115 protein-coding genes and 1 tRNA gene (1 of these 116 running past the window's edge) are annotated in these 112,418 nt (G+C 58.0%); 62 read left to right on the forward strand and 54 right to left on the reverse strand.

From position 1 onward, the window contains the following. The 10 genes from ACR0AA_RS04330 to ACR0AA_RS04375 form a co-directional block, all read left to right on the forward strand. Window positions 1-460: the end of a TFIIB-type zinc finger domain-containing protein gene (locus ACR0AA_RS04330; RefSeq protein ID WP_480662386.1), read on the forward strand. 629 nt of this gene lie to the left of the window's left edge; 460 of the gene's 1,089 nt are visible here — the last part of the coding sequence; the start codon falls outside the window, past its left edge; its stop codon occupies window positions 458-460. Window positions 461-540: 80 nt separating this feature from the next. Further along, window positions 541-1,209: a nitroreductase gene (locus ACR0AA_RS04335; RefSeq protein ID WP_480662384.1), complete on the forward strand. Its 669-nt coding sequence runs from the start codon at window positions 541-543 to the stop codon at window positions 1,207-1,209. A 25-nt stretch (window positions 1,210-1,234) separates the two neighbouring features. Then, a complete protein-coding gene (gene dtd / locus ACR0AA_RS04340; RefSeq protein WP_480662382.1) occupies window positions 1,235-1,672 on the forward strand; it encodes a D-aminoacyl-tRNA deacylase in 438 nt (145 codons plus the stop codon). Continuing rightward, the gene (locus ACR0AA_RS04345) at window positions 1,672-2,775 is read left to right on the forward strand and encodes a glycerate kinase type-2 family protein (RefSeq protein ID WP_480662380.1); all 1,104 of its coding nucleotides are present in this window, start codon (window positions 1,672-1,674) and stop codon (window positions 2,773-2,775) included. Before dtd ends, ACR0AA_RS04345 begins: the two co-directional genes overlap by 1 nt. Window positions 2,776-2,826: 51 nt before the next feature. Next, window positions 2,827-4,821: a CocE/NonD family hydrolase gene (locus tag ACR0AA_RS04350; protein WP_480755511.1), complete on the forward strand. Its 1,995-nt coding sequence runs from the start codon at window positions 2,827-2,829 to the stop codon at window positions 4,819-4,821. Between the two features lie 125 nt (window positions 4,822-4,946). Next, window positions 4,947-6,533, forward strand: a complete 1,587-nt coding sequence (locus tag ACR0AA_RS04355) for an ABC transporter substrate-binding protein (RefSeq protein WP_480662376.1) — start codon at window positions 4,947-4,949, stop codon at window positions 6,531-6,533. Window positions 6,534-6,548: 15 nt separating this feature from the next. Further along, the gene (locus ACR0AA_RS04360; RefSeq protein WP_480662374.1) at window positions 6,549-7,505 is read left to right on the forward strand and encodes an ABC transporter permease; all 957 of its coding nucleotides are present in this window, start codon (window positions 6,549-6,551) and stop codon (window positions 7,503-7,505) included. Continuing rightward, window positions 7,502-8,317 (forward strand): ABC transporter permease, encoded by an 816-nt coding sequence (locus ACR0AA_RS04365; protein WP_480662373.1) that lies wholly within the window; start codon window positions 7,502-7,504, stop codon window positions 8,315-8,317. The genes ACR0AA_RS04360 and ACR0AA_RS04365 overlap by 4 nt, the downstream gene beginning before the upstream one ends. Then, complete coding sequence (locus ACR0AA_RS04370) at window positions 8,314-9,951, forward strand: ABC transporter ATP-binding protein (RefSeq protein WP_480662371.1); 1,638 nt, start codon at window positions 8,314-8,316, stop codon at window positions 9,949-9,951. Before ACR0AA_RS04365 ends, ACR0AA_RS04370 begins: the two co-directional genes overlap by 4 nt. A 151-nt stretch (window positions 9,952-10,102) precedes the next feature. Further along, entirely contained in the window at window positions 10,103-10,939 is an 837-nt protein-coding gene (locus ACR0AA_RS04375; RefSeq protein WP_480755512.1) for an alkaline phosphatase family protein, read from the forward strand. Window positions 10,940-10,943: 4 nt separating this feature from the next. Here ACR0AA_RS04375 and ACR0AA_RS04380 read toward each other — a convergent pair whose 3' ends face one another. From ACR0AA_RS04380 to ACR0AA_RS04415, 8 genes are all read right to left on the reverse strand, one after another. Next, window positions 10,944-11,867 (reverse strand): alpha/beta hydrolase, encoded by a 924-nt coding sequence (locus tag ACR0AA_RS04380; protein ID WP_480755513.1) that lies wholly within the window; start codon window positions 11,865-11,867, stop codon window positions 10,944-10,946. 12 nt (window positions 11,868-11,879) lie between these two features. Next, window positions 11,880-13,769, reverse strand: a complete 1,890-nt coding sequence (locus ACR0AA_RS04385) for an acyl-CoA synthetase (RefSeq protein WP_480755514.1) — start codon at window positions 13,767-13,769, stop codon at window positions 11,880-11,882. A 154-nt stretch (window positions 13,770-13,923) separates the two neighbouring features. Then, window positions 13,924-15,744 carry an ABC transporter transmembrane domain-containing protein gene (locus tag ACR0AA_RS04390; protein ID WP_480755515.1) on the reverse strand — a complete coding sequence of 607 codons (1,821 nt, stop codon included), beginning with the start codon at window positions 15,742-15,744 and terminating at the stop codon, window positions 13,924-13,926. 128 nt (window positions 15,745-15,872) lie between these two features. Continuing rightward, window positions 15,873-15,947: transfer RNA gene (locus ACR0AA_RS04395), tRNA-Gly, on the reverse strand. 138 nt (window positions 15,948-16,085) lie between these two features. Then, window positions 16,086-17,222, reverse strand: coding sequence for an N-acetylglucosamine-6-phosphate deacetylase (gene nagA, locus ACR0AA_RS04400; protein WP_480662362.1), 1,137 nt, complete (start codon window positions 17,220-17,222; stop codon window positions 16,086-16,088). Further along, window positions 17,219-18,247, reverse strand: coding sequence for an SIS domain-containing protein (locus tag ACR0AA_RS04405; RefSeq protein WP_480662360.1), 1,029 nt, complete (start codon window positions 18,245-18,247; stop codon window positions 17,219-17,221). Before ACR0AA_RS04405 ends, nagA begins: the two co-directional genes overlap by 4 nt. A 19-nt stretch (window positions 18,248-18,266) precedes the next feature. Continuing rightward, window positions 18,267-19,016: a GntR family transcriptional regulator gene (locus tag ACR0AA_RS04410; protein WP_480755516.1), complete on the reverse strand. Its 750-nt coding sequence runs from the start codon at window positions 19,014-19,016 to the stop codon at window positions 18,267-18,269. Further along, entirely contained in the window at window positions 19,003-19,878 is an 876-nt protein-coding gene (locus ACR0AA_RS04415) for a glucosamine kinase nucleotide-binding domain-containing protein (RefSeq protein ID WP_480755517.1), read from the reverse strand. The genes ACR0AA_RS04410 and ACR0AA_RS04415 overlap by 14 nt, the downstream gene beginning before the upstream one ends. A 170-nt stretch (window positions 19,879-20,048) precedes the next feature. Between ACR0AA_RS04415 and ACR0AA_RS04420 the strand changes: the two genes are divergently transcribed. From ACR0AA_RS04420 to ACR0AA_RS04450, 7 genes are all read left to right on the forward strand, one after another. Continuing rightward, window positions 20,049-20,936: an N-acetylmuramic acid 6-phosphate etherase gene (locus ACR0AA_RS04420; RefSeq protein ID WP_480662354.1), complete on the forward strand. Its 888-nt coding sequence runs from the start codon at window positions 20,049-20,051 to the stop codon at window positions 20,934-20,936. A 25-nt stretch (window positions 20,937-20,961) separates the two neighbouring features. Beyond that, complete coding sequence (locus ACR0AA_RS04425) at window positions 20,962-22,215, forward strand: ABC transporter substrate-binding protein (protein WP_480662352.1); 1,254 nt, start codon at window positions 20,962-20,964, stop codon at window positions 22,213-22,215. Window positions 22,216-22,280: 65 nt separating this feature from the next. Beyond that, on the forward strand, window positions 22,281-23,195 hold the full coding sequence (locus ACR0AA_RS04430; protein ID WP_480662350.1) for a carbohydrate ABC transporter permease: 915 nt from the start codon (window positions 22,281-22,283) through the stop codon (window positions 23,193-23,195). 10 nt (window positions 23,196-23,205) lie between these two features. Then, window positions 23,206-24,045 (forward strand): carbohydrate ABC transporter permease, encoded by an 840-nt coding sequence (locus ACR0AA_RS04435; protein ID WP_480755518.1) that lies wholly within the window; start codon window positions 23,206-23,208, stop codon window positions 24,043-24,045. Continuing rightward, complete coding sequence (locus ACR0AA_RS04440; protein ID WP_480662346.1) at window positions 24,042-25,076, forward strand: Gfo/Idh/MocA family protein; 1,035 nt, start codon at window positions 24,042-24,044, stop codon at window positions 25,074-25,076. Before ACR0AA_RS04435 ends, ACR0AA_RS04440 begins: the two co-directional genes overlap by 4 nt. Continuing rightward, on the forward strand, window positions 25,073-26,068 hold the full coding sequence (locus tag ACR0AA_RS04445) for an ABC transporter ATP-binding protein (protein ID WP_480662344.1): 996 nt from the start codon (window positions 25,073-25,075) through the stop codon (window positions 26,066-26,068). The genes ACR0AA_RS04440 and ACR0AA_RS04445 overlap by 4 nt, the downstream gene beginning before the upstream one ends. Before the next feature lie 233 nt (window positions 26,069-26,301). Continuing rightward, window positions 26,302-28,191, forward strand: a complete 1,890-nt coding sequence (locus ACR0AA_RS04450; protein WP_480755519.1) for a PhoX family protein — start codon at window positions 26,302-26,304, stop codon at window positions 28,189-28,191. A gap of 50 nt (window positions 28,192-28,241) precedes the next feature. On the opposite strand, the gene ACR0AA_RS04455 is transcribed toward ACR0AA_RS04450, so the two are convergent. Together ACR0AA_RS04455 and ACR0AA_RS04460 are read right to left on the reverse strand one after the other, a co-directional pair. After that, window positions 28,242-28,808, reverse strand: coding sequence for a tetratricopeptide repeat protein (locus tag ACR0AA_RS04455; RefSeq protein ID WP_480755520.1), 567 nt, complete (start codon window positions 28,806-28,808; stop codon window positions 28,242-28,244). 30 nt (window positions 28,809-28,838) lie between these two features. Beyond that, window positions 28,839-29,327: an Lrp/AsnC family transcriptional regulator gene (locus ACR0AA_RS04460; protein ID WP_480662338.1), complete on the reverse strand. Its 489-nt coding sequence runs from the start codon at window positions 29,325-29,327 to the stop codon at window positions 28,839-28,841. A 102-nt stretch (window positions 29,328-29,429) separates the two neighbouring features. On the opposite strand from ACR0AA_RS04460, the gene putA reads away from it, so the two are divergent. Both putA and ACR0AA_RS04470 read left to right on the forward strand, forming a co-directional pair. After that, window positions 29,430-32,831, forward strand: a complete 3,402-nt coding sequence (gene putA / locus ACR0AA_RS04465; protein WP_480755521.1) for a bifunctional proline dehydrogenase/L-glutamate gamma-semialdehyde dehydrogenase PutA — start codon at window positions 29,430-29,432, stop codon at window positions 32,829-32,831. 43 nt (window positions 32,832-32,874) lie between these two features. After that, window positions 32,875-33,618: a rhomboid family intramembrane serine protease gene (locus tag ACR0AA_RS04470; protein ID WP_480662334.1), complete on the forward strand. Its 744-nt coding sequence runs from the start codon at window positions 32,875-32,877 to the stop codon at window positions 33,616-33,618. A gap of 370 nt (window positions 33,619-33,988) precedes the next feature. On the opposite strand, the gene ACR0AA_RS04475 is transcribed toward ACR0AA_RS04470, so the two are convergent. Both ACR0AA_RS04475 and ACR0AA_RS04480 read right to left on the reverse strand, forming a co-directional pair. Then, a complete protein-coding gene (locus ACR0AA_RS04475) occupies window positions 33,989-34,774 on the reverse strand; it encodes an inositol monophosphatase family protein (protein ID WP_480662332.1) in 786 nt (261 codons plus the stop codon). A 96-nt stretch (window positions 34,775-34,870) separates the two neighbouring features. Beyond that, the gene (locus ACR0AA_RS04480) at window positions 34,871-35,776 is read right to left on the reverse strand and encodes a LysR family transcriptional regulator (RefSeq protein ID WP_480662874.1); all 906 of its coding nucleotides are present in this window, start codon (window positions 35,774-35,776) and stop codon (window positions 34,871-34,873) included. Window positions 35,777-35,870: 94 nt separating this feature from the next. Here ACR0AA_RS04480 and metF point away from each other — a divergent pair, with 94 nt between their 5' ends. Further along, entirely contained in the window at window positions 35,871-36,737 is an 867-nt protein-coding gene (gene metF, locus ACR0AA_RS04485; RefSeq protein WP_480662330.1) for a methylenetetrahydrofolate reductase [NAD(P)H], read from the forward strand. Between the two features lie 167 nt (window positions 36,738-36,904). Next, entirely contained in the window at window positions 36,905-37,555 is a 651-nt protein-coding gene (locus tag ACR0AA_RS04490) for a J domain-containing protein (RefSeq protein WP_480755522.1), read from the forward strand. A gap of 59 nt (window positions 37,556-37,614) precedes the next feature. Here ACR0AA_RS04490 and ACR0AA_RS04495 read toward each other — a convergent pair whose 3' ends face one another. Further along, a complete protein-coding gene (locus tag ACR0AA_RS04495; RefSeq protein ID WP_480755523.1) occupies window positions 37,615-38,133 on the reverse strand; it encodes a YHS domain-containing (seleno)protein in 519 nt (172 codons plus the stop codon). A gap of 250 nt (window positions 38,134-38,383) precedes the next feature. Here ACR0AA_RS04495 and yghU point away from each other — a divergent pair, with 250 nt between their 5' ends. After that, window positions 38,384-39,262 carry a glutathione-dependent disulfide-bond oxidoreductase gene (gene yghU, locus ACR0AA_RS04500; RefSeq protein ID WP_480662324.1) on the forward strand — a complete coding sequence of 293 codons (879 nt, stop codon included), beginning with the start codon at window positions 38,384-38,386 and terminating at the stop codon, window positions 39,260-39,262. A 53-nt stretch (window positions 39,263-39,315) separates the two neighbouring features. Here yghU and ACR0AA_RS04505 read toward each other — a convergent pair whose 3' ends face one another. After that, window positions 39,316-40,104: an SseB family protein gene (locus ACR0AA_RS04505; protein ID WP_480662322.1), complete on the reverse strand. Its 789-nt coding sequence runs from the start codon at window positions 40,102-40,104 to the stop codon at window positions 39,316-39,318. Further along, a complete protein-coding gene (locus tag ACR0AA_RS04510; protein WP_480662320.1) occupies window positions 40,097-40,684 on the reverse strand; it encodes a uracil-DNA glycosylase family protein in 588 nt (195 codons plus the stop codon). The genes ACR0AA_RS04505 and ACR0AA_RS04510 overlap by 8 nt, the downstream gene beginning before the upstream one ends. Before the next feature lie 228 nt (window positions 40,685-40,912). Between ACR0AA_RS04510 and ACR0AA_RS04515 the strand changes: the two genes are divergently transcribed. The 4 genes from ACR0AA_RS04515 to ACR0AA_RS04530 are packed head-to-tail and all read left to right on the forward strand — an operon-like array spanning window position 40,913 to window position 45,475. Beyond that, window positions 40,913-41,572 carry an ABC transporter ATP-binding protein gene (locus tag ACR0AA_RS04515; protein WP_239337348.1) on the forward strand — a complete coding sequence of 220 codons (660 nt, stop codon included), beginning with the start codon at window positions 40,913-40,915 and terminating at the stop codon, window positions 41,570-41,572. Then, a complete protein-coding gene (locus ACR0AA_RS04520) occupies window positions 41,550-43,124 on the forward strand; it encodes a KpsE/RkpR family capsule polysaccharide export protein (RefSeq protein ID WP_480755524.1) in 1,575 nt (524 codons plus the stop codon). The genes ACR0AA_RS04515 and ACR0AA_RS04520 overlap by 23 nt, the downstream gene beginning before the upstream one ends. Window positions 43,125-43,129: 5 nt before the next feature. Further along, on the forward strand, window positions 43,130-43,963 hold the full coding sequence (gene kdsA, locus ACR0AA_RS04525; protein ID WP_480662314.1) for a 3-deoxy-8-phosphooctulonate synthase: 834 nt from the start codon (window positions 43,130-43,132) through the stop codon (window positions 43,961-43,963). Between the two features lie 15 nt (window positions 43,964-43,978). Further along, window positions 43,979-45,475 carry a phosphomannomutase/phosphoglucomutase gene (locus tag ACR0AA_RS04530; RefSeq protein ID WP_480755525.1) on the forward strand — a complete coding sequence of 499 codons (1,497 nt, stop codon included), beginning with the start codon at window positions 43,979-43,981 and terminating at the stop codon, window positions 45,473-45,475. A 53-nt stretch (window positions 45,476-45,528) separates the two neighbouring features. On the opposite strand, the gene ACR0AA_RS04535 is transcribed toward ACR0AA_RS04530, so the two are convergent. Then, window positions 45,529-47,487 (reverse strand): AsmA family protein, encoded by a 1,959-nt coding sequence (locus ACR0AA_RS04535; protein WP_480755526.1) that lies wholly within the window; start codon window positions 47,485-47,487, stop codon window positions 45,529-45,531. A gap of 95 nt (window positions 47,488-47,582) precedes the next feature. Between ACR0AA_RS04535 and rimO the strand changes: the two genes are divergently transcribed. Beyond that, the gene (gene rimO / locus ACR0AA_RS04540) at window positions 47,583-48,971 is read left to right on the forward strand and encodes a 30S ribosomal protein S12 methylthiotransferase RimO (protein ID WP_480755527.1); all 1,389 of its coding nucleotides are present in this window, start codon (window positions 47,583-47,585) and stop codon (window positions 48,969-48,971) included. Between the two features lie 38 nt (window positions 48,972-49,009). Here the strand turns inward: rimO and ACR0AA_RS04545 are convergent, their stop codons facing one another. From ACR0AA_RS04545 to ACR0AA_RS04555, 3 genes are all read right to left on the reverse strand, one after another. Then, a complete protein-coding gene (locus ACR0AA_RS04545; protein ID WP_480755528.1) occupies window positions 49,010-49,837 on the reverse strand; it encodes a hypothetical protein in 828 nt (275 codons plus the stop codon). A 98-nt stretch (window positions 49,838-49,935) separates the two neighbouring features. Next, window positions 49,936-50,292: a diacylglycerol kinase gene (locus ACR0AA_RS04550; RefSeq protein ID WP_480755529.1), complete on the reverse strand. Its 357-nt coding sequence runs from the start codon at window positions 50,290-50,292 to the stop codon at window positions 49,936-49,938. A 138-nt stretch (window positions 50,293-50,430) separates the two neighbouring features. Continuing rightward, entirely contained in the window at window positions 50,431-50,613 is a 183-nt protein-coding gene (locus ACR0AA_RS04555) for a hypothetical protein (RefSeq protein ID WP_239337354.1), read from the reverse strand. Window positions 50,614-50,827: 214 nt separating this feature from the next. Between ACR0AA_RS04555 and ACR0AA_RS04560 the strand changes: the two genes are divergently transcribed. Next, window positions 50,828-51,070 (forward strand): CDGSH iron-sulfur domain-containing protein, encoded by a 243-nt coding sequence (locus tag ACR0AA_RS04560; RefSeq protein WP_480755530.1) that lies wholly within the window; start codon window positions 50,828-50,830, stop codon window positions 51,068-51,070. On the opposite strand, the gene ACR0AA_RS04565 is transcribed toward ACR0AA_RS04560, so the two are convergent. The 5 genes from ACR0AA_RS04565 to ACR0AA_RS04585 form a co-directional block, all read right to left on the reverse strand. Beyond that, window positions 51,071-51,331: a DUF6455 family protein gene (locus ACR0AA_RS04565; RefSeq protein ID WP_480662300.1), complete on the reverse strand. Its 261-nt coding sequence runs from the start codon at window positions 51,329-51,331 to the stop codon at window positions 51,071-51,073. After that, the gene (locus ACR0AA_RS04570) at window positions 51,328-51,600 is read right to left on the reverse strand and encodes a DUF6455 family protein (protein ID WP_480662298.1); all 273 of its coding nucleotides are present in this window, start codon (window positions 51,598-51,600) and stop codon (window positions 51,328-51,330) included. Before ACR0AA_RS04570 ends, ACR0AA_RS04565 begins: the two co-directional genes overlap by 4 nt. Beyond that, window positions 51,588-51,863: a DUF6455 family protein gene (locus tag ACR0AA_RS04575; RefSeq protein WP_480662296.1), complete on the reverse strand. Its 276-nt coding sequence runs from the start codon at window positions 51,861-51,863 to the stop codon at window positions 51,588-51,590. Before ACR0AA_RS04575 ends, ACR0AA_RS04570 begins: the two co-directional genes overlap by 13 nt. A gap of 68 nt (window positions 51,864-51,931) precedes the next feature. After that, window positions 51,932-52,300, reverse strand: coding sequence for a YigZ family protein (locus ACR0AA_RS04580; RefSeq protein ID WP_480662295.1), 369 nt, complete (start codon window positions 52,298-52,300; stop codon window positions 51,932-51,934). Continuing rightward, window positions 52,297-53,004, reverse strand: coding sequence for a M48 family metallopeptidase (locus tag ACR0AA_RS04585; RefSeq protein WP_480662293.1), 708 nt, complete (start codon window positions 53,002-53,004; stop codon window positions 52,297-52,299). The genes ACR0AA_RS04580 and ACR0AA_RS04585 overlap by 4 nt, the downstream gene beginning before the upstream one ends. 123 nt (window positions 53,005-53,127) lie before the next feature. On the opposite strand from ACR0AA_RS04585, the gene ACR0AA_RS04590 reads away from it, so the two are divergent. Further along, a complete protein-coding gene (locus tag ACR0AA_RS04590) occupies window positions 53,128-53,376 on the forward strand; it encodes a hypothetical protein (RefSeq protein WP_480662292.1) in 249 nt (82 codons plus the stop codon). Here ACR0AA_RS04590 and ACR0AA_RS04595 read toward each other — a convergent pair. After that, complete coding sequence (locus ACR0AA_RS04595) at window positions 53,364-53,639, reverse strand: DUF167 domain-containing protein (protein WP_480662290.1); 276 nt, start codon at window positions 53,637-53,639, stop codon at window positions 53,364-53,366. The two genes, ACR0AA_RS04590 and ACR0AA_RS04595, sit on opposite strands and share 13 nt — an antisense overlap. A 138-nt stretch (window positions 53,640-53,777) precedes the next feature. Between ACR0AA_RS04595 and ACR0AA_RS04600 the strand changes: the two genes are divergently transcribed. Both ACR0AA_RS04600 and ACR0AA_RS04605 read left to right on the forward strand, forming a co-directional pair. Further along, window positions 53,778-54,356, forward strand: coding sequence for a nitroreductase family protein (locus ACR0AA_RS04600; protein ID WP_480755531.1), 579 nt, complete (start codon window positions 53,778-53,780; stop codon window positions 54,354-54,356). Further along, complete coding sequence (locus ACR0AA_RS04605; RefSeq protein WP_480662872.1) at window positions 54,356-55,051, forward strand: EI24 domain-containing protein; 696 nt, start codon at window positions 54,356-54,358, stop codon at window positions 55,049-55,051. Before ACR0AA_RS04600 ends, ACR0AA_RS04605 begins: the two co-directional genes overlap by 1 nt. A gap of 3 nt (window positions 55,052-55,054) precedes the next feature. On the opposite strand, the gene ACR0AA_RS04610 is transcribed toward ACR0AA_RS04605, so the two are convergent. Next, entirely contained in the window at window positions 55,055-55,330 is a 276-nt protein-coding gene (locus ACR0AA_RS04610; protein ID WP_480662286.1) for a DUF1467 family protein, read from the reverse strand. 21 nt (window positions 55,331-55,351) lie between these two features. Next, a complete protein-coding gene (mce, locus tag ACR0AA_RS04615) occupies window positions 55,352-55,756 on the reverse strand; it encodes a methylmalonyl-CoA epimerase (protein WP_170490274.1) in 405 nt (134 codons plus the stop codon). Between the two features lie 134 nt (window positions 55,757-55,890). Between mce and ACR0AA_RS04620 the strand changes: the two genes are divergently transcribed. After that, window positions 55,891-56,607 carry a response regulator gene (locus ACR0AA_RS04620; protein WP_480755532.1) on the forward strand — a complete coding sequence of 239 codons (717 nt, stop codon included), beginning with the start codon at window positions 55,891-55,893 and terminating at the stop codon, window positions 56,605-56,607. A 244-nt stretch (window positions 56,608-56,851) separates the two neighbouring features. Here ACR0AA_RS04620 and aspS read toward each other — a convergent pair whose 3' ends face one another. The 4 genes from aspS to ACR0AA_RS04640 form a co-directional block, all read right to left on the reverse strand. Then, window positions 56,852-58,627 carry an aspartate--tRNA ligase gene (aspS, locus tag ACR0AA_RS04625; RefSeq protein WP_480755533.1) on the reverse strand — a complete coding sequence of 592 codons (1,776 nt, stop codon included), beginning with the start codon at window positions 58,625-58,627 and terminating at the stop codon, window positions 56,852-56,854. Between the two features lie 79 nt (window positions 58,628-58,706). After that, window positions 58,707-59,378 carry a CPBP family intramembrane glutamic endopeptidase gene (locus ACR0AA_RS04630; protein WP_480755534.1) on the reverse strand — a complete coding sequence of 224 codons (672 nt, stop codon included), beginning with the start codon at window positions 59,376-59,378 and terminating at the stop codon, window positions 58,707-58,709. Further along, window positions 59,375-60,022 (reverse strand): aminotransferase class IV family protein, encoded by a 648-nt coding sequence (locus tag ACR0AA_RS04635; protein WP_480755535.1) that lies wholly within the window; start codon window positions 60,020-60,022, stop codon window positions 59,375-59,377. The genes ACR0AA_RS04630 and ACR0AA_RS04635 overlap by 4 nt, the downstream gene beginning before the upstream one ends. Next, window positions 59,977-61,104, reverse strand: coding sequence for an aminodeoxychorismate synthase component I (locus ACR0AA_RS04640; RefSeq protein ID WP_480662276.1), 1,128 nt, complete (start codon window positions 61,102-61,104; stop codon window positions 59,977-59,979). Before ACR0AA_RS04640 ends, ACR0AA_RS04635 begins: the two co-directional genes overlap by 46 nt. A gap of 177 nt (window positions 61,105-61,281) precedes the next feature. Between ACR0AA_RS04640 and carB the strand changes: the two genes are divergently transcribed. The 3 genes from carB (at window position 61,282) to ACR0AA_RS04655 (ending at window position 66,507) form a co-directional block, all read left to right on the forward strand. Further along, window positions 61,282-64,626 (forward strand): carbamoyl-phosphate synthase large subunit, encoded by a 3,345-nt coding sequence (carB, locus tag ACR0AA_RS04645; RefSeq protein WP_480662274.1) that lies wholly within the window; start codon window positions 61,282-61,284, stop codon window positions 64,624-64,626. A 255-nt stretch (window positions 64,627-64,881) separates the two neighbouring features. Next, window positions 64,882-65,292: a VOC family protein gene (locus ACR0AA_RS04650; RefSeq protein WP_480662272.1), complete on the forward strand. Its 411-nt coding sequence runs from the start codon at window positions 64,882-64,884 to the stop codon at window positions 65,290-65,292. 84 nt (window positions 65,293-65,376) lie between these two features. Beyond that, window positions 65,377-66,507, forward strand: coding sequence for a hypothetical protein (locus ACR0AA_RS04655; protein WP_480662270.1), 1,131 nt, complete (start codon window positions 65,377-65,379; stop codon window positions 66,505-66,507). A gap of 36 nt (window positions 66,508-66,543) precedes the next feature. Here the strand turns inward: ACR0AA_RS04655 and ACR0AA_RS04660 are convergent, their stop codons facing one another. From ACR0AA_RS04660 to ACR0AA_RS04670, 3 genes are read right to left on the reverse strand one after another with little or no spacing between them, the layout of a single operon-like run. After that, on the reverse strand, window positions 66,544-69,591 hold the full coding sequence (locus ACR0AA_RS04660) for an efflux RND transporter permease subunit (RefSeq protein ID WP_480662268.1): 3,048 nt from the start codon (window positions 69,589-69,591) through the stop codon (window positions 66,544-66,546). 11 nt (window positions 69,592-69,602) lie between these two features. Then, complete coding sequence (locus ACR0AA_RS04665; protein ID WP_480662266.1) at window positions 69,603-70,640, reverse strand: efflux RND transporter periplasmic adaptor subunit; 1,038 nt, start codon at window positions 70,638-70,640, stop codon at window positions 69,603-69,605. After that, window positions 70,637-71,104 carry a MarR family winged helix-turn-helix transcriptional regulator gene (locus ACR0AA_RS04670; protein ID WP_480662264.1) on the reverse strand — a complete coding sequence of 156 codons (468 nt, stop codon included), beginning with the start codon at window positions 71,102-71,104 and terminating at the stop codon, window positions 70,637-70,639. Before ACR0AA_RS04670 ends, ACR0AA_RS04665 begins: the two co-directional genes overlap by 4 nt. A 168-nt stretch (window positions 71,105-71,272) precedes the next feature. Here ACR0AA_RS04670 and ACR0AA_RS04675 point away from each other — a divergent pair, with 168 nt between their 5' ends. From ACR0AA_RS04675 to ACR0AA_RS04685, 3 genes are all read left to right on the forward strand, one after another. Continuing rightward, the gene (locus ACR0AA_RS04675) at window positions 71,273-72,397 is read left to right on the forward strand and encodes a beta-ketoacyl-ACP synthase III (protein WP_480662262.1); all 1,125 of its coding nucleotides are present in this window, start codon (window positions 71,273-71,275) and stop codon (window positions 72,395-72,397) included. A 155-nt stretch (window positions 72,398-72,552) separates the two neighbouring features. Further along, window positions 72,553-72,882: a hypothetical protein gene (locus ACR0AA_RS04680; protein WP_480755536.1), complete on the forward strand. Its 330-nt coding sequence runs from the start codon at window positions 72,553-72,555 to the stop codon at window positions 72,880-72,882. Then, window positions 72,875-74,101, forward strand: a complete 1,227-nt coding sequence (locus ACR0AA_RS04685; RefSeq protein ID WP_480662258.1) for an HlyD family secretion protein — start codon at window positions 72,875-72,877, stop codon at window positions 74,099-74,101. The genes ACR0AA_RS04680 and ACR0AA_RS04685 overlap by 8 nt, the downstream gene beginning before the upstream one ends. Window positions 74,102-74,264: 163 nt before the next feature. Here ACR0AA_RS04685 and ACR0AA_RS04690 read toward each other — a convergent pair whose 3' ends face one another. Continuing rightward, window positions 74,265-74,726, reverse strand: a complete 462-nt coding sequence (locus ACR0AA_RS04690) for a hypothetical protein (RefSeq protein ID WP_239337680.1) — start codon at window positions 74,724-74,726, stop codon at window positions 74,265-74,267. Between the two features lie 352 nt (window positions 74,727-75,078). On the opposite strand from ACR0AA_RS04690, the gene ACR0AA_RS04695 reads away from it, so the two are divergent. After that, entirely contained in the window at window positions 75,079-75,657 is a 579-nt protein-coding gene (locus ACR0AA_RS04695; protein WP_480662256.1) for a thymidine kinase, read from the forward strand. Here ACR0AA_RS04695 and ACR0AA_RS04700 read toward each other — a convergent pair. The 5 genes from ACR0AA_RS04700 to ACR0AA_RS04720 all read right to left on the reverse strand — a co-directional run bounded on the left by ACR0AA_RS04700 (window position 75,654) and on the right by ACR0AA_RS04720 (window position 78,847). Then, window positions 75,654-76,604, reverse strand: a complete 951-nt coding sequence (locus ACR0AA_RS04700) for a 2-hydroxyacid dehydrogenase (protein WP_480755537.1) — start codon at window positions 76,602-76,604, stop codon at window positions 75,654-75,656. The two genes, ACR0AA_RS04695 and ACR0AA_RS04700, sit on opposite strands and share 4 nt — an antisense overlap. Continuing rightward, window positions 76,604-76,942, reverse strand: coding sequence for a tRNA-binding protein (locus tag ACR0AA_RS04705; protein WP_480662252.1), 339 nt, complete (start codon window positions 76,940-76,942; stop codon window positions 76,604-76,606). Before ACR0AA_RS04705 ends, ACR0AA_RS04700 begins: the two co-directional genes overlap by 1 nt. Further along, window positions 76,935-77,750 carry a pyrroline-5-carboxylate reductase gene (proC, locus tag ACR0AA_RS04710; protein WP_480662250.1) on the reverse strand — a complete coding sequence of 272 codons (816 nt, stop codon included), beginning with the start codon at window positions 77,748-77,750 and terminating at the stop codon, window positions 76,935-76,937. The genes ACR0AA_RS04705 and proC overlap by 8 nt, the downstream gene beginning before the upstream one ends. A gap of 36 nt (window positions 77,751-77,786) precedes the next feature. Further along, the gene (locus ACR0AA_RS04715; RefSeq protein WP_480662248.1) at window positions 77,787-78,287 is read right to left on the reverse strand and encodes a type III secretion system chaperone family protein; all 501 of its coding nucleotides are present in this window, start codon (window positions 78,285-78,287) and stop codon (window positions 77,787-77,789) included. Between the two features lie 311 nt (window positions 78,288-78,598). Next, window positions 78,599-78,847, reverse strand: coding sequence for an accessory factor UbiK family protein (locus ACR0AA_RS04720; protein WP_050604795.1), 249 nt, complete (start codon window positions 78,845-78,847; stop codon window positions 78,599-78,601). Between the two features lie 97 nt (window positions 78,848-78,944). Between ACR0AA_RS04720 and lgt the strand changes: the two genes are divergently transcribed. From lgt to ACR0AA_RS04740, 4 genes are all read left to right on the forward strand, one after another. Next, window positions 78,945-79,832, forward strand: a complete 888-nt coding sequence (lgt, locus tag ACR0AA_RS04725) for a prolipoprotein diacylglyceryl transferase (protein WP_480662244.1) — start codon at window positions 78,945-78,947, stop codon at window positions 79,830-79,832. Beyond that, window positions 79,829-80,896 carry a class I SAM-dependent methyltransferase gene (locus ACR0AA_RS04730; RefSeq protein WP_480755538.1) on the forward strand — a complete coding sequence of 356 codons (1,068 nt, stop codon included), beginning with the start codon at window positions 79,829-79,831 and terminating at the stop codon, window positions 80,894-80,896. The genes lgt and ACR0AA_RS04730 overlap by 4 nt, the downstream gene beginning before the upstream one ends. Continuing rightward, complete coding sequence (gene pgeF / locus ACR0AA_RS04735) at window positions 80,893-81,651, forward strand: peptidoglycan editing factor PgeF (RefSeq protein WP_480662240.1); 759 nt, start codon at window positions 80,893-80,895, stop codon at window positions 81,649-81,651. Before ACR0AA_RS04730 ends, pgeF begins: the two co-directional genes overlap by 4 nt. A gap of 729 nt (window positions 81,652-82,380) precedes the next feature. Next, the gene (locus ACR0AA_RS04740) at window positions 82,381-83,163 is read left to right on the forward strand and encodes a Hint domain-containing protein (protein WP_480662238.1); all 783 of its coding nucleotides are present in this window, start codon (window positions 82,381-82,383) and stop codon (window positions 83,161-83,163) included. Between the two features lie 116 nt (window positions 83,164-83,279). Here the strand turns inward: ACR0AA_RS04740 and ACR0AA_RS04745 are convergent, their stop codons facing one another. Beyond that, window positions 83,280-83,780 (reverse strand): Lrp/AsnC family transcriptional regulator, encoded by a 501-nt coding sequence (locus ACR0AA_RS04745; protein ID WP_480662236.1) that lies wholly within the window; start codon window positions 83,778-83,780, stop codon window positions 83,280-83,282. Between the two features lie 227 nt (window positions 83,781-84,007). Between ACR0AA_RS04745 and trxB the strand changes: the two genes are divergently transcribed. From trxB to ACR0AA_RS04770, 5 genes are all read left to right on the forward strand, one after another. After that, a complete protein-coding gene (gene trxB / locus ACR0AA_RS04750; RefSeq protein ID WP_480662235.1) occupies window positions 84,008-84,949 on the forward strand; it encodes a thioredoxin-disulfide reductase in 942 nt (313 codons plus the stop codon). Window positions 84,950-84,953: 4 nt separating this feature from the next. Further along, window positions 84,954-85,430 carry an RES family NAD+ phosphorylase gene (locus tag ACR0AA_RS04755; protein ID WP_480755539.1) on the forward strand — a complete coding sequence of 159 codons (477 nt, stop codon included), beginning with the start codon at window positions 84,954-84,956 and terminating at the stop codon, window positions 85,428-85,430. A 51-nt stretch (window positions 85,431-85,481) separates the two neighbouring features. Further along, complete coding sequence (locus ACR0AA_RS04760) at window positions 85,482-87,152, forward strand: adenylate/guanylate cyclase domain-containing protein (RefSeq protein WP_480662231.1); 1,671 nt, start codon at window positions 85,482-85,484, stop codon at window positions 87,150-87,152. A 206-nt stretch (window positions 87,153-87,358) separates the two neighbouring features. Continuing rightward, on the forward strand, window positions 87,359-89,077 hold the full coding sequence (locus tag ACR0AA_RS04765; RefSeq protein ID WP_480662229.1) for a bifunctional sulfate adenylyltransferase/adenylylsulfate kinase: 1,719 nt from the start codon (window positions 87,359-87,361) through the stop codon (window positions 89,075-89,077). A gap of 116 nt (window positions 89,078-89,193) precedes the next feature. Then, window positions 89,194-90,051 (forward strand): hypothetical protein, encoded by an 858-nt coding sequence (locus ACR0AA_RS04770; protein ID WP_480662227.1) that lies wholly within the window; start codon window positions 89,194-89,196, stop codon window positions 90,049-90,051. Here the strand turns inward: ACR0AA_RS04770 and ACR0AA_RS04775 are convergent. The 4 genes from ACR0AA_RS04775 to ACR0AA_RS04790 form a co-directional block, all read right to left on the reverse strand. Beyond that, on the reverse strand, window positions 90,048-90,917 hold the full coding sequence (locus ACR0AA_RS04775) for a glycosyltransferase family 10 domain-containing protein (protein ID WP_480755540.1): 870 nt from the start codon (window positions 90,915-90,917) through the stop codon (window positions 90,048-90,050). The genes ACR0AA_RS04770 and ACR0AA_RS04775 overlap by 4 nt on opposite strands. After that, on the reverse strand, window positions 90,914-91,801 hold the full coding sequence (locus tag ACR0AA_RS04780; RefSeq protein ID WP_480755541.1) for a PhzF family phenazine biosynthesis protein: 888 nt from the start codon (window positions 91,799-91,801) through the stop codon (window positions 90,914-90,916). Before ACR0AA_RS04780 ends, ACR0AA_RS04775 begins: the two co-directional genes overlap by 4 nt. 95 nt (window positions 91,802-91,896) lie before the next feature. Next, complete coding sequence (locus tag ACR0AA_RS04785; protein WP_239337440.1) at window positions 91,897-92,121, reverse strand: DUF1150 family protein; 225 nt, start codon at window positions 92,119-92,121, stop codon at window positions 91,897-91,899. Between the two features lie 5 nt (window positions 92,122-92,126). Beyond that, window positions 92,127-92,540 carry an Hsp20 family protein gene (locus tag ACR0AA_RS04790; protein WP_058275530.1) on the reverse strand — a complete coding sequence of 138 codons (414 nt, stop codon included), beginning with the start codon at window positions 92,538-92,540 and terminating at the stop codon, window positions 92,127-92,129. Between the two features lie 164 nt (window positions 92,541-92,704). On the opposite strand from ACR0AA_RS04790, the gene ACR0AA_RS04795 reads away from it, so the two are divergent. The 4 genes from ACR0AA_RS04795 (at window position 92,705) to ACR0AA_RS04810 (ending at window position 95,313) form a co-directional block, all read left to right on the forward strand. Next, on the forward strand, window positions 92,705-92,929 hold the full coding sequence (locus ACR0AA_RS04795) for a YdcH family protein (RefSeq protein WP_170478426.1): 225 nt from the start codon (window positions 92,705-92,707) through the stop codon (window positions 92,927-92,929). Window positions 92,930-93,005: 76 nt separating this feature from the next. Further along, entirely contained in the window at window positions 93,006-93,491 is a 486-nt protein-coding gene (gene purE / locus ACR0AA_RS04800) for a 5-(carboxyamino)imidazole ribonucleotide mutase (protein WP_480755542.1), read from the forward strand. Further along, window positions 93,488-94,246 carry an NAD(P)-binding domain-containing protein gene (locus tag ACR0AA_RS04805; protein ID WP_480755543.1) on the forward strand — a complete coding sequence of 253 codons (759 nt, stop codon included), beginning with the start codon at window positions 93,488-93,490 and terminating at the stop codon, window positions 94,244-94,246. The genes purE and ACR0AA_RS04805 overlap by 4 nt, the downstream gene beginning before the upstream one ends. Further along, window positions 94,246-95,313: a 5-(carboxyamino)imidazole ribonucleotide synthase gene (locus tag ACR0AA_RS04810; protein WP_480755544.1), complete on the forward strand. Its 1,068-nt coding sequence runs from the start codon at window positions 94,246-94,248 to the stop codon at window positions 95,311-95,313. The genes ACR0AA_RS04805 and ACR0AA_RS04810 overlap by 1 nt, the downstream gene beginning before the upstream one ends. 1 nt (window position 95,314) lies before the next feature. On the opposite strand, the gene ACR0AA_RS04815 is transcribed toward ACR0AA_RS04810, so the two are convergent. The 6 genes from ACR0AA_RS04815 to ACR0AA_RS04840 form a co-directional block, all read right to left on the reverse strand. Then, window positions 95,315-96,466 carry an alpha-D-ribose 1-methylphosphonate 5-triphosphate diphosphatase gene (locus tag ACR0AA_RS04815; protein ID WP_480662215.1) on the reverse strand — a complete coding sequence of 384 codons (1,152 nt, stop codon included), beginning with the start codon at window positions 96,464-96,466 and terminating at the stop codon, window positions 95,315-95,317. Then, entirely contained in the window at window positions 96,463-97,236 is a 774-nt protein-coding gene (locus tag ACR0AA_RS04820) for an alpha/beta fold hydrolase (RefSeq protein WP_480662213.1), read from the reverse strand. The genes ACR0AA_RS04815 and ACR0AA_RS04820 overlap by 4 nt, the downstream gene beginning before the upstream one ends. Window positions 97,237-97,274: 38 nt before the next feature. Beyond that, window positions 97,275-98,117 carry a DMT family transporter gene (locus ACR0AA_RS04825; protein ID WP_480755545.1) on the reverse strand — a complete coding sequence of 281 codons (843 nt, stop codon included), beginning with the start codon at window positions 98,115-98,117 and terminating at the stop codon, window positions 97,275-97,277. Window positions 98,118-98,306: 189 nt separating this feature from the next. Then, window positions 98,307-99,947, reverse strand: a complete 1,641-nt coding sequence (gene groL, locus ACR0AA_RS04830) for a chaperonin GroEL (RefSeq protein WP_480662209.1) — start codon at window positions 99,945-99,947, stop codon at window positions 98,307-98,309. 54 nt (window positions 99,948-100,001) lie between these two features. Further along, a complete protein-coding gene (locus tag ACR0AA_RS04835) occupies window positions 100,002-100,289 on the reverse strand; it encodes a co-chaperone GroES (RefSeq protein WP_008757222.1) in 288 nt (95 codons plus the stop codon). Between the two features lie 154 nt (window positions 100,290-100,443). Beyond that, the gene (locus ACR0AA_RS04840; RefSeq protein ID WP_480662207.1) at window positions 100,444-101,118 is read right to left on the reverse strand and encodes a DUF2161 domain-containing phosphodiesterase; all 675 of its coding nucleotides are present in this window, start codon (window positions 101,116-101,118) and stop codon (window positions 100,444-100,446) included. A gap of 115 nt (window positions 101,119-101,233) precedes the next feature. On the opposite strand from ACR0AA_RS04840, the gene ACR0AA_RS04845 reads away from it, so the two are divergent. Beyond that, entirely contained in the window at window positions 101,234-102,214 is a 981-nt protein-coding gene (locus ACR0AA_RS04845) for a TraB/GumN family protein (protein ID WP_480755546.1), read from the forward strand. A 108-nt stretch (window positions 102,215-102,322) separates the two neighbouring features. After that, window positions 102,323-103,243, forward strand: coding sequence for a manganese-dependent inorganic pyrophosphatase (locus ACR0AA_RS04850; RefSeq protein WP_480755547.1), 921 nt, complete (start codon window positions 102,323-102,325; stop codon window positions 103,241-103,243). A gap of 44 nt (window positions 103,244-103,287) precedes the next feature. Here ACR0AA_RS04850 and ACR0AA_RS04855 read toward each other — a convergent pair whose 3' ends face one another. Further along, the gene (locus ACR0AA_RS04855; protein ID WP_480755548.1) at window positions 103,288-103,698 is read right to left on the reverse strand and encodes a GFA family protein; all 411 of its coding nucleotides are present in this window, start codon (window positions 103,696-103,698) and stop codon (window positions 103,288-103,290) included. A gap of 91 nt (window positions 103,699-103,789) precedes the next feature. Here ACR0AA_RS04855 and ACR0AA_RS04860 point away from each other — a divergent pair, with 91 nt between their 5' ends. The 6 genes from ACR0AA_RS04860 (at window position 103,790) to ACR0AA_RS04885 (ending at window position 108,824) form a co-directional block, all read left to right on the forward strand. Continuing rightward, on the forward strand, window positions 103,790-104,716 hold the full coding sequence (locus ACR0AA_RS04860; protein ID WP_480662199.1) for a GlxA family transcriptional regulator: 927 nt from the start codon (window positions 103,790-103,792) through the stop codon (window positions 104,714-104,716). 80 nt (window positions 104,717-104,796) lie between these two features. Further along, entirely contained in the window at window positions 104,797-105,672 is an 876-nt protein-coding gene (locus tag ACR0AA_RS04865) for an HAD family hydrolase (protein ID WP_480662197.1), read from the forward strand. A gap of 100 nt (window positions 105,673-105,772) precedes the next feature. After that, window positions 105,773-106,216, forward strand: coding sequence for a MaoC family dehydratase (locus ACR0AA_RS04870; RefSeq protein ID WP_058275996.1), 444 nt, complete (start codon window positions 105,773-105,775; stop codon window positions 106,214-106,216). Window positions 106,217-106,387: 171 nt separating this feature from the next. Beyond that, window positions 106,388-107,320, forward strand: a complete 933-nt coding sequence (locus ACR0AA_RS04875; protein WP_480755549.1) for a bifunctional riboflavin kinase/FAD synthetase — start codon at window positions 106,388-106,390, stop codon at window positions 107,318-107,320. Next, complete coding sequence (locus tag ACR0AA_RS04880) at window positions 107,317-107,790, forward strand: YcgN family cysteine cluster protein (RefSeq protein ID WP_480755550.1); 474 nt, start codon at window positions 107,317-107,319, stop codon at window positions 107,788-107,790. The genes ACR0AA_RS04875 and ACR0AA_RS04880 overlap by 4 nt, the downstream gene beginning before the upstream one ends. Then, window positions 107,790-108,824, forward strand: coding sequence for a threonine aldolase family protein (locus ACR0AA_RS04885; protein WP_480755551.1), 1,035 nt, complete (start codon window positions 107,790-107,792; stop codon window positions 108,822-108,824). Before ACR0AA_RS04880 ends, ACR0AA_RS04885 begins: the two co-directional genes overlap by 1 nt. A gap of 38 nt (window positions 108,825-108,862) precedes the next feature. On the opposite strand, the gene ACR0AA_RS04890 is transcribed toward ACR0AA_RS04885, so the two are convergent. Beyond that, window positions 108,863-109,684 carry an alpha/beta fold hydrolase gene (locus ACR0AA_RS04890; RefSeq protein WP_480662188.1) on the reverse strand — a complete coding sequence of 274 codons (822 nt, stop codon included), beginning with the start codon at window positions 109,682-109,684 and terminating at the stop codon, window positions 108,863-108,865. Beyond that, window positions 109,681-110,283: a DsbA family protein gene (locus ACR0AA_RS04895; RefSeq protein ID WP_480662186.1), complete on the reverse strand. Its 603-nt coding sequence runs from the start codon at window positions 110,281-110,283 to the stop codon at window positions 109,681-109,683. The genes ACR0AA_RS04890 and ACR0AA_RS04895 overlap by 4 nt, the downstream gene beginning before the upstream one ends. A 108-nt stretch (window positions 110,284-110,391) precedes the next feature. Between ACR0AA_RS04895 and ACR0AA_RS04900 the strand changes: the two genes are divergently transcribed. Together ACR0AA_RS04900 and rpiB are read left to right on the forward strand one after the other, a co-directional pair. After that, window positions 110,392-111,411: a ribose-phosphate pyrophosphokinase gene (locus tag ACR0AA_RS04900; RefSeq protein ID WP_480662185.1), complete on the forward strand. Its 1,020-nt coding sequence runs from the start codon at window positions 110,392-110,394 to the stop codon at window positions 111,409-111,411. 60 nt (window positions 111,412-111,471) lie between these two features. Further along, the gene (gene rpiB / locus ACR0AA_RS04905; protein WP_480662183.1) at window positions 111,472-111,921 is read left to right on the forward strand and encodes a ribose 5-phosphate isomerase B; all 450 of its coding nucleotides are present in this window, start codon (window positions 111,472-111,474) and stop codon (window positions 111,919-111,921) included. The last annotated feature ends 497 nt before the right edge of the window (window positions 111,922-112,418 follow it).

Below are 112,418 nucleotides of genomic sequence, written 5' to 3' on the forward strand. Positions count from 1 at the left end.
TGATGTGCTGGTGCTGGCATCTCGGTCCTTACCCAAAAGCTATACGGACGCGTTGGAGCCGTGGGATTTGGCTGCGCTGGAACCATATCAGCCCGAATACCTGGCAGGGTTCCGGGCTGAGGCTTACACAGTTGAGTTGCAGGACGGATACGCCGAGGCCCGTGGGCACATGGCTCGCGTGATCGAACGGGACGTGCGGTTTGATATCGGTGGTGACAGGCAACGTATTCATGCGATCGACACAGATGTGCGGAACGTGACTTTCAAGCATGTCTTGTTGCCTGTCTGGATGGCTGCATACAAATATCGCGGCGCAACTTATCGTTTTGTTGTGAATGGCAGAACAGGTCGAGTTCAGGGTGAGCGCCCGTGGTCCGCAATCAAAATCACCATCGCAGTGGTTCTTGGACTGTTGGTCGCGGCGGGTGTTGGCTATCTTATGGCTACCGGTCAGCAGTAAACACTGTTTCCGTTTAAACGCTTGAACATCCCGGAACCTCACGTCATCCTCCGCCTCGTCAACACGAAGGGGAGGACAGCATGACGCCATCAGATCTGGATCGATTGCTGACCGAGCGGCATTCCTGTCGCGCTTTTCGCCCTGACCCCGTGCCGAAGGCCCAGATCGAGCAGATTTTGACCTGCGCATCGCGTGCGCCAAGCTGGTGCAATGCGCAGCCTTGGAACATCGTGATTACCAGTGGTAGCGAGACCGACGTGTTCCGAAAGGCATTGCAGAATGAGGTCGCGATCGGCGCTCCAGAACCGGACTTGCCGTTCCCGACTGCGTATAATGGCGTCTATCAGGCGCGTCGACGCGAATGCGGCTGGGCGCTGTATGAGGCCGTTGGCGTCGAACGCGGCGACCGGACAGGCTCAACCAGGCAAATGCTTGAAAACTTCAACCTTTTCGGCGCCCCCCATTGCGCAATCGTCTCAAGCCCTAAAGACCTCGGGTCTTATGGTGCAATGGATTGCGGTGGGTTTGTCATGGCCTTCACGCTGGCAGCACAAGCCTTGGGCATTGCCACGATCCCTCAGGCCGCTGTGGCCAGCTATGGCAAATTCCTGCACCGGTATTTCGGCATTCCAGACGACCGTTTGATATTGTGCGCAATATCTTTCGGTTACTCAGATGCAGACCATCCGGCGAATGGGTTTCGGACCAGCCGCGCTGATCTGGGCGAGATTGCCAGCTGGCTGGGTTAATCATGTCATCAAACGGAGAACAAATTTGCGCGCAGTTTTACAAAGGGTGTCTCGGGCCAACGTCTCGGTCGGCGGAAACCAGATCGGGCAAACTGGCCCAGGCTTGATGATCCTGGTCTGCGCCATGCAGGGTGACGACGAACACAAGGCCGACCAACTTGCGGCCAAGGTCTCAAAACTGCGAATTTTCAAGGATGATGCCGGAAAGATGAACCTATCTGTCGTAGATGTCGGCGGCTCGGCTTTGGTGATCAGTCAGTTTACACTCGCCGCCGATACCTCTCGCGGGAACAGACCCGGCTTTTCCGAAGCAGCCCCCCCGGATCAGGGCAAGCACCTTTACGAGGTGTTTTCGCAGCGGCTGCAGGACAAAGGCGTACCGGTCGAAACCGGTGAGTTCGGGGCTGATATGGCAGTGGAATTGGTCAATGACGGGCCGGTTACGATTTGGGTGGAAAGTTGATGGATCAAAGGCAACAGGCAATCCGCATCTGGCAAGCCGGGGTAAACGCGGTTGACGGACAGAGGGCCACGAAGGCTGTTCTGGACGACATCCCGGCACCGGACCAAATCCTGGCAGTCGGTAAAGCGGCAGCAGCCATGGCCCGCGCGGCATTGGAACATTTTGGGCCACGCCCGACACTGGTCGTGACCAAGGACGATCATGGCCGCGACTTGCCGGAAAACGTGGAAGTGATCGAAGCCTCCCACCCTGTGCCCGACGTGCGCAGCCTCGACGGTGGCCGCGCCCTGCGCGAGACGATTGAGGCCATGCCACCCGGTTCGCACGTTTTGCTGCTGGTGTCGGGCGGTGCATCCTCGCTGGCTGAGGATTTGCTTCCGGAAAAAACTCTGGCCGATCTGGAACATTTGAACAAACGGCTTCTGGCCGAGGGTCTGGACATCACTGCGATGAATGCGGAACGCCGCAAGCTGTCGCGGATCAAGGGCGGCGGGCTTCTGTCACATTTTGGGGGGGCAAAAGCGACCGTTCTGGCGATTTCAGACGTTCCGGGTGATGATCTGAATGTCATCGGGTCCGGCATTGGTGCTCTACCTGAAACACATGAGTTTGAGGCGACGACCCAGATCGTCGCGTCCAACGCTCATGCGCGCTCTGCCGCGGTCGATCTTGCACGCGCCCAAGGTTTTCAGGTGCTGGCTGATGAAGAGTGCTTGCACGATGATGTCAAGCGGGTCGCCACGGCGCTGGGGCAACGGCTACGAGACATGGAACCCGGCGCCATGGTTTTCGGCGGTGAACCAACAGTGGTCCTGCCGGACAACCCGGGTCGCGGTGGACGCAACCAAGCACTTGCGCTGGCGCTGGCCCGTGAAATCGCCGGAGTTTCGGAGCTGACCGTGGTCGTCGGTGGAACTGATGGTACCGATGGCCCGACCAATGCAGCCGGAGCGGTGGTTGACGGTGCGACCTGGGGCGATGGAGCCGAGCGTGCCCTGCAACGTGCTGACAGCGGTAGTTTTCTGGACGCTGCTGGCGCATTGTTGGTTACAGGACCCACCGGAACGAATGTGATGGACCTTGTTGTCGCATTAAGGCGTTGATTTGACGATTTTCACGCATACCAAAGCGAAAAAGACCGAGACACTCTTAGAATGACGCGCTCGCCCAATTCGCTATGCGATATCGAAGATTTACCGGATGTCGGCATAGTGATGCCGGATGGGTGTCAACTTTCAGCACGCGTCTGGCGCCCGGTTGACGCCGACGAAAATCCCGTTCCGGCCATTCTTGAGTTCCTCCCCTACCGCAAACGTGACGGCACGGCGCCGCGCGATGCTCTGACCCATCCCTGGTTTGCCAAACGCGGCTATGCCTGCATTCGCGTAGACATGCGCGGTAATGGCGACAGCGAAGGGATGATGGAGGATGAATATACCCAGCAAGAGCTGGATGATGCCGTGTCGACAATTCGATGGCTGGCCGAACAGACGTGGTGTTCCGGGGCGGTTGGCATGATGGGAATCAGTTGGGGTGGTTTCAACGCGCTGCAGGTTGCGGCCCTTCAACCGGCCCCATTGAAAGCAATCATTACACTGTGTTCAACGGCCGACCGATATGCGGACGACATCCACTATAAGGGCGGTTGTCTGCTGAACGAAAATCTAGGCTGGGGCGCGACCATGTGGTCCTATTCGTCCCGAGCCCCCGATCCGGCGCTGCGCCCGAACTGGCGTGAGCTGTGGCTTGAGCGTCTTGAAAACGAACCCTTCCTGCCGTCGGTCTGGCTGCGCCATCAGACACGGGATGCCTATTGGCAACATGGCTCGATCTGCGAAGACTTCAGCGCGATCCGCGCGGCGACCCTGGCCGTTGGCGGTTGGGGCGATGCCTATAAGAACACTGTGCCGTCGTTGGTTGAACAGCTTGATGCCCCGGTGAAGGGTATCGTCGGCCCGTGGGTCCATAAGTATCCGCACTTTGCTGTTCCCGAACCACGAATCGGTTTCTTGCAAGAAGCGCTGCGCTGGTGGGATCACTGGTTGAAAGGTTTGGACACGGGCGTTGAGAACGATCCCGACTATCGAGCCTATCTGATGGACGGGGTCCGCCCGCAGCGGTGGTATGCAGAAAGACCCGGGCGCTGGATTGCCGAACAGACTGGGGCAACGTCACATCTGGCCGACCTAAAACTGGCCCTGTCGGATGACAGGCTTGGCCGGGATGGATCACTGAACAGGCGCGTACGCTCCCCCCAGACCTGCGGAATGGACGGAGGGGAGTATTGCGCCATTTGGCTGGGTCCTGACATGCCGGGGGATCAGCGCGCAGACGATGCGTTGTCCGCTTGTTTCGATGGTTCGCCTTTGTCCGAAGATTTGGACATCGTTGGCGCGCCACGCATTCGGTTGAAGGTCAGCGCTGACCGGCCACAGGCGCAGATCGCGGTGCGGCTGAACCACGTCCACCCGGACGGCGCAGCGACCCGGATTACCTATGGCGTCTTGAACCTGTCGCATCGTGGCGGTCACGCGAATCCAACTCCGCTGGAGCCCGGAAAACCTTATGAAGTTACACTGAACCTGGATCACATCGCCTATCGCGTTCCCAAAGGGCATCGCCTGCGCGTTGCGGTTTCCAGCGCGTACTGGCCATTGATCTGGCCTTCGCCAAAACCTGTCGAGTTACATTTGACGAGCGGCGAGATTTCGATCCCCAACCGGGCGACACCGGGCGGAGACGAGCATGTGTTCCAACCGCCCGAATCCGAAACCCCGCGCGAGGCCACGACATTGCGCGACAGCAGCAATTCGCGGCGTGTGGAAACCGATATGAACTCGGGTGAAACCAGTCTTGTCATCGAAGACGACTTTGGTCTTGTCACTGACGACCACCACGGTTTGACCCATGGCGGGACTGCATATGAACGCTGGACCATTCATCCGGATGACCCGCTATCCGCCCGAGGGTATTGCCACTGGACGCAGGAAATCAGCCGGGACGGAATTGACCTGCACACCGAAACGTCCTGTGAAATGTGGTCCGACCGGGACAACTTTTATTTGCAGGCGAAAATAAGTGCCTTTGAAAACGGAACTTTGGTATTTTCCAAGCAAACGGAGGACACCGTTCAACGCAACCAGATGTGATATTTTGGTTGGCAAAGGTCAGACATTTGTCCTTGCTCGGCAGACCGAAATGCGCCTACCTTGACTCATGCGTCAATAAAAAAGTCCGACAAGGGCTGTAATCCAATCAACTGGGAGACCAATAAATGAACGAACAACTCACTCACATGGCCGGTCAGGTCACAGCGGGCAAACTCACCCGTCGCGAATTCATGGGGAAAGCTGCGGCTCTGGGTGTGTCGGCGGCGATGGCCAGCACCATGTTTGCCGATGCAGCGCGTGCGGCTGGCCCCAAAAAGGGCGGCGACCTGAAGTTCGGCTTGCAGGGTGGTGAATCAACCAACTCGCTGGACCCGGCAACTTACGCAAGCTCGGTTCCTTTCCAGAACGGTAAACAGTTCGGGGACCAGCTTGTGGAGGTTGCACCCGACGGGTCGATCGAACCGCGCCTCGCGGAAGCCGTCGAAGGCAGCGCGGACGCCAAGGTCTGGACGTTCAAGCTGCGCCAGGGCGTCGAGTTCCACAACGGCAAAACCATGACCAGCGAAGACGTGCTGAAGACCATGCAACGCCACTCGAACGAAGACTCCAAGTCCGGTGCCCTGGGCATCATGAAGGGCATTGAGTCGATGAAGGCCGATGGCGACAACTTCCAAGTCACTCTGACTGAACCGAACGCTGACCTTCCCTATCTGATGGCCGATTACCACCTGATCATTCAACCGGACGGCGGCATGGACGATCCGGGTGCGGGTATCGGCACTGGACCATACAAGGTAGAAGTAAACGAGCCCGGTGTACGTCACCTCTACACAAAGTTTGAAAACCACTGGAACCCCGATTTCGGCAACTTCGACAGTGTCGAAGTGATCGTCATTAACGATGCGACCGCGCGTACTGCCGCACTGCAATCTGGTCAGGTTCACGCGATCAACCGCGTTGAACCAAAGGTTGCCGATCTGCTGGGCCGCGCACCGAACCTGACTGTGCATTCGACTGCAGGTCGCGGGCACTACGTGTTCATCATGCACTGCGACACCGCGCCGTTCGACAACAACGAACTACGTCTGGCGCTGAAACACGCAATCAACCGTCAGGACTTGGTCGACAAGGTTCTGCGCGGGTACGGCACGATTGGCAACGACATGCCAATCAATGCGGCATACCCGCTATTTGACGGCTCAATCCCGCAGCGCGAGTTCAGCCTTGAAAAAGCGGCGGAGCATTACCAGAAGTCGGGTCATGACGGGTCGCCGATCATCCTGCGTGTGGCAGATGGTGCCTTCCCAGGTGCTGTGGATGCCGCAGCTCTGTTCCAGCAAAGCGCCGCTCAGGCCGGTATCCCGCTGGAGATCAAACGTGAGCCCAACGACGGTTACTGGTCCGAAGTCTGGAACGTTCAGCCATTCTGCGCCTCCTATTGGGGCGGCCGTCCGGTGCAAGACCAGATGTACGCGACCGCGTACCTGTCGACTGCCGACTGGAACGACACCCGCTTCAAGATTCCGGAATTCGACGAAATGCTGTTCGCGGCACGCGCCGAACTGGACAACGACAAACGTAAGGACATCTACAGCAAGATGGGCATGATGGTCCGCGATCAGGGTGGTCTGATCTGCCCGATGTTCAACGACTTTGTCGAGGGCGTCACCAATCAGCTCGAAGGTTGGGAGAGCGACCCGACCCAAGAGATGATGAATGGCAACATGTCCCGCAAAATGTGGTTCTCCTGATAGGGCCCACAGTTAATGCATCCAATCATCAAACTGGTTTCCCAGCGCCTTGCGCTGGGACTCCTTCTTCTCTTCGGTGCATCGGCTCTGATTTTCGGCCTCACTGAAGCCCTGCCCGGGGACGCTGCGCAAGCGGTCCTGGGTCAAGCTGCAACCCCCGAGGCGCTGGCAAACCTGCGCGAGGAAATGGGCCTCAACCGTCCCGCTTTGACCCGCTATTTCGAATGGCTGGGCGGCATTCTGCAGGGCGATCTGGGTCAGTCACTGACCAACAAACTGGATATTGCAGACTCGATCGGCAATCGTCTGGGCAACACTCTGTTTCTGGCGTTCTGGGCCGCTGTCGTATCGGTTCCGCTTGCCATCTTTCTCGGCCTTCTGGCCGTCCGCTATCGCAATCGCTGGCCGGACAAGCTGATTTCAGCTGTTACCCTGACCACGATTTCCATACCCGAATTCCTGATCGGTTACGTTCTGGTCTATTTCATTGCCGTTAAGCTGGGCATGTTCTCGCCTCTTGCGATGATCAACGACAGCATGTCCTTCGGGCAAAAGCTGAACTCGATCGCTTTGCCGGTCATCGTGCTGACGCTGGTCGTTCTGGCGCATATGATGCGCATGACCCGCGCCGCAATTCTGAACGTGATGCAGTCGGCCTATGTGGAAACGGCCGAACTGAAAGGTCTGAGCAATTTTCAGGTCATTTACCGCCATGCTTTCCCCAACGCGGTCGCGCCCATCGTTAACGTAGTGATGCTGAACCTGGCCTATCTGGTCGTTGGCGTCGTCGTGGTTGAGGTGGTGTTCGTCTATCCCGGCATGGGGCAGTATCTGGTTGATCACGTGACCAAACGTGACGTGCCGGTGGTGCTGGCTTGCGGCGTGATCTTCGCCGCCATCTATATCGGACTGAACATGATTGCGGACATCGTTGCCATTCTGGCCAACCCAAGGCTGAGGCATCCGAAATGAAGAATATCCCAATCTCTGCAATGATCGGGCTGGCATTCACAGCCCTGTACTTCATCATCGCGATTTTTGCGCCTCTGCTGGCCCCATACGGCATGGCCGAAGTCGTTGGCGATGTGTGGGAGCCGTCCAGCTCGCAATTTTGGCTGGGCACTGACAACATTGGCCGCGACCTTCTCAGCCGCATGATCTATGGCGGGCGCACGACGATCTTTATTGCCACTGCTGCCACCATCCTTAGCTTTGTAACAGGTTCGATCCTTGGGTTTCTGGCCGCCGTTCTTGGCGGATGGGCGGATCAGGTCATGTCCCGTGCGGTGGACCTTATCATGTCGATCCCGACGCTGATCTTCGCGCTGGTCGTTCTGGCTATGGTGCCTGTCACCGTGCCCGTCCTGATCATCGTCATGGGTTTGCTGGACTCAACTCGCGTTTATCGTCTGGCTCGTGCTGTGGCCGTGGATATCGCCGTGATGGACTATGTCGAAGCCGCAAAGCTGCGTGGCGAAGGACAATCGTGGATCATCTTCCGGGAAATCCTGCCCAACGCATTGTCGCCGCTGGTCGCTGAACTTGGCCTGCGGTTCATCTTCATGGTTCTGTTTGTCTCAACTCTGTCGTTCTTGGGTCTGGGCGTTCAGCCGCCGCTGGCGGACTGGGGCGGCATCGTGAAGGAAAACAAGGACGGTATCGTTTATGGGATCGGCGCGGCTCTGTACCCCGCAGTGGCCATCGCGACGCTGGCCATCTCGGTCAATCTTGTGGCTGACTGGGTTCTGAACCGTACCACATCGCTGAAAGGAGGCCGGGGATGAGTGATACCCTTCTCAAGGTCCGCGACCTCAAAATCGGCGCGACCGTCTACCCGCCAGGTGAAAAACCCCATGACATCGAAATCGTGCACGGGGTCAGCTTTGACCTCGAGCGCGGCAAGGTGCTGGGTTTGATCGGTGAATCCGGTGCAGGCAAGTCTACCATCGGTCTGGCTTCGATGGCTTATGGCCGAGGTGGTGTGAAAATCACCGGCGGCGAGGTTTGGGTCAATGGGCGCGATATCCTCAAGACGTCGCACAGAGATATCCGAAAACTGCGCGGAGGTGAGGTTACGTACGTGTCTCAATCCGCTGCTGCGTCTTTCAACCCGGCCAAGAAGATCATGGATCAGGTGATCGAGGCTGCGGTTGAACAGAAGAAGTTCAGCCGCAAAGAGGCCGAGGGGCGCGCACGCGAACTGTTCGCCAAGCTGGGTCTGCCCGATCCGGACAATATCGGTGATCGCTATCCGCACCAGGTCTCGGGTGGGCAGCTGCAGCGCTGCATGACCGCGCTGGCGCTATGTCCGGAACCCGATCTGGTGGTGTTCGACGAACCCACCACGGCGCTGGACGTGACCACCCAGATCGACGTTCTGATGGCGATCAAAGAGGCCATTGCCGATACCGGCGTTGCAGCGCTCTACATCACGCACGACCTTGCTGTTGTGGCTCAGGTGAGCGACGACATCATGGTTCTTCGGATGGGGAACACGGTCGAATACGGTCACACCGATCAGATCATCAACAACCCGCAAGAAGAGTACACGCAAGCGCTGGTCTCGGTCCGCTCGATCGAACACGAAGAAAAGAAGCCCACACCAGAACCGGTGCTCAGCGTGGACGGCATCACCGCACGCTACAAGGGACTGAATTTCGACGTGCTTCACAACGTCAATGTCGAGCTTCATCCGGGGCAGACGCTGGCGGTTGTGGGCGAATCCGGCTCGGGCAAATCGACGCTGGCGCGTGTGATCACCGGTCTGCTGCCGCCGCGCGATGGTGAGATTACCTTCGCCGGGCGCAAGCTCAGTGGTGATCTGAAAGGCCGATCCCGCGAAGACCTGCGAGAGTTGCAGATGATTTACCAGATGGCTGACGTGGCGATGAACCCGCGTCAGACCGTTGGTACGATCATAGGGCGACCGCTGGAGTTCTACTTCAACATGCGTGGTGCTGAGAAGCGCAAGCGGATCATTGAGCTGCTGGATGAGATCGAGTTGGGCGAAAAGTTCATCGACCGCTATCCGGCCGAACTGTCCGGTGGTCAGAAACAGCGTGTCTGCATCGCCCGGTCTCTGGCGGCCAAGCCCAAGATGATCATCTGCGATGAGGTCACCTCGGCGCTTGATCCATTGGTTGCGGACGGCATCCTGAAGCTGCTGCTGGACCTGCAAAAGATCGAGGACGTGGCCTATCTGTTCATCACCCACGATCTGGCGACGGTCCGCGCGATCAGCGACAGCATCGCGGTGATGTATCAGGGCCGCGTGGTTCGCTATGGTTCGAAAAGCGAGGTGCTGAGCCCGCCGTTCGACGACTATACCGACCTGCTGCTCAGCTCGGTTCCCGAAATGCATCTGGGCTGGCTGGAAGAGGTCGTCGCCCATCGCAAAATGGAGAGCGCGGGCAACTGATCGCTTCGTGACAATTCGATGAAGAATCAAAATCCCGGCACCTTGTTCGATGACAGGTGTCGGGATTTTGCTATTGGGGGCGCGAACGGGCAGACCCCTGATCGCGAATCCCCTAGGGTCGCCAGAAATATCTAGTCAAAAGGCCAATGACATGGACCGCAAACTACTCCTCATCATCCTGGATGGTGTTCCGTGGCGCAATTTTCGGCGCCTGTTTGGCAATCTCGAAGGCTGGGTTGACAGCGGCGAAGCGCGGGTCTGGAAACTGCGCGCTGTTCTGCCGTCTACATCGGCCAGTTGCTATGCCTCGATCCACACCGGCGTCACTCCCCAGGAGCACGGCTGTACCGGCAACGGCAACGTCTTTCGACTGAGCCACAAGGACGTCTTCAGCCAGGTGCGTGAAGCTGGTGGTGTTACTGGCGCGGTAACGCACAGCTATTGGTCGCAATTCTTCAACCGCCATCCTTTCGACTACGTCCGCGACATTGAATATGACGAGCCCGACAGCGCGACCATCAACCACGGTCGGTTCCACAGCATGACCGGCTACGGCAAGGCCAATCAGATGACCCCTTCAGACGTCGACCTGTTCGGCACGCTGACCAACCTGTGTCTTCGTTTTGGGCTGGATTACGGTATTCTGCACACGTGCACGCTGGACAGTATGGGGCACCGGTTCTTCCATGATTGTGAAGAGATGGACCATGCCTGCTTTGTCATGGACGAGATGCTGGCCCCCTTCATTCCGCGCTGGCGGCAGTTAGGCTATGAGGTCATCGTGACCGCCGACCACGGGCAGGACGAGCGCGGCCACCACGGCGGACGCGGCCCGCTGCAACAGGAAACGGCGCTGTATTACTTCGGAGATGCAGTAGGTCCCGAGGTCGACACAGTGATCGACCAGCTACAGCTTGCGCCTACAATCTTGAACCGCATGGGCGCACCCATTGCCGAGACCATGAAAGCCGCGCCTTTCCTGAAATGACGGGTTAATCGTAGGGCCAGATCTGCTGGCCTAACGCCTCAATGGCGACTGAGATCCGCTCAAAACTGTCTGCCGCGCGTTTCACAGAAATACGCGCGCGCAGATAACCGTGGACGAGGCCTGGTTCGTTGATCCAATGCGCCTGTCCGCCCGCAGCGGCGATGTGGTCGCAATAGCTGGGTCCGTCATCACGCAGCGGGTCGCAATCGGCGGTGACGACTACGGTCGGCGGAAGCCCCGAGAAGTCAACGTCGTGCAGCGGTGCAAAGGTCGGGTCGTCTTTCGGAACATTGCCGCCGCATCGCACTTTTTCGTAGAAAAGGATCTCATCCAGCGTCAAAAGCGGTGCGTGTGCGTGTTCGATATACGAACCCTTCGTGCTGTCGCCACCCAAACCGGGGTAAATCAGAACCTGCCCCAGCACGTTTTTTAGTTGTCCTCGGCCATGATGCGCCACGGCGGCGGCTAGATTGCCCCCAGCGCTGTCGCCTGCAAGGACGATTGGATCGCCGAATTCCTCGACCACCCACTTCGTCGCAGTCCAGCTGTCCTGAAACTGCGCGGGATGGACATGCTCCGGACACAGGCGGTAATCCACGGCGACGACCCGATACCCGGTCTGCGCGCAGATCTCTGCGCAGACGTCATCGTGGCTGTTCAGACCGCCAACAACAAATCCACCACCGTGGAAATAGATGACGGTTCGCGTTGGCTGGCCCGCGATGTAGACGCGGACAGGCACGCCATTTGCCTGCCTGTCCTCAGTTTCTACCCCTTGTGGGCGGGGCTGGCGAAAGTCCGCACACATCGTGTCATACACACGACGCTGATCCTCGATCGAAAGATCGACCGCATTATCCGGATAGCTTTCAGCCGTTCGTTTTATGAACGCCCAAGTTTCTTCATCAATCAGACGTTCATAATCCATGTTCCCTCCCAGTCAGGCAGCCCACTCCCATGGCCGGGTGAACGATCCCAGCACCTTGCTGACATCGTCCTCCGAGGAACCCTTCGCGTCAAGCTGTGCAACAAGCCCGCGCTTCTTATCGTCGATGACCAGCACCACCCGCGCGTCAAGACCCGCCTCTTCCAGCGCGCCATTGTAGATGCGCGTGATCGCCTGTTTGCGAAGCTCTGGCTTAAAGACCTTACCGACGGCGGTCTTGGGCAGCTCGTCTAGAATGGTCATATGCTTGGGTTGCGCCGCTCGTTCGTGAACATGCACGCCGCAATAGTCCATCAGTTCCTTCTCGGTCACCGAAGCGCCCTCGACCAGTTCGACAAAGGCGCAAGGCACCTCGCCCGAGTAGGCGTCGGGCTGACCGATAGCACCGGCAAAGGCCACGGCGTCGTGCCCCAGCAGGGCCTCTTCGATCTCGGCCGGGTCGATGTTGTGACCTCCACGGATGATCAGGTCCTTGGCGCGGCCAGTGATCCAAAGATAGCCGTCCTCGTCAAACCGCCCCAGATCGCCCGTGCGCAGGTACTTGTCGAAGTGGTACAGATCGACGTTCTTATCCGCTTCGGTATAGGTATTGCCCGCGTAGACGCCGGGGTTCGAGATGCAGATCTCACCGATCTCATCCGCGGCGCATTCTACTGGACCGTCCGGGCCATCCTGCAGAATTTTCACGTCCGTATAGGGGAACGGAATACCGATCGAGCCGATCTTCTTTTCCCCGTCCACCGGGTTGCAGGACACCAGACAGGTGGCTTCGGTCAGGCCATAGCCTTCCACGATGGTCACGCCTGTTGCTTCTTCAAATCGCCGGAACAATTCGACTGGCAAAGGCGCCGAGCCGGAGAATGCCGTCTTCACGCTTGAGATATCCGCATCCACCGGGCGCTGCATCTTGGCCGCAATCGCCGTGGGAACGGTGATGATGAAAGTCACCTTCCAGCGTTCGATCAGCTTCCAGAAATTGTCGAACACGCCGTCGCCGCGATATCCCGCCGGTGTCGGGAAGACCACATGTGCGCCGGACGACACCGCGGCCATCATGATCACATGCACCGCAAACACGTGGAACATGGGCAGCGGGCACATGATCACGTCTTCTTCCGAGAACAGCAGCGTGTGGCCGAGCCAGCCATTGTAGATCAGGCCCGAGTATTTGTGCTGCGCAACCTTCGGCATGCCGGTCGTACCGCCAGTGTGGAAATAGCAGGCAACGCGATCTTCTTTGCTGTCCTCAAACGTCAAAGTCGTCGGCTGCTTGGCCAATTCCTTGTTGAAGTTCTTGTAGTCCGCATGCGCCAGATGTTCCTTGTCGCCCATTTTGGGACGCAGGAACGGCACCAGCCAGGATTTTGGCGGCGTCAGATAGCGGTTGAGGTCAATCTCGAGGATGGTTTTGACATTTGGCGCATGGCGAACCGCCTCTTCGACCTTTTGCGCCACATCCGTTTTGGGGAACGACTTGAGCGTAACGACCACTTTGGCGCCGGTTTCGCGCAGAATTGCGGCGATCTGTTCAGGTTCCAGCAGCGGGTTGATCGGGTTCACGATGCCAGCAACCGCACCACCCATCAAAGTAACCAGCGTCTCGTTACAGTTGGGCAGCACGTAGGCCACCACATCCTTTTCACCGATGCCCAATGACCGGAACAGGTTCGCGGCCTGATTGACCTTGCCCAACAGTTGCGACCAAGTCAGAGTTTCGGCCTTGTCCGTCGGGCCCGACAACAATTGAAAGCTGACCGCATTACTGTTCGGAAACTTGCTGGCCGTACGCGACAGCAACTGATGGAAGGTGACCGGAACATCCCGATCCTCCCACGACATTTCCTGCTCAATTCTTGCCTTGTCTTCCAAACCCACAAAGGCCATGTGGCTCCTCCCTTTTATTCTCCCACGTCTTGCGCGGTTTTTTCCATGACAAGATGGAAGCAAAACCCCGCAACTGCAAGCGACGGGTTAGAGGGGCCACGCCCAAAATTGTAGAATTACGCAGCGGCGTGAAACTGACTTCCGCGACGTCAGGCTATTCAGCTGCGACGCCATCGGTGAATTGCAGGCGCGCCAGGCGGGCATACAGACCATCCTGAACAACCAGATCCTCATGGGTGCCCTGCGCCACGATCTGACCGGCCTCCATCACCACGATCCGATCCGCCTTTTTGACGGTCGCCAGACGGTGCGCCACGATCAGCGTGGTCCGACCGGCGCGCATCTGATCGACGGCGCCCTGCACCGCGCGTTCGCTTTCGGCGTCCAGAGCCGAAGTCGCCTCATCCAGCAACAGAACCGGCGCGTCGCGCAGGATCGCGCGGGCAATGGCAATACGTTGTTTCTGACCGCCTGACAACATCACGCCGCGCTCACCGACAAAACTGTCATACCCTTCGGGCAGTTTCGAGATGAACTCGTCAGCAGCAGCCGCACGGGCCGCGGCTTCGACTTCGGCGTCTGTTGCATCCAATCGACCAAACCGGATGTTTTCACGGGCCGAGGCCGCAAAGATGATCGGGTCCTGCGGCACCAGCGCCATGTGCTGCCGGAAATCCGAACGATCGAGGTCGCGCAGATCGACACCATCGAGGCTGACATGACCTGAATCCGGATCATAGAAGCGCTGGATCATCTGGATGACTGTGGTTTTGCCAGCCCCAGACGGCCCGACAAAAGCCACGGTCTCACCGGGTTTGATCGCCAGAGACATATGATCCAGCGCTACAACATCCGGCCGCGCTGGATAGCGGAAAGTGACGTCGTCAACGCGAATCTCGCCACATACCGGCGTCGGCAAAGATTTTGCCTTGGCCGGATCAGTCACGGTGTCTTGCGCGTTCAGCAACTCCACCAACCGCTCGGTCGCGCCTGCGGCGCGTTGCAGCTCGCTCCAGATCTCGGACAGGGCGGCGACAGAGCCGGCCATGATAATCGAATAGATCACGAACTGAATCAGAACACCTTCGGTCATCACGCCGTTGCGGACGTCATTCGCACCCATCCACAGAACGCCGACAATGCCCGAAAACACCAGGAAAATGACGATGACCGTCATCACCGCGCGCGTCTGAATGCGCCGCAGCGAGACTCCATATGAGGTTTCTGTCATGTCTCCGAATTGCTTGCGGCTGGCCTGTTCGTGCGTAAAGGCCTGAACCGTCTGCACCGCGCCGAGCGCTTCGCCCGCGTTGCCGGACGAGGCCGCGATCCAGTCCTGATTTTCGCGGCTGAGTACCCGCAGGCGACGCCCCATCACAAGGATTGGCACCACGACAACAGGAATCAGCAGCAGCACCATGCCCGTCAGCTTGGCCGACGTCAGCAGCATCAGGACCAACCCGCCCGCGAACAAAAGCATATTTCGTAGAGCAATGGAAACCGACGATCCCAGCACGGATTGAATCAGCGTCGTGTCCGTAGTGATACGGCTAAGAACCTCTCCGGTCATGATCCGTTCGTAGAACTCGGGGCTCATCCCGATGACGCGGTCAAACACGGCCTTGCGGATATCCGCCACAACACGCTCACCCAGCCGGGTCACCAACGCATAGCGGATACCCGTCCCCACTGCCAGAACCGCAGCGATGACCAAGGCCGCCAGAAAGTACCAGTCCAACAATTCACCATCTTCGATGCGGAAATTGTCGACCACCCTTCGCACTGCAAGCGGCAGCGTCAGCGTCATGCTGGCTGTCAGAACCAAGGCAAATGTCGCGCCCATCATCAGCAAACGGTAGGGCTTCATAAACGGCCAGAGTGAAGACAAAACGCCTATTTTCCGCGAGCCCGCGCGCTCTTCGGTGGCGCCGGGTGCGGGTTTGCCCTTGGGATTGGCTGAGGCGGAGTTTGCCATATTCGGCCCTTACGTCATGTTCGCACTAAAGTGTAGGCTTCTTGGCGACCGCTGCAGCCGGGGTCAAGAAGCACCAGGTAAAATGGCTGCCCAAAAGGGCCATTTGACGCAGAATTTTGAGGCTGACTTGGAGCGGGCGGCGGGAATCGAACCCGCTTCATCAGCTTGGAAGGCTGAGGTAATAGCCAGTATACGACGCCCGCTCAGCGTTGGTTGGTTTATGCGATGCGTCAGATGCCGTCAAGCGCAGTTCGGACGCAGATTTCAATTTCGTCGCGAACAATAACTTTGCCCTGGCACATACGCGTCCGGGGGTGCCATTTCGCCCGCCTGCGGTGGCCTCAGCCCTGATCCGGCAACCAGTCGCACCCGTCGAAACTTGCTGCTATTCGGATCATTGAACCGTATTCCAAAGCTGCTGGCCGGGCCAACCCGATCAGATGCGCCGGATAGCTGGTGGCCGCAATCAATGCGTCCTGTACCGGTACGCCGACTTTGTTGACGAGTACGCCCACAGCAGTTGTCAGGTCGAGATCCGCACCCGCCAATGTCCCATCCGCCAAGGTCAGCCTGCCATCGGTGCGCGTGATTCTGCGGCCCTCCAAATCGAATTCGCTCTGATCAGTACCCGCGACGGCCATCGCGTCGCTGACCAGGAAAATTCGGCCCGGGGCGGTTTTTCCTACCCAGGCCGCTCGCATGGCGGCAGGGTGTACATGGATGCCGTCTGCGATCAGCCCTGCGGACAGGCCCCCATTGGCCAGTGCAGCACCGACCAAGCCCGGCTCGCGATTGCCCAGTTGGCTCATCGCATTGAACAAATGCGTCACGCACCGGGCACCGGCCGCGGCATACCGCTGGCATGTTTCGAAATCCGCATCGGTATGCCCCAAAGATACGAGAATACCTGCTTCGCTCATCGTCCGGACCTGCTGTTCCGAGACACTTTCAGGGGCCACGGTGACCTTCAGGCGGGGAAGCGCGTCAGAGGCGGCGATCAACGCTTTCATGTCCGCCGCGTCCATCGGGCGGATCAGATCGGCGTCGTGGGCTCCTTTGCGAGCCACTGACAGATGTGGCCCTTCCAGATGCAGTCCGACGACCCCTGGAACCTGTTCCCGAATAGCCTGAATTGCGGCATCTATAGCCGCCCGGGTTTTGTCGGCGCTGTCGGTAATCAATGTGGGCAGCAAGGATGCCACACCCAGCCGCCGGTGAGCACTGGCGATTCTGCGGATCGTTTCAACCGAAGGATCACCATTGAACATGATCCCATCGCCACCGTTAACCTGAAGATCAACGTATCCGGGGCTTAGAATATCGCCGTTTAGATCGATCGTATCGCCTTTTTCGAACAACTCGCCCTCGGGCAGCAGCTGACCTGCCTGCCCTTCACGGAAAACAATCGCGTGGTCGTGCAGCAACCGGTCCCCATCGAAGATCGGCCCATTGCGAATGATCGTGCTGCGCTCTGTCATACCGTCTCTGTCACTTTCTTAAGGTGCCGCGGCGCATCCGGGTCGATCCCGCGCGCGCCAGCGACGGCCTCGACCATACTGTAAAACGACGTAATGGCAGTGATCGGGTCGGTAATCCAGTGATCCGTGCGAACCACCGGCAGGGCCACAGCGCGCGTTACCTTGTCTGTTGTAGCAAAGGCCGCCGCCCCCTTTTCCGCGAGCGCGTCGGCGGCTTCGGCCGTTGCCTGTTCGGCGGCATCCCCAGCAGCAAACGAGATCACCGGGAATCCATCTTCGACAATTGAGACCGGACCATGCAACACTTCGGCAGACGAATAGCTTTCGGCATGGATTTGGCAGGTTTCCTTGATCTTCAGCGCAGCTTCGCCGGAAATTGAGAAAGACGGGCCCCGGCCAAGCGTAAACAGGGAGCGCCCGGTGATCGTGTCAGCCGCAGCTGACCAGTCACATTGTGTCGCCTGCGCCAGGTATTCAGGCAAGGTGTGGATTGCGCCCGTCATTTCGGCATCGCCTTTGATCTCGGCTAAAAGCCATAGCCCGGACACCAGTGATGTCACAAAGGTCTTTGTCGCGGCCACGCTCAGCTCTGGCCCCGCGTGCAGGGGCAGAACTGCGTCTGCCACCTCGGCCAGTCTCGAGCCGGTATTGTTGGTCACCGCAATGGTGGTTGCTCCAGTGTCACGCAACGACCGGGTCAGGCCCACGATATCCGGGCTTTGACCAGACTGGGATACCGACAGGCAAACTGCCCCTTTTGCGCGCAACTCGGCGCCATAGAGCGAACTGACAGACGGCCCGACCGAAGCAACGGGCAGCCCCAACAACAGCTCGCTGGCATATTTGAGGTACGTACAGGCGTGATCAGATGATCCGCGCGCAACCGAGATTAGAAAGCGTGGATCCGCATCCCGCACGCTCTGCGCGGCTTTCTGGATATTGGCGGCACCTTGGCTTAGCAATCTGTCGACGGCATCCGGGATCTCCAGAATTTCCTGACGCATTTTCGATGTTTTCTCGGACATGTGATCCCGGTCCTTCCGGTTATAGGCGCAATTCGGCGACAAAATCGTAGGCGTCGCCGCGATAGAGCGAACGTGTCAATTCCGCGACCCGCCCGTTTTTCAGAAATGAGATGCGCTCGATGTTCAGACCTGCTGCACCTTCAGGGACTTCCAGCAACTCCGCTTCTCGCGCCGCGAGGTTCAGCGCCGAGATCTTTTGCACCGCACGCACCGGGCGATGCCCCAGAGCTTCGAGCACTTCGTAAAGTGATGTCGTCACTTCGATCGGGTTCGGCAGAATATCCAGCGGCAACGCGGCGCGCTCCAGTGCCAGCGGACGCCCTTCCGCTTCGCGCAGTCGATAGATGCGGGATATCTGTTCCCCTTCCGCCAAATTCAGCGCGGTGACCTCTTCGGTTGTTGGCGCAAATACCCCGCGTTCCAGCCATTTTGAGGTGGTCTGCATCCCGCGGCTCGACATATCTTCGGTAAACGACGTCAGGTGCTTCAGCGATTGTTCGACGCGTGGCACACGTTCCCGGATGAACGAGCCTGACCCCTGTCGCTGTTCAATCACGCCTTCCTGCACCAGCTCCTGAATCGCCTTACGAACGGTCACGCGGGACAATTCCGTGATCTCAACGAGCTCCCGCTCGGACGGAAGCGATGAGTTTGGCGCAAGTACGCCTGTGTCGATGCCTTCCTGCAATCTGCGGCGCAACTGCACGTATCGAGGACCATTTTCCGGGGTCAACCATAAGTCAGAACGAAGAAATTCAGCGATGCTCATTTTGGACCTCCTTCGCCAGCGCCAGCGCTCCGGCAAGTGGTTCACCCAATGGGCGTTGAAGTGCAGACTGCATGTCAGCCGGCAGATACTCTGCATAATGAGGCGCGATGCCGCCGGTAAGACAGATTGCCATCTGGTGCCGCCACCCAAGGCGATGGGCCATCTCAGTGACATATGCGGCGCCTGCGTGCATGACGCGTCTGGCAACAACGTCTCCGGAAACCGCTGCAGAGGTCACCTTTGGGGCCAAAGCGCCGAACTCCGTCGGCGCGGCGCCCCCGGCGAAATCAACAATCCCGGCCGCACCGCCGAATTCCGCCATCAACTCTTGCGTCAGAGCGGAAGAAGCCTGAACGTCGTCGACCGCATTCAATGTTTCCGCCAGCGCACGCCGCCCGACCCACTGCGCCGATGCCTCATCCCCCAGAACTGGCCCCCAACCACCGGCAAAACGCATCACGCTGTCTTTCTGCGATGCGATGAAGGATCCAGTGCCGCAATGCACAATCAGACCGTCCTGCTCGCCCAGCGCGCCACGCAGTGCAGCTGGTCGGTCATCCTGAACGCGCGCGCGGACAAGACCCAGAGCCTTCTCTACTCGGCCGGCAATTCGGTCGTCGGTGACCCCGGCCAGGCCAACAAAGGAGGGCAATCGCACAAGGTCCTGCTGCCCAACACCCAGCATTTGCGCCATCTGCGCAAACCCCGCCTGGATCTGCCGGATTGACGCATCGAAATCGGTTGAGACGTTCGCAGCCCCAGTTTCCACAGATTGGATAATACCACTGACTTCGCAAGCAACACGACATCGGGTTCCACCCCCGTCCACGGCAAGCACAGCGCTGTTCAGAGACTCAGTCATGACAATACCATTATAATACCTATTTCGAATTAGAAAGGACGAAGTTAGAGAAATCGGGTCCCATTCTGGCTATTTTCAATTAAACCCTTAAAAATATATGAGGAAAATAAAAATATGGACAAGTGGTATTCAATAGGTATTGTAAACGAAACGCAAAGGAGGGGATTCTTTTGTCGCTGCCGTCGACCGAACAACTGCATCCGGACGCAATCAAGCTGGTCTCGCGGGATCCGCTTGCATCAGCCAAAGCGCTGGCTGAAGGGCAGATCGTCGCCGCAACCGCAGTGCGGAATGCGCTTGAGGCGATCGCGCAAGGAAGCTCAGCCATGGCGCAGACGATCAGTACTGGCGGTACGCTGCACTACGTGGCGGCGGGTTCATCCGGCCTGATGGCCGCCGCCGATGCGCAAGAGTTGGGCGGCACCTTCTCGATCCCCGCGAGCCAACTTCGCATTCACATGGCTGGTGGCCTGCCGACAGGGGTCGAAATGCCCGGAGGCGCAGAAGACGTGGCCGACGGGTTGGAAAGCGCGCTGACTCAGCTGCAGTCAAATGACACTGTGATTGCAGTGTCTGCCAGCGGGTCAACCCCCTACACCCTGACGGCCTGCAACATCGCCCGGGCGCGTGGCGCGACCGTTGTCGGGATTGCCAATAACGCAGGAAGCCCTTTGCTGGAGCATGCCGATATTCCCATTCTGCTGGCGACGCCTCCGGAACTGATCTCAGGTTCGACACGGATGGGCGCGGGAACGGCCCAGAAGATCGCACTCAACATGTTGTCGTCTCTTATGGCGCTGCAATTGGGCCATGTTCACGACGGAATGATGGTCAACCTGCGCGCTGACAATGACAAGCTGCGCGCGCGGGCAACTGGCATCGTCGCCCGGATCGCAAATGTCGACACGGAAACCGCCCGGAACGCGCTGGCTGTGGCCGATGGCGATGTGAAACCTGCGGTGCTGATTGCAGCGCGAGGCATGACGCTGACGGATGCCAAGGCGGCTTTGCGTGCAAACGGAGGCGTCCTCCGGTCCGCGCTGGACCAAGACAACTGACTGCTAACCAACTGGGAGAACAACGATGAAACGCAATAGCCTGAAACTGGCCTTATTGGGTACGACCCTGATGGCGTCAAACGCCTATGCCGAGGACGTGACGCTGACCATCGAAAGCTGGCGCAATGACGATCTGACACTTTGGCAGGAACAGATCATTCCGGCGTTCGAAGCCAAACATCCCGGGATCAAACTGGTTTTCTCTCCATTTGCTCCAACGGAATACGACGCAGCTCTGAACGCCAAGCTCGAAGCAGGTTCCGCCGGGGACATCATAACGTGCCGCCCGTTTGACCGGTCTTTGGGCTTGTACGATGCAGGGCACTTGGCCGATCTATCCGGATTGGATGCAATGTCGAACTTTTCGGACGTGGCCAAATCCGCTTGGCAGACAGATGACGGCGCGGCCACATTCTGCGTTCCGATGGCGTCAGTGATTCATGGCTTTATCTTCAACAAAGACGCGTTCGACGAATTGGGCGTCGAGGTCCCAACGACTGAAGACGAGTTTTTTGCCGCCCTCAAGACATTCAAGCAAGACGGCACCTACATTCCTATGGCCATGGGCACTACTGACCAATGGGAAGCTGCCACGATGGGCTATAACAACATCGGCCCGAATTACTGGAAAGGCGAAGAAGGTCGTCTGGCATTGATCGAAGGGTCGCAAAAACTGACTGACCCACAATGGGTCGCGCCTTACGAGACCCTGGCGAAGTGGAAAGACTACCTTGGGGACGGGTATGAAGCGCAGACCTACCCCGACAGTCAAAACCTGTTCACGCTTGGCCGGGCCGCCATCTATCCAGCCGGCAGCTGGGAGATTTCGGGCTTCAACGCCCAGGCCGATTTTGAGATGGGCGCGTTCAAACCGCCGGTCCGCAACGCGGGTGACACCTGCTACATCTCGGACCACACAGATATCGGGATCGGCATGAACGCCGCCACAGAAAACCGCGAAGCGGCAGAGACGTTCCTGGCGTGGGTCGCAAGCCCAGAATTTGCCGAAATTTTCGGCAACGCCCTGCCCGGATTCTTCCCTCTGTCGAATGCGCCGGTCGACTTGCAAGACCCTTTGGCCAAGGAATTCGTCGGTTGGCGGGATGAGTGTGAATCGACGATCCGCTCGACCTATCAAATTCTGTCGCGCGGCGAGCCCAACCTTGAGCTTGAGACGTGGAACGCATCGGCCAACGTCGTTCGGGGCGCGGAAAGCCCTGCTGACGCCGGTCAGCGCCTGCAAGACGGGCTAGCTAACTGGTATGCTCCGCATCAGTAAATCTTGGCATACCCGGGCGGCGACGATCGCCCGGGTAATCCCGACACCCCTTTGAAAGCGATCCCATGAACCGCCCCCGCTTCCGCTGGCATATCGTCGTGTTTCTTGCACCGGCCGTTTTGATCTACACGGCAGTGATGATCTTTCCGCTGTTCAACACACTGCGTCTGGCACTTTACACCGAGATTGATCAGAACCGCGTCTTCGTTGGATTGCAGAATTTTCAGACGCTGTTTTTCGACCCCATCTGGTCTGAACAGTTTTGGAACGCCCTTGGAAACAACTTCTGGTTCTTCCTGATTCACATGCTGGTTCAGAACCCCATCGGAATCGCTCTGGCCGCCCTGCTCAGCCACCCGCGCCTGCGGTTTGCAGCGCTGTATAGGTCGGCGATCTTCATCCCCACCATCCTGAGTTTTGTGATCGTCGGCTTCGCATGGAAACTGATCCTCTCCCCGATCTGGGGCATCGCCCCGTCGATGCTGGATGCAATTGGGCTCAAGTCGCTATACGCGCCATGGCTGGGGAAAGAGGAATATGCGCTGACCACGCTGGCGCTGATCTCTGTCTGGCAGTTCGTGGGTATCCCGATGATGCTGATCTATGCCGCCCTGCTGACCATCCCGGAAGAAATCCTTGAGGCCGGAGAGATTGACGGCATCACCGGTGCTGCTGCCTTCTGGAAGATCAAACTACCGCTGATCCTACCGTCGATCGGGATCATCTCGATCCTGACTTTCGTTGGCAATTTCAACGCGTTTGACCTGATCTACGCGGCCCAAGGCGCGCTGGCTGGCCCCGATTTCTCGACGGACATTCTGGGCACATTCATGTATCGCACATTCTTCGGCTTCCAGTTGCAACTGGGCGATCCGCATATGGGATCCGCAATCGCCGGGGCGATGTTCGCCATCATCCTCGTCGGTGTGTGTATCTACCTGTTCGGCATCCAGACCCGGATGCGCCGGTATCAACTGTGAGGGTCAAGCGATGAATAAGGCACGTCATAACCCCCTCAACATGTTCGCAATGCACGGCGCGCTGATCCTGTACACACTGATCGCCCTGTTCCCGGTCTTTGTGATCCTGATCAACAGCTTCAAATCCCGCCGAGCGATCTTTCGAGAGCCACTGGCCCTGCCTAATGCAGATAGTTTCTCGATGATTGGCTATGAGACGGTTATGAAGCAAGGCGACTTCTTCCTCTACTTCCAGAACTCGATGATCGTCACCGTCGCGTCTCTGTTTTTTATTTTGCTGTTCGGCGCAATGGCGGCTTATGCGCTGTCTGAGTATCAGTTCCAAGGCAATCTGATCATGGGCCTGTATCTGGCTCTGGGGATCATGATTCCGATCCGGATCGGCACCGTGGCTATCCTTGAGATGATGGTGGCAACCGGGTTGGTGAACTCGCTCTGGGCGCTGATACTGGTGTACACAGCGCAAGGATTACCGCTGGCCGTCTTCATTCTGTCTGAGTTCATGAGGCAGGTGAGCGACGACCTAAAGAATGCCGGGCGTATCGACGGACTGTCGGAATACACGATCTTCTTCAGACTGGTTCTGCCCCTTGTCCGCCCCGCAATGGCAACGGTGGCGGTGTTCAACATGATCCCGATCTGGAACGACCTTTGGTTCCCGTTGATCCTCGCACCTGCCGAGGAGACCAAGACGCTGACGCTGGGCAGCCAGGTCTTCATCGGGCAGTTCGTGACGGACTGGAACGCAGTCCTGTCGGCCCTGTCGATGGCAATCCTGCCGGTGTTGATCCTCTATGTCATCTTCTCTCGCCAGCTGATCCGCGGCATTACATCTGGAGCTGTCAAATGACCCGCGTTCTGATTGCAGGCCTCGGCAATATGGGATTGAGCCACGCGCTGGCTTACAATCACCACCCCGAGGCGCAGATCGTTGGATTGGTGAACCGGTCCGGTCGTGTGGATCACCCAGAACTTGCAGGCTATCCGGTACACTCGGATTTCGCAGCGGCGCTGGTCGAAACGAAACCCGATCTGGTCGTGGTCGCCACCTATTCTGATAGCCATGCAAATTACGCTTGTACCGCCATGGAAGCTGGCGCGCATGTGTTCGTAGAAAAACCGCTTGCGACCAATGTGGCGGACGCCCGGCGCGTGGTCGAGACAGCTACGCGACTGAACCGCAAACTGGTGGTTGGCTATATTCTGCGCCATCACCCCTCGTGGATGCGGTTGATCGAAGAAGCGCGCAATTTGGGTGGACCTTATGTGTTCCGCCTGAACCTGAACCAGCAATCGTCAGGAGCAGAATGGGAGACGCATAAGGCGCTGATGCAGACCACGTCGCCTATCGTCGATTGCGGAGTGCACTACGTCGACGTGATGTGCCAGATCACCGATGCGCAACCCGTCCGGGTGCATGGCATGGGCCTGCGCCTGTCCGATGAGATCGCTGAAGACATGTACAATTACGGACAGTTTCAGGTGGTCTTCCACGACGGCTCGGTCGGCTGGTACGAGGCCGGATGGGGCCCGATGATGTCCGAAACCGCGTTCTTTGTGAAAGACATCGTGTCACCCAACGGATCTGTTTCGATCACCGATGGAAACAAGGGCGCGTCCGCCGACATCGACGGCCATACCAAGGTCGGCGGCCTGCTAATCCATACGCCACAGGGCGACCACTATATCGATATGCCGGACGAACCCGGCCATCAAGAACTCTGCGATGCTGAACAGGCTTACATGCTGCGCGCCATCGCCGACGACATCGACCTGACGCGCCATATGAATGACGCCGTCCAATCCCTCGCCATTTGTCTGGCCGCGGATGAGAGCATCCGCACTGGCCAACCCGTTTCCCTTGAGGAGTCCGCAACATGACTGCCCTGACGCTGAACAACGTGAACAAATCCTTCGGCAATGTGCACGTCCTCAAAGATATCACGCTGGAAGTAGAAGAAGGCGAATTCGTTGTCTTTGTCGGCCCCTCGGGCTGCGGAAAATCCACGCTTCTGCGCGTGATTGCGGGGCTGGAAGACGCATCCTCGGGCGAGATCACCATCGACGGGCAGCAGGTCAATCTGGTGCCACCGTCCAAGCGCGGCATCGCGATGGTGTTTCAAAGCTATGCGCTCTACCCCCATCTCAGCGTGCGTGGAAACATGACCCTTGCGTTGAAGCAAGAGAAGCAGTCAAAGGCGGTAATCGAGGAACGCGTGGCCAATGCCAGCCGCATGCTGAATCTTGAACCCTATTTAGACCGGTACCCGTCGGAGCTTTCCGGCGGTCAGCGTCAGCGCGTCGCCATCGGGCGCGCAATTGTCCGCGAACCGAAATTGTTCCTGTTTGATGAGCCGCTGTCCAATCTGGACGCCGCCTTGCGGATGAACACGCGCATCGAGATCGCCAATCTGCACCGCGCACTGGACGCGTCGATGATCTACGTCACGCATGACCAGACCGAGGCGATGACGCTCGCCGACAAGATCGTCGTGCTACGTGATGGTCGGGTCGAACAGATTGGCAGCCCGATGGAGCTGTACAACAATCCCGCCAACCAATTCGTCGCAGGATTCCTTGGCTCGCCTTCCATGAATTTCCTTCCCGAGGCACTGCTGGAAATAAGCGGAGACAACACAATCGGAATCCGCCCCGAGGACCTGTTTCTGTCGGACGACGGCCCGCTGACTGCGCAGGTCAGCCATGTAGAAAAACTGGGCGGCGACACAAACGTCATTGCCAAAGTGCAAGATCATGATGTGACCGCGCGCCTGTTCGGGCAACACGCGATCTCGGAAGGTCAGGAATTGCGGTTTGCCTACTCTTCAGACAAAGCGTACCGGTTTGACCCGATGGGACAGCGACTGCGTTAGGCAATTGCAATTCGTAGTTACGCTTAGAAATGATTGCGACCATTTTCCAAGAATTACGCTTTGATTTCTCGGATGGGACCTCTGGCCGGGCAAATTGTCCGCATTGACCCCCAACACTAATCTTAAACTTCTCCACAGACCGTCCTAAATCATTCATACAGTCGTTACGAACCTGTCACAAAGGGCCCCTAAAGCGCGTCCATCCACTTTGTTAAGACAGCCAGGAGCTATCCATGAAAGACGTTGATTCGACCAACCTGTCCGCCGACGATTGGGACGAGCTGCATTTCCCGCGCCCCGAAGAAAACGACTTTGACCGCGTTGTTGAAAGCGCCATTTCACGCCGGGGATTTCTGGCTGGAGTGGTCGCCTTTGGCTCTGGCGCCGCTGCCATGGGCACTGGCTTGCTGGGTTCAACTTCGGCTCAGGCTGTCGAAGCCTCGCGTTTCGCTTTCACTCCGATCGCCGCACAGACTGATGGCACCGTCCATGTGCCCGAAGGGTATGAGTGGAAGGTCATGACGCGCTGGGGTGACCCACTGTTCTCGGACGCCGACGGCTATGACATCACCGATGGAGGTCCGGTCGAGAAATCGGATCGTATCTTCGGTGAAAACACCGACGGGATGGAAACTTTCTCGTTCCAGGGTCACGAATTGATCGCGATCAACCACGAATACCCGAACCGCAAGATCAACCTGCCCGCCGCGCAAGATGGCGTTCCGGCCAGCGCCGACGATGTTCTGAAGCTGCAGAACATTCAGGGTGTCACCGTGATGGAAATCACCGAAGGCCCCGACGGCTGGTCCGTCGTCAAAGACAGCCCTTTCAACCGTCGTATCCACCACAACACGCCGATGAAAATAGTGGGTCCCGCCGCTGGTCACGACCTTCTGAAAACCGAAGCCGACCCGACCGGCACCGCGTCTCTGGGCACCATGAACAACTGTGGCGCGGGTAAAACGCCGTGGGGCACATATCTGACATGCGAAGAGAACTTTAACGGCTACTTCGGCTCCAGCGACGAGAACGCCAGCTACGACCAGAAGGTCGCGGACGGTTTCAAGCGTTATGGCGTCAAAGCCGAAAGCTGGAACGGATATGAGCTGTTCGACCCGCGTTTCGACACCTCGAAAAATCCAAACGAACCACACCGCGCGGGCTGGATCGTTGAGATTGACCCGAGCAAGCCGAACAGCACGCCGGTCAAGCACACCGGTCTGGGCCGTTTCAAACACGAAAACGCCGAGGTCACTCTAGCTGCAGATGGCCGCGTGGTTGTCTATATGGGCGACGACGAGCGGGGCGAGTACCTTTATAAGTTCGTCTCGAACGGCACCTACCAGCCAGGAGGCGAGACCGAGAGCCTGCTGAATGACGGAACCCTTTTTGTCGCCAAGTTCAACGACGACATGAAGGGCGAATGGCTGGCTCTGACGTCGGAAACCACCGGCATGGATTCGGCAGAGATTGCGATCTTCACCCGTATGGCAGCCTCAAAAGCTGGCGGCACCACCATGGACCGTCCCGAATGGGTGGCGTCGAGTCCTGTTGCGGTCGAGGCGTATTGCTGCCTGACCAACAACAAGAACCGCGGCGTGAAGCCGAACGCCGGAGGGGATGATACCTCAGTCAACGCCCCCAACCCGCGCGAGGCCAACAAGTACGGTCAGATCGTGCGCTGGCGTCCGGCGAATGATGACCATGCGGCCGAAGGGTTCGATTGGGACCTGTACGTCATGGCAGGCAACCCGACCGTTCATTCGGACGACCGCGCGGGTTCGGAGAACGTGAACGAGGGTAACCTGTTCAACTCGCCGGACGGCATGGTCATCGACTCAACCGGACTGATCTGGATCCAGACAGACGGCAACGACGACAACGAGGGTGACTTTGCAGGGAACGGCAACAACCAGATGCTGGTTGGCGATCCCGTTACCGGCGAAATCGCGCGTTTCATGACCGGCCCGAACGGCTGTGAAGTCACCGGTCTGGCATGGTCCAGCGATCAGCGCACCATGTTCGTCGGCATCCAGCACCCCGGCAGCAACTGGCCGAATGGTGGTACGCCGCGGTCGTCGGTGATAACAATCAAGCGTACTGATAACGGTCTGGTCGGATAAACCGCTGAGAGTCGAAACGCCCCCGACCTTGCGGTTTCGGGGGCGTTTTTTTAGATGTCCTCACCTGGTATGGCAAGTGGCCCACCCGGAGCCATGAGATGCCGTTCAGAAAGCCACGGATTCAGCTCCAACGCCTGAGACAAAGCCTCGCGCGCTTCATCGATGCGCTGAAGCCCCAGCAAGGTCAGTGCGCGACCGCTGATCGCGGCAACATGGTTCGGCGACAGTTCGATGGCCTTGTCCAGATCGGGCAAAGCGGATTGAAAGTCCTGCCGTAAATAGTGGGCAAATGCGCGTTGGTTATACCCTTCGGCGTAAGATGGGCAGTAAGCGATCAACCTGTCGAAGTCTTCAATTGCGCCCAGCAAGTCCCACGCATTTCGACGCGTCATTCCCCGATCAAGCACCGCCTGCGCACTTTCGTCAGGTGCATCCGTCCAAAACTCCCAGAGCTGGTTCGACAAGACGCGCGCGGCTCGTTCGTTTTCGGCATCCTGAATCTGCGCGATAATCGCCGATACGTCGGCGGAATGGTCCGGCGCGACCGGGCAATCTTGGGCGTTGGCCGCAACTGACAGCGCAACGTACAACAAACAAGCTGAAGCAAACTGTTTCATGCAGCAATGGTGACGCGTGTGTGGCTTACGTCAACCCACCCCGTCCAAGGCTCCGGACACTCCGGTCTCTTTCACCGCCTCCATCGCCACGAAAGTCGAGGTGTTTGCAACGTGCGGCAGAGACGAGATTTTCTCGGCCAGAACCGCGCGGTATTCCGACATCGAGCCGGTCCGGATTTTCAACAAATAGTCGAAATTCGAAGCAATCATATGGGCTTGCTCGATTTCGGGCACCTTCCGAACTGCCGCATTGAACTCGGCCAGTGCCTTCTCGCGGGTGTCGGTCAACCGGACTTCGACAAAGGCAACGTGGTCTAGGCCAAGGCGGATCGGGTCAAGCAAAGCGCGGTATCCCGTGATGATCCCTTCGGCTTCAAGTCTCTTCACACGTGCTTGAGTGGGCGACTTGGACAGCCCGATGCGGCGCGCAAGGTCGGCAACGGGTATCCGGCCGTCCTCGGCCAGAATCGCAAGGATTGACCTGTCGAACCGGTCCAGCCCAGGAAAGTCTTTTTGCATCGTAGATGACCTCAAAAACAGGCCTTTCGCCCATCAGTTTCGGAAAATAAGGCAATCGTCCTGATTTTTCGACACTATATTACACAAAAGACCGGAGGACCCATGTCACACAGCCTGCGCACCCTGATTGATGGCCAGACTTACGCCAATCAATCTGACATTCTTGACGCGTTGATCGCCAATGCCGACCTGAGCGAAACCGACCGCACCGCGATCTGCGCGGCTGCGGCACAGTTGGTGCGTGACATCCGGTCCAGCACCTCGCCTGGCATGATGGAGGTGTTTCTTGCCGAATACGGCCTGTCCACGGACGAAGGTGTTGCGCTCATGTGTCTGGCCGAAGCTTTGCTGCGTGTCCCCGATGCCGACACGATCGACGCGCTGATCGAAGACAAGATCGCGCCATCCGATTGGGGCAGGCATCTGGGTCAGTCGTCCTCTTCGCTGGTCAATGCATCCACCTGGGCACTGATGCTGACCGGCAAGGTACTGGACGAAGACAAGACGTCTCCGGTTGGTGCGTTGCGCGGAGCGATCAAACGTCTGGGTGAGCCGGTGATCCGTACAGCCGTCGGACGAGCGATGAAGGAAATGGGCCGCCAGTTCGTGCTGGGCGAAACCATTCAATCCGCCATGAACCGGGCCAAAGGGATGGAGGGCAAGGGCTACACCTATTCCTACGACATGCTCGGTGAAGCCGCCCGGACCGAGGCCGACGCCGCCCGCTATCACTTGTCCTACTCGCGCGCGATCGCGGCAATCGCTGAAGCTTGCATCCACGATGACATCCGCGCCAATCCGGGCATATCGGTCAAACTGTCGGCCCTGCATCCGCGCTATGAATTGGCACAGGAACAGCGCGTGATGGACGAACTTGTGCCACGGCTGCGGGCGTTGTGTCTGCTGGCCAAAGCGGCCGGTATGGGTCTGAATATCGATGCCGAAGAAGCGGACCGCCTGTCCCTGTCCCTGCAAGTGATCGAAGCCGTGATGGCCGAACCCGCCCTTGCTGGGTGGGACGGTTTGGGCATTGTGGTACAGGCGTACGGACCTCGGGCCGGGATCGTTCTGGATACACTGTTTGGCATGGCCGAACGCCACGATCGCAAACTGATGGTTCGGCTTGTGAAGGGTGCCTATTGGGACACCGAGATCAAACGCGCCCAGGTCGAAGGTGTCGACGGATTCCCCGTGTTCACCCGCAAGGCAGCAACAGATATTTCGTACATCGCCAACGCGCGCAAGCTGCTGGGTATGACCGACCGGATCTATCCGCAATTCGCCACGCATAATGCCCACACGGTCAGCGCAATCCTTCATATGGCCGACGGCCAGCCTTTCGAATTCCAGCGCCTGCACGGAATGGGCGAGACGCTGCACCAAATCGTCAAGGACCAGAGCAATACGCGCTGCAGGATTTACGCCCCAGTCGGAGCGCATCGCGATCTCCTGGCTTATCTCGTGCGGCGCTTGCTTGAGAACGGCGCAAACTCTTCCTTCGTAAACCAAATCGTAGATGAGACGGTTCCGCCTGAACACGTCGCAGCCGATCCGTTCCTGTCTATTCAGGATCAGGTGCCATCTTTGCCAACCGGTCCGGAACTGTTTCAACCGGAGCGCCCGAATTCAAAAGGGTTCGACCTGCATCATACACCAACGCTGGACAGGATCGACGCCGCGCGCGATGCATATCGGGCGCACCATTGGTATGCGCAACCGCTTCTGTCCGGGGACGCAAACCCTGAGGAAGACCAGCCGATCACAAACCCGGCTCAACCACAGGACAGGCCGGGTGCCGTCGCCGCTGCCAGCGCGCAGGATGTCGAGCTGGCTCTGGCGACAGCCTCACCGTGGCAGGATCCGCCCGCAGACCGTGCACGCGCCCTCAATGTGGCAGCAGACCTGTACGAAGCGCATTTCGGCGAACTGTTCGCCCTGCTCGCGCGCGAGGCCGGAAAGTCAGTACCCGACGCGGTGGCTGAGCTACGTGAGGCGGTCGATTTCCTGCGCTATTACGCTGCGAACATCCCCCACGCTGAACCCGCAGGCATCTTTACCTGTATCAGCCCTTGGAACTTCCCATTGGCCATTTTCACCGGCCAGATCTCGGCTGCGCTGGCGACGGGAAACGCCGTTTTGGCCAAGCCCGCACCTCAGACACCTCTGATCGCGCATCGAGCGGTTCAGTTGCTGCACGAAGCCGGTGTGCCGCGTGACGCGTTGCAATTGTTGCCCGGTGGGCCAGCTGTTGGCGCAGCGCTGACCTCTGACCCGCGCGTTTCCGGCGTGGCCTTCACAGGGTCGACGGCGACGGCGCTGAGAATTCGGGAGGCAATGGCCGAAAACCTCCACCCGGGCACGCCGCTCATCGCTGAGACGGGTGGACTGAACGCGATGATCGTCGACAGCACCGCCCTGCCCGAACAGGCGGTACAATCCATCATCGAAAGCGCGTTTCAATCTGCGGGCCAAAGGTGTTCCGCGCTGCGCTGCCTCTATGTGCAGGAGGATATCGCAGACGACTTGCTGACAATGCTGACCGGTGCAATGGCGGCTTTGCAGATCGGCGAACCATGGCAGATCTCAACCGATTGCGGTCCGGTCATTGACGACGCCGCGCGGCAGGGCATCGCGGATCACGTATCCAAGGCGCGTGCCGAAGGGCGCGTCCTCAAGGAACTGGCCGTACCCCCCGAAGGCACGTTCATCGCACCAACATTGATCGAGATACCCGGCATTTCTGCGCTGGAGCGCGAAATTTTTGGTCCTGTTCTTCATGTCGCGCGCTTTAAGGCTTCGGAAATCGATCAGGTCATCGCCGCAATCAACGCAACTGGATACGGGCTGACCTTTGGGCTGCACACCCGCATCGACGATCGGGTCCAGCACATCACCGAGGCTGTTCATGCCGGAAATATCTACGTTAACCGCAACCAGATCGGCGCCATTGTGGGATCGCAACCTTTCGGCGGCGAGGGGCTTTCAGGTACAGGGCCGAAGGCCGGCGGGCCGAACTACATGGCCCGGTTCTGCGCGCCAGACCGGCAGCAGTCCAAAGCGCAGTGGGGAAGCACAATGAGCGAGCTGCCAGTTGCTCAGGGCCAACCTACGCCGGTGCAGACCAAATCTTTGCCCGGTCCGACTGGCGAGTCTAACCGGCTGAGTGAATTCCCGCGAACGCCATTGCTGTGCATGGGACCGGGTGCTGAGGCAGCGCAAGCGCAGGCCGAAGCGGTAGAAGCACTGGGCGGCACCGCCATTCGGTCGACAGGCGCACTGGATCTGCACCGGCTGGAAAACGTGACTGGCCTCTCGGGCGTTCTGTGGTGGGGCGACGAAGATACCGCACGCGAGATCGAACGTCATCTCGCCCGCCGCGATGGTCCGATCGTGCCGCTGATCCCCGGCTTGCCGGACCGGGCACGGGTCTTGGGCGAACGCCACGTTTGCGTGGACACGACTGCCGCCGGCGGTAACGCAGCATTGTTGGGAGGTGCGGCGTAACCATACCTTGACGCTGGGCCGGGAAAAGCCCAGCGTCCCCCCCATGTTTCCGATCCGTGATCATAACCCCTCGGGGCGCACGCCATACGTCGTCTACCTGCTGATGGCGTCTAATATCCTGATATTCCTAAGTTATGTTGGAATCATGGATAATGCCCCGCTGATAAGCCGGCTCTATTTCGACTATGCCGTCATTCCGGCACGGATCACCGATGGTTTTGCCTTTGAAACTCTGTTGACCTCGATGTTCCTGCATGGTGGCTGGATGCACTTGGCCGGGAACATGCTGTTCCTCTGGATCTTTGGCGACAACCTCGAAGACGAGATGGGACACGTGCCCTTTCTGCTGTTTTACCTTGTCGCCGGAATCGGCGCAGGCCTGATCCACGTCATAACCGCACCGGGCTCAGTGGTGCCGACCATCGGAGCCTCCGGTGCTATCGCTGGCGTTATGGGCGGCTATCTTCTGATGTTCCCAAAAGCACGCGTGGATATCCTGCTGATCCTGATCGTCTATGTCCGCATATTCACAATCCCCGCCTTCGTAATGCTCGGCGTCTGGCTGGGCATGCAGTTTCTGGGCAGCCTCGCCAGCAATCCGGACGAAGGTGGCGTCGCCTATTGGGCACATACGGGTGGGTTTTTTGTCGGCCTGATCCTGTGTGTTCCCCTTTGGCTAAAGCGTGGCGGGCCCGCGTTCTGGGGCCGCACACATGGGCACCCTCCCCACCCCGAACACGAATACAATCTATCGCAATCAAGGATCCCGCGCGTCCCACGCAAATAGGTGTGCGTCACGTATCTTGTGGTTGAGGAAACGCCCACCGATGACCTACGTGACCTCGTGCGCCGCGGCCAATATCGCCTTGCCAGTTACAGCCGCATACATCGGGGTTCGCGCGCCCGGAGAAAAGCCCAGGATAGGGTTCGTTTTTTCGACCTATTCGGAAACCGTTACTTCTCTCCCACCTGGTGAGCCTCTATCCCGACCATGCATTCTTGCCGCTCTTTAACGAACAAACAAATTAGTTTTTTTGAGCGTCGCTATGATGCGGTGCATTGTGGCTAATGAAGCCGGTCTGGCGTAACGCGCCACGCTCAAAGTAAAAAAGCGCGCCTAGGTCGGGGCGCGCTTGTTCAAAAGATATCCGAAATACCTAGCCTCGGATCACCTTCGCGAACTGGTCAAAGATAGGCTCATTCGAGCAGATCACTTCGCCATCGTCCAAAACGCTGCCTTCAGGGTTCAGCGCCTGAACAAATCCGCCAGCCTCTTTCACGATGATGATGCCGGCGGCAAGATCCCATGCGTTCAGGCGACGCTCCCAGAACCCTTCGTAGCGACCGGCGGCGACATAAGCCATGTCCAGCGCCGCGGCACCCCAGCGGCGCACACCTGCGCAAGCGGGCATCAGGCGGGCCAGATCCTGCAGGGTCGCAGGCAGGTCCGAACGGCCACCAAAGGGCAGACCGGTCGAGAAGATAGACTCGATCATTCGGTGGCGGCCCGAAACGCGGATACGCATGTCGTTCATCCACGCGCCTTCGCCCTTTTCGGCAAAGAACATCTCGTCCTTGGCGGCGTCATAGATCACACCGGCGACGATCTTGCCCTTGTGTTCCAGCGCGATGGAAATCGCCCAATGCGGCAGGCCGTGCAGGAAGTTCGTGGTGCCGTCCAGCGGGTCCACGATCCAGCGGCGGGTCGGGTCTTCACCGTCAATTGAGCCGCCCTCTTCGGCCAGCCAGCCATAGGTGGGGCGTGCGCCCAGCAGTTCCTCTTTCAGGATCGCCTCGGCGGCGATATCGGCTTTGGAGACAAAATCACCTGCGCCTTTCATCGACACCTGCAGGTTCTCGACTTCACGAAAATCCTTGACCAAAGAACGCCCCGCCTTGCGCGCGGCTTTGATCATGATGTTGAGATTTGCACTGCCAACCATTGTCCAAAGGCTCCTGTCCGGTCAAACCGCGCGTATACTGGGGCAATGCGCCCTTGCCAAGAGGAATGATGCGCATAACAGCCCCGCGTTTTTTGCCTATTGCTCTTGCAGCTTGCGCGCCTCGGTTCCGGCCAACTGAATCAGCTCTTGCACAAAGGGTTTTTCCAGGTCCTCGGTGCGCACCGCCGCATAAAGGCTACGGGTGATCCCGTCTTTGGTCAGGGGGCGGGTGACGTAGTCCGAATTGTACTTCACTTCGCGCACAACCCAGTCAGGCAACACCGAAATGCCGCGGTTCGACGCGACGAGCAAAAGGATCACCGCGGTCAGTTCCACCTGCCGGATCGTGGCCGGTTCAACCCGCGCCGGGATCAGCAACTGACTGAATACATCAAGGCGTGTTCGCTCCACCGGATATGTAATCAGGGTCTGTCCCCTGAAGTCCTCGGCCTCGATGTATTCTTTCTGCGCCAGAGGGTGCGACGACGCGGCGACAAAGACGGCGTCATAGTCGAATAGTTCGATGAATTCGATGCCTGGCAGGTCTTCGGGATCGGACGAAACGACCAGATCTACCTCTTCTTTCTGCAGGGCCGGCAGCGCGTCGAAGGCAAGGCCAGGCCGGATATCGACGTCCACATCACCCCAGGATTTCCGGAAAGATTCAAGCACTGGGAACAGCCATTCAAAACAAGCGTGGCATTCGATGGCGATGTGCATCCGCCCCGTTCGCCCGTCTCGCAACGATGAGAATTCTTGTTGCGTCGCCTCGACTTGTGGCAGAATCTGTTCCGCCAAGCGAAGCAATCGCAACCCAGCTGCCGACAGTTTCATCGGCTTCGAGCGGCGCAGGAACAATTCTACCCCGGCCTGATCTTCCAATCCTTTGATCTGATGGCTCAACGCGGATTGTGTGATGTTCAACTGATCCGCCGCGCGGGCAAGCCCACCGCATTCATGGATGGCCTTGATGGTTCGCAAATGGCGGAATTCGATGTGCATTGCAGTGATACTCATGTTGTTCTTGAATATTATGAGTTTGTCTCACAATGTCGAAGCTGGCACAAGGTCCTTGAACCAAACAAGTGAGGCCGAGATGACTAAGCCAGAAATTTCATTCGAGTTCTTCCCGCCCAAGACGCTCGAGGCCTCATTCCGCCTTTGGGACACCGTTCAGACACTTGCCCCGCTCGAACCGCGCTTTGTCTCGGTGACCTACGGCGCAGGCGGCACAACGCGGGAACTGACGCGCGACGCGGTGGCGACCCTGCACAAATCCTCGGGCCTGCCGGTTGCGGCGCATCTGACCTGCGTCGATGCATCCCGTCAGGAAACACTGGAGATTGCGGATACGTTCGCGCGGGCCGGCGTCCAGGACATCGTGGCCCTGCGCGGCGATCCACCCAGCGGTCAGGACCGTTTCGAGCCGCACCCTGACGGGTTTGCCAATTCGGTCGAGTTGATCTCTGCCCTGGCGGAGACTGAGATGTTCAGCATTCGCGTTGGCGCGTATCCCGATATTCACCCCGAGGCGCAAAATGCCCGCACGGATATCGACTGGCTCAAGGCCAAGCTGGATGCAGGCGCGGATGAGGCCCTGACTCAGTTCTTCTTCGAGGCCGAAACTTTCTTCCGGTTCCGTGATGCCTGCGAAAAAGCCGGCATTGATAAGCCCATCGTGCCCGGCATTCTTCCAATCGAGAACTGGAAGGGCGCGCGCAACTTCGCCAAACGCTGTGGTACGCGCATTCCGGCATGGGTCGAACAGGCGTTTGAGAAAGCCATTCGCGACGATCGTGAGGATTTGCTGGCCACAGCGCTGTGTACCGAGTTGTGCTCGGACCTTATCGAGGGCGGTGTGGACAAGCTGCATTTCTATACTCTGAACCGGCCCGAGCTAACGCGCGATGTGTGTTTTGCCCTTGGCATCACGCCACGAGTCGATCTGCAGAATGTCGCCTGATCTGACAAAGGGCCAAAATCACGCCGTTTTTTCGCCTCAAGCTCCAAAAACAATACCTGCACACGAATGAAATTGTTCCTGTAGTTACTTCAATTTCGTGTGGAATTTGACAAATTCACAACCCTCCTGAAACTGGGTTGTGAAGTGTTTTAATGAGTTAGTTGGGTATGGAAACTGCCGAAAAGTTCAGGGCCCGTTCAGACGCGTTGTATGCTCTGGGGTTGGATCAAAGCGCCAGTTCAGATGACATCAGAAATGCGTGGCGGAATATTGCGTTCCACGGCCACCCTGATCAGGCAAACGGTGATAGCACTGGATTTACCCGCGCCAAAGAAGCCTATGACCTTCTGCGCAAGGAAGGGTTGGCGGGCAAAGGCGCAGGGGCGGGAAAACCGCGGCGCCCGAAATTGCGCAGACGCGTGATCACCCTTGAAACTGCGGATATCGACGCCTGCCGCGCACTGCTGAACAAAGCACTGCCAGACAGAAGCGACGAAACCGATACGTCGAAGCCAGATCAGTTGTGCAAATCCGATCACATTCCCGATGCGGTCGGTTTTTTCGGCCGCCACGTGACGTTTTTTGTTTCTACACCGGTCTACCAGGGGGCAAATCGCGTAGCTTTGCCGACATCAGTTCTGGCAGGGTCGCGCCGGACAGAAACCGAAGTGCTGAATTTCCAGTCAAATAACTCTGGCGGCGGCGAGGTTGTCGTTCCCGATGCCATAACGGCCCGGACATTCCCCGGCGCCAAAAGCGTTCGGATTCGTTTCGAAGCCGACCAGCAGATGCGCGACGAATTCTGGTTGGCGCATTAATCATCGCGAAGAAAAGCCCGACTGAGGTCCAGCCGGGCTTTGGTGTCGTGAGTGACCACTTAGTTTGTGACAGGGCCTTCCGAAGTGAATTTCGGGATGACGCTGGTCGATGCGCCATCAGGTTCGATACCGGGCCAGTTGCCTTCGGCGATATTGATGTTGCCAGGAACGTCTTCTTCCCAAAAACCGACAACAACATCGGTGATGTTCAAATACAGCTTGTCATCCACAATGCGCCACAGGTTCGGGTTTGCCGGAACCTTGCCGCCTTTCGACACGCCGTATGCGCAATGCCCGTCATATTGCGGGGCGTAATAGGCCGGGTTTTCCAGGAATTTATCGCGGTTCTCTTCAGTCGAAAACGCCCATGTGGCGCCATTGTACTCTGCGGTGATGTCGGCATTGCCACGCACGCCTTCAGGCTGAGACTGACCGACCGGAACCTGAGCCAGGTCGCGATAAGCGACGACATCGTAACCGGATACGGCATAGCCGGTACCATCCACATACTGATCTCCGGCAAAGGCCGGAGCGGCAAGGGTCAGCGCCGCAGCTACGGTCAGGGCAAAACGTTTCATGGTGGTCAATCCTTTTGTCCTCAGGGTTGTTGATTTGCCCGTATGAGCGGGTCTGAACAGACAATAGGTGATTTCGATTTGATGCGCAGTCCCGCTCGCGGCGCTGTGACGGCGAATGAGAAAACGTGAGATGTCGGATGTGATTTGTTACAAAACGGCCCCTGCGTCGGGGGTTGGACTCGGCGCTTTGCAACATTAGCTGTTGTGACGGACGGACAATTCACCTGCACTTTGCTAAGAAAGGCAAGAAATGAGCGAGCAACCGACCTATACGCCCCCAAAGGTCTGGACATGGGACAGCCAGAGCGGCGGCAGATTCGCCAACATCAACCGCCCGATTGCCGGTGCTACCCACGACAAGGACCTACCGGTCGGACGTCATCCGCTGCAGCTTTATTCACTCGCCACCCCAAACGGCGTAAAAGTGACCGTAATGCTGGAAGAGCTGTTGGCGCTGGGGCACGAAGGCGCTGAGTACAATGCCTGGCTGATCAATATCGGCGAAGGCGATCAGTTCAGCTCGGGATTTGTTGAGGCAAACCCGAACTCAAAAATTCCCGCGCTGTGGGACCGGTCGAGTGATGAGCCGACGCGCGTGTTCGAAAGCGCCTCGATCCTGTTCCACCTGGCCGAGAAGTTCGACGCATTCCTGCCCAAATCGGGTCCGGAACGCACGGAAGTCATGAACTGGGTGTTCTGGCAAATGGGCAGCGCTCCTTATCTGGGCGGCGGCTTTGGCCATTTCTACGCCTATGCTCCGGAAAAATGGGAATACCCGATCAATCGGTTTGCCATGGAAGCCAAACGCCAGCTGGATGTTCTGGACCGTGAACTGGCGAACAAGACGTATATCGCAGGCGAAGACTACACGATCGCCGACATGGCAATCTGGCCGTGGTATGGCCAATTGGTTCTGGGCCGTCTTTACAGCGCGGCAGAATTCCTGGACGTCGAATCCTACAAGAACGTTATGCGTTGGGCCAAAGCCATTGATGCGCGCCCAGCGGTACAGCGTGGGCGGATGGTCAACCGCGCGTTCGGCGAGCCGCATACCCAGCTGCACGAGCGTCACGAGGCCTCAGACTTCGAAACCCGCACGCAGGACAAGCTGGAGGCGGCTGCGGAATAACAACGCAATCGCCCTGCGCTCTACCGGTCGCGGGGCGATTTGTTTTCCACATCCTATTTTAGAATAGGCGGTTTATCGGGATCGCTGCCGGGTATCGTTTGCGTGGCAACGCGCACCTCGGGCTGAGGCAGATCGAAACGCAATCCAACGCGCGCCAGTGACGCGGCAACCGGATCATGCGGAGGAAAAAACCCGACATCCATGGCCCCTGCCTCGATCCCGGAAAATGTCAGCGCCTCGGACGCCGCTTTGGCAAGCGCTGCCTCTGCACCATCGACCGCCCCAACAAAACCCAATAGATGACCAGACCCGCCATCCTCTGCTTTGGTCCCAACCAGATAGGCCGCGTCTGCCAATCCAACCGCCGTGGCAAGCTTTGCGTCCAGCGCGGTCAGCAGATCGTCAGGCAACCCGGCCGGAGCCAGAAACTCCGCGAACCGCTGTTGCACTTCTTCCGGTCCGTGCTGCAACGTCTCAGCCAACCAGCCCAGCGCCTCGGACGGGATCAGCATCGATGACGGGGCGACCTCGAGGTTCAGGCCCAACCCGATCCCCTGCCCCGTCAGCATGGACGACAGCGCCCGCCCGGACAGCGCCACATAGGGCACCGGGCGTCCGGCAAACCGCGCCAGCCGGTCTTCTCGGTCAAAGACCAGCACAAAGCGCCCGTCGGCGACGTCGAACAATTCGGGCGAGATATTCTCGCCCTTCGCCTCTTCGGTCAGCATCAGGAACAATTCGCTGTCAGCCAGCCGTTCGAAAAAACGCAGTCGCGCGGCATCGTCCTGCGGGTTAGCCTCCATCGCGGCGTGGGCGGCATCCAGAGCTGTGGCTTCAGTCATTCAGAACCTCTTGCACCCGGGCGCGCAAATCCGGCAGAAGGTCGGCTTGGAACCACGGGTTTTTCTTCATCCATGCCGTATTCCGCCACGACGGATGAGGCAAGGCAAAGACGCGCGGCGCATGGTCCCGCCAGTTGCGAACGGTTTCCGTGACCGAGGTGCGGGCTTTCAGATGGTATTTGTGAGCATGCCCGCCAACCACAATCGTCAAAGGTATATCCCCAAGCGTTTGCATCACCTTGTCATGCCACGTCTGCCCGCAGACCGGGGGTGGTGGTAAATCTGCTTTGCGCGCATTGTATCCCGGAAAACAGAATGCCATCGGCACGATGGAAACCAGCGAACGGTCGTAAAACACGGCCTCATTGATCCCAAGCCAGTCCCGCAAGCGATCCCCGGACGGATCGGTAAACGGCCGCCCCGATGCATGCACCCGCGCACCAGGCGCCTGGCCCGCAATCAAAATCGGAGTTCCGGACCGAAACCAGACCACCGGGCGCGGTTCGTGCGCAGTCTCTGTCGCGGCAAAGCGATCAACGCAGAGGCGACAGGATGAGATTTCTTTCTGAATTGAATTCATCGGATCGCAAGGATTAGTGCTTCAAACTGGTTGACGGTCAGAGTGAAAGATAGTCAGCGCAGGGCACAGGGCCAACACATGAAAAAGTCACATTGCCAACAGCCAGCTTTTGGATGCATTGATCATGCGCTTCGTTTTTCGACATAATGTGGCCTATATAAACGCGTAGGATAACCGATCATTCGTCGGTGCACTCGGCACAACAAAGGTACAGGCAGCAGGCATCAAATGCTTGAGTTTGAGAACGTCAGTAAGTCCTTCTGGACCGGAACGCGCCGCAAGGTGATCCTGGACAATGTCTCGTTCCGGATCGAGCTGGGCCGCTCGATCGGCATTCTCGCGCCAAATGGAACCGGCAAAACAACGTTGATCAACATGATGGCCGGTCTGGAAAAACCGGACGAGGGCGTGATTCGAAAATCCTGCAAAGTCTCGTTCCCGATGGGCTTTTCCGGTGGCGTTGCGAATAATCTGTCAGCACTGGAAAACGCGCGCTACATCGCCAAAATCTATGGCATGGACCCTGACTATGTCGAAGCCTACTGTAGCTGGCTCTGCAATTTGGGAGAGTACTTCAACCAACCGCTTGCCACGTATTCGTCCGGTATGAAAGGGCGATTTACTTTCGCATTGATGCTGGCGTTGGATTTCGACATGTATCTGATTGACGAGGGTATGCCGGCCTCGACAGATGTCGATTTCAACAGAAAAGCCGGCGACGTCCTTAGGGAAAAGTTGCGCACGACGACTCTGGTGATCGTGTCACACAGTCCTGACGTTCTGGAAAAATTTGCGCGACAGGCGGCTGTTCTTGTAGATGGGCAGCTTCACATGTTCGACACCTTGGAAGAGGCAAAGCAGCTATATGACTACCAAACCCAAGGCTAGAATTTACAACTGGCGCCGCAAGCGTCGCAGCGAAGGCACAGCTGAGGCGCGCGCCGACGCCATTTCGCGCATTCGCAAGGCAACTCAGCCACCTGCTGCGGCCAATGACCCGCAGCCCGGAACCGAACTGGATGCAATCAAGCGCGAGGGGCTGACAGGACGGCAATTGCGCATGGCACGCAGGCTGGCTCAGAAAAACGGTCTTGCAGCAACCTCGGACTACGATGCGGTGCGCCTGCTGCGTAAAAAAGGGATCGACCCGTTTCAGCGCACGAACTTGTTGGACCTGGCTACCGAAAAGAAACGCGCCGAAGATAAGTCTCAAGACAAGATCAAGATCCATTTGCCGCAAACGGTCAACGAGGGCACCCAGACTTTACCGGGCCCCGAGTTGTCGCCAGCGCAACGACGCGAATTCGAAATTGACCAGATACGAAAAGACATCGCGCGACGTCGCCGCCGCAAACTGTTGGCGTTGTTTGCGCGACTGGCCGTTTTCGTGTTCCTGCCCACGCTGATCGTCGGGATTTACTTCTACCGTCTGGCGACACCCATGTATGCCAGCGATTCTGCTTTCTCGATCCTTCAGGCGGACGGCGCCGGCGCATCCTTCGGCGGATTTTTGGCAGGCACGCAGTACGCGACCGCACAGGATTCTGTCGCAACGCAGGAATTTCTGGAATCCAAAGACGCGTTGCTGAGGCTCGAGCGCGATATGGGCTTTGCCGAAATCTTCAAACAGGAGTGGATTGATCCGATCCAGCGGCTCTCACCCGACGCGACACTGGAAGAAACGTACAAGCTGTATAAGCGGATGATTACAATCGGGTACGACCCAAGCGACGGCATCATCCGAATGGAGGTCGCGGCACCGGCGCCGGACATCGCGGTTGCCATCTCGGACCGCCTTCTGTCTTACGCCGAAGAGAGGATCAACGGCCTGTCCGAAGTAAAGCGCGAAGATCAGATGCGCGAAGCTTTGGCCAGTTTCGAAATGGCACAAGAAGAACGAAAAAAAGCGCAGGAAGACCTTATTGAGCTTCAACTGCAAGGCGCTCTTTTGGACCCGGAAAACGTTATTGCCGGCCTTCGCGGCCGCATTAACGGCATTGAAACCCAGTTGCAGGACAAAGAGCTTCAACTTGCCGCGCTGCTGGACAACCTGCGCCCCAATCAGGCGAAGGTCGACGGTGCCCGCGCAGATATTTCACGCCTCGAAGCTGTGCTTGAAGAGCTCAACGCGGAAATGCTGGACGTATCCGCTGGCGAAAACTCGCTGGCCCGCCTGAGTGTGCGGATTCAAATGGCGCAGGCCGATCTTGCCGCACGGGACATGATGATGCAGACGGCAATGCAGCAAATGGAAACCACACGGACCGAGGCAAACCGCAAAGTGCGCTATCTGACCGTGTCGGTGAAGCCGGTGCCAAGTCAGGAACCCACCTATCCGCGCAAGTTCGAAAATACGATTTTGGCTTTTCTGTTGTTTGCTGGTATCTACCTGTTGATCTCGCTTACCGCGTCAGTCCTTCGTGAACAGGTATCCTCGTAAGACACATGAAACATGTAAAAATCTCCGATCTCACGGTCGGCAATGATCTGCCTCTGACGATCATCGCCGGCCCCTGCCAGCTTGAAACCGCAGATCATGCGCAGATGATCGCTGGAAAAATGAAAGAGGCGTGCGACGCCGCAGGTGCGCAGTATGTGTTCAAAGCCTCTTACGACAAAGCCAACCGTACATCTCTGTCCGGAAAGCGCGGAATGGGGATCGACGCCGGGCTGAAGGTTCTGGATGACATCCGCAAGACCATGGGCATTCCGGTGCTGACCGATGTCCACTCCGAAGCCCAATGCTCGATCGCAGCCGAGGCAGTGGATGTCTTGCAAATCCCGGCCTTCTTGTGCCGCCAGACTGACATGTTGCTGGCTGCTGGAAACACGGGTGCTGTTATCAACGTCAAAAAGGGTCAGTTCCTGGCACCTTGGGAAATGCCCAATATCGTGACCAAGATCGAAAGTACCGGGAATACGAATATCCTGCTGACCGAGCGGGGGTCTTCCTTCGGCTATAACACTCTGGTTGCCGATATGCGGTCCCTGCCTCAAATGGCACAGACAGGCTACCCGGTGGTGATGGACGCCACCCACTCCGTTCAGCAACCCGGCGGGCAAGGCGGTTCCTCGGGCGGGCAGAGAGAATTTGCGCCAGTCATGGCTCGGGCAGCCGTTGCTGTCGGCGCGGGTGCGGTCTTTATGGAAACGCATCAGGACCCGGATAACGCCCCATGCGACGGCCCAAACATGATTTACCTGGATCAGATGCCACACCTCGTTGACACATTGATGCGCTTTGATGCATTGGCCAAGGCCAATCCGATTGAGATTTAGTCAAGAGCAATAGTTATGAATAAACCAATCCCCGAGGTGACTCCGAACACCTGGAGCTTTCTGCGCGACCCAATGATCAAACCGACCGGGTTCCGCGAATATGACGCGCGCTGGAAGTACCCCGAAGAGATCAATCTGCCGGGCATGACTGCGCTTGGTTTGGGTTTGGGCACACAAATGCGCAAACGTGGGATCGAGCCGGTGATCGCAGTCGGCAACGACTATCGGGATTACTCGCTCGCGATCAAGAACGCGCTGATCCTCGGGCTGATGCAGGCCGGTATTCAGGTCAAGGATATTGGCCCCGCTCTCAGCCCCATGGCCTATTTTGCGCAGTTCCATCTGGACGTTCCGGCGGTGGCCATGGTCACGGCCAGCCACAATCCAAACGGTTGGACCGGAGTCAAGATGGGCTTTGACCGCCCTCTGACCCATGGCCCGGACGAGATGTCGGAACTGCGGGACATCGTTCTGAACGGTGAAGGCGCAGCCCATGACGGCGGATCGTATGAGTTCGTGGACGGTGTCAAAGAAGCCTACATCGACGATCTGGTCGGCGACTTCAAAATGTCCCGCCCTCTGAAGGTCGTGTGCGCCACCGGCAACGGGACAGCTTCGGCCTTTGCGCCCGAGATTTTCGAACGCATGGGCGTCGAAGTGGTGCCAAGCCATAACCGGCTGGATTACACTTTCCCCAATTACAACCCCAACCCCGAAGCCATGGAAATGCTGCATGACATGGCCGGCTCGGTGAAATTTAGCGGTGCCGATCTGGCTTTGGGGTTTGACGGTGACGGCGACCGTTGCGGTGTTGTGGATGACGAGGGTGAAGAGATTTTTGCCGACAAGGTCGGCGTGATCATGGCTCGCGATCTGGCCAAACTGTATCCCAACTCGACTTTTGTGGCGGACGTCAAATCGACCGGCCTGTTCGCCAGCGATCCCGAATTGCAGGCTCGCGGCGTCAAAGCGGATTACTGGAAAACCGGTCATAGCCACATGAAGCGCCGGGTCAAAGAGATCAACGCGTTGGCCGGGTTTGAGAAGTCGGGCCACTACTTCCTGGCCGAGCCTATCGGGCGCGGTTATGACTGCGGGATGCGCGTCGCGGTTGAGATCTGCAAGCTGATGGACCGCAATCCGGACAAAAGCATGTCGGACCTGCGAAAGGCTTTGCCGAAAACATGGTCGACACCAACGATGTCGCCCTATGCAGCCGATACCGAGAAATACGACATCCTCAAACGGCTGGTCGACAAGTTGGTGGCCAAGGCGGACGCCGGAGACACCTTCGCCGGTCGCGCGATCAAAGAGGTTGTCACCGTCAACGGTGCCCGCGTCATACTGGACAACGGCAGTTGGGGGCTGGTGCGCGCGTCATCGAACACGCCCAATCTTGTGGTGGTTTGCGAAAGCAGCGAAAGCGACGAAGAAATGCGCGCGATCTTTGCCGATATCGATGCTGTCATACGCACCGAGCCGGGCGTCGGCGACTACGATCAGACCATCTAAGCGATACCGCGTTTCGGGGCATCGGCCCCGAAACGCCGATACGGCAGCGCGATTCAGTTACCGCCGAACAGCTTCAACAGTCCCTTATTCACTTCTTCTTCCAGTTTGTTCTTGATGGCGTCTTCGATCTGATCGCTGTCAGTGATCGTCGTATCCAGTTCCTCGCCGACCTTTTCAAAGACCTTTTGCTTGGCTTCATCCTCAAGCTCTTTGGCCTTTCCTTCAGCCGCCGCTTCAATGACCTTGGTCAGGTCCGGCTTGATCGACGGGTTGCTCCACGGCCCAACGATCCGCACCGGCACCGAGATACCGTTGCCCGAATTCGCCCGCAGCGCGACCGGCGTAAACAGATAGTCGATATCGCGATTTCCGATTCCAACCTGACCGGCTCCGTCAGCCCGGAAGTTGTCCAGTGACATCAACAAGTCGTCGTTCCGTAGTATGCCTTGATCCATAGTAAAACTGGCGGTCACGCTGTTAAACACGGTCGTACCCCCTTCGCCCCCACCGCGCCCCATCAGACGGTCCAGATCAAACCCCGAGATCACGCCTTTGCCCACGTCCAGACGCCCCCTGCCGCTCAGCGAGCGCATGATCTGGTCTTCGGTCTGGCCAACCCCGAGGAATTCGAACGACCCCGATCCGGTTCCGGACAGGCGTTCGACACCACCCAAAGCGGAAAGGGCCTGTTGAACGTTGATATCTTCCGCCTTCAGATTCCCGCCGACTGACAGTCCGTTCCGATTGTTGGCGACCACCTGCCCGTTCAAATGCCCCGAGAACAGCGTGGCGGGATTCATCTGCAGTACCGCCCGTGACCGATCAAGGTTGAGCGTCAGGTCGCTCGGCCCCAGTGTAAGCCCCGGCACGGCAATGGAGTTGGCCTTTAGGCGAATTACACCGTTTGCCAAGGCCAGCGCAGACGCATCGATTGGGGTGGTCGACCAGCCTTGGTCAGGCGAAGGCGCCGTGGACGCCCCGCTACTGCCGGCGGCAGGCGCGTCATTAAACCTTGTGAGATCAAGATCCCCGCCATCTAATCGCGCTGTGATTTGCGGCGGGTCAGAAATCACGATATCCGCCTCACCGCTCAGTCGATTATGATCCAGCTTGGCCACCATGTCGCGCAGAGAGACCCGCCCGTCAGTGGTATAGGTCATCTGCGCGGACAAATCAGCCTCGCGCCCAAGTCCCAGCGGCGCCCCTACACCCGCCTGTCCAAAAGCAGCCAGCATGCGTTCCGTATTCGTCGTTTTGGCGTTCAACTTGCCATCCATTTCGCCGGCCAGATTGACGCGACCATCGAAGCTGAACTTTCCTCCGGGCGCAGTCAGGGTCAGCGCGAGCGGCGTTACAACCCCCGATGCATAAGCCGGTAAATCCTGGATTTTGAGATCCACATCAACGTCCCCGCCAGGCACTGCCAATTTCGCCTTCACCTCCAGCGGCGCTGAAACATCAGGCCAACTGGCCGCCAGATCGACATTGGAAAAGTCGAATTTCGTCACACCGTTTTCGATGTAGACCAGGCGCGCATTTGTTAGCTTCAGGTGATCCAGCGTCACTTCGCCCTGCTGCTCTTGCGGTGTCGCGCCTCCTGCAGAGCTTGGGGGAACGGCCGTCGATGCGGGCGCCGAGAGTTCCCAGTTCCCACGACCGTCAGAAAGCTCCAGCCGCAGAACAGGATTATCGGCGATCACCCGCTTGATGCGCAAGTTGCCTGAGATCAGCGCAGCGGCATCGACCCCGACAGCCAGGCTTTCGGCGCTCAGCATTGGTTCCGAGCCAGCCCAGGGCGCGTTTCCAAAGCTCACGGGACCCGTCTCCATGCCCAATACGGGCCAGAATGACAGATTCACATCTCCCGACAGCTTCAGATCACGGCCCGTCTGGGCGCGGACCTGTTCAGCCAGAATCGCGGCCAGCTTGTCGCCAGGCATCAGCAACAGGGCCCCCACGACCAAGCCGAAAACCGCCACCAACAGGAAAAGGATGCGCACTAGCCACTTCATTATCTGCTCTCCGCCTTTTTCATGCGTTTAAAAAATATCATCCAAAGCCTGCGTCGCATTTGCAAGGGGAAGCGTTCCCCACTATATGCCGCGCCATGACCACGAACCCGCCAAACCTCCGCCCCGACCTGGCGCCAGCCGCCCGGATGCCTGAGACGCCACGTTCGAACCAGCCGACAATCGGTATGGTCTCTTTGGGATGTCCCAAGGCCCTTGTCGACAGTGAGCGTATCCTGACCCGCCTTCGTGCCGAAGGGTACGGGATATCTCCGGACTATTCAGGTGCGGATGCCGTGATCGTGAATACTTGCGGGTTCCTCGACAGTGCCAAGGCGGAATCGCTGGACGCGATTGGCGAAGCGCTGGTGGAAAACGGCAAGGTCATCGTGACCGGCTGTCTGGGCGCGGAACCGGATTACATCCGCGAACATCACCCGCGCATCATGGCCGTGACCGGCCCTCATCAATATGAACAGGTGCTGGATGCGGTGCATTCGGCAGTGCCGCCCGATCCTGATCCATTTGTGGACCTGCTGCCCGCAGCAAGTGTTCAACTGACCCCGCGCCACTACAGTTATCTCAAGATTTCCGAGGGCTGTAACCACAAGTGCAAATTCTGCATCATCCCCGACATGCGCGGGAAACTGGCCAGCCGCCCTGCCCACGCCGTGCTGCGCGAAGCTGAAAAGCTGGTCGATAACGGTGTGCGCGAGTTGCTCGTGATCTCGCAGGATACCTCGGCCTATGGGCTGGACCGGAAATACGACGTGAACCCGTGGAAAGACCGCGAAGTCCGCAGCCACATCACCGATCTGGCGCGTGAGTTGGGGCAGTTGGATGCCTGGGTTCGACTGCACTACGTCTATCCCTACCCGCATGTGCGCGAGCTGATCCCTCTGATGGCAGACGCGGGATGCAACATCCTGCCCTATCTGGATATCCCGTTCCAACACGCCCACCCGGACGTATTGAAACGTATGGCCCGCCCCGCAGCTGCCGCCAAAACGCTGGATGAGATCGCTGCATGGCGCGCGACCTGTCCGGATATCACCCTGCGGTCGACCTTCATCGTGGGCTATCCGGGCGAGACGGAGGCCGAGTTTCAGACGCTGCTGGATTGGATGGATGAGGCAAAGCTGGATCGCGTTGGCTGTTTTCAATACGAGAACGTCGACGGTGCGCGCTCGAACAACCTGCCTGATCACGTCCCGGCCGAGGTCAAACAGGACCGCTGGGATCGGTTCATGGAAAAGGCTCAGGCGATTTCCGGGGCAAAGCTGGCCGCAAAGGTCGGCCAGACCATCGATGTGATCGTCGACGAGGTCGACGACGAGGCCGCAACCTGCCGCACCAAGGCTGACGCGCCCGAGATTGACGGCAATCTTTTCATCGACGAAGGGTTCAAAGAATTGAAACCGGGGGACATTGTGTCAGTCGTGGTCGACGAAGCCGGGGAATACGACCTGTGGGGAAAGCTCAACTGATCCCGCCGGGCAGTGTTTCCGTCGCCCAGCTAATCACATCACTGCTGATTAGCAACAAGAAGATCAAACACGCCGTACCCTGTCGAACTAAGCTGATAATTGGAGCGAGCTCCCGTAGTGTCGCGAGTTACTAGGCCAATTCTATTTAGTGTGCCCAAGGATTCTGCAGCCTCGACTGAAATCCGTTGCACGGAAAGAGGTTCACTTAGTTCAACAGAGCCAAAGTTATATTTTTCACCATCCATTACTTCCGCAACTGACTCTACCAATTGCGACCTTGTTAAACTCCCCTTCGCTTTTCCTAGTGCTATCAACACCTGCCTATTCACCACTGAAGGAATGCTATCACCAACTAGCGCACTTGGCAGATCACCTATCCCGCCGTCAGATTTTGAACGTTCCCTTTTCAGTTCTTCTTCTAGCTCTCCACTCACGCTTGCAGCCTTCTCCAGCCTTTCCGCGGCAGCGATCTTCCTTTCCTCTGACTCTCTTTCAAGATCCGCTTTCGCTTGTTCATGTTCCGCATCAATTTGGAGTTTTTGAATTTCGCGCTTGCTAGCTTCGATTTGTTGGAGATTGTGAAGATAGTAATTTGGTCGTATCGCTGCCCAAGCGCTAAAGAGAGTCAACCAAGGCTTGAACAGCCCAATTATGACGCCCAGCGAAATTGGATAAACCAATAGGCTGTAGATACTAGTGTGCAATTCAAAATACCAGATTCTAATTTGAACCGGAAAGTTTGAGAAAAGGAAAAAATACAATGGCTTCCAGTTGATGGCTACAAACACGGCTGTTGCAGAACCCAATATTGGCGATCTGATACGATCATTTAGATTCTCGAAGTACTGTTTTACCAAATCCAACATTCGATACGCGCTTACTTGAAAGTGACTCTCGCATACGTTGATCAGCGCTACAGTTCAATAGCCAGAAATGGGTTTGTCGATTTCGGTTTATTCAACCATCAAACCAACCCCGCCAACACGACCACCCAAGCCAACCCCGCCGCCACTGCCGTTAGCGCCACTGCCGCACTGGCTGCATCCTTTGCTTGACCGGCCAATTCGTGATAATCCGTCGAGGTATGATCCACCGCCCGTTCGATGGCGGTGTTGAACAGTTCAGCCACAAGTACCAGTATCCCCAGCACAAGGATCAGGGCGCGCTCTGCCGTGCCAAGTGGCAGCCAAAACGCCAGCGCGCCTGATATCAGGTTTGCCCAGATCCAGGCACGAAACGAATACTCGCCGCGCCAAGTTGAAGTCAGACCTTGCCAACTCCAACGTGAGCGGTCCTTAAGGTGGGTCAAGAGATTTTTCATCGGCCTTCGTCTTAGTTTTAAGTGGAACTGAAACCGAAACAGAACCTGGTAGGCAAGAAAAAACCGCCCCAAAAAGGCGGCTTAATCAGTCAAGATGTGCGGGCGGCTAAAGCTCAGCCGCCCGCGGAATTCTTATTGTTAGACCGGGTTACAGACGGTCTGACCCGCTTCGGTCGTGGCCAGCGCGGTACCTGCCGGGCAGCTCGGCGTGCCGAACTTGTCGTACTCAGGCGTGATGTAAACCGGCGCAGGCTCTTCCTGCTGCGAGCATGCAGCCAGAACTAGGGCAATTGCGCTAACGGCAGCAAATTTAAGTTTCATGTCCGTCAATCCTCTAAAAATTTTTCATATTGCCCTACTACCTGGGGCCAGTGTCAAAATACGACCTCATTGATATTATTGCAACAAAATCAATCACGGATTTGTGAGAGCGGCGAATCCATGCTGCCGGAACGAAGTTCGAAGCGCGTCCTACACCTCGTGTATTATTGCCCTAAACTTAATCGTCGACGTTAGCCAACTGCGGAGTAGCCACATGTCCGACACGCCAATTATTGCTCAAAAAGGTCCCTTTCCGGTCGATGTGACCGAGGGGAAAAGCTATTTCTGGTGCGCCTGCGGCAGATCCCAACGACAACCTTTTTGCGATGGCTCACATAAGGGATCAGGGTTCGAACCCGTAAAATATACCGCTGAGAGCAACAAGAAGGTGTTCTTTTGCGGCTGCAAGCAAACGGCAAATCCACCGCTGTGCGACGGATCACATTCCAAGCTCTGACTACCTTTTCAAAGCGTTTAATTTTTGTGCGTTTGCACAGAATTCCGGTGCCGATCTGACCTCGGACTGTTGTGCTGACAACCATAATTCGCACTGGCCGCTGCACCCTGCAGCACGGCATCGGGTCACGATTTCTGCGTATTCATCGGCGGAAAGTCGCCCTTCGGCCATCGCTTCACTAAACGACACGTTCATGCATCTGGCCACCGAGCGGGTGAGCCAGAAGTGTTTTTGAACGTCTCCCAGAATATCCCGGGTCATTGGGTTTTCCGACTGTCTTGCTGCTTGAGGTTCGCAAACCGTGTGCGGTTCGGGCAGGTTCGCGGGGCTTCATTGGCGGTTTCATTGTGTTCCAGCCAGTTCTCGCAGGCGCAGGCCCATTCACACCCCTGGCACCGCCGAACCATATCGGCCCAGTCCCGCTGACTTAGGCGACCCTGTTCGTGCCCTGTCACGACGTCTGATCCAACCACCTGCCCCATGCGTAGCACGAGACGGTGATGCTCCATGATCCGCCCTAGTCGTTGCATTCGCTATCCGATGCTGATGTGAGACGGTCAAACAGCTCTTTGTTTTTGCAATACTCCGGTGTTTTCCCATCGTGATCAGATTCTGCCAACAGGCTCTCGCAATGGTCCGGGTTCGAGCAGGCACTGCACCGAATTACGGCGTCAGAAATCTGGTCAATCGTGACCTTTCCGCCGATTGCAGCATCCTCCAGATCGACCCCAACACGGGTTGCCATTTTGTCGACCAGCTCGGCGTGCCGTTTCAGAGTATCTTTGCCGGACATAGCATCCTCTCCCTGTCGCGCAGTTTGAACAGGATAGCGCAGCGGCCCGGGCAGGCCTTTGACTCAGGTCAAGACTCCGCTCCGATATGATCCAGATAGGCGCGGGTGGCATCCTGCACTCGGCGAAAGCGGTCTCCGCCAAGTTTTTTGCCGCCGTACCAACGGGTGACGATGATGACATGCCCGTCCAAACTCGCCCGCTCGAGCATACGCAGGATCACCATTCCGGCGCCGCTTTCCCCGTCATCCGCCTTGAGCGCGCCCGTGGGTAGGACTGCCGCCCACGTGTTGTGCGTGGCTTTGGCATAGCTTTTGTCGGACTTCAGGTCCCGCAGTACCGCATCGACATCATCGCGCGTTTGTACCGGCGCACCCGATACCGCGTATTTCGAACCGCGATCCGTCAGGATCACGCCAAGCCGTATCAATGAGGTCATTGCGTCAGTCCAAGTTGCCGTGCGGTGTCCTGGACTATCTGAACGCGCTTCGCATTTGGCGGGTGTGTTCCAAGAAAGCTATCCCCGGGATCTTGAATCCGGTCGAAGTACTTTGCGCCGATCAACGGATTGTACCCTGCGCGGTAGGTAATGATTGTTCCCAACTGATCCGCTTCCAGTTCGAATTCCTTGATATAGACCTGTGCCCCAACTTTTGCACCCAGCTTCTGCGCCTCTTCAACGCCTGACCCGTCTGCCCCACCCAACCGGGCCAGTTCACCGAAGATCACGGCGCTGTCACGTGCGTTCTGGGACTGTCTGGGGATGTGCCGCAGTATGTGGTGAGCAGCCTCGTGCCCCATCACGAAAGCCAGCTCATCCGCGTTTTCAGCGGATTGGATCATCGAACGGGTGAAGATGATGACCGGCTGATCCTTGTTATCGAGCGTTTGAAACGCATTGGCCGGGGCATTGGGGTTCAGGTCCACCAAAATAGTAAAGTCGCAATTCGGAACATTGGACGCCCGCAGGCATTCCTTTCGCGCCTGTTCACCGACCTGGCGACTGACTTGCTGGAACGCTTCGGCCTCGACCCTGAACCCCTCAGAACCCTGCGTCCATTCTGTCGCGGGTTGAACGCGCAATGTGTTGGCACCGCAGGCCGCCAGAAGCAGGAGGAGAAACAGACAGATCAGACGGCGCATTCATATCCCTTTTGAAACGGTAAGCCCGTTTTTCAAATCATAGCGTGGTGCCACAAGGACCGCCACATCCCGATTGTGGCCGAACGGGTTGCATTGAGATCGCATGCCCTGCACTCTGCCATTATGTTTTCGATTGAGCATGAATTCGACTCGACAGTCATTACTCTGGTGGACGAAGGCCCCAAGCCTTTGCACGAGGATGTCGTCATCAACAGCTTCGCCGAATGTGTGACGCTTGAACAATTGGACCCGCGCACGGATCAGATCCAAAAGATCACCCTGTCCCCAGAACAGGTTCGTGATCTGGCCGCGGCATTGGACTTGCCGGAAGGCGTGTACCAGATCCGGGAAACACCGGGTCAGGGCACATAGACGAATACCTTTTCCCGCGATGTCTGGCCACGCTTTAAGGTTAGCGTGGATGGCGCCACACCCATGGCTGCAGCAAGTATGATGCGAACGGCCTCGTTTGCCTTTCCGTTTTCCGGCGGCGCGGTGACATTGATGCGAATAGCTCCGTTCCGTAAGTTGATTCCATCTATCGCCGCCTTCGGTGTGACTTTGACCTGAATCGCGTCGCCCGGCACGGCGCGCGTTTTCAGATCCGGCACATTGCGCAACTTTGGCTTGGCCATCTTACCCCTCTTTTTCCCAAACACACTTGCACGAATGTCCAGGGAGTGAAATTGATCCCCTGCATCCAGCCGCTTGCTCTTGAAACCCGCCAGATGTTCAACCACATACACAACCGCCCATGTAAAGGAAGTTAACATATGTCCTTGAAAAAACCGGCCGCCCTTGAGTTTCTGAAAACGCGCCGGTCCCGCCCCGCGAAAACGCTGGTAGACCCTGCGCCAACGCGGGAACAGTTGCTGCCCCTTCTGACAACCGCCGCGCGCAGCCCGGATCATGGCAAGCTGGAACCCTGGCGCTTTATCGTGCTGGAAAAAGGCGCGATGCCCCGTTTGGCCAGGTTGACTGAGGAGTGTGGTGCTGCATTGGGAAAGTCGGCGGAAGACATCGCCAAAGCCCGCAGTCAGTTCGACATGGGCCATCTGGCTGTCGCCGTGATCGAAGTGCAAAAACCGTCTGAAAAGGTACCTGGAATCGAGCAGACCTATTCTGCCGGAGCAGTTTGCCTTGCCCTTCTGAACGCCGCACTTGCCGCGGGTTGGGGCGCCAACTGGTTGTCGGGCTGGCAGACACATGACCGGGATTTCTGCCGCCATGCGTTCGGGCTGAAAGATAATGAACGTGTCGCCGGCTTGATCCATATTGCGACCGAGGGTTCAGCGCCTCCGGAACGCCCGCGCCCCGATGTGGCAGCGCTTACCGAATGGGCCTCGGAATGATGATACTGAATGCCTTTTTCGCTGCGCTGGGCCAGATCGGAGATCCAAAGTTCCGGGCTGTCCTGCTACGTGGCGTCGGGCTGACGATCGTGCTTCTGGTCGCTGCCTGCGCGGCGGCAATCTGGCTGATCAACAGGCTGTCGGGTGATGAGATATCCCTGCCCTTTGTCGGCGCGGTTCCCTGGCTGAACGACGTCCTTAATTACTCCGGCATCTTTGTTGTTCTGATTCTACCGGTGTTCCTAATGGTTCCGGTAGCATCCGCTATTACGTCGATGTTTCTTGAAGAGGTCGCGCAGGCCGTTGAGGACAAGCACTACCCCTCTTTGCCCGCTGTACCCGGTATTCCATTCAGCGAAAGCGTGCGCGATGGGCTTAGCTTCATGGGCGTTCTGGTCGTTGCCAACCTGTTCGCCCTGATCCTGTATGCGATCTTTACGCCTCTCGCCCCGTTCATCTTCTGGGGCTTGAACGGCTTCCTGCTGGGGCGCGAGTACTTCACACTTGCAGCGATGCGGCGCGTTGGCCGCGAAGGCGCGCGAAAACTGCGTGCCAAACATACCGCGACTATCTGGCTGGCGGGAACGTTGATGGCAATACCGCTGTCGGTTCCGCTGGTGAACCTCGTGATCCCGATCATAGGGGCCGCCACGTTCACGCATATTTACCACAAACTGTCAGGCTCAATGGCCTGACAGTTAACCTCGCGGCTCCAACTGGTTCAACCAATCGAAGTCGCGCACTGAAATCAAACCTGAAATGATGATCCCCGCGATAATGGCCCAGAGCACCACCGAGATACCGGTGGTGATCCACATCTTTTTCTTCATGTGATGCACTTCCGGCGCGCCCGAATGAGTGCCGGGTACGATGTCCCCCAGATCACCCTGCGTCTTGATGCGGATCGGCAGCACCACAAGCAGGGTCATGAACCAGATCACGGCAAACAGGACCGCAGCAGCAGTAATCGTCATTTCATCCCCTCCGGGGTTTGGTTAAACCTGTTCTAGCTCGACCAGGCAGCCGTTAAAGTCCTTGGGATGCAGGAACAGTACAGGCTTGCCGTGGGCACCGATCTTGGGCTCGCCCGAACCCAGCACGCGCGCGCCAGTTTCCTTCAGGTGATCACGTGCGGCGATGATATCCTCGACTTCGTAGCAGACATGGTGGATGCCGCCTGCGGGGTTCTTTTCCAGAAACCCGTTGATCGGGCTGTCATCGCCCAGCGGATAGAGCAGTTCGATCTTGGTGTTGGGCAGTTCGATGAACACCACGGTCACGCCATGATCGGGTTCGTCCTGCGGGGCACCGACTTTGGCGCCCAGCGCGCTGCGGTATTGCTCGGACGCGGCCTCAAGATCAGGAACGGCAATGGCGACGTGGTTCAGACGACCAATCATGGAACTCTCCTCTGTTCTGCGTTGCAGCGGTTATGGGGGCTGTTCGGGCAAAGGACAAGTGCGCCAAATTGCCGTTAACGCCGTGTTAGCCAGAAGTTCCTAGCGTGAGGCATTTGCTGATTAGGAGTTCTGCCATGGACGATTCGAGCCCCTTCGCCTCCCCCGCGCAGCCGACCGCCACGCGGCCCCTGCTGGGACAAACCATTCTGGTTGTGGAAGACAGTCGCTATGTCTGCGACGCCATCCGGTTGATGTGCCTGCACAGCGGCGCGCGCATCAGACGTGCGGATTGCCTGCAGTCGGCGCGGCGGCACCTGCAGATTTATCGCCCCTCGGTCATCCTTGTGGACATGGGACTGCCTGATGGGTCCGGCGCTGACCTCATTGCTGAGTTGTCCGAAGCCACACTCCGTATCGGGGCCATTCTTGGCATGTCCGGGGATGACCATACGGAACGAACTGCGCTCAGGGCCGGTGCGGACGGCTTTCTGGTCAAACCGCTCAAGTCGTTGGCGTATTTCCAGACATCCATTCTCGAACGCTTGCCCGAAGATCGCCGCCCCAGCAGCCTGCACGCCGTCCGGAACGAAATCATTCGGCCCGACCCAATGGCCTATCAGGACGACATGGCGCACATCGCCGATGTTCTGGCCGGACCAAATGACCAGCGCACACTGGACTACGCGGCGCAATTCCTACGAGGCGTCGCACGAGATGCCGAGGATACGGTTCTGGCCGAAGCTGCGCAAAGGCTCGCCGAGTCCCGCGCCGGGGGCACGCCTGTGACCGCCGTGGCGGCTCAGGTCGCCGGTATCGTACAGAACCGTCTGGAACAGCGCGAGGCGATCTGAGATGGTGACTGCATATTTTGTAACCGCCACGATCCTATGTTTGTGGGTCTACTGGCAAACTCGCGCAACGGCGAGGAATATTCGCACCAGTCGAAAGTCATTGGAAGACCTGTTCAAGTAGGCAACGCTTTCGCGGACTTGGCGCGCATTCAGGTAGGTCGTGGAAATCACCGCGCAGGACGGCTGGCGGACCACCAACCAATTGAAAAACCCGCTGCAGATATTGCAGCGGGTTTTCTTATGCTCAATCCTGAGGGATAATTCTCAGACCCAGTTCCATCAACTGATCCGAGGTCGGATCAGATGGCGCGTCCATCATCAGATCCTCGGCACGCTGGTTCATCGGGAACATCATGACCTCGCGGATATTCGCCTCATCGGCCAGCAGCATCACGATACGGTCGATCCCCGCAGCACAACCACCGTGCGGCGGCGCGCCGTAGTGGAACGCGTTGAAGAGAGCGCCAAAGCGGCTTTTCACTTCATCTTCGCCGTAACCGGCCAGTTCGAAGGCCTTCAGCATGATCTCGGGTTTGTGGTTCCGGATCGCGCCCGAGACCAGCTCATACCCGTTGCAGGCCAGATCGTACTGATAGCCGCGCACGTCCAGCGGATTGCCGTTCAGAGCCTCCATACCACCTTGCGGCATCGAGAATGGGTTATGCTCAAAGTCGATCGCGCCTGTTTCTTCGTCCTGCTCATAGATCGGGAAATCCACGATCCAGGCAAAGGCAAAGCGGTCTTTCTCGGTCAGGTTCAGTTCCTCACCGATCACATCGCGCGCCTTGCCGGCGACCTTTTCAAAGGCTTTCGGCTTGCCACCCAGGAAGAATGCCGCATCACCGACGCCCAGACCCAGCTGCTGACGGATCGCCTCGGTGCGCTCGGGGCCGATGTTCTTGGCCAGCGGACCCGCGGCCTCCATGCCTTCGCCCTGATCACGCCAGAAGATGTAACCCATACCGGGCAGACCTTCCTTCTGAGCAAAGGCGTTCATGCGGTCGCAGAACTTACGGCTACCGCCGGTCGGTGCAGGGATGGCGCGAATTTCGGTACCTTCCTGCTCCAACAGCTTCGCGAAAATCGCGAAGCCAGATCCCCGGAAATGCTCGGAGACAACTTGCATTTTAATAGGGTTGCGCAGGTCGGGCTTGTCGGTGCCGTACCACAGAGCCGAGTCCTTGTAGGAGATCTGCGGCCACTCCTGATCGACCTTGCGGCCACCGCCGAATTCTTCGAAGACACCTGTCAGCACGGGTTGGATGGTGTCGAACACGTCCTGCTGTTCCACAAACGACATCTCGAGGTCGAGCTGGTAGAAATCGGTGGGCGAGCGGTCGGCACGCGGGTCTTCGTCACGGAAGCACGGCGCGATCTGGAAATATTTGTCGAAGCCCGACACCATGATCAGCTGTTTGAACTGCTGCGGGGCCTGAGGCAGAGCGTAGAACTTGCCCGGATGCAGGCGCGACGGCACCAGGAAGTCACGCGCGCCTTCCGGCGACGATGCGGTGATGATCGGCGTCTGGTACTCGCGGAAGCCCTGATCCCACATGCGTTTTCGCATCGAGGCGACAACGTCCGAGCGCAGGGTCATATTCTGCTGCATCGCCTCACGGCGCAGGTCCAGGTAGCGATAGCGCAGACGGGTTTCTTCAGGGTATTCCTGATCGCCGAAGACCATCAGAGGCAACTCGTCAGCGGCACCCAGCACTTCCAATTCGCGCACGTAAACTTCGATCTCGCCGGTGGGCAGCTTCGGGTTCACCAACTCGGGGTCGCGCGCTTTGACGGTGCCGTCGATGCGGATACACCATTCGGAGCGGACTTTCTCCAACTCAGCAAATGCCGCGCTATCGCCGTCGCACAGAACCTGAGTGACGCCGAAATGGTCGCGCAGGTCGATGAACAGGACGCCACCGTGATCTCGTACGCGATGCACCCAACCGGACAGGCGGACGGTTTCACCAACATTGGCGGCGGTCAGTGCGGCGCAGGTGTGGCTGCGATAGGCGTGCATGGATCATATCCCTTCGGGCGCAGAATTCGTCGCGCCGATACACCCTGTCAGGCTTGGAAAGTCAAGGCAGGTCGCGCCGTCAAAACGGCCTTTGAACGTTGCCTGAATAGAAATAGATGCCCAGACCGGCGGCAAAGATGATGTTCCCGGCGATCGCGTGCAGCAGGACCGCATAGAAAAACGACCCGCGCTTGCGGTAGGCCCAGGTGAACAGCAACCCGCCGCCAAAGGTCATGATGGCGACGATCCAACTCCAGTACATGAGGTGAGCCATCGAAAACAGGGACGCGTTCAATAGGTAGGCCGCCCGTCCGTTCGGCAGGATCGCATGATAGCGGCGGAAGAACAGCGACCGAAACAGCAGCTCTTGCGGCAGAGCTGACAATAGCGGGTAGCCAATCCATATCACGGCCAGAAATTCCGGCCTGTAGAGAAGCATGCGAAATGCAGCATCCGGTCGCATCGTCATGACGACCAATGTGCAAAACGCGGTCATGGCAACACTGAAGATGGCGAGTTCGCGCCACGACCAGTTAAGCCAGTTGTATCGCAACTCGGCCCAGGCAAAGCCGGGCGTGAAATGCAGCAGGAGGATACCGATGGCCGTGAAGGTGAACAGCGACGGAAACATCCAGTTGGGGGGGAAGAAGACGGCGATCAGCACCGGCGCAACGATGAAGAACAACCCGAACTCCAACCTCAGCCGCTGGTTATGCGTCGTGGTGTCCGCCCAATCGCTTTGTTTGCTCACAATACCGCCAACTCCGCCCGGATCAGGCCACGCAAGGAATTCCCGACATAGAGTTTTTCCGCGTTTTGCAGATCGGTCAAGGACAAGACGGATTCGGTAACCTGTTTATTATCAAGCAATTCTTCTCGCAGGATCCCCGGGAGCAAACCGCAGGTGAGCTTTGGGGTCAGACGGCTTCCGTCCGTCATGTGCACGAACAGGTTGGTGATTGTTCCTTCGCATAGTTCATCGCGCTCATTTAGAAACAGAAGCTCGTCTATGCCTTTGGGTAGTGATGCGCGGGCTGTATCATATATTACGCGTTTAGTTGTCTTGTGCCTCAGCCAAACATCTGCCGTCGACAGCCGCGTTTCAGCCACAACCAAACGCCAGACCGGAGGGTTATCAGCCAAAGGACCGGTTGTTACATCAATTTGACCATCGCCCGCCAATGTAAGACGACACCTGAGAGGTGATTGGCCAGTCACCCCTTCAAGCTTGGCTATCGCTTGCGCCGCGTCGAACGGCATATCAAAAGCTGCAGCCGATCGTGCCATACGCGCGAGATGCCGTTCCCCGCGAACAAAACCCTCCCCCGGCCGAAAGGCCAGAGTTTCTATCAGGCGGAAGTCAGGGTCAGCTGGTGGGCAAAGCGGGCTTTCCATAACGCTTCCTCGTATTCCGAAGGGGCTGTGCTGTCCCACACAACGCCCCCACCGACGTTCAGGGTGGCTGCGCCTTCTTCGACCATCAGCGTTCGGATCGCCACATTGAACTCCGATCGCCCGTCAGGCGCTGCCCAACCGATAGCGCCGCAATAAACATCGCGCGGCCAGGGCTCCAGATCCGCCAGAATTTCCATCGCCCGGATCTTGGGCGCGCCGGTGATCGAACCGCAGGGGAACAACGCCGTCAGAATGTCTGACAACTCTGCCCCCATATGCAACTGCGCCTGCACCAGTGAGATCATCTGATGCACCGTGGCATAGGTTTCGACCTTGAACAGCTCGGGCACCTTGACCGATCCGGGCAGCGCGACGCGGCTGATATCGTTGCGCAGCAGATCAACGATCATCAGGTTCTCGGCCCTGTTCTTTTCGTCGGTCGACAGGAACGCACGGCGGCGGGCATCCTCTGCCATGTCATCGCTGCGAGGTTGCGTGCCTTTCATCGGACGTGTCTCAATGCGCCGATCCGCATCGGTGCGAAAGAAAAGCTCGGGCGACCGGCTTAGCAGATCCGGCAAATCTTCCTGCTGAACAAGCGCGCCGTGACCCACAGGCTGTCCCTGCGCAAGCGCAGCGTAGAGCGCGGCACTGTTCCCTTCCACGGTCATATCTATCGGAAAGGTCAGGTTGGCCTGATAAATGTCCCCTGCCTCGATGGCGTCATGCACATGCCGAAAGGCGCGCGTGTACCTCGCTTCGTCCCAGCGCGGTTCAAAAAGGGTAACACCACCGGCTACGGCGGGAAGCTCGCGTTGCGCAGGGTGGTCATAAACCCCAAAGCACAACAAAGGCAGTCTGCGTCCGGTTGGCATTCGGTCGGAAAGACGAGGTTCAAGGGCATAGCCCAACTCATAACTGGCATAGCCCGCCAGCCACGCACCGTCAGCGCGCACCTCATCCAGCGCCGCCATCGCCTGGGGCACGTCCTCCGCATTGTCGGCGCGGATCACCTTGACTGGCCGGTCAAAACTGGTTCCTGGCCCGGCCGGCCCCTGATCGAAACGAATACGCACGTGCATCCTCATTTGCCGTGCAGCGCGATATAGAGGATACGGCGGCAAGGGGAAGAGGGGAAAGCGGCAATTTCGTCCTCGTTTCCGATACCTCTTGAACCTTTTCGCGCGGTCCCTATAACGCAGGACAATTTGGGCGCTTGGGGTGCGCCCTGACTCGCGGACAATCGAAGGAACCAGGCCATGCCGAGAAGAACCGACATCCAGTCGATCATGATCATCGGGGCGGGCCCCATTGTTATCGGTCAGGCTTGCGAGTTCGACTATTCCGGCGCTCAGGCCTGCAAGGCGCTGCGGGAAGAAGGATACCGGGTCATACTGGTGAACTCAAACCCTGCAACCATCATGACCGACCCCGGGCTGGCAGACGCGACTTACATCGAACCGATCACGCCCGAAGTTGTCGCCAAGATCATCGAGAAAGAACGCCCTGACGCCCTGTTGCCCACAATGGGCGGCCAGACCGGTCTGAACACCTCGCTGGCGCTGGAAGAGATGGGTGTGCTGGACAAGTTCAATGTCGAAATGATTGGTGCCAAGCGCGACGCCATCGAAATGGCCGAAGACCGCGCCCTGTTCCGCGAGGCGATGGATCGCTTGGGTATCGAAAACCCCAAGGCCGAAATCGTGACTGCGCCCAAGGACGGCACCGGCAAAAAAGACTTGGACGCGGGCGTGGCGCTGGCGCTGGAGACACTTGAAACAGTTGGTCTGCCAGCCATTATCCGTCCTGCCTTCACACTGGGCGGCACTGGCGGCGGCGTGGCGTACAACCGCGAAGATTATATACATATTTGCCGCTCGGGCATGGATGCCTCGCCCGTGGGTCAGATCCTGATCGATGAAAGCCTGCTTGGTTGGAAAGAATACGAGATGGAGGTGGTGCGCGACACCGCTGACAACGCCATTATCGTGTGTTCGATCGAGAATATTGACCCGATGGGCGTGCATACGGGTGACTCGATCACTGTTGCCCCTGCCCTGACTCTCACTGACAAAGAATACCAGATCATGCGCAATCACTCGATTGCCGTGCTGCGCGAAATTGGTGTCGAAACTGGCGGTTCGAACGTGCAGTGGGCGATCAACCCGGTTGATGGCCGGATGGTCGTGATCGAGATGAACCCGCGCGTGTCACGGTCTTCGGCGCTGGCCTCAAAAGCGACCGGTTTCCCGATTGCCAAGATCGCGGCCAAGCTTGCCGTGGGCTACACACTGGACGAGTTGGACAACGACATCACCAAGGTCACACCGGCCTCGTTCGAACCGACCATCGATTACGTTGTCACCAAGATCCCGAAATTCGCTTTCGAAAAGTTCCCCGGCTCGGAACCCTACCTGACCACCGCGATGAAATCGGTGGGTGAGGCCATGTCGATCGGCCGCACGATCCACGAATCAATGCAAAAGGCACTGGCCTCGATGGAATCGGGCCTGACCGGATTTGATGAGGTCGAAATCCCCGGCCTGAATGTCGGCCTCTGGGACGAAGCCGACGACAAGGCTGCAGTGATCAAGGCAATCAGTCAACAAACGCCTGACCGTCTGCGCACCATAGCGCAAGCCATGCGCCACGGTCTGACCGATGACGAGATATTTGGCGTCACCAAGTTCGACCCGTGGTTCCTGGCCCGCATCCGCGAGATCATCGACGCGGAACGTCAGGTCCGCAAAGACGGCCTGCCCGTCACCGAGGAAGGCATCCGCAAACTGAAGATGCTGGGCTTCACTGACGCGCGTCTGGGCAACCTGACTGGCCGCGACGAGGATAACGTACGCCGCGCCCGTCGAAACCTTGGCGTCACCGCGGTGTTCAAACGCATCGATACCTGCGCGGCCGAGTTCGAGGCGCAGACTCCCTACATGTACTCGACCTATGAGGCCCCTATGATGGGTGAGGTTGAGTGCGAGGCACGCCCGTCTGACCGTAAAAAGGTTGTCATCCTTGGCGGCGGCCCGAACCGGATCGGTCAAGGCATCGAGTTCGATTATTGCTGCTGTCATGCCTGCTTCGCGCTGACCGAAGCGGGTTATGAAACCATCATGATCAACTGCAACCCCGAGACCGTGTCGACCGACTATGACACCTCGGACCGCCTGTATTTCGAGCCGCTGACCTTCGAACACGTCATGGAAATCCTGACGAAGGAACAGGAAAACGGCACGCTGCACGGCGTCATCGTTCAATTCGGCGGCCAGACCCCGCTGAAACTTGCAAACGCGCTGGAAGAAGAAGGTATTCCGATCCTCGGCACCACGCCGGACGCGATCGATTTGGCCGAAGACCGTGAACGCTTCCAGGCGCTGGTTAACGAGTTGGGCCTGAAACAGCCGAAGAACGGCATCGCTTCGACCGATGAGCAGGCGCTGGAAATTGCCGAAGAGATCGGCTTCCCGCTGGTGATCCGCCCCTCCTACGTTCTGGGTGGTCGCGCAATGGAAATTGTCCGCGACATGGATCAGCTCCGGCGCTACATCAACGAGGCCGTGGTGGTTTCCGGTGACAGCCCCGTTCTACTGGACAGCTATCTGGCTGGCGCGGTAGAGCTGGACGTGGATGCGCTGTGCGACGGCACTGACGTACACGTTGCGGGCATCATGCAGCACATCGAAGAGGCCGGTGTTCACTCGGGCGACTCTGCCTGTTCGCTGCCGCCCTATTCGCTTTCGAAAGAGATCATCGAGCAGATCAAGGATCAGGCGTTCAAACTGGCCAAGGCGCTGAACGTCGTGGGTCTGATGAACGTCCAGTTCGCGATCAAGGATGATGAGATCTACCTGATCGAGGTGAACCCGCGCGCCTCGCGTACCGTGCCGTTTGTCGCGAAAGCCACCGACAGTGCGATTGCATCGATCGCCGCGCGCGTCATGGCCGGTGAGAAACTCTCGAATTTCCCGCAGCGCCCAGCCTACAAAGAAGGTCAGGACACCAAGATCGCCGACCAGATGACTCTGGCCGACCCGGATATGCCGTGGTTCTCGGTGAAAGAGGCCGTGCTGCCATTCGCCCGTTTTCCCGGCGTCGATACGATCCTCGGCCCCGAGATGCGTTCTACAGGCGAAGTCATGGGCTGGGACCGCGACTTCCCGCGCGCCTTTCTGAAGGCGCAAATGGGCGCAGGTATGGTTCTGCCTTCGTCGGGCCGTGCCTTCATCTCGATCAAGGACGCCGACAAAGGTTCGGCCATGCTCGAGGCCGCGAAGGTTCTGACCGAGCAGGGCTTCTCGCTTGTCGCGACACGTGGCACGCAAAGCTGGCTTGAGGAACAGGGCGTTACCTGTGAGGTCGTCAACAAGGTCTATGAGGGCCGTCCGGACGTGGTCGACATGTTGAAAGACGGTCAGGTACAGCTGCTGATGAACACCACCGAAGGTGCGCAGGCGGTCGAGGACAGCAAGGCCATCCGGTCCATCGCTCTGTACGACAAGATCCCCTACTACACGACTGCCGCTGCAAGCCATGCCGCTGCTTTGGCGATCAAGGCGCAGGCCGAAGGAGATGTCGAGGTGAAATCGCTGCAGGGCTGATCGGCCTGAACTTGCTTGCAGACCTGAACGTTTCGCGCGCCCGTTGACCTTATGTCTTCGGGCGCGCATCTTTTCTGCAAACGAGCAGAAGGAAAGAACAAATGCGTAGATTTATGGTATTGGCCGCCCTGATGACGCTTGCAGCGTGTGATGTCCCTTTGATCCCATTGATCTGAGACAGACTTTCTAACCGTTTTCGCTTTGCCTCGCCGCTGAATAGGCACATGGTTCTGCCCCAAGCCAAGCGGAGGAACCGTGCGCCTTTACACCACCTATGGAACCAACGACCTGCCACGGGCCATTCGGTTTTACGACGCGATATTCTCTGTTCTGGAACAGCCGCGCCTTCCGGGATGGACCAAGAACCGCGCAGGCTGGGGCACCGATCCGGACGCTGGAACAGGGTTTTGGGTCTGCACGCCTTTTGACGGCCAGCCCGCCAATGTGGGCAACGGGACGATGATCGCGTTCCCTGTCCAAAGCGCCGCCAAAGTCAGGCAGTTTCACACCGCAGGACTGAAACATGGTGGTACGGATGCGGGCGCGCCGGGAACAAGGGACTATTACGCACCTGATTTCTATGTCACTTATCTGCGCGACCCCGACGGGAACAAGCTTTCGTGTTTTTTCTATCATTATGACCCGGTAAAGAATTCGGGTGACTAAACAAGCCGTCGCAAGCCACGCCGCTGCGCCGGCGATCTAGGCGCAAGGCGATGTGAATTCGCCGCAGGATTAAAGGCAACGACATTGACCGAGCAGAGCCATCCCGTTCTTGCCTCCAGTAGCCTGACGGAACTCGGGCTGCGGCGCGAGATGAAGCCGGGCCATACCGGCCCGGACTATACTGAACACGTCTACGACTATGACACATTCTGGTATGACGCATTCTGGGACAAAGGCCGCCTGACGATCATCTGCCCCAAACTGTTTGGCCTGTATGACGTTATCCGCGAAGGTCGGTTTCTTCTGGATGGCAAAAAGGTCAGAAAAGTCCGCCTGAAACCGCATGAATTCTACGATGCCCTGATAATCAGCGAACCTCAAAAACCTAAAACACTGGCGTTCGAATGGGGTGGGTCACGGGTTGAATCTCTGGTGAATTCGGCCCGGCAAGATTCGGCCCCTTTCACGGGCAAAAATGTGGCCGTCACCCTTTCACGTGACAACAATCTGATCTGGATCGAGGATTTCGCTCGGTACCATTGCCAGGAACATGGGCTGGAGCAGATGTTGTTCTTCGACAATGCCTCGTCCCAGTATGGTCTGGATGACATCCGCGAGGCGCTAAGGCGGGGCGGTATCAGCAACCCCATCGTTCTGTCTGCCCCGTTTCGGTACGGTGTTGTTTCACAAGACAGGAAAGGCAAGACGCGCTTCAACACGATGTTTTTGCAGACCTCGCTGCTGAACATAGCACGCTTGCGGTTCCTCTCGGGCGCGCGCGCTGTTCTGCAATGCGACATTGATGAACTGGTCTGGTGCAATAACGGTAGAATCTTTGACCTGGCCCAAAAGCGGCCAACCGGTTTCGTGCGTCTGGGCGTGGAATGGCGATACCCGGATGCAGGCCGAACCGAAAGCTTCCGGCACTCTGATCATATCCGCAAATTACCCGGAGACGGGCTGTGCAGGGCCAAGTATTGTATCGCGCCTTCGGGGCCGCTTTGGTTCACATCGTGGCATGTCCACACGATCGGGTTGCTAAGGTCGCGTGGCAGCCTCATCACTCCAAAAGACAGCGGTATCTGGCACTGCAAGGCGATCACGTCGAGCGCCTGGCGGAACTATGACGCCAATGCGTTATCCAACTACGAACTGGCACCCGAAACGCGGGCGGCATTTGACCGTGTCGACTGGTCACTTAACCCGACCGGATAAGTCACCGGCCGGGTTTGAACGGTTTTGGGGTTTTGCTTAGGCCGCTGCGGCTTTCAGTTCACGTTTCTCGTCCCGCGCGAAGAAAATCAAGTAGAAAACAGGTGCCGCGACCATCGTCAGGATCGTTGCGAAGGCCAGACCACCCATGATCGTCACCGCCATGGACTTGAAAAACGCATCTGTCAGCAGCGGCGCCATACCCAGAATGGTGGTGATCGCCGCCAACATGACCGGACGCAGACGCGAGACCGAAGCTTCGATGATCGACTCACGCAAACCTTTGCCGGTCTCGCGAACCAGATCGATTTCCTCGACAAGAACGATACCATTCTTGATCAGCATCCCTGACAGGCTGAGCAAGCCCAGCAGCGCCGTGAACGTGAACGGCAGACCGGTGCCCAGCAAGCCGATGACGACACCGTTGACAGACATCGGCACCAGCAGCCAGATGATGATCGGCTGACGGACCGCGTTGAAGATCAACACCGAAATCAACACCATAATCAGCAGGCTTACTGGCAACTGACGGCCCAGACTTTCGTTTGCCTCACCAGCGTTTTCGAACTCGCCACCCCATTCCATGCGGTAACCCGCAGGCAGCTCCATCTCTTCGATGGCAGCGCGTACTTCCGAATGAACCTGAGCCGCCGTCATTCCCACCGGGATTTCAGCCCCAACAGTGATGGTCAGCACCCGGTCACGGCGGTGAACCAGCGTGTTGAGGGATTGGTATTCGAACCCGTCGACCATTTGTTCGATTGGCACAAACTTTTCTGACTGGTCCGAATACACCACCTGATCGACGATCGAGTAATCCCCGTCCGCTGGCCGGCGGATAATGATCGGGATCAGGCGATCGCGTTCACGGAAAACACCCGCTCTGACCCCGTCGGTGGAAAACTGCAGCGTTCCGGCGATATCTTCACGGGTCACGCCAGCAGTTTGCGCGCGTTCGGTCGCATAGATGGGCTGAACCGCCAGCTCTTTCTCACGCCAGTCCTGATAGACATGCAAAACATTATCTGAGGCGCCGCGCATCCGCAGGATAGCCTCGTCCGCAAGCTGCCTAAGTACAGCCGGATCACTACCCGAGAACCGGGCCTGAATGGGATCGCCGCCACCGGGGCCAAAGATCAGACGTTTGGTTCGAAACTCGCCTTCAGGGAATTGCGCCGATCCGAACGCCTCGAGATCAGCCTGCAGCGCCGGGATGTCGTCCAGAGTTTCCGTGCGGATGATCATGTGTCCATAACTCGGGTTCGGTTTCTCCGCCGAATAGGTCAGCAGGAACCGAGTTGCGCCCTGCCCAACGAACGTAGTTACGGCGACAACATCATCGCGCTTGTTCAACCATTCCTCAAACACGGCCATGTCTTCGGAGGTACGCGCTATGGGCGTGCCTTGCGGCAGTTTGTAGTGCACGAAGAACAGAGGCGTGTTCGAATCCGGGAAGAACTGCTGTTTCACCAGACCGAACCCGGCAAAACACGCGACCGTGATGCCGACCAGACCGGCAACGACCAGCCAGCGGAACCGAAGCGCCCATTGCAGGATGCTCCCGTAGATACGGAACATGATCCCGCCATATGCGTCCACTGCCCCTTCCTTGCCCTGCTTGAAAAAATAGTGGCCAAGCAGCGGCGTTACTGTCAGGGCCAGAACCCAGCTCAGCAACAGTGAGATTGCGATTACGGCAAACAACGAGAACAGGAACTCACCTGTCGCGTCCGGGCTGAGACCAATGCCTGCAAAGGCCATGATCCCGATGACCGTGGCGCCCAGCAGCGGGATTTGCGTTTTGGACGCGGCCTCATCCGCGGCATCCCGCGAGTTCTTGCCGCGCATCATGGCGATCTGCATCCCTTCGGCGACAACGATAGCGTTGTCCACCAGCATACCCATCGCAATGATCAAGGCGCCTAGCGAGATCCGCTCCATCTCGATCGAGAAAATCGACATGAAAAGAAGTGTCCCAACCACGGTCAACAACAGGGTCGAGCCAACGACAACAGCCGCGCGCCAGCCCATGAACAGCGCCAGCACGACGACCACGATGGTCACGGACATCGCAAGGTTCACCAGGAAGTCGTTCGAGGCCTGCTCGACCACCACGTGCTGTTGGTAGATGGGCAGGATTTCCACACCAAACGGGATTTGCGAGTCCAACTCGGTGAATTTTTCATCCGCGCGTTTACCCACCTCGACAATGTTCTCGGTAGAGAGGCCCGCAATGCCCAGCGTGAAAGCTTCGGCACCATTGAACCGGATCATCACCTCCGGGTCTGTCTGACGACCGCGATAGACGTCGGACATGTCGAACAGGTTTATCACCTGCCCTTGCGAGCCAACCGACAGGCCCGCAATCGCCGAAACACTGTCCGACCCTTCCGCAGTCAGGATGGTCGTACGGTCATTTTCCGACCGGACCGAGCCCGATGCATTCACGGAATCCGCATTTGCAATGGCTTCGTTGATCGCCTGCAGCGGCACGTTCTGGTTCACCGAGATAGCCAGATCGGGCTCGACGAAGATCGCCTCTTGCGGCAAGCCCATCACCTCGACATCTGCCACTCCTTCGACGGTCAGCAACTCACGCCGCAGGAAGGTCGACAACTCGTGCTTTTCGGCGTCTGAAAATCCATCGGCGGTCACGGCATAAAACAGTCCAAACACGTCTCCGAACCGGTCGTTGACCAACGGCTGCTGCACACCAGAAGGCAGGCCGCGCGCCGTATCACGCACCTTGGCGCGCAGTTTGGTCCAGATCTCCGGCAGTTCGGTGCCATCATAGGTCGATTTGATCTCAACCTCGATCAGAGACAAGCCAGGCTGGTTCACGGATGTGATCGTATCGACCTCACCCATTTGCTGGATGGCGGATTCCAATGGCTCCGACACTTCCAGCGCCACCTGCTCGGCTGTTGCCCCAGGATACTGGGTCGCGATGACCGCGTTCTTGATGGTGAAGGCCGGGTCTTCAAGACGCCCGAGCGAAAGGAAACCCCAGATACCGCCAAACAAGGCGATCAGGATGATTAGCCACGTATAGATCGGGCGATCAATGGATGCGCGCGCAATGTTCATCGATCCGCCCTTCAGTTTGCAAAGCCGGCAAAACGGCGCGCGGCTTGACCGTCGGTCAACGCCCCGCCGCCTGCAACGACGATCTCATCGCCGTCCTTCAAGCCGGTCAGAACCCGGACCTCGCCTGTCTGTGTCGGTTCGATGGTCACCGGCACTAGGCGCACCGTCCCTTCGTCGGCTCCTACTGGCGAAAACACCATGACACCCAGGTCACCGTTTGCGTCGGAAACGATCGCGGTGGCCGGAACAACGATTCCGGTCCGGCTGTCCTGAACCTGAACGTTCACGGTTACCGACGATCCCGGCAAAATCTGCAGCCCCTCGGGCGGGGTCAGGCCGAACTGAATGCGGAACGTTTGCCCCACGCTGGACGATTCCGCGTCAAACTCGCGGATTTGCAGCGGAAAGACTTCGTCGCTGACCGGAAATTTCGCGGTGATCGAGATATCGTCTTCCTGCCCAGAGCGCTGAAACAGAATTTCCGGAACGTCCACTTCGATCCGAAGTTCGGACATATCGTGGATACGCACGATCGGAGCGCCTGCGGAAACGGTGGTGAAGGATTCGACCGTGCGGCGCGAGACCAGAGCGTCAAAAGGCGCCGTCAGCGTAGCATGTTTCAGGTCGTATTCAGCGTCGCGAACAGCAATATCCGCCAGCTGTGCCTCGGTTTCCGCGTCATCCACGGCCACCTGACTGGCGGTTGTGCCGCGCAAGCGCGACAGGCGGGCGACGGTGCGATCCGCCTGATCCTTTTGCAGCACAGCCCGGTCATAACGGCGCTGAAACGGTTCCTGATCCAGTTGTGCGATCAATTCGCCCTTGGGGATCACAAAGCCTTCGGTCACCGGCATTTCGACAATCTGCCCGGCAACCTGAAACGCCAGGTCGACCGTCTGCCGCGCAGCGACGCGGCCAAAGAACTGGCGCGAGAAACCTGGTGAGGTTTCCTCGACTACCATCAATTTCACGGGTTTTGCCGTATCCTGCGCCATCGCAGAGGTGGCAAATACGGTCAGAGCAACGCTCAGAACAGAGAAGAGTTTCATTTCTTCAATCCCTCAGGAATTCCTGTTTTCATTATGTTTTCCCGGATCTTCCGGGCCAGTCGTGCGAACTCGGCAGTCTCGTCAGCGTCCAGACCCGAGGCACGGCGGAACAAGTCCCCCGCTTCTGCCAGCAACATCTGCCGCATCTCATGACCTTTATCGGTCAGAACCAGCAACCAGGCGCGACGGTCTTCGGGGTCGCGCTGTCGTGCCAGATACCCAGCCTCTTCCAGCGCATCAGCGGTCGACGTGATGGTCGATGGCACCGTCAACATGTCCGCGGCCAGAACGCCCATACGCTTGGGTTGATCCAACTTTACCATCATGTGACATTCCTGATGGCTCAGCTCGACCTCAAGAGCGTCAAAGCTTTCTTCCAGCTTCCAATAGAGTGCGTAGACGCCCATCATTGCCTGCACTTCGGGGCTGAGACGTCTGACCAAAGCGCTGTCGTCGTATGTCATGGGCGAATCCGTTTGCCATTTCGGCTTCGCATATACTTCGGAAAATGAACTATTCAAGAACTGAAGCTGATTTAATCGGAATCTTTAATATTCCCTTGGGTCAACCTCTCTTGAACAAACCCTTCTATGGCTGCATTTTGAGCAAATCCGAAACATTCAGGTTCTATCATGTACACGCCCGCGATCACCGGCTCCGGTGTTTTCACCCCCGAAAACGTCATCACCAACGCCGAACTTGTCAAAGCATTCAACGCCTATGCCGACAAGATGAACGACCAAAACGCGGAGGCGATTGCGGCGGGTGAGATCGAGCCGATGCAGCATTCTTCGGAGGAATTCATCGTCAAGGCGTCGGGCATCGAAAAACGGTACGTGATGGACAAGGACGGTGTTCTGGACCCTGACGTGATGCACCCCTTGCTGCGTCAACGCAGCGACGATGAACCGGGCATCATGACCGAGATGGCGGTCGACGCCTGCAAAAAGGCACTGGCACAGGCCGGGCGCAGCGCCGTAGACGTCGATCTGGTGATCTGCGCCGCCTCAAACCACGAACGCGCTTATCCTGCCGTCGCCATTGAGATTCAGCAGGCCCTTGGAATCAACGGATTCGGTTTTGACATGAATGTCGCCTGTTCTTCGGCCACTTTCGGGATTCAGGCAGCTGCGGACATGGTTCGCTCTGGCTCGGTCCGCGCTGCATTGGTGGTGAACCCCGAGATTTGTTCCGGCCATCTGGAATGGCGCGACCGCGATTGCCATTTCATCTTTGGTGATGTGGCAACAGCCACTCTGATCGAACGGGTCGAAGACGCGAAAGGCCCGCATTTCGAGATCCTGTCGACACGTTGCGCCACCGAGTTTTCAAACAATATCCGTAACAACAACGGCTTCTTGCGCCGTTCGCGCCCAGACGGCGTGGTTGACCGCCGTGACATGCAGTTCATGCAAAACGGCCGCAAGGTGTTCAAGGAAGTGTTACCGATGGTCAGCAAGCACATCTCGGACCACATGGAAGCAGAGGGTGTCGAAAGCGGCGATCTGAAACGCCTGTGGCTGCATCAGGCCAACAAGACGATGAACGACTTCATCGGCAAAAAGGTCCTGGGCCGCGAGCCCGCAGTCGGTGAACAACCCAACATCCTGCAGGACTATGCCAATACGTCTTCGGCCGGATCGATCATCGCGTTTTCCAAGTACTCCGAAGACCTGACGGACGGGGATGTCGGCCTGATCTGCTCGTTTGGCGCGGGGTATTCGGTGGGCTCCGTAATCGTGAAACGGCACGGGTGACGTCAGTCCTTTGGACCGTTGCTGATCCAGTTGTCATGCGAGCTAGATTGCGCTGAGACAGGCCGGTCCAACGCCCGCTCCACATTGAACTACGTTGATTTTCCGGGATTTAGGCGGTTATCCTTAACGGGATCGTCACGAAATCGGAGGGTCAAATGGACAGTTCCATATCCGATGAAGCACTGGCACGACTTCCATTCTGGGTAACTCCGCCGGGAGAAACAGATGGTTTTCTGGTTATCGTCGGGTTTCTGCTGGTGTTGGTGCTTCTCGGTTTCGGTGCGCTCTATTTCACGGTTCAGGCCATCCCCGATCGCATGGCGGCCGGCGCTCACAAAGTGCAGATGCAATTGGTAGGCGTTCTGGGGCTGATTTCGCTGTTCACCTTGAACAACGCCTTTTGGATCGCGGCAATCCTTGTCGCTGCCGTACCATTGCACGAGGTTTTCCCACTAAGACACGCATCCGAGACCGACGATGCTTGAGCTTCTTTTTTCCGCCCTGATCACGATCGTTCCCGACTATCTTTATCGCCGCTACAAGCAAGGCAAGCGGTGGGGACAAGAGCTTACTTTGTTCAATATCTGGTACGAGCTTCGTTGGGGGCTAACTGCCTGCGCGATTCTTGCGATCACTTTGATCACCATCATTTTCTATTTCCACCCATCGACGCGCAACGTATCTGCGCCGTTTCGCACCGTGACGATCCTGTCTGACCGACCCGGCCGTGTTGCCGAAGTTTATGTCGCAAACAACGAAGCGGTTGAGGCCGGCGATCCGATTTTCCGCCTGGACACGACACGTCAGGAAGCGGCTGTGGAAACCGCGCAGCGACGGATGGAGGAAATCGACGCCGCGCTGGGCCTTGTCGCGACTGAGATTGCCGGCGCCACAGCGCAATTGGAAACGGCCGAAGCTGATCTGAGGCAGGCAACGGACGATCTGAATCGCCGTGTTGCCCTGGCAGAACGCAACGACACCGTGGTCAGCGAACAGGAACTGGAACGCTTGGAGACCGCAGTGTCGCGCGCGGATGGTCAACGAACAGCCGCTATGGCGGTGCTCGACGGTGCGAAACTGCGCCAAACTACTCTTTTGCCGGCACAACGGGAAAGCGCACGCGCCGTTCTGCGCGAAGCTGAGAATGAAATTGCCAAATCCACCATATTCGCCGAAGTGGACGGGACTGTGACGCAATTCCTGTTGAAACCGGGCGACATCATTAACCCGATCCTACGCCCTGCAGGTATTTTGGTGCCGGAGACCACCGGGCAAGGACGCTTTGTGGCGGCCTTTGGTCAAATTTCGGCCAGTGTTGTGAAACCTGGCATGCTGGTTGAAATCACCTGCGCATCGAAACCACTGGTCGTCATCCCAATGGTCGTTGATGAGGTTCAGGGGGCAATCGCTGCCGGGCAATTCCGGCCGGGCGATGCGCTGTTGGATCAACAGGACCGCGCTCGGCCAGGCACGGTAACCGCTTTCCTCAGCCCAATATTCCCCAAACACGTTGAGCGCATTCCGCGGGGCAGTTCCTGCGTTGGTGTTGCCTATACCAGCCGCGCCGAGGAAATCGAATCCGGAGAGATCACCGGAATGTCGGCATTTGTTGCCCGGATCGTGGACGGCATGGGCATTGCCAACGCCATCGTTCTTCGGGCGCAAGCCATTTTATTGCCAGTCAAGGTTCTAGTATTCTCTTGAAGCCCAGATTTGCCGCACCGGTTGATGGCTTGGGCAATGCAGATGGCTTTCTTTGAGCTTTTTCGCAGCCTTCCTTACCCGCTCCCAATTGGTATTTTTGTCGGCACCAGGAAACCAAGGATTGCAATGCGACCGTTCAGTGAGTGGACAGCGGGCGTGAACCTCAGCTCACGCTTTCCTCTTCCAGATGCAGTTTCATGTCCAACAAGACCTGTTGCAGCAGGCTGGTTTCCTTCAACAGTCGTTTGGCTTCGTTTACAGTGATGATCCCGTCCTCAATCGCGGACTGATATTCGGTCATCAGCATCGCAAACCGTTGGCTCAGCGCGATCACGTCGGAATTCACGCCACCAGTGCGCGGGCTATCGTCGTTTCGTCCGTCATAAGACAGGGTGATGTTCTTCAAATCGGCGAGAGCCGAGGTGACGTGAGGGAAGTTCGACACCGCCTCGAGTCGCGCAACTGCGTCCACAGGCATGAACCGGTCGGCATGTTCGATATTGTCGGAATAGTAACGGCCCAACGTGGCTTTGGACTTGCCGGTGATCTCGCACGCGGATTCGATTCCCACGTCTTTAACCAGCGCTTCGGTATGTTTTTTCAGGTAGGCCCCGATATCTGCCATGTTTTTACCTTCATTGCCTGCATCACCCACTACATCTGCCATTGTGGGGGAAAGGGAAACGAAATTTCCCATACTCGATTCATAATTGAAATGTCATATGTTGGCTATCCCTCAGATATGCAGGGGTTTTGTGAGTGAGTGGCGGCATTTCATGCCGGTAATGAGTAATCGCAGAGCTTTTTTGCTCTGCTTCGTTTAGGCCGCATGTTGGCCGACGGCGTCGCTGTTGTTGAGGCGGGGGTATCCATCCCCAAAGGGCTTACGCTCGACCTCTGCAACAATAACGGCGACGTCGCTTGTTCAAGCAGTTTGATGACTTGCCCGTCCGGTTCTGGCGTTTTAGACCCGGACCATGGCTAAGCTCTACTTCAACTATTCAACTATGAACGCGGGAAAATCGACGGTGTTGCTGCAGGCCTCGCACAATTACCGTGAGAGGGGCATGGACACCTACCTGATGACCGCAGCCCTGGACGGGCGCGCCGGTGTCGGGCGGATTGCGTCGCGCATCGGAATCTCCGCTGACGCCGACACATTCGCCACCGAAGATGACGTGTTTGCAATGATCAGACAGCGTCTAGATCAAGGTGAAATCGCCTGCGTCTTTATCGATGAGGCGCAATTTCTGACGGAAAAACAAGTCTGGCAACTGGCCCGTGCCGTAGACGACTTGCGAGTGCCGGTTTTGGCTTACGGTTTACGGGTGGATTTCCAGGGCCGCTTGTTTCCGGGTTCGGCTGCTTTGCTGGCACTGGCCGATGAGATGCGCGAAGTGCGCACCATTTGCGAATGCGGGCGCAAGGCGACGATGGTTATCCGTCAGGACGAAAACGGCAACGCCATCACCGAAGGCGCGCAGGTCCAGATCGGCGGGAACGAGACTTATGTCTCGTTGTGCCGCAGACATTGGCGTGAGGCCGTCGGAGACTAAACCGGGTTGAGCAGCGGTCGGCCAGCGACAAAGGCCGCGACGTTGTCCAGCGCCATATTTCCCATGTCGGTTCGGACCTCTTCGGTCGCGGTGCCAAGATGAGGCAGTAACGTTACGTTATTCAAATCGCGCAGCACCTGCGGCACGTCGGGTTCAAATTCGTAGACATCAAGACCCGCGCCCGCGATCTGACCGGATTGCAGGGCAGCGATCAGGGCGGCCTCGTCCACCACTTCTCCGCGCGCGATGTTGATCAGGATGGCCGAGGGATTCATGGCCTCCAGCACCTCTGCATCAATAAGGTGCCGGGTTTCGGCACCACCTGGAACGGCGAGGACCAGAAAATCGACCGCTGCGGCCAGTTCCTTTAGATTCGGGATGTTCTCTGCTGGGAACTCCACTTCCTTTGGGCTGCGCGACTGATACGCCACGTCCATCTCAAAACCGAAATGGCAACGCCAGGCAATCGCCTGACCAATACGGCCCATCCCCACGATCCCGACACGCTTACCGGTCACATGATGCCCAAGCATCTGGGTCGGGTGCCACCCCTGCCAGTCACCGGATCGAACCAGCCGTTCGCCCTCGCCCGCGCGGCGGGCGGTGGACAATAGCAAGGTCATGGCGATGTCCGCCGTAGCATCGGTTACGGCGCCGGGCGTGTTGGTGACTTCAACGCGCGCGGCACGCGCAGCCGCCACATCGATATGGTTGTATCCCACGCCGAAATTGGCCAACAACTTGCAGCGCGGCTCTGGCACCTTGGCAAAAACGTCAGCCGAAAACTGATCGCCTAGCGTTGGAACCACCACATCGAACTCAGCCAAGGCCCGCCGCATCTCGTCAGGCGTCATCGGCAAGGTGCTGCTGCGAATTTCGACATCGAATTCAAAGCGGGCGCGGGCCTCGACGGCCCGAGTCATCGGGCGGGCGATAAATAGCTTCATCAGTGCATCCGCCCACCGGTTGGAACTTCGCCATCAGGGCCGATCAGAACGATCTCACCATTGTCATCGGGAAGGCCCAGAACCAGTACTTCGGACATGAACTTGCCAATCTGACGCGGGGGGAAGTTGACGACGGCCATCACCTGCTTGCCCACCAGTGTCGAGGGATCGTAATGCGCCGTGATCTGAGCCGAGGTCCTGCGTTCGCCGATTTCCTCTCCGAAATCGATCCACATCTTGATCGCTGGTTTGCGAGCTTCGGGGTACGGTTCGGCGCGGATCACTTCCCCCACGCGGATGTCCACCTTCAGGAAGTCGTCGAATGTAATCTCACTCACGGGACAGCTCCTTGGATCGGTCGGTTGCGGCTTTGACCGCGCGGTGCAGCAGGTCTGGGAAGCCCAATTCTTCGTGCATCAGAACCTCAAGTGCGGCCTGTGTCGTACCATTGGGAGACGTCACGTTGATGCGCAGCTGCGAGGGGTCTTCCTCAGCCGCCATAGCCAGCGCCCCTGCCCCGGCTACGGTGGATTTGGCCAGCTTCATTGCCAATTCGTGCGGTAAGCCCTGCGCCTGACCGGCGGCGGCCAGTGTTTCGATCAGATGAAAAACATAAGCGGGACCCGAACCGCTTAGGCCGGTCACCGCGTCCATCTGCGACTCATCGTCCAGGCGGACTGTTTCGCCGATTGCGGACAGCAGGTTTTCGGCAAGGGCAACATTGGCGTCCGACGCATTTCCGTTGCCGATCAATGCGGTGATTCCCTGCCGGATCGCAGCCGGAGTATTCGGCATCGCACGCACGATCGGAGTTCCGTCGCCCAAGACGCTTTCAAAAGTGGCGATGGACGTACCAGCGGCGACCGATACAAACAGGCTGCGGCCTCCGCCCAGCGCCTTGATCGCGGGCAGCGCATCGCCCATCATCTGCGGCTTAACGGCAACCAGCACCACGGCCGGAGCTTCGGGCAACGGGGTGTTGATATTGACGCCTTGCGCCTTCAACCAGTCCGAAGGGTATGGGTCGATTACCCAGACGGCGGACGCAGGAAGGCCATGTTCCAACCATCCGGCGAGCATGGCCGATCCCATCTTGCCGCATCCCAGAAGAACCAGCCCCTGCTCGGCGATGCGTGACATGTCCATGATTGCCCCTCCCCTTATTCGGCTTGGGGCAAAGCTTTACGCGCGGCCGTAAGCCTCTGCAATGGCGACTTGCATCGCTTCTTCAGGGGTACGGTTGCCCCATGTGACCAACTGGATTGCCGGGTAGTAACGCTCGGCGCTCAGCACTGCGGCGGTGATCATTGTGTCGATCTGTTCCGGGCTGGCCATCTGGCCGCCCGCCAGCACCAGACCATAACGATAGACCATCAGTTTCTGGTTGGCCCAGTAGGTGAATGCTCCGGCCCAGCACTGATCGTTCATCTTGTTCAACAACTCGTACAGTTCGGTTTCCCGCCCGGATGGAGGCTCCATCTCGAACGAGCACACCATACGGAGCGTTTCGTCATAGTTGGACCAGGCCAGAGTGATCGAGTATGTGCGCCACTGCCCCTCGACAGCCATGGCGATCTGATCATCCCCGATCCGGTCAAAATCCCAGTCGTGGTGTTCGGCAAGATGTTCAACAATGTCGATTGGATGAAGGTCTTCTTCGAGAAACTGCTCGGAAAGGGCCATAATGCCACCTCACTAATCTCTAGCCTTGTAGGGGCTGGCAGCGCCCCAGCGCTAGTTGCTTGCTCTACAAGCCGGGCTTCCCCCGTCTGCCTGTACTAAATATGGTGCGACGCGGACGGGGTTCTGGCAACCCTATTTGTTGGGGATAACAGCAATAAGTTGTGGACAGCTGGCAACGGAGATCAAAATATTGGCATCTTGCCCAGCTTTGACTTGATTAAATTCTGCGAGGCGTCAGAATACACAACACCGCACAATCCAAAGCCGGATTGCGCGGCGTCTTACCTGTCTCGAATTGTGGATAAGCGGACTTACTTGTCCAGCTTGGCCTCAAGCGCCGCAATGCGCGCCTCAAGCGCTGCGTTCTCTTCGCGGGCTTTCTGGGCCATGGCGCGGACAGCGTCGAATTCCTCACGCGTGACGAAATCGCGATCAGCCAGCCAGCGGTCGATCATCGACTTCATCGCGTTCTCGGCCTCTTCCCGTGCGCCCTGCGCCACGCCCATGGCGTTGGTCATCAGCTGGGAAACGTCATCAAGAATCTTGTTGCGGGTTTGCATGGCTTTACTCCGGTATCGCGGTTGGTCTCTATATGGGTAAAGATTGGCCCGGGCTCAAGGTTGACTTGCCCCGCTAACCCCGGGCAATGAGACGCATATGCAGGCTGTTCTGAATTTCCCCGATCTGTCGCCCGAATTGTTCTCGATCTCGCTGTTCGGGATGGAGTTCGCATTACGGTGGTACGCGCTGGCCTATATCGCCGGCATTTTGATCGCATGGCGTATGGGAGCCATGGCGTTGAAGCGGCCTGCCCTGTGGCCCGATCAAACACCCCCGATGAAGCCGCAGCAGTTGGAGGACCTGATCACGTGGATCATCCTCGGCGTGATTCTGGGCGGACGGCTGGGATTCGTTCTGTTTTACCAGCCCAGCTATTACCTGTCGCACCCGCTGGAGATTCTGAAAATCTGGCAAGGCGGCATGGCATTTCACGGTGGTCTATTGGGGGTCGTGGTCGCTACGATTCTGTACGCGCGGCGTCATCAGATACCGATTTTGTCGCTGGCCGATCTGGTCGCACACACGGTGCCGCCCGGGCTACTGCTTGGACGACTGGCCAATTTCATCAATGCCGAGCTTTGGGGACGGCCCAGCGAATTGCCCTGGGCTGTGATCTTCCCCGGCGCGGCCGCACAGGATTGCCCCGGCGTCGTCGCGGGGATGTGCGCACGACACCCCTCGCAGCTGTACGAAGCCGCGCTGGAGGGTTTGCTCCTGGGTGCAGTTCTTTTGTGGATGGCCTATCGACGCGGGGCGTTTCACAAACCAGGCCTTGTGATGGGGGTGTTTCTTGCCGGGTATGGTGCGTCGCGGTTCATTGTCGAGTTCTTCCGCCAACCTGATGCACAGTTCGTCTCGCCCGGTAATCCGCTGGGGCTGGCGTGGCACGTGGGCGGATATGGGCTGACGATGGGACAATTGCTGTCGCTGCCAATGATCGCGCTCGGCCTGTGGTTTGCCTTGCGCGCGCGACGGGTAACATGAGCTTGAAAGATCACCTTCTGGCGCACATCGCGCTGAACGGACCGCTGAGCGTCGCCGAATATATGACCGAATGCCTGCTGCATCCGGAATTCGGCTATTACACCACGCGCGACCCGCTGGGTGCGCAAGGGGATTTCATCACCGCGCCGGAAATCTCTCAGATGTTCGGAGAACTGATCGGCCTAGGCCTGGCGCAAAGCTGGATGGACCAAGGAAAGCCGGAAAGCTTTGTGCTGGCCGAACTTGGTCCGGGACGCGGCACCCTGATGGCAGACATCCTACGTGCGACCCACGGCCTACCGGGTTTTCACTCGGCCGCGCAGATCGTACTGTTTGAGGCCTCGCCCGCCTTGCGGGACATTCAGAGGCAGGCACTCAGGGCACACGAACCACTCTGGATCGACTCGGTTGCGGACCTCCCCGAAGCGCCTTTGTTTCTGGTGGCAAACGAGTTCTTTGACGCCCTGCCCGTGCGCCAATTCTTACGGGACGGCCATGGCTGGCGAGAACGGCTGATCGGCGCAGAAGGCGAATCGCTGACTTTCGGGTTGGGGCCGCACGCGGCTCAGGTGGCGCTGAACGATAGGATTGTGGACACCGAAGACGGTGATCTCGTCGAGCTTTGTGCCGCTGCAATTCCGATTCTGACCGTGGTCGCAGGCCGGATCGCCTCGCATGGAGGGGCCGCGCTGATCGTGGACTACGGCGACTGGCGTTCGCTGGGCGATACATTTCAAGCCCTTCAAGCGCATGAACATGCGGACCCGCTGGAGACACCGGGTCAGGCGGATCTGACCGCCCATGTGGACTTTGAGCCGCTTGCTCTTGCCGCGCGCGCTGCCGGGTGCGCCCATACCCGGCTGACGCCTCAGGGCGTGTTTCTGGAGCGCCTGGGAATCACCGCGCGCGCGCAAGCTCTGGCCACGCCGCTCGGCGGGTCTGAGCTTGAGACACTGGTCGCTGCACATCGCCGGTTGACGCATCCCGAGGAAATGGGAAACCTGTTCAAAGTACTGGGTCTCTACCCCTCTTATGCTGCATCTCCACCGGGACTGGAATCATGACACTGGAAATTCTGACCTCGGACATCCTATCCCCTGTCCGCCACGGTTTCTTCAGCCGACGCGGAGGTGCATCGTCCGGAATCTTCAAGGGTTTGAACTGCGGGTACGGATCCTCTGACCAGACCGAAGCAGTGACGATCAATCGCCAGCGCGTAGCCGCGGCGATGGAGGTCGAACCGGACGCCCTAGTCAGCGTGCATCAGGTTCATTCGCCAACTGTTCTGACGGTGGACAGTCCGTTTAACGAGGACAAACCAAAGGCCGACGCCGTAGTGACGGCAACCCCGGGCCTGGCGCTGACGATTCTAACGGCGGATTGCCAACCTGTCCTTTTCGCTGATCCTGACGCCAAAGTCATCGGAGCCGCACACGCCGGCTGGCGCGGCGCACTGGACGGTGTCCTTGAAGCGACGGTGGACGCGATGGAATCGCTGGGTGCTCAGAGAGAGAACATCGTCGCCGTAATTGGGCCGACAATATCGCAACGCGCTTATGAAGTTGGTCCGGACTTTCTTGATGAATTCGTCGCGGAGTCGCCGGAAAACTTAAGGTTCTTTGCAAATGGAGAAGGCGACCGGCTACAGTTCGACCTACCCGCATTTGGTTTGCACAGGTTGCGTCAGGCGGGCGTAGGTCAGGCCGAATGGACCCGGCACTGCACCTATTCGGATCCGGACAGATTCTATTCCTACCGCCGGTCCATTCACGCAAAACAGGCTGACTACGGCCGCCTGATTTCGGCCATTAAATTATAGCCCTCGCCTGAAATGTGGCAATTTCGCCGCTTTTTTGCCACATTTTTTGTGTCTTCTGAGTCGAGACATTTTGATTTTTATTGTCCACGCTCAGGTGCTTATCAATCGATTTTCCAGCAGCGTGCGACAGTTCGAAAAAAGAGGAACTGCCAACCTTCAATATTCCTGATTTCATCCCGGATCAGCCATACCGGCGCCGCATTGGCCCGTCACATTGGTTCGACAGAGGAAATCGGGGCGTTCGCTCCCAATACGAGCAGGAACAAAATAATGAAGGTAAAATCTCGCTTTCTCAGTGCCGTCGTTGCGGCCACAAGAAAGCAGGCACCGGAGATGCCGTGGAAACGGGTTTCCAGCAGTTCGGTCAGAGTCGCACGCCGTCTGGCAACCCGACGCTGACCAAAAGCCCAGGGACCACGCTGCCGGCTCCTGGGGTTAAGAAACACATCGGAGGGGTGCTCCGAGCCGATGTGTGACCTGTCGCTAAGATTTCCAGCGGCAAGGATATGGGGCGTGTGTGCGTGGGCAATTTCCGCCTGCGGTGTAGTGAGTTTGTCTGGGGGGTCAGTATGTTGACCAAAGATATGCGAATTTTAATCGCGTCGCGGCGCCGGTACGGCGTTCGCCCTGTGGTCTTCATCTCATTCAAGACAAAAAAGAGACCGATCAGGCGGCCCTGTACGGAGGGTTTCACCTGTCTGAACGGTTATTAGAGGGGACGGAATACCAATGACGATTCCACATTCCTTGGCCCGCGCGGCCAGAAATGCCGTCGAAACATCGGCAATGCTGCGCGAACGCTCAAGGGCAAATCCAAGGCCAAAAGCGCAACTGCGGCGCTATGAGGTCAGTTCCTTGATGCCAAACGGAGATGTTTCGCAAACGCGCCATATCGCCCCGGCACTGTCGATGTTCGAAGACGCCTTTTGCGCCTTTACGCGTGGATCGCTGGTTGAAACGGAAACTGGTCCACTAGCGATCGAAGATCTGTTGCCGGGCAATACCGTTCTGACGCAGGACGGAAGTTCGCAGACCGTGTTGTGGAAGGGATCTGTGACCCTGATTCCGGGCCGCGAAGATTCGCGGGGTCGGACACGACCGCTGACTCGGATCATGGCGGACACATTCGGAATGCAAAAACCGATGTCCGGCGTCATTGCGGGACCCGCTGCGCGCTTGCTGGGTACGCCCGCGCACATGCGGCATCTGCACGGGGGCAGTGAAATTCTGACTCCGGTCCATGAGTTCCAAGACGGCATGAGCGTGATCGAAACGCTGCCGCCGACACCGATCGAGCTGTTTCACATCTGCCTGAAGCGCCATTCGGTCATCAAAGTCGACGGCCTGCAATTTGAATCTTACCATCCCGGCATCAACGCCGTGCGCCAGGTAAGCCACTCGCTACGGTCGATTTATCTGAACCTGTTCGCACACATCGAATCACCAAACGACTTTGGCCCGCTGATTCTGCCGCGCGCCGGTGACGGAGAGATAGATGCGATCACGGCCTGATACCCGATGATAACTGCAATGTGGGGGCATTATGCAGCTGATAATTAGTTGGATTCTAACCTTGACGGTCGCAGCTTTTCTGCCGCCGTCAAAACCGCAAAGCAAACGGATGATGTTTACGCCGTCCGGCTCATTCGTTCTTCGAGAACATCGAAGGGAACGCCGGGCTCGTCTTTTGCGCCGCGGATAACAAGCGACGTTTTGACACTGGCCACGTTTGGTGTGGTCAACAGTTCGCCCGTCAGAAACTGCTGAAAACTGCTCAGATCGGGGGCGACACATTTCAGGATAAAGTCCACTTCGCCATTCAACATGTGGCATTCACGGACCAAGGGCCATTCGCGGCAGCGTTCCTCGAACGCATTGAGCTCGGTTTCCGCCTGGCTTTCCAGCCCCACCATGGCAAAGACCTGAACCTCGAACCCCAGTTCGCGCGCGTTCACGTCGGCATGATAACCGCGGATAAATCCAGATTCCTCAAGTGTACGCACACGCCGCAGGCACGGCGGCGCGGAAATTCCCACACGTTTTGCCAGCTCGACGTTGGTCATACGACCGTCGGCCTGCAATTCTGCCAGAATCTTTCGGTCAATCTCATCCAGCCGTATCGCGACCATGAAATGCTCCTAGTTTTTCGGTTGTTATATCAGCACCCGATCAATGCGCAATTATCTTTCGTACATGCGCAATATTCCACATTTTCAATGTCCTTTAATTTGGGCACTCTTCCCCGGATGCATAGCGGGTAGACGAAACGAAGGGGGTTTAAGCCCTGCGCGGCGGTCGCTATATCCATCCGTCAGGGGCTATGCGCCCGCATCAGGCAGATCGAGTTGGGGGTACCATGGCCGAAACACGACACACCAAGGTTTTGATCATCGGATCGGGACCGGCCGGTTATACGGCCGGCGTCTACGCCAGCCGCGCAATGCTGGAGCCTATTCTAGTTCAGGGGATCGAACCCGGTGGCCAACTGACCACGACCACGGATGTCGAAAACTACCCCGGCTTCACTGAAGTTCAGGGCCCCGACCTGATGATCAAGATGCAGGATCACGCCAAGGCGATGGGCTGTGAAGTCATTGGCGATATCATTAGCGACCTGGATGTCAGCAAACGCCCATTCACCGCAAAGGGTGATAATGGCACGACGTACACTGCCGATGCCGTTATTCTGGCCACCGGCGCACGCGCCAAATGGTTGGGCCTGCCCTCAGAAGAGAAATTCAAGGGGTTTGGCGTTTCGGCCTGTGCCACCTGCGACGGTTTTTTCTATCGCGGGCAGGAAATCGTGGTGATCGGCGGCGGCAACACCGCAGTCGAAGAGGCGTTGTTCCTGACCAATTTCGCCAGCAAGGTCACTCTGATTCACCGCCGGGATGAATTGCGGGCCGAGAAAATTCTGCAGGACCGTCTGCTGAAGAACGAAAAGATAGAACCACTTTGGTTCCACGAACTGGACGAAGTGATCGGGACTGACGCCCCGCTGGGTGTCGAAGGCGTGCGTGTCAAAAACGTAAAAACCGGCGAGATCACAGAAATCCCGTGTAAGGGTGTCTTCGTTGCCATCGGTCACGCCCCGGCCAACGAACTGGTCAAGGATTCGCTGGAAACCCATATGGGTGGCTATGTCGTGACCAAGCCGGGCACCACCGAAACCTCGGTGCCGGGGATTTTCGCGGCTGGCGACCTGACCGACCACGTTTATCGCCAGGCCGTGACCAGCGCTGGCATGGGCTGCATGGCCGCTCTGGACGCCGAGCGTTTTCTGGCCGAGCAGGAGTAATCCGGTGCTGGAATTTTCCGGCCCGGTCTGGAGAATTCTGTTTCTGTCGCAAATGGACGCCCCTCTGACCCCCGCGCGGGCACCCGAGGGGCGTTTTCATTATTCGGGACAGACAGCTCTGTATGCCTCGCTCAGCGCAGAAGGTGCCGGCGTCGCCATTCGGCGATATGTCTCGCCCAGCGACCTGCCGAGGGTCATACAACAAGCGCACATAACCGGCGCAAAGCTATTCGACTTGCGAGGGCAGAGCGACGCGTCGATCGTCTGGCAAGGCATTCACGAAGAGCAGGGCACCTCTCCGACATGGCGATACTCTGACCGGGCCAGAGACGCGGGCGCTGACGGGTTGCTTTACAGCTCGCGTTCACGCCCGGAACTCAGCCATATCGTCTTGTTCGATACCTCTCCTGCCCTCATCCGCGTAGATGCGCCTGCACAAACTTGGGTGCCGCCCTATTCGCAACGTGCGCTTGACCGCTAAGCTGCCACGTATCAGACTCGGATTACGGCGAGACAGATGCAGGTGACCTGATTGAAAAGTGTTCTTTGGCAAGGCAGCTGGGCGACCCGGCTGAGGATCGGCAGCGGTCTGATTCTGTTTGCCTTTGCGTTCTTTCACTTCATCAACATCGGTCTGGGTCTGTTCCATACCGATTACCTACACGACATGCAGGATGCCCGGCACGTCATCACTCGCCACGATATTGGCAGTGTGATCCTATATGCCGCGCTGTTCATACACGCAGGGCTGGCGCTGTATTCGATCAGCCAGCGCCGGACATTGCGGATGCCGTTCAGCACCGGATTGCAGGTTATTCTGGGGCTGTTGATCCCGCTGCAATTGATCTCGCACATTGTCCAGACACGCTATGCCAACACGGTCTACGATGTGAATGACGAGATGGGGTACATCATCGTTCTGATGTGGCCCAGCTATGCGGTCTGGTTGCAAAGCCTGCTTTTGTTGGTGGTGTGGGTACATGGCTGTATCGGGCTGCACATGTGGTTAAGGCTGACCCGCTGGTGGTCCAATACTGTGCCTTATCTGATTGGCGTGGCGGTGTTCATTCCGACATTTGCCCTCACCGGATTGTTGACGGAAGGGCGCCGGATCTGGGCCGATTTTGCAGACCCATTTTTACGTGAGCAATATATTGAGCATTACAACTGGCCTTCTCCCGAAGAATTCCAGGCCCTCTTCAGTGTAAAAGACAATGCGCTGATGGCCTTCTGGCTGGCTTTGGGCGCAACTATGGCCGTATTTGTGATCCGCAAACTTTGGCGTCGCAGGCATTCTGTGCGCGTCAAATACCTTGAAGGCCCAGAAGTCGTTGCAGAAAAGGGCATGACCCTGCTTGAGATTTCACAGGCCAATGGAATTCCGCACACCGCTTTGTGTGGTGGCAAGGGCCGATGCACGACCTGCCGTGTGATTGTCGAAGATGGCGCGGATCAATTGCCCGAGCCCAGCGACATCGAAGCGCGTAGCCTTGCGGCCGTCAGCGCACCGGAAGGAGCGCGTCTGGCTTGCCAAATCCGCCCGACCGAACCGATCACGGCCTTTCGCATGTTCCGTCCGGATGGCGCGCGGCACCGGGCACATGCAAGCCAGGGTCAGGAACGGCAATTGGCGGTGCTGTTTCTGGACATGCGCGGCTTTACCTCGCGCACAGCTGGTCAGTTGCCCTATGATATCGTTTTCCTGCTGAACCGCTTTTTCGATGCCATCGTTCCGGCAATTACGGCCGAGGGCGGCGTGGTCGACAAATACATGGGAGATGGCCTACTGGCGGTTTTCGAAACGGCCGACGCCCAAAGCTCGGCCCGCGCTGGGATGAAGGCCGCCACAGATATCAGTCTTGCGCTGAAACGGTTCAACCAGCAGTTGGAAACCGAAGGCAGCCCTCGGATTCGCATTGGAATGGGCTTGCATCTTGGAGATTTGGTGCTGGGCGAGATCGGCGCCGCCGGCCATGCCGCTCGCACGATCATCGGTGACACGGTCAACGTCGCCAGCCGATTGGAAGCTGAAACCAAAAAGCTGGGCTGCGAACTTCTGGTCTCGGAAGAGTTGTTGCTGGCTGCAGGATATGAGGGCGACATGCGGCAGGTTCAGTGCTTCGAGCTGCGCGGCGTGACGTGCCCGATTCCCGCCCTGCCCGTCCAGAACGCTGCAGACCTGATCACAAGTGTCGCCGCATAGGAACACTCTCTCTCGAACCGGGCGCATTGTTGCCCATCCCAGGGACCAGCTTCGCCAATTTCTACAGAAACAGGAATATCCTTCCATTCCGCGGAAAAACCGCGCATATCGTCCTTTGTTTAACCACACTATATGGACTTCAAGCAAAAGCCGGGGCAAACGCCCTTTAAACAACGGCAAAACAGCACTTTGACAAGAGTATTCCAATGACAATGTTAAGTAATCTGGCCCCGATCTCCGAACTGTATGTCTCGTACGACTCGGCGCAGAAACTGAAGGTGGAAGCCGCCGATCTGACCAGCTGGGATCTGAGCCCGCGTCAGATCTGTGACCTGGAATTGCTGATGAATGGCGGGTTCAATCCGCTCAAAGGGTTCCTCAGCGAGGCGGACTACGACAACGTTGTCGAGAACATGCGGCTGGCTGACGGCACCCTGTGGCCGATGCCCATCACACTGGATGTCGACGAGGCATTTGCCGACACCATCGAGCTAGGTCAGGACATCGCGTTGCGCGACCAGGAAGGCGTCATTCTGGGCACCATGACCGTTACCGACCGCTGGACCCCGGACAAGGCGCGCGAGGCCGAAAAGGTCTTTGGCGCGAATGACGAAGCCCACCCGGCGGTAAACTACCTGCACAACGTCGCGGGCAAGGTGTATCTGGGTGGCCCCGTGGTCGGCATCCAACAACCCGTCCACTACGACTTCCGCGCTCGTCGTGATACTCCGAACGAACTTCGTGCCTATTTCCGCAAGGTCGGTTGGCGCCGCATCGTCGCGTTCCAGACCCGTAACCCGCTGCACCGTGCGCACCAGGAACTGACCTTCCGCGCCGCCAAAGAAGCGCAGGCCAACCTGTTGATCCATCCGGTCGTGGGCATGACCAAACCGGGCGATGTGGACCACTTCACCCGCGTACGCTGCTACGAGGCGGTGCTGGACAAATACCCGGCCTCGACCACATCGATGTCGCTGCTGAATCTGGCAATGCGCATGGCTGGCCCGCGCGAGGCGGTTTGGCACGGGCTGATCCGCGCAAACCACGGCTGCACCCACTTTATTGTCGGGCGTGACCATGCCGGTCCGGGCAAAAACAGCCAGGGCGAAGATTTTTATGGCCCCTATGATGCGCAAGACCTGTTCCGCCAGTATCAGGACGAAATCGGCATCGAGATGGTCGATTTCAAACACATGGTCTACGTCCAGGAACGCGCCCAGTATGAGCCGAATGATGAAATCCATGACAAGGACAACGTCACCATCCTGAACATCTCGGGAACCGAGCTCCGCCGCCGTCTGCGCGAAGGGCTGGAAATCCCCGAGTGGTTCTCATTCCCCGAAGTTGTGCAGGAACTGCGCAATCGCTTCCCGCCGCGTTCGCAGCAAGGGTTCACCGTGTTCTTCACGGGCTTCTCGGGTTCGGGGAAATCGACCATTGCCAACGCTTTGATGGTCAAGCTGATGGAAACGGGCGATCGTCCGGTTACCTTGCTGGATGGTGATATCGTTCGAAAAAACCTGTCATCCGAGCTTGGCTTCTCCAAAGAACACCGCGACTTGAACATTCGCCGCATCGGCTACGTGGCCAGCGAAATCACCAAGAACGGCGGTATCGCGATCTGCGCGCCCATCGCGCCTTATGCGACCACTCGCCGCGCAGTTCGTGAAGAGATCGAACAGTTCGGCGCATTCTGCGAGGTTCACGTGGCCACCAGCCTTGAGGAATGCGAACGCCGTGACCGCAAAGGTCTGTACAAGCTGGCGCGCGAAGGCAAGATCAAAGAGTTCACCGGCATCTCGGACCCGTACGATGTGCCTGAGGCCCCTGAGTTGAGCGTTGAGACCGAGAACGTCGAGGTCGACAACTGCGCCCACCAGGTCCTCTTGAAACTGGAAAGCATGGGTCTGATTGCGGCATCGTAAGTCAGCCCTGACTTCAACAAACAAAGCGGCCTTCGGTGGCCGCTTTTTTGTGCCGGATTGACAAGCGCGCCCTGCCTTGCTGCAAATACGGGAACAGTTCAAAGCGCAAAGTGCCCATGACCCGAGACCTGCCTGCAATCGCCAGTTTCTGGTTCGGATCAGACCTGAGCTGGCTCGAGGCGCTGTGCATTCAATCCTATCTCGACAACGGCCACCGGTTCATTCTGTATACCGCGCAGGACATCAAGGGCGTTCCCAACGGCGTCGAGATACGTCCTGCGGGCGACATCCTCTGGCCAGCACCGTTTGAACTCCGCGTTGAGGACAGGCAAGGGGTTGCGGTGTTTTCCGACATCTTCCGGCTGCGGCTCATGCAAAAGACGCAGTTCATCTGGGTCGATCTGGATGCCTATTGCGTGAAACCCTTCGCGTTCTCATCGCCATACGTTTTCGGTTGCTCGCATGCAGGGAACTATCCCAACGGTGTGCTGCGCCTGCCTGAGAACTCGGAAACACTGGCCCTGACGTATGAATTTGTGACGTCGGCCAACCCCACCCAACCCTGGCGGGGCGGCAGGTTGTATCGCCGCAATCGCCGACGTATCCGAAACGGCGAAACCTGGGGCATCGAGTCCCTTCCATGGGGCAGTTCAGGCCCCAAAGCGTTAGAGTTCTTTTTGCGACAAACCGGCGAAGAGAGCCACGCGATGCATGCCGGTGTATTCTATCCATTGGCGACCGAGGATTTGTGGAAACTGCACGACCCGCGCATTCTGACGACCGAAATCGAACGCGACGCGGTTCATTCGGTCCATGTTTATGGGCACCAGAAAAAACTGTTGGCGAACAAAGCTGCCGGACTGCCCGTCGTGGGATCCTATCTGCACCGGCTCTGCGAACGCCACGGTGTCGAACCTTCGGCCAGTCCGATCCTGCCCGTCGGATGGCTGGCGCCTCGGCCAGCGGGCCGCTAGGTCGAGTTTATCTGGTCCCTCAATGTGCGCACCGCTCGGCCTTCAAAGTCGCCGTATTCAGCCGCCTTGTCCTGAACGGCCTTCAGGTGCGGCAGCCGCTGGTTATAGTCGTCTGCGGATAAGCCGTTGATTGCCTGCCGAATATCGGCCTCGGACTCGCACAGGATCATGCCCCCGGTATCCATGAAATCACCAATGTTCGGGCAACCCCAATAGATTGGAACCGTCGAACAAAGGATCGCGTCCGTCAGCTTTTCCGAGAAATAGTTCTTCTCACGCACATTCTCGATAACCACCGAATAACGATACGGGGCCAGACCGTCGGACTTGCGATCAAACGGCGTATAGCCGCGGCCCATGATATCCACGTCAGCGGTCGATTTACGCACCCAGTCTATTACGGAATGACGCAGTTGATGCCCTTCGAGATCGCGTTTGGCCGAAGCGATCAGCGAACAGGATTTGGTCTTTTCATCATTTAGGTCACGCCATTCCGGAACCATCGTGACTCCGTAGGGCAAAAACACCGCGTTCGGGATACTCTGCAGCAACGCGTCGTGGAAGGTCATCACCCGAAAGAACCGCCGCCACGTATAGCGCAGCATCCGATCATGCTTGGCATGGATGGCGGATGGCTCACCCATCATCAGTGAAATCTGCGCACGGGTTCCCCGGCGCAGACGCAGATGCACGGTCGAATTGGGATACATGATCAGGTGATCGGTGCGTTCCAGATCGCCAACCGTTTTGTCTGTTAGCCGACCCGGGCACCCTTCGGGCCAGATCAACTCGGATACGGGAACCGAGGACAGTTTTGGCCCCAGACGGTGCCCATAGGGCAGGATGGCGATCGCGGCTTTGGTCATTGCAGTTGCTCAGGCAGGTCGACCTGACCGCGCATCAGGACAAAGCCGCGGCCTGCAACCTTGATACCAGCCATTGCATCCGCTGGCCCGACACGCGTGACGGTCGCCTGACCAGGACGGCACATGTCATGGCCTTGCTCGGCGGTAAAAGTATCCTTTGGCATCAACCCGTACTTCCAAAGATAGGCCGCCATGGCTCCGGTGGCGGATCCGGTGAACGGATCTTCGGGCGGGTTGGGTGGCAACATCAGCAGGCGCGAGAAAGTGTCACCCGCCTCGGTCGCACCTTTCAGTGTAACAAGGAAGGGCTCGGCCATGTCCGATCCGGAATATCCTCCGGCTTCGATCACCTTACGCAAAGGTTCTTCGGCCAGCTTCGCGGCGCGCAACGCTTCGTGATCGCGCAGCAGGGTGACGCAGAATGGCAACCCAGTAGAAACCATCTGCGGCGGCGAAATGATCGCGCTTTCAGGCAGGCCGATGGCTGCGGCAACCAAATCGGCGGGAACCACGGTGCCGAATTGCGGCGCGATCTGCGTCATCTCGATCTCATTGCCGTTCAGTCGGATCGACACGATCCCCGCCCCTGTCTCCAGCGTCAGCGCATCGCCCTGAACCAGTCCGCGTGACTGCATAGCCGCGACAGTTGCGATAGTCGGGTGTCCGGCAAAAGGGATTTCACGGCTGGCAAGAAAGTAACGCACACGGATGTCGGCGACGTCCGAGGGCCCGGTGAATGTGCATTCAACTAACGAGGTCTCGCGCACATAGGCGGTACAGACATCTTCGGGCAGAACGGCTCCGCCATGGACTACGGCGCAACCGTTACCGCCAAAAGCGCGGTCGCTGAAGGCGTCCACCCAGTCATATTCAAACCAGCTCATTTATGGTGCCTCCGCCCTGCGAACCTTTTTTGGTTCGCATATCTCACCCGCTGGGCGGCAGATGTCACGGGAAAATCGCGGAAAGCGGGGCCGTTTCAGTGAACGGCCACTGGTGAGAAGTCGTGTTCGCGTGCCAGAACGAAGGCCAGCTTGCGGTCGGCGACCAGCGCCAGTTGCTGACCATCAGAGTCGTGCACGGCATAGAGCTGGTCCAGATCACCGGCCTGTTCGCGCACTTCGCGCGGCAGGTCAGCAACGTCGACCGCTTTTACGTATACGATCCGGTCGCCTTCGGCGTTGATTTCAATCTGTGTATTCATTGCTCTTACCCCTTTCGTATATTGATTGTCTGAACCACGGTTTCCGGCACGGCACGGGTCAGGTCCACATGAAGCAGACCGTTTTCCATGATCGCCTCGCCCACCTCGACACCGTCGGCCAGCACGAACATGCGCTGGAACTGACGCGCCGCGATGCCGCGATGCAGAAAGATACGCCCCTCGCTGTCGTCGCGTTGACGACCCCGGATCACCAGCTGGCGATCCTCGATGGTAATCGACAGGTCCTCTTCCGCAAAACCGGCCACTGCCAGCGTGATGCGATAGGAAAAATCCGAGGTCTGTTCGATGTTATAGGGCGGGTATCCTTCGTTGCCAGCCTTTGCAGACCGTTCCAGAAGGCGCTCCAACTGCTCGAACCCAAGAAGATGCGGGTATGAGCCAAGAGTAAGTTTTGACACGTATTCTCGTCCTTTATTGCCAAAGCGACGTGTGGTGCGGCCCCGTTCTGGCAACCGCGTACGATAGAATATGGGAATATGCGGGGATGTCCACAAGGTCTGGCCGGATAAACCCTGACACACTATCTTGTGTGGAAAGCACCACAATAAAGACCGAGTCGCCCATGAACGCGCCCACTGATATTTCGATGAAAACAGATGAAGTTCTGCGGGTAGAGCTTGAGGTCTTTCGGCGTCAGCACCGCGATCTGGACGAAGCGATCGAGGCGTTGCAGGCTAAAGGCACATCCGATCAGCTGACCATCAAAAGGCTAAAAAAGCAGAAACTGCGCCTGAAAGACATTATTCGCCTGATCGAAGATCGCCTGACCCCGGATATCATCGCCTGAATCCCTTGTACCGCATTGCCAGACAGGCCGATTTGGCTATAGTGCGCGCTCTTTCGGAAGGCAGGGGCGCAAGCGGATGAGCGATGTGAAAGTGGGGATCATCATGGGCAGCCAGTCGGACTGGCCCACGATGAAAGAAGCCGCAGATATTCTGGACGAACTGGGCATTGCGTATGAAAAGCGCATCGTTTCGGCCCACCGCACGCCTGATCGTTTGTGGGACTACGGCAAGACCGCCGTTCAACGCGGCTTGCACGTCATAATTGCGGGCGCTGGTGGTGCTGCGCATCTGCCAGGAATGATGGCGTCGAAGACGCGCGTGCCAGTAATCGGCGTACCCGTCCAGACGCGCGCCCTGTCCGGTGTCGATTCGCTTTATTCCATTGTGCAGATGCCGAAGGGCTTCCCTGTGGCGACCATGGCAATTGGGTCCGCCGGCGGTGCAAATGCCGGTCTGATGGCGGCCGGCATCCTAGCCTTGCAGGACGCGGCGCTGGCCGACCGGCTGGACGCATGGCGTGAGGCCCTGTCAGCTTCGATCCCCCAGGAACCGCAGGAATGAGCCGGATCGGCTTCATCGGTACCGGACATATTGCGGCGCCTATCGCGCGTTTTTTGGCGACCAAAGGCCACGACATTGCCGTGACCGAACGAAACAGCGATGTGTCTGCTGAACTAAAGGCCGAAATCGGCGTCACCGTAGCCACGCCCCAAGCGGTTATCGATGTCTCAGAGATCGTGTTCCTGTGTCTGCGCCCTCAAATCGCGGCAGAGGTCCTGGAGCCGCTTAGGTTTCAAGCGGATCAGCAAATCGTATCCGTAATGGCGGCTGTATCCGCCGATCAACTTTCTACTCTGTGCTCGCCAGCGACAGATTTCGTGCAAACAATTCCGCTGGGTTTTCTTCAGCAAGGCGGGTGTCCGCTAGCAGCCTTTGGCAACGACGTTCTGCTGGCCGAGTTGTTCGAACCCCAGAACCCGGTCGTGAAAGTAAACGATGAGGCAGCGCTGAACGCGCATTTTGCGATCTGTGCGATGGTTCCCGGCATTCTGGACGTGATGGCCACCGGCGCAGAGTGGTTGGCAGCACAAACCGGCGACGCGGACGCGTCGGAATTCTACACAACGCAGCTGTTGTCCGGTTTTCTAAGCACGATGCAGACTGGGAAGGCTGGTCGTCTGGCCGAAGAGCGCGACGCGCTGGCGACGGATGGAACGCTCAGCCTTCAGATGACGCAGGCATTGCATGCGGGCAAAGCGCATGATGCGCTGCGCTCGGCCCTGGAGGCGATTGGGAAAAGGTTGGAGACAGACTGATGACAAACATGCTCGCTCCGGGTGCGCGAATTGGGATTCTGGGCGGTGGTCAATTGGGCCGGATGCTGTCGGTGGCAGCCTCTCGGCTGGGCTTTGCGACCCATATCTTCGAGCCCGGCGCCAACCCGCCCGCTGCTCAGGTGGCTGATCAGGTGACCACTGCGGCTTACGACGATGCGGACGCGCTGAAGGCGTTTGCCGAGTCCGTTGATGTCATCACCTATGAATTCGAGAACATCCCGACCGAGGCGCTGGATCTGCTCGAATCCCACCGCCCCATCCGACCGGGACGTGAGGCGTTGCGTGTCAGTCAGGACCGGCTGACCGAGAAGAACTTTCTGGCCGGTCTGGGCCTGAAGACCGCTCCGTTTGCGGACATTACGCATCTGGACAGCCTGACGGCAGCGATTGACCAAATTGGCACACCGGCAATCCTGAAGACACGTCGTTTTGGCTATGACGGCAAGGGACAGGCCCGGTTTCGCAGTCCCGAGGATGCCGAGGCGGCCTTGGCAGACATGGCCGGAGCGCCTGCAATCCTCGAAGGGTTCGTAAATTTCAGCCATGAGGTATCGGTCATTGCCGCCCGAGGCGTTGACGGTCAGGTGGCTTGTTTCGACCCCGGTGAAAACGTGCACCGCGATGGTATCCTGCACACGACAACCGTCCCTGCCCGCCTTGCCCCGGCGCAGCGAACCGATGCCGTGCTGCTGGCTGCCAATATCCTGAACGCGCTGGACTATGTCGGCGTGATGGGGGTTGAGTTGTTCGTGACACCGCAGGGCCTGATCGTGAACGAGATTGCGCCACGTGTACACAACTCGGGCCACTGGACGCAGAACGGCTGTGCGGTGGATCAGTTCGAGCAGCACATCCGCGCGGTGGCTGGATGGCCACTGGGCGATGGGCAACGTCACTCTGACGTCGTTATGGAGAACCTGATCGGAAACGATATGGATCGCGTACCGGAGCTGGCCCGGGAGCGTGACGTCGCCCTACACCTATATGGTAAAGCCGAAGTCAAGGCAGGTCGCAAGATGGGGCACTTCAACCGCGTCTCGCGGTGAATTAGCCCACGAACCGCGCGGCGATATCGCCAGACATAAAGCTGACCCGCCCGCCTGAAAGCGTGGCGGCGACGCGGTGGGATTTTGCATCGAGGATCACCACATCCGCGCGTTGCCCGGGCGCAAGCGTTCCTCTGTCCTGCATGCCCAGAACCCGCGCCGGGCCAGACGAAAGCAGTGCCCACGCCCCTGCCAGATCCATCAAACCCGATTTGGCCAGCAATAGTGCTGCTCGTCGCGGACTGGGATAGTGATAGTCAGACGCCAGAGCATCGCACAATCCCATCGTGATCAGGTCGAGAGCACTGACATTGCCTTTGTGCGATCCCCCACGAACAACGTTGGGTGACCCCAGAATGATATGATCTCCGGCGGCACGCGCGGCCTCTGCCGCCTCAAGCGTTTCGGGAAATTCGGCAATCTGAGCCCCACGTGCCCGCCATTCGGCGCGGGTTTTGGCGGTTGAGTCATCATGGCTGCCCATGCGGACACCCTGTTCCGCCAATGACCTGCAAAGTGCGTCCAAAGCAGCCGGGACCTCGTCCCGGCGGGCATGCATGGACAGCAACATCTCAAAATGCACTTCCGGATTTCGACCGGCCTTGAGCGCTTGCCCCGTCAGGCGCGGCGGTTTACGGCCTTCGGCAAGCCGGTCATGAGGCAGGTGGTCGTTGAACACGACGTAGGGCACCTGCCAAGCGGCGATACGATCGGGCAAGTCCGGGTAGTCGTCCAGCATATGGGTTTCGAACCGCAATTGCGGAAGCAGATCGGTCACGACGCGATCTTTGACCGACGCGATCGCATCGAATACCTGTCCCGCGAATTCGGGGCCGCGTACACCGCCTTCCCAACTATGGAACTGAGCCAGAACCGCGGTTGTGATACCATTGGCGGCCAGCTCTGCTTCGACCGCCAGAATGCCCTCATCCATCTGCTTCATCGCGCCTCGTCGCGGAGCGATGTGGCGTTCGAACCCGTCCCCATGCAGATCAATGATTCCTGGCAAGACCAGATAACCTGAAAGGTCTACCTTGCGCTCCGCACCATCGGCCTGCACGACACCTTCGGCAAAAGACAAGTCTGCACGCGTCAGGCCTTGGTCCGGCAGCAGAACCTCTGCGCCGGTCAGCGTCAGGGTGAGTGAAGTCATTGAGAGGGCTCCGAAGCGGGTTCCGAGCAATCCTGCCCGATGCAAATTTCGTCGATGATATCCATCACGCCATCCAGCCAGGTGATCTGCGGATCGAACTGTCCGAACTCAATGAAGTGCAACGCCTGCGCCATCACGCGAGGGTTGTTCATCATGAATGTATGGGTCACGGGCAAAACGATGTGGTCTGCCATCCCCTCGACCTTGGTGGTTTCCACCGAAACTTTCCCGTCATCCGACCCATCGATCATCGAGGAAAACAACGGGTTCAGCGAATTCTCCCCCGCGATCACCCCCAGTTCGAAGTCGACAGGCGGCAGTTGCCTCGGGATTCCTTCGGGGCCCGTTCCCAGCGCCAGACCGGCGGGGCCGTGCAGCATGCCGAACACCTCATACGCACCAAGCTCGTCCACCAACTGGCTGCCCTGATTGGGCGGCCCCAGCATGACAACGCGGCCCAGATTGTCAGGATGGTTGTCCTGCATCCAATAGCGCAACAGAATACCACCCATCGAATGTGCTATCACGTTCACAGTGTCGTCCCCGCATTCCGCAAAGGCATGAGGCAGGGTCTGCGTCGCCAGTTCCGGAATGGGCAGGTCAGTTGACGGATAGCCCGGTCGAACAACAGTGTAGCCGTGCGCCTTGAACAGTTGCTCCATGACGGTAAAGGATGCCTCGGTCCGAGCCAGCCCGTGCAGCAGCACGACGCATTTCGCGTGCGCGAGGGTCGGAGCCAATATCAGAAAGAGGGCGAGAAAATAGCGCATATCCGCCAGATAAGGACAAAAGACGCCCGAATAAACCCCTAGCGCGGGGTCGCTCGCAGAACGGCCAGCGCAATCCCGCCCAGAACCAGTGCGGCACCCAAGAACAAGCGCAGGCTGGCGGTTTCGCCAAGCAGGATAATACCGGCGACAATGGCGATGATCGGAACGCTGAGTTGTACGACTGCAGCCGTTGTGGGGGTCAACTGCCGCAAGACGCGATACCAAAGCGCATAACCCAATCCCGAGGTGATGCCACCCGACAGCGCGGACAGAACGCACCCACTGGCCGTCATGTTCCAGACCCCGCCGGTCGCCAGCAAGGCCAGCGCTGTCATGGGTAGCGCGACGACGAAATTGGCGGCCGTCCCGGACAACGCGTCCGGCTCGGACTTGCCAACAAGCGAATAGACCCCCCAGCCCACACCCGCAGCAATCATCAACGCGGCCCCAACCAGGTTGACCTGCACCGCCCCGGACGGCCACAGCACGTAAGCCAGGCCTAATAAAGCGATCGCCGCACCCGCGATCTGCCGACTGGTCGGCATAACACCTGTGATCGACACCACCGTGAACATCGTGATCTGCACCACCGCAAACAGGATCAGCGCACCCAGACCGGCATCCAGGGTCAGATAGGCGACCGAGAACCCGATCATGTACAAGGACAAAGATCCTGCGCCCGCAATTCTGCGGTGGTTAATCAAGGGCAGATGCCCCCCTCTCAGGAAAACCAGCCCGGCCAGAACCACGGCCCCAGCCAGAACGCGCACAACGGCAAAGGTCATGGGATCACTGGCACCGCTGTCTATCGCAAGACGGTTCAGGATTGAGTTGGCCGCAAAGGCGCACATCGTAAGTGAGGTGAGTAGAAGCAGTCTCATATCAGCCGCATAGTGGTTTCACTGTTCCTTGGACACTCACATTCCTGCGCGAGACTTGAAACACAAAAAACGGGGCCGCCTGAAGGCGACCCCGCTGAACTGTGTTGGGGCTTTCCCTTTCGGCAGCCTGGCCTGGCGGCCAAGCGCCTGTCGGTATCAGCAGAATTTCCTGACGGAAATTCGCCGTTCTTACATCATGCCGCCCATGCCGCCCATGTCGGGCATGCCGCCAGCGGCAGGTGCGTCTTTCTGCGGCTTGTCGGCAACCATCGCTTCGGTGGTGACCAGCAGGCCAGCAACCGATGCCGCATCTTCCAGAGCGGTACGGACAACTTTGGCCGGGTCGATCACGCCGAACGAGAACATGTCGCCATACTCTTCGGTCTGTGCGTTAAAGCCGAATGCTGCGTCAGCGGATTCACGGACTTTGCCAGCAACAACCGCACCGTCGACACCTGCGTTCTCAGCGATCTGGCGCAGCGGCGCTTCGATTGCCTTACGAACGATGTTGATGCCTGCGTCCTGATCAGCGTTTGCACCCTTCAGATCTTCCAGTGCTTTACCGGCCTGAACCAGGGCAACACCACCGCCGACAACAACGCCTTCCTGAACAGCAGCGCGAGTTGCGTTCAGAGCATCGTCCACACGGTCCTTACGCTCTTTCACTTCAACTTCGGTCATGCCGCCGACGCGGATAACGGCAACACCGCCTGCCAGTTTGGCAACGCGCTCTTGCAGTTTCTCACGGTCGTAGTCCGACGAGGTTTCTTCGATCTGAGTGCGGATCTGAGCAACACGTGCTTCGATCTCGGCTTTCTCGCCAGCACCGTCGACGATGGTGGTTTCGTCTTTGGTGATTTCGATTTTCTTGGCGGTGCCCAGCATGTCCATGGTGACGGACTCGAGCTTCATGCCCAGATCTTCCGAGATGACCTGACCACCGGTCAGGATCGCGATGTCCTGCAGCATGGCTTTGCGGCGATCACCGAAGCCCGGTGCTTTGACAGCAGCAATTTTCAGGCCGCCGCGCAGTTTGTTGACAACCAGAGTTGCCAGCGCTTCGCCTTCAACATCCTCGGCAATGATCAGCAGCGGCTTTTGCGACTGGATCACCTGCTCGAGCAGCGGAACCATCGGCTGCAGCGAGGACAGTTTCTTTTCGTGCAGCAGGATCATGCAGTCGTCGAGCTCTGCGATCATCTTGTCTGCGTTGGTGACGAAGTAAGGCGACAGGTAGCCACGGTCGAACTGCATACCTTCGACAACATCTGTCTCGGTTTCCAGACCTTTGTTTTCTTCGACGGTGATGACGCCTTCGTTGCCAACCTTCTGCATCGCGTCTGCGATCTGCTGGCCAATTTCGGCTTCGCCGTTGGCCGAAATGGTGCCAACCTGAGCAACTTCTGCCGAGTCTTTGACTTCGCGCGAAGCCGACTTGATGCCTTCAACAACCTTGGCAGTTGCCAGGTCGATGCCGCGCTTCAGGTCCATCGGGTTCAGGCCCGCTGCAACCTGCTTCAGACCTTCTTTGACGATGGCCTGTGCCAGAACGGTTGCGGTGGTGGTACCGTCGCCTGCTTCGTCATTGGTGCGGCTGGCGACTTCTTTCACCATCTGCGCGCCCATGTTTTCGAACTTGTCTTCCAGTTCGATTTCCTTGGCAACCGAAACACCGTCTTTGGTGATGCGCGGCGCGCCGAAGGATTTGTCCAGAACCACGTTGCGGCCTTTGGGGCCCAGGGTCACTTTAACCGCGTCAGCCAGGATGTTGACACCCTTCAGCATACGGTTGCGGGCATCGGTGTCGAACTTGACGTCCTTTGCAGCCATGTCGTTTCTCCTTGAGAAAATGTATTGGAAAGAAGATCAGAGAAGCGCGCGGGCCTACTCGATGATCCCCATGATGTCGCTTTCTTTCATCATCAGCAGCTCTTCGCCGCCGACGTTGACCTCGGTGCCCGACCATTTGCCGAACAGGATCTTGTCGCCAGCTTTTACAGCCATTGCGATCAGTTCGCCGCTGTCCTTGCGTGCGCCTTCGCCAGTTGCGACGACTTCGCCTTCGCTGGGCTTTTCTTTTGCGCTATCGGGAATGATCAGACCACCAGCGGTTTTTTCGTCGCTTTCGGTACGGCGAACCAGCACGCGGTCATGAAGCGGTTTCAATGCCATCTTTGCAGCTCCTTGGGCTCAAAGTTTGTTTATCCTCCCCTCGCCATCTGGCGAGGCGTTAGCACTCAAGGGTAGAGAGTGATAACGACGAATAGCTAGGGGGTCAGAAACCCCGAGTCAACAAGCTGTGATGGATTTTTTTTTACAGCGGGGCTCAGCTGATCTCTTCCCAGCTATAAGCCCAGTGTTTCAAGCCTTCCTGCCCGGTGCCGGTCAGGCAATAGACGCCCTTTTCAACCTTCTCAAACCAACCGTAGTGATTGTCCCGCATCAAACGCGTAGCCCCGGACACACCAGTCGCCTTGGCAACCTCTGATCCCTTGGTGGCTCCGCATTCAGCCAGATGGGCAGCACATTTCAGGGCATCCTGACGATAGGCCGTCACAATCCCATGCCGGGTGGCCCCTCCGGCATTGGGGTCGCCCTGCAACCGGTCGAATTCGCGCAGCAGCCTCGCGGCTTTTGCCTTGTTCTTGCGTGGCGCATAGGGTCCGGGGTCACATTGGACTTCGACCGCACCATCACTTCGCACGGTGATCAGCCCAAGGCCAAGCCTGCGGCACAGCGCCAAATTATCCTTCAGCGCGCGCCGCGCGGTTCGACCCTTTGGCTTGCACACGCCGATATAGACCAGGTCGGTCACCTTGAGCCGCGTGACGGCCTGATGAAACAGCGCAAGTGAGAACCGCAGCTTCAACTCAACAATCACCGGTTCACCGCCATCGCGAAAAGCAACGATATCGGCTGCGCCGACTTCGCCTTTGACGGTGTATCCCTGACGCTCTAGCAGCGCCTTGATCGGAGGGTATAAATCCTGCTCGCGGTTCATCCTGCCATGCTATGCAAATTTGCCGCGAACGCCAGACATCACCTGTGAGCGGGTTGAACAGGTAGCCGGACCAAGGCAATGTCGCGACAACACTTATGGTTCCGGGATAATCTTGATGCGCCTGATTGCACTATTGATTTGTCTTCTGCTGCCCGTTTCGGTTCAGGCCGCATGCGAAGGGCGCGACCTTCGCGCGGATCTGACGGCCGAGGAACGGGCTGAACTGCATCAGGCGGTGGCGGGCATCCCGTTTCCCGAAGGCAACCACTGGATCGCAACCAAGGGCGAAACGGTATTGCACCTGATCGGGACGCTGCACACCAATGACCCGCGGATGGACGCCGTGGTGGAAGGCCTGATGCCGACGCTGAAACAGGCTGACGCGTTTTTCTTTGAGGTCACACAGGACGAGATGGACGCGTTCGAAAAGGACCTGGCTGTAGATATGAGCCCCGTGATGATCACTTCGGGCCCGTCTCTTATCGATCTGATGTCCGATGATGACTGGGCCGCCCTATCCAGCGGGCTGGCCGACCGGGGTATTCCCGGATGGATGGCGGCCAAGATGCGGCCCTGGTTTCTGAGCATGATGCTGGGTATCCCGCCTTGCATGATGCATGACCCTGACGCGAACCATGGGATGGATGCACGCCTGAACGATCTGGCAATCGAACTTGGCACCCCTCAATACTCGCTTGAACAGATTGCCGATTTGATGGCCATGTTCGACAGCCACCCCATCGAAGAGCAGGTCCAGTCTCTTGTGCGGATGGCCGGTGCGTTAGGCGGCAGCGAGGATCAACTAGCCACGATGGTAAATGCCTATCTGGAAGAAAAGCACGTCGAAATCATCCAGCTTGCCCGATTGCAGGGGCTGGAAGAGTCTGGCCTTTCTCCGGACGTTTTCGACGAGGAATGGAACGGCTTCGAGCAGCAACTGCTGGTCGAGCGCAACAACAACTGGATGCAGCACATTCTGGACATTAAGGATCAGACCGTCGTGATCGCTGTTGGTGCCGGGCACCTGGGGGATACACACGGGTTGCTGAACCAGTTGCAGCAGGCAGGGTATTCCCTGTCGCGCGCTCCGTTCTGATCTTTCAGCCAAAGTCAGACCAACCGTCGCAGCGTATTTACTGCCGGGTGACAACCCCCGCGGACCGCCCTATAAGGCGCGCAAAATGATCATCCTCAGGACGCTGACATGACAACGCTCGTATTTGGCCACAAATCCCCCGACACCGATTCCACAGGCTCACCGATCCTGTGGTCCTGGTACCTAAATGAAATCAAAGGCGAACAGGCCGAGCCCGTTCTGCTGGGCGAGCCCAACACCGAAGCGGCGTTCCTGCTGCAACGCTGGGACCTGCCCAAGCCGCGCATCATCGAAGATGTCGACGCGGACGCTCCCGTCGTCATCGTGGACACCAACAACCCGGCCGAACTGCCCGCGAGCATCAACGGCGCCGACATCCGCGCCATCATCGACCACCACAAGCTGGTCGGCGGCCTGGAAACCAAAGGCCCGATTGACATCACCGTGCGCCCGCTGGCCTGCACGGCGACCATCATGATGGACCTGATCGGCGATGACACCGCCAAGATGCCCGAGGCCATTAAGGGCGCAGCACTTACCTGCATCCTGTCGGACACGCTGGAATTCCGCTCGCCCACGACCACAGCACACGATCGCGCCGTAGCCGAGAAGCTGGCGGCCGATCTGGGTCTGGATATCCCGGCCTATGCCGCTGACATGTTCGCGGCGAAATCCGACGTATCCTCGTTCTCGGACGCCGAACTGATCCGTATGGACAGCAAGGAATACGAGGTCGACGGCACTAAATTCCGTGTTTCGGTTCTGGAAACCACCGCACCGGGCGTTGTGCTGGACCGCAAGGCCAGCCTGGCGAACTCGATGGTCGACGTAGCCAAGGAAGACGGCGTCGATCAGGTCCTGCTCTTTGTGGTCGACATCCTGAACGAAGAAGCCACCCTGCTGGTACCCAACGATCTGGTCAAAGGTGTTGCCGAAAAGAGCTTTGGTGCAACAGTTGACGGCGACGCCGTCGTCCTGCCCGGCATCATGAGCCGGAAAAAACAGATTATCCCAAACCTCAAGGTTTGATCCGAAAGATCGATGGAACAAGGCGCCCTATTGGGCGCCTTTTCTTATGCCATCGGCGGCATGGCCTCAAAGCTTGGCATGCCTTCTGGGATCACGTGGAACTCCTGCTTTTCCGCAACAAACAATGCGGCCTTTGGCCCCCGAAATACTGCAGGATCATCCAGTGTACCAATTTTGACAATAACCGGGTCCAGACCCGGCCTGTGCGTTGCCACATGCGTTCCGCAATCTGCACAAAACTCTCGCGTGACCGGATTGGCACGATCAGGACGTTTATATGTTTTGGGTTCACCTGATGTGTATCGGAATCCCTCTCGCGGCATCAACATGAACAGATTTGGGGCACCGCCGGAAACGTGCTGACAGGCCCGGCAATGGCACTGCCCTTTGAATATCGGCTTCCCTTCGGCCTCGTATCTTAACGCACCACAAAAGCAACCACCTTCCAGTTTCATTCGTTTTCTCCTGATTGTTGGCAAAACAATGGACAAGTCGAATGAGAAATTGCAGTGTCACGTTTGACATTAAACATGCCATTTTTGACAAATGCCACCCATAAAGACCATCATATTGCACCCCGACCCGTGCCAGAAATCGAGCCTTTTCATTGCCAGCGAAACATTGGACGCGGCGAACAGAGTATCCCGTTTGCACGGAAGGGGTGATGCCTTCACCTTTACGACGTTGACGCCTGACCGTTGTTGGCCAGGCGAAAAGAAACCCGATTTGGTAATTTTGCCGGGGCTTGGACTGACAACCGAACGAGAGTTGCAGGCGGCCATGAAAACAGAGGCGTTTAAACGACTTGTCACCGTTTTGACGGAACTCAAGGGCGCACCGACGGTCGTATCTGGAGCGTGTTCTGCTTGTTTTGCCCTTGGCGCGGCGGGACTGTTGGATAGCCGCAAGGTGACAACGTCTTGGTGGCTGATCCCAGCACTTCAAAACATGTTCCCTTCAGCACGACCTATATCCAGTGAGATTGTTCTGCACGACGGCAATGTGGTCACGGCCGGGGCTGCCTTCTCCCAGATTGACCTGATGCTATTCTTGATCGAACATTTTGCCGGATTTGCAGTCGCCGAGGATTGCCGTCGGTTCCTGATGGCCGACAGTCGACCAAGCCAGCTACCTTACATGTCCGTTGCGGCGATGATTGCCGGCGATCCGGCCCTGCAAAAGGCAGAATTACATCTGCGTCGGAATATCGTTCATCAAGTTACTCTTGCGGATCTGGCAAGCTCTGCGGGGCTGGGAACCAGAACATTTGCGCGCCGCTTGTCGCGTGCAGCGGCGATGACACCCTCCACCTTCATTCAAACCGTTCGTGTCACGGAAGCAATTCGATTGGCCCGCACCAGTGCGTTGAACCATGATGAAATCGCGGCTCGGGTCGGTTACGCGGATGCAACCGTACTGCGTCGGGCCATGCGCAAACGCACAGGCCAGACATTGGAGAGCTTTCGCAAGTGACACGTTTTGATTTCAATGGCCTTCTACTTTGTCATGCGGCATACAGCACTTGACGCAGGCAACAATCGGACCACCGCGCAATGACCCAGATCATCCACACACTCTCCGAGATTTCAGACCGCTATAAGGCGCTGTTTGTTGACCTGTGGGGATGCGTCCACAACGGCATCACTGCGTACCCCGAAGCGGTTGCGGCCCTGCAGAAGTACCGGGAACAGGGCGGTATTGTTGTGCTGGTCACCAACTCGCCCAAACCTAGGGCGGGCGTGGCTGAACAACTTGGGCAATTTAACGTCCCTTCTGACGCTTATGACACTATCGCCACCAGCGGTGACTCAGCACGGTCCGCCATGTTCCGTGGTGCGGTCGGAGAAAAAGTCTTTTTCATGGGCGAATGGGAGCGCGATGCGGGTTTCTTTGAACCCCTGAAACTATTGCACCACCCGATCCACATCGAACGCGTCCCGCTAGACGAGGCCGAGGGTATCGTATGCTGCGGGCCGTTTGATCCGATGGCAGACCCCGCTGTCAACCGCCCCGATTTCCTGTACGCCAAGCAAAAAGGCATGAAGTTGCTGTGCGCCAACCCGGACATTGTCGTGGACCGGGGCGAGGTGCGCGAGTGGTGCGCCGGGGCGCTGGCCAAGCTGTATACCGAAATGGGCGGCGAGAGCCTGTACTTCGGAAAACCCCACCCGCCGATTTATGATCTGGCGCGGCGCAGGCTGCAGGAACTCGGTCATGATATCCCGGATGGCGACATTCTCGTGATCGGTGATGGCCCCCACACGGACATTCTGGGCGGTATGGGTGAAGGGATTGATTCTTTGTTTATCTCGGGTGGTCTGGCCGCAGCGGAAACAAAAACTGAGCACCATCCGCACCACGAATCTCTAAGTGATTATATTGCAAGGGAAAAGATAAACCCGACCTACACGATCGGCCGTTTGAGATAGTCAAAAAAGACTTGATTTTCTGCAGTTGCGAAGTAATAAAGTTGCCCAACGGGGGCGACTTGCGTTGTTTTGTTGCCCATTGAACTCGAGTGAGGGCGACATGTTGGATAATCTTCCACGCGGCACGATCTGTATTGAAGACATCGAAATGGGCATGACCCGCCACCTGCGCAAAGTGGTGACGGACGAAGATATCGAGATGTTCGCGCAGGTCTCAACGGACCGGAATCCTGTGCATCTGGACGACGACTATGCCCGCGACACTATCTTTGAGGGGCGCATTGCCCACGGCATGCTGACGGCGGGTCTGATCTCGGCCGTTATCGGTGAGCAACTTCCGGGCCACGGCACAGTCTATATGGGCCAGTCGCTCAAGTTTCTGGCCCCGGTGCGTCCCGGCGACATGGTCTATGCCGAGGTCAAGGTCATCGACATCGACTTTGCCAAGCGCCGTGTGAAACTGGACTGCCATTGCGCGGTCGATGGCAAAAAGGTGCTGGTGGGTGAAGCCATGGTTTTGGCCCCGTCGCGCAAATTCGACTGAGGCAACGGCACCACAACGCATTCGAAGGGCGCCGAAAAACGGCGCCTTTTTTGTATTGCGACCTTCGAATGACCATCGTTCTGGTGTGGATTGATACCTCTTGCTGCTGAAGCGAGCCATTGTGCCAATCAGATGCTTGAACCCGGTCTCCAGTCCCGCTAGGCAAGCTCTATGCAGATCATCCGGGATTTCCAGTTTGTCGAGCCAGAACACCGAGGCGCCAGTGTGGCAATCGGCAACTTTGATGGCGTTCACGTCGGCCATCGGTCAGTGATTGAGCTAGCGAAAAGCGTGGCGCCGGATGCACCGCTTGGCGTTCTGACCTTCGAACCGCATCCGCGCGAGTATTTTGCACCCGACGCCCCGCCTTTTCGTCTTATGCGCGGAAACGCACGTGCGCACCGGTTGGAAAAACTGGGCGTGCAAAAGCTGTACGAATTGCCGTTCAATGCCGCCCTTGCCGGCCTGACGCCCGAAGAATTTGCCCGCAATGTCATCTGCGACGGGCTTGGCCTGTCACATGTAGTGGTCGGCGCGGACTTTTGTTTCGGCAAGGGGCGCAGTGGCACCGCCGAAGACATGGCTCGCTTCGGGCAGGAAATGGGTTTTGGCGTCACCATAGCGCCGCTGATGGAACGCTCTGATGACGTCGTTTCTTCAACCGCGATCCGTACTGCGTTGTCTGATGGTCGCCCCCGCGACGCCGCAGCGATGCTGGGCCATTGGCACCGAGTGGAAGGCGAAGTGATTGGCGGCGAGCAGCGCGGGCGCGAGCTGGGATTTCCTACCGCCAATATGTCCATCGAAGGACTGCACCCGCCAAAGTTCGGTGTTTATGCCGTGCTGGTTGATGTGTTGGATGGGCCCCACCAGGGTAGCTATTGCGGCGCGTCCTCGGTCGGGACGCGGCCGATGTTCAACGGTGAAGTCCCCAACATCGAGACCTTCCTGTTTGATTTCTCGGGTGACCTTTACGGGTCGACGCTTTCTGTCGGACTAGTCGAGTATCTGCGCCCCGAAATGACGTTTGACGGGCTGGACGAGTTGGTCACCCAGATGAATGCCGATTGCGACAAAGCCCGCACCCTTCTGGCCGCACTATGAGCACCGACCCGATTGATCGCGGTGGGCTGCCGCCCCGGTTCTGGGAACGCAAACCCCTGACCAAGATGAATCAGCGCGAGTGGGAAGCACTGTGCGACGGCTGCGGCAAGTGCTGTCTGAACAAGCTTGAGGACGAGGATACCGGCGAGGTCGCTCTGACCTGCGTTGCTTGCCGTCTGCTGGATGATGAAAGCTGCCGCTGCACGCAATATGACATCCGCCACCAGTTCGTGCCGGAATGTATCGTGATGAAGCCCGAAAACATCGACGATCACGCCTATTGGCTGCCGCAGACCTGTGCCTATCGGCTTTTGTGGGAAGGCAAACCTCTTTACGACTGGCATCCTTTGATATCAGGTACGCCGGACAGCGTGCACGACGCTGGTGTCTCGGTTCAGGGGCGCACGGTGTCCGAGTTCGAAACGCCCATGGAAGAGTGGGAAGACTATATTATTGAGGAGCCCAGCTGATGTATTTTGCTTCTGACAATTCCGGGCCAGTTCATCCGCAGGTTATGGCCGCTTTGAACGAAGCCAATCAGGGCTATCAGATGGCCTATGGCGCGGACACTCTGATGAACGAAGTCCGGGATCGCATTCGCGGGATTTTCGAAGCACCCGGAGCGGCGGTGTACCTAGTCGCCACCGGCACGGCGGCGAACTCGCTTGCATTAGCAACGCTCGCCCAGCCGTGGGAAACGGTGTTTTGCTCGCCCGTGGCCCACATCCACGAGGATGAATGCAACGCGCCGGAATTCTACACAGGCGCCAAGCTGACGCTGGTGCCGGGCGGCGACAAGATGGACCCCGAGGCCCTGCGCCGCTCTATTCTAGCCGAAGAAACGCGCGGCGTGCACGGTCCCCAACGCGGGCCGGTCTCGATCACGCAAGTGACGGAACGGGGGTCAGTCTATTCGCCGGCCGAATTGCAGGCGCTGTGCGGGGTCGCCAAGGAGTACGGCCTGCCTGTGCATCTGGACGGCGCGCGTTTCACCAACGCTCTGGTGGCGCTGAACTGTTCACCAGCCGAGATGACATGGAAGGTAGGGGTCGACGCAGTCAGCTTTGGCGGCACAAAGAACGGATTGATGGGTGTCGAAGCCGTCGTTTTCTTTGACGAATCCAAAGCCTGGGAATTCGAGCTACGCCGCAAGCGCGGTGCGCATCTGTTTTCAAAGCACCGCTATTTGTCGGCCCAGATGGATGCGTATCTGAATGACGACCTGTGGCTACAATTGGCGAGAATGGCCAATGCTAACTGCGCGCATCTTGCCGATGGGCTACGCGCAAAGGGGGCTACCTTTCTGCACGAACCGCAAGCCAACATGATCTTTGCGCAATTTTCCCGCGCACGGCATAAGCAACTGCACGAGGCGGGCGCGGTCTATCACCTTTGGGGTGCGGAATTGGACGGCACAGATGACAATGAAATTCTGGCCTGCCGCTTGGTCTGTGACTGGTCGATCAGTTCAAACGATATTGATCGGTTCCTGGCGTTGCTTTGATAAGCAATCGGGGGGATATCCCCCCAAAACTCATTGCATCAAAACGACTGAGGCACACCACTCCAGAACCGCTGGACGACGCTAGCCACATGCTGGGGATGCGTGATTGGCACCATGTGCCCACCGCCTGACACAACTTCAGTTCGGGCGTTGGGAAGCCGTCGGCAAAGACCTTCGCCAATTGCAGGCACAACCGGGTGCGTTTCAGCCCCAGTCACAATCAGGATCGGCATATTGGCCCGATCCAGAACGCCAGCGTTCAAAACCCCCTTTTGGTCCCGAAACAGAACGTCATCAACGGCCGGAACAACGTGAACCCCGCGGGTCATGGCCGCTCGTGTTTTCTCAGGCAGATCGGGCCAGCGCGGACCGGCATCTGCGCCCCACATCCGGTTGAACAGTCTGGCCGCCAGCGCCATATCCCCGGCAGCAAACGCATCGGTAACGGGTCTTACTTCCCCATCATGCTGCTGAATCACTTCCGGCGCATCCTGGGCCGCAACGGCAAAAAACACAGGCTCGATCAGCACGGCGCTGCGGACCAGTTCCGGGAATAGGACCGCTAAGTGCAAGGCGACCACAGCGCCAAAAGAGTGCCCGATAATGTCCATCGGCTTGGTCAATTGCGCCGCCGACGCCCCCGCCACGAGGTCAAACAAATCGCCTTGCCCGTCCCAGTCAGGGCTTCGGCCATGGGATGGCATATCGGGGGCGATCAAAGTCGCTTGCCCGCCCAACGCTGACGCCAGCCCAGACCACGCCCCGGAATGCGCGATGGTGCAGTGCAGAGCAAGCACCTCGCGCGCGCCCTGCCCCAGCGTTCTGACGAACACGTCGTTTGACAAGGGTTCGTCTTTCACCCTTTCAATTCCGTGAGGTGCTGGTCCAGATCCTCCAACCGATCCTGTCCCCAGAACCGCTGATCGTCTTCAGTGATATAGAACGGCGCGCCAAAAACGCCGCGATCCACGGCCTCTTCAAGATTGGCTGCGTAGGTTTCGGCCCCGACGAGCAAGCCACTATCGGCAAGCCCCGGATCAAAGCCCGCTTGGGTCAAGCAATCGCGGATCACATCGTCTTGCGCGATGTCCTTTTCCTCGGCCCAGCAGGCCCGCACGAAGGAGTGGGCCAGTTTGCCAACATCGCCCGTACCGTCCTTGATCGCAGCAATGATCGCGTAGGACGATGGTGCCGCGTTGGTCGGCCAATGCGCCGGCTGCAGATTGAACGCCATCCCGAGGTTCTTTGACTGACGCTGTAGTTCCTGCGCGCGATATTCTATGCGTGAGATGTGGCGATCCTTGGGTGGAGTTCCCCCCGTACGTCCGAACAGCGCCACGATATCCAGCGGTTTGTAGTTGATCGTTGCACCGTGTTTCGCCGCGATCTCCTCCAGTCGCATACCCGCCAGATAGGTATAGGGCGAGAGTGTCGCAAAATAGTAGTCAATGTTGGCCATGTGCACTTTCTCCGCTGCGTTATCTTTGCGAGACGGTAAGGCCATGCTAAGCGGTGTCAACATCACGAATCTGTCACATTTGCCATTGCTGCCCGGGGACCTCAGCCGATGCCGACACTCAACGAACCCAAGCTAATCGCTGGGAACGCTAATCTTCCTCTTGCCGAATCCATTTCGCGACGCATGAGCCTGTATCGCGGCGTCGATCAGAACTTGGTCGATGCGCGGGTCGAACGCTTCAATGACGGCGAGATCTTCGTCGAAGTGTTCGAAAACGTACGCGGCGAGGACATGTTCATCGTCCAGCCAACGTCGAACCCAGCGAACGACAACCTGATGGAGCTGCTGATCATCGCTGACGCTCTGCGCCGTTCGTCGGCCCAGCGGATCACCGCCGTGATCCCCTATTTCGGTTACGCCCGTCAGGATCGCCGCACCAAGGCTCGCACACCGATCAGCGCCAAGCTGGTGGCCAACATGCTGACCGGCGCCGGGATCGAGCGGATCCTGACCATGGACCTGCACGCAGCGCAAATCCAGGGTTTCTTCGACATGCCGGTCGACAACCTCTATGCATCGCCGATTTTTGCGCTGGATGTGAAACACCAATTCCAGGACAACCTGGACGAGCTCATGGTCGTATCGCCCGACGTGGGCGGCGTGGCCCGCGCACGTGAATTGGCCAAGCGCATCAACGCGCCCCTTTCGATCGTGGACAAGCGCCGCGAAAAGGCGGGTGAAGTTGCCGAGATGACCGTTATCGGCGACGTCAAAGACAAGATCTGCCTAATCGTGGACGACATGTGCGACACCGCCGGCACGCTGTGTAAAGCGGCTCAGGTTCTTTTGGATAACGGCGCTAAGGAAGTGCACTCGTATATCACCCACGGTGTGATGAGCGGTCCTGCGGTTGAGCGTGTGACCAACTCGGTGATGAAGTCGCTGGTCCTGACCGACACGATCCAGCCAACCAAAGAAGTCGCCAATGCCAAAAACATTCGCATCGTACCAACCGCACCGATTTTTACGCAGGCCATTCTGAACATCTGGAACGGAACGAGCGTGTCTTCGCTGTTTGAGGATAAGACGCTGATACCGATCTACGAGTCGATGTATCACATGGACTGACCGAGTTGGGCGGCTTAACGGCCGCCCATTTTCGTCAACATAACAAGGCAGGACATTCTCGTGACAACTTCAAAACGTATTGTTCTTTCCAGCGACCACGCAGCCATCGAGTTGCGCCAGGCGGTCGCCGATCACATCGCAGCGCAAGGCTGGGAGGTCGTAGACATCGGTCCCAAAACGCCTGAAAGCACCCATTATCCAGTTCACGGCAAAGCCGCAGCGCAGGCTGTAGCTTCGGGCGATTGCCAACTTGGCATCGTCCTGTGCGGCACGGGCCAAGGGATCATGATGGCGGCCAACAAGGTTCCGGGCATTCGCTGTGGCGTGTGTTCTGACGCTTTCTCGGCCCGCATGATCCGCGCGCATAACAACGCCAACATGCTATCGATTGGCGCCCGAGTCGTGGGTGAAGGTCAGGCTCTGGATATCGTGGACGCATTCCTTAGCGCCGAATTCGAGGGGGGCCGTCACGCGACGCGGGTGGATATGATTGAAGGACAAGACGGTTAGGGTTTCTACCCCAAAACCTGCCAAATCGACACCGAATTCGTCGACGGTCAAACCCCAGACGCAAATACATTTCGCCCAGGTTCCAATGAGTTGGGCAGGTGCTTGAGGCTAGCCACCTGTCCAATTCATACACCCGATTTCAACAAGATTCTGCAACTGTGCGGGCTAAGCATTTTTTTCTTGTGCCCTGCCTGCTGACCAATTGTCACCACCTTTTCGCGGCAAGTTATAATCGATTTCGAAACTTAAAGAACTCGCCTTATGTCGAACGCTAATTTTCATGATCGCATTCGGCGCATCAACGCCAAATCCTAAGAGCATCGGGCAAGGCGCAGACGCTAAGCTCGGTTTTCGGCCTCATACTCGGTGTTGGTGCATGCGTTAGCTTATTATCAGGGGTGATAGCTACAAGAGTTGCAACTGAGACCGCGTTTGAGGTCTTTCAGAGTGCTTTAGTGATTTCGATTTTTTGCTTGTATCTTCGATACTCATCGGAC

Source organism: Ruegeria sp. CE8 (genome assembly GCF_056537465.1).

Bases quoted from the DNA above. Each gene is read 5' to 3' on its own strand.
- ACR0AA_RS04335 (WP_480662384.1), top strand. From the start codon at position 541: ATGACGCCATCAGATCTGGATCGATTGCTGACCGAGCGGCATTCCTGT.
- ACR0AA_RS04345 (WP_480662380.1), top strand. From the start codon at position 1,672: ATGGATCAAAGGCAACAGGCAATCCGCATCTGGCAAGCCGGGGTAAAC.
- ACR0AA_RS04350 (WP_480755511.1), top strand. From the start codon at position 2,827: ATGACGCGCTCGCCCAATTCGCTATGCGATATCGAAGATTTACCGGAT.
- ACR0AA_RS04355 (WP_480662376.1), top strand. From the start codon at position 4,947: ATGAACGAACAACTCACTCACATGGCCGGTCAGGTCACAGCGGGCAAA.
- ACR0AA_RS04360 (WP_480662374.1), top strand. From the start codon at position 6,549: ATGCATCCAATCATCAAACTGGTTTCCCAGCGCCTTGCGCTGGGACTC.
- ACR0AA_RS04365 (WP_480662373.1), top strand. From the start codon at position 7,502: ATGAAGAATATCCCAATCTCTGCAATGATCGGGCTGGCATTCACAGCC.
- ACR0AA_RS04370 (WP_480662371.1), top strand. From the start codon at position 8,314: ATGAGTGATACCCTTCTCAAGGTCCGCGACCTCAAAATCGGCGCGACC.
- ACR0AA_RS04375 (WP_480755512.1), top strand. From the start codon at position 10,103: ATGGACCGCAAACTACTCCTCATCATCCTGGATGGTGTTCCGTGGCGC.
- ACR0AA_RS04380 (WP_480755513.1), bottom strand. From the start codon at position 11,867: ATGGATTATGAACGTCTGATTGATGAAGAAACTTGGGCGTTCATAAAA.
- ACR0AA_RS04385 (WP_480755514.1), bottom strand. From the start codon at position 13,769: ATGGCCTTTGTGGGTTTGGAAGACAAGGCAAGAATTGAGCAGGAAATG.
- ACR0AA_RS04390 (WP_480755515.1), bottom strand. From the start codon at position 15,744: ATGGCAAACTCCGCCTCAGCCAATCCCAAGGGCAAACCCGCACCCGGC.
- nagA (WP_480662362.1), bottom strand. From the start codon at position 17,222: ATGACAGAGCGCAGCACGATCATTCGCAATGGGCCGATCTTCGATGGG.
- ACR0AA_RS04405 (WP_480662360.1), bottom strand. From the start codon at position 18,247: ATGTCCGAGAAAACATCGAAAATGCGTCAGGAAATTCTGGAGATCCCG.
- ACR0AA_RS04410 (WP_480755516.1), bottom strand. From the start codon at position 19,016: ATGAGCATCGCTGAATTTCTTCGTTCTGACTTATGGTTGACCCCGGAA.
- ACR0AA_RS04415 (WP_480755517.1), bottom strand. From the start codon at position 19,878: ATGACTGAGTCTCTGAACAGCGCTGTGCTTGCCGTGGACGGGGGTGGA.
- ACR0AA_RS04425 (WP_480662352.1), top strand. From the start codon at position 20,962: ATGAAACGCAATAGCCTGAAACTGGCCTTATTGGGTACGACCCTGATG.
- ACR0AA_RS04430 (WP_480662350.1), top strand. From the start codon at position 22,281: ATGAACCGCCCCCGCTTCCGCTGGCATATCGTCGTGTTTCTTGCACCG.
- ACR0AA_RS04435 (WP_480755518.1), top strand. From the start codon at position 23,206: ATGAATAAGGCACGTCATAACCCCCTCAACATGTTCGCAATGCACGGC.
- ACR0AA_RS04440 (WP_480662346.1), top strand. From the start codon at position 24,042: ATGACCCGCGTTCTGATTGCAGGCCTCGGCAATATGGGATTGAGCCAC.
- ACR0AA_RS04445 (WP_480662344.1), top strand. From the start codon at position 25,073: ATGACTGCCCTGACGCTGAACAACGTGAACAAATCCTTCGGCAATGTG.
- ACR0AA_RS04450 (WP_480755519.1), top strand. From the start codon at position 26,302: ATGAAAGACGTTGATTCGACCAACCTGTCCGCCGACGATTGGGACGAG.
- ACR0AA_RS04455 (WP_480755520.1), bottom strand. From the start codon at position 28,808: ATGAAACAGTTTGCTTCAGCTTGTTTGTTGTACGTTGCGCTGTCAGTT.
- ACR0AA_RS04460 (WP_480662338.1), bottom strand. From the start codon at position 29,327: ATGCAAAAAGACTTTCCTGGGCTGGACCGGTTCGACAGGTCAATCCTT.
- putA (WP_480755521.1), top strand. From the start codon at position 29,430: ATGTCACACAGCCTGCGCACCCTGATTGATGGCCAGACTTACGCCAAT.
- ACR0AA_RS04470 (WP_480662334.1), top strand. From the start codon at position 32,875: ATGTTTCCGATCCGTGATCATAACCCCTCGGGGCGCACGCCATACGTC.
- ACR0AA_RS04475 (WP_480662332.1), bottom strand. From the start codon at position 34,774: ATGGTTGGCAGTGCAAATCTCAACATCATGATCAAAGCCGCGCGCAAG.
- ACR0AA_RS04480 (WP_480662874.1), bottom strand. From the start codon at position 35,776: ATGCACATCGAATTCCGCCATTTGCGAACCATCAAGGCCATCCATGAA.
- metF (WP_480662330.1), top strand. From the start codon at position 35,871: ATGACTAAGCCAGAAATTTCATTCGAGTTCTTCCCGCCCAAGACGCTC.
- ACR0AA_RS04490 (WP_480755522.1), top strand. From the start codon at position 36,905: ATGGAAACTGCCGAAAAGTTCAGGGCCCGTTCAGACGCGTTGTATGCT.
- ACR0AA_RS04495 (WP_480755523.1), bottom strand. From the start codon at position 38,133: ATGAAACGTTTTGCCCTGACCGTAGCTGCGGCGCTGACCCTTGCCGCT.
- yghU (WP_480662324.1), top strand. From the start codon at position 38,384: ATGAGCGAGCAACCGACCTATACGCCCCCAAAGGTCTGGACATGGGAC.
- ACR0AA_RS04505 (WP_480662322.1), bottom strand. From the start codon at position 40,104: ATGACTGAAGCCACAGCTCTGGATGCCGCCCACGCCGCGATGGAGGCT.
- ACR0AA_RS04510 (WP_480662320.1), bottom strand. From the start codon at position 40,684: ATGAATTCAATTCAGAAAGAAATCTCATCCTGTCGCCTCTGCGTTGAT.
- ACR0AA_RS04515 (WP_239337348.1), top strand. From the start codon at position 40,913: ATGCTTGAGTTTGAGAACGTCAGTAAGTCCTTCTGGACCGGAACGCGC.
- ACR0AA_RS04520 (WP_480755524.1), top strand. From the start codon at position 41,550: ATGACTACCAAACCCAAGGCTAGAATTTACAACTGGCGCCGCAAGCGT.
- kdsA (WP_480662314.1), top strand. From the start codon at position 43,130: ATGAAACATGTAAAAATCTCCGATCTCACGGTCGGCAATGATCTGCCT.
- ACR0AA_RS04530 (WP_480755525.1), top strand. From the start codon at position 43,979: ATGAATAAACCAATCCCCGAGGTGACTCCGAACACCTGGAGCTTTCTG.
- ACR0AA_RS04535 (WP_480755526.1), bottom strand. From the start codon at position 47,487: ATGAAGTGGCTAGTGCGCATCCTTTTCCTGTTGGTGGCGGTTTTCGGC.
- rimO (WP_480755527.1), top strand. From the start codon at position 47,583: ATGACCACGAACCCGCCAAACCTCCGCCCCGACCTGGCGCCAGCCGCC.
- ACR0AA_RS04545 (WP_480755528.1), bottom strand. From the start codon at position 49,837: ATGTTGGATTTGGTAAAACAGTACTTCGAGAATCTAAATGATCGTATC.
- ACR0AA_RS04550 (WP_480755529.1), bottom strand. From the start codon at position 50,292: ATGAAAAATCTCTTGACCCACCTTAAGGACCGCTCACGTTGGAGTTGG.
- ACR0AA_RS04555 (WP_239337354.1), bottom strand. From the start codon at position 50,613: ATGAAACTTAAATTTGCTGCCGTTAGCGCAATTGCCCTAGTTCTGGCT.
- ACR0AA_RS04560 (WP_480755530.1), top strand. From the start codon at position 50,828: ATGTCCGACACGCCAATTATTGCTCAAAAAGGTCCCTTTCCGGTCGAT.
- ACR0AA_RS04565 (WP_480662300.1), bottom strand. From the start codon at position 51,331: ATGACCCGGGATATTCTGGGAGACGTTCAAAAACACTTCTGGCTCACC.
- ACR0AA_RS04570 (WP_480662298.1), bottom strand. From the start codon at position 51,600: ATGCAACGACTAGGGCGGATCATGGAGCATCACCGTCTCGTGCTACGC.
- ACR0AA_RS04575 (WP_480662296.1), bottom strand. From the start codon at position 51,863: ATGTCCGGCAAAGATACTCTGAAACGGCACGCCGAGCTGGTCGACAAA.
- ACR0AA_RS04580 (WP_480662295.1), bottom strand. From the start codon at position 52,300: ATGACCTCATTGATACGGCTTGGCGTGATCCTGACGGATCGCGGTTCG.
- ACR0AA_RS04585 (WP_480662293.1), bottom strand. From the start codon at position 53,004: ATGCGCCGTCTGATCTGTCTGTTTCTCCTCCTGCTTCTGGCGGCCTGC.
- ACR0AA_RS04590 (WP_480662292.1), top strand. From the start codon at position 53,128: ATGTTTTCGATTGAGCATGAATTCGACTCGACAGTCATTACTCTGGTG.
- ACR0AA_RS04595 (WP_480662290.1), bottom strand. From the start codon at position 53,639: ATGGCCAAGCCAAAGTTGCGCAATGTGCCGGATCTGAAAACGCGCGCC.
- ACR0AA_RS04600 (WP_480755531.1), top strand. From the start codon at position 53,778: ATGTCCTTGAAAAAACCGGCCGCCCTTGAGTTTCTGAAAACGCGCCGG.
- ACR0AA_RS04605 (WP_480662872.1), top strand. From the start codon at position 54,356: ATGATACTGAATGCCTTTTTCGCTGCGCTGGGCCAGATCGGAGATCCA.
- ACR0AA_RS04610 (WP_480662286.1), bottom strand. From the start codon at position 55,330: ATGACGATTACTGCTGCTGCGGTCCTGTTTGCCGTGATCTGGTTCATG.
- mce (WP_170490274.1), bottom strand. From the start codon at position 55,756: ATGATTGGTCGTCTGAACCACGTCGCCATTGCCGTTCCTGATCTTGAG.
- ACR0AA_RS04620 (WP_480755532.1), top strand. From the start codon at position 55,891: ATGGACGATTCGAGCCCCTTCGCCTCCCCCGCGCAGCCGACCGCCACG.
- aspS (WP_480755533.1), bottom strand. From the start codon at position 58,627: ATGCACGCCTATCGCAGCCACACCTGCGCCGCACTGACCGCCGCCAAT.
- ACR0AA_RS04635 (WP_480755535.1), bottom strand. From the start codon at position 60,022: ATGGAAAGCCCGCTTTGCCCACCAGCTGACCCTGACTTCCGCCTGATA.
- ACR0AA_RS04640 (WP_480662276.1), bottom strand. From the start codon at position 61,104: ATGCACGTGCGTATTCGTTTCGATCAGGGGCCGGCCGGGCCAGGAACC.
- carB (WP_480662274.1), top strand. From the start codon at position 61,282: ATGCCGAGAAGAACCGACATCCAGTCGATCATGATCATCGGGGCGGGC.
- ACR0AA_RS04660 (WP_480662268.1), bottom strand. From the start codon at position 69,591: ATGAACATTGCGCGCGCATCCATTGATCGCCCGATCTATACGTGGCTA.
- ACR0AA_RS04665 (WP_480662266.1), bottom strand. From the start codon at position 70,640: ATGAAACTCTTCTCTGTTCTGAGCGTTGCTCTGACCGTATTTGCCACC.
- ACR0AA_RS04670 (WP_480662264.1), bottom strand. From the start codon at position 71,104: ATGACATACGACGACAGCGCTTTGGTCAGACGTCTCAGCCCCGAAGTG.
- ACR0AA_RS04675 (WP_480662262.1), top strand. From the start codon at position 71,273: ATGTACACGCCCGCGATCACCGGCTCCGGTGTTTTCACCCCCGAAAAC.
- ACR0AA_RS04680 (WP_480755536.1), top strand. From the start codon at position 72,553: ATGGACAGTTCCATATCCGATGAAGCACTGGCACGACTTCCATTCTGG.
- ACR0AA_RS04685 (WP_480662258.1), top strand. From the start codon at position 72,875: ATGCTTGAGCTTCTTTTTTCCGCCCTGATCACGATCGTTCCCGACTAT.
- ACR0AA_RS04690 (WP_239337680.1), bottom strand. From the start codon at position 74,726: ATGGCAGATATCGGGGCCTACCTGAAAAAACATACCGAAGCGCTGGTT.
- ACR0AA_RS04695 (WP_480662256.1), top strand. From the start codon at position 75,079: ATGGCTAAGCTCTACTTCAACTATTCAACTATGAACGCGGGAAAATCG.
- ACR0AA_RS04700 (WP_480755537.1), bottom strand. From the start codon at position 76,604: ATGAAGCTATTTATCGCCCGCCCGATGACTCGGGCCGTCGAGGCCCGC.
- proC (WP_480662250.1), bottom strand. From the start codon at position 77,750: ATGGACATGTCACGCATCGCCGAGCAGGGGCTGGTTCTTCTGGGATGC.
- ACR0AA_RS04715 (WP_480662248.1), bottom strand. From the start codon at position 78,287: ATGGCCCTTTCCGAGCAGTTTCTCGAAGAAGACCTTCATCCAATCGAC.
- ACR0AA_RS04720 (WP_050604795.1), bottom strand. From the start codon at position 78,847: ATGCAAACCCGCAACAAGATTCTTGATGACGTTTCCCAGCTGATGACC.
- lgt (WP_480662244.1), top strand. From the start codon at position 78,945: ATGCAGGCTGTTCTGAATTTCCCCGATCTGTCGCCCGAATTGTTCTCG.
- ACR0AA_RS04730 (WP_480755538.1), top strand. From the start codon at position 79,829: ATGAGCTTGAAAGATCACCTTCTGGCGCACATCGCGCTGAACGGACCG.
- pgeF (WP_480662240.1), top strand. From the start codon at position 80,893: ATGACACTGGAAATTCTGACCTCGGACATCCTATCCCCTGTCCGCCAC.
- ACR0AA_RS04740 (WP_480662238.1), top strand. From the start codon at position 82,381: ATGACGATTCCACATTCCTTGGCCCGCGCGGCCAGAAATGCCGTCGAA.
- ACR0AA_RS04745 (WP_480662236.1), bottom strand. From the start codon at position 83,780: ATGGTCGCGATACGGCTGGATGAGATTGACCGAAAGATTCTGGCAGAA.
- trxB (WP_480662235.1), top strand. From the start codon at position 84,008: ATGGCCGAAACACGACACACCAAGGTTTTGATCATCGGATCGGGACCG.
- ACR0AA_RS04765 (WP_480662229.1), top strand. From the start codon at position 87,359: ATGACAATGTTAAGTAATCTGGCCCCGATCTCCGAACTGTATGTCTCG.
- ACR0AA_RS04770 (WP_480662227.1), top strand. From the start codon at position 89,194: ATGACCCGAGACCTGCCTGCAATCGCCAGTTTCTGGTTCGGATCAGAC.
- ACR0AA_RS04775 (WP_480755540.1), bottom strand. From the start codon at position 90,917: ATGACCAAAGCCGCGATCGCCATCCTGCCCTATGGGCACCGTCTGGGG.
- ACR0AA_RS04780 (WP_480755541.1), bottom strand. From the start codon at position 91,801: ATGAGCTGGTTTGAATATGACTGGGTGGACGCCTTCAGCGACCGCGCT.
- ACR0AA_RS04785 (WP_239337440.1), bottom strand. From the start codon at position 92,121: ATGAATACACAGATTGAAATCAACGCCGAAGGCGACCGGATCGTATAC.
- ACR0AA_RS04795 (WP_170478426.1), top strand. From the start codon at position 92,705: ATGAACGCGCCCACTGATATTTCGATGAAAACAGATGAAGTTCTGCGG.
- purE (WP_480755542.1), top strand. From the start codon at position 93,006: ATGAGCGATGTGAAAGTGGGGATCATCATGGGCAGCCAGTCGGACTGG.
- ACR0AA_RS04805 (WP_480755543.1), top strand. From the start codon at position 93,488: ATGAGCCGGATCGGCTTCATCGGTACCGGACATATTGCGGCGCCTATC.
- ACR0AA_RS04810 (WP_480755544.1), top strand. From the start codon at position 94,246: ATGACAAACATGCTCGCTCCGGGTGCGCGAATTGGGATTCTGGGCGGT.
- ACR0AA_RS04815 (WP_480662215.1), bottom strand. From the start codon at position 96,466: ATGACTTCACTCACCCTGACGCTGACCGGCGCAGAGGTTCTGCTGCCG.
- ACR0AA_RS04820 (WP_480662213.1), bottom strand. From the start codon at position 97,236: ATGCGCTATTTTCTCGCCCTCTTTCTGATATTGGCTCCGACCCTCGCG.
- ACR0AA_RS04825 (WP_480755545.1), bottom strand. From the start codon at position 98,117: ATGAGACTGCTTCTACTCACCTCACTTACGATGTGCGCCTTTGCGGCC.
- groL (WP_480662209.1), bottom strand. From the start codon at position 99,947: ATGGCTGCAAAGGACGTCAAGTTCGACACCGATGCCCGCAACCGTATG.
- ACR0AA_RS04835 (WP_008757222.1), bottom strand. From the start codon at position 100,289: ATGGCATTGAAACCGCTTCATGACCGCGTGCTGGTTCGCCGTACCGAA.
- ACR0AA_RS04840 (WP_480662207.1), bottom strand. From the start codon at position 101,118: ATGAACCGCGAGCAGGATTTATACCCTCCGATCAAGGCGCTGCTAGAG.
- ACR0AA_RS04845 (WP_480755546.1), top strand. From the start codon at position 101,234: ATGCGCCTGATTGCACTATTGATTTGTCTTCTGCTGCCCGTTTCGGTT.
- ACR0AA_RS04850 (WP_480755547.1), top strand. From the start codon at position 102,323: ATGACAACGCTCGTATTTGGCCACAAATCCCCCGACACCGATTCCACA.
- ACR0AA_RS04855 (WP_480755548.1), bottom strand. From the start codon at position 103,698: ATGAAACTGGAAGGTGGTTGCTTTTGTGGTGCGTTAAGATACGAGGCC.
- ACR0AA_RS04860 (WP_480662199.1), top strand. From the start codon at position 103,790: ATGCCACCCATAAAGACCATCATATTGCACCCCGACCCGTGCCAGAAA.
- ACR0AA_RS04865 (WP_480662197.1), top strand. From the start codon at position 104,797: ATGACCCAGATCATCCACACACTCTCCGAGATTTCAGACCGCTATAAG.
- ACR0AA_RS04870 (WP_058275996.1), top strand. From the start codon at position 105,773: ATGTTGGATAATCTTCCACGCGGCACGATCTGTATTGAAGACATCGAA.
- ACR0AA_RS04875 (WP_480755549.1), top strand. From the start codon at position 106,388: ATGCAGATCATCCGGGATTTCCAGTTTGTCGAGCCAGAACACCGAGGC.
- ACR0AA_RS04880 (WP_480755550.1), top strand. From the start codon at position 107,317: ATGAGCACCGACCCGATTGATCGCGGTGGGCTGCCGCCCCGGTTCTGG.
- ACR0AA_RS04885 (WP_480755551.1), top strand. From the start codon at position 107,790: ATGTATTTTGCTTCTGACAATTCCGGGCCAGTTCATCCGCAGGTTATG.
- ACR0AA_RS04895 (WP_480662186.1), bottom strand. From the start codon at position 110,283: ATGGCCAACATTGACTACTATTTTGCGACACTCTCGCCCTATACCTAT.
- ACR0AA_RS04900 (WP_480662185.1), top strand. From the start codon at position 110,392: ATGCCGACACTCAACGAACCCAAGCTAATCGCTGGGAACGCTAATCTT.